Source organism: Pseudomonas sp. G7(2022) (assembly GCF_052660475.1).
This window is the reverse complement of the sequence record NZ_CP109659.1, coordinates 3,102,227-3,217,569: the sequence shown is the minus strand read 5'-3', so window position 1 is coordinate 3,217,569 and position 115,343 is coordinate 3,102,227. Positions and strand designations below refer to the sequence as shown.

At 58.9% G+C, this 115,343-nt stretch carries 87 protein-coding genes, 1 tRNA gene and 2 pseudogenes (2 of these 90 running past the window's edge); 26 read left to right on the top strand and 64 right to left on the bottom strand.

Translation table 11 applies throughout. The features are described from left to right. On the top strand, positions 1-69 hold the end of the coding sequence (locus NE357_RS14435) for a fimbrial protein (protein ID WP_169430439.1). The gene continues 915 nt to the left of window position 1, outside the view; 69 of the gene's 984 nt are visible here — the last part of the coding sequence; its start codon lies beyond the left edge, outside the window; its stop codon occupies positions 67-69. A 47-nt stretch (positions 70-116) separates the two neighbouring features. On the opposite strand, the gene NE357_RS14430 is transcribed toward NE357_RS14435, so the two are convergent. The 4 genes from NE357_RS14430 to NE357_RS14415 all read right to left on the bottom strand — a co-directional run bounded on the left by NE357_RS14430 (position 117) and on the right by NE357_RS14415 (position 6,947). Continuing rightward, on the bottom strand, positions 117-950 hold the full coding sequence (locus NE357_RS14430) for an EAL domain-containing protein (RefSeq protein ID WP_169430438.1): 834 nt from the start codon (positions 948-950) through the stop codon (positions 117-119). A 110-nt stretch (positions 951-1,060) separates the two neighbouring features. Next, positions 1,061-4,255, bottom strand: coding sequence for an ATP-binding protein (locus NE357_RS14425; RefSeq protein WP_169430437.1), 3,195 nt, complete (start codon positions 4,253-4,255; stop codon positions 1,061-1,063). Positions 4,256-4,265: 10 nt separating this feature from the next. Next, positions 4,266-4,883, bottom strand: coding sequence for a response regulator (locus NE357_RS14420; protein WP_169430436.1), 618 nt, complete (start codon positions 4,881-4,883; stop codon positions 4,266-4,268). A gap of 687 nt (positions 4,884-5,570) precedes the next feature. Continuing rightward, positions 5,571-6,947 carry an aminotransferase-like domain-containing protein gene (locus NE357_RS14415; RefSeq protein ID WP_169430435.1) on the bottom strand — a complete coding sequence of 459 codons (1,377 nt, stop codon included), beginning with the start codon at positions 6,945-6,947 and terminating at the stop codon, positions 5,571-5,573. Between the two features lie 134 nt (positions 6,948-7,081). Here NE357_RS14415 and NE357_RS14410 point away from each other — a divergent pair, with 134 nt between their 5' ends. The 5 genes from NE357_RS14410 (at position 7,082) to NE357_RS14390 (ending at position 12,578) form a co-directional block, all read left to right on the top strand. Further along, positions 7,082-8,368, top strand: a complete 1,287-nt coding sequence (locus NE357_RS14410) for a hydroxymethylglutaryl-CoA reductase, degradative (protein WP_169430434.1) — start codon at positions 7,082-7,084, stop codon at positions 8,366-8,368. A gap of 2 nt (positions 8,369-8,370) precedes the next feature. Continuing rightward, positions 8,371-9,288: a hydroxymethylglutaryl-CoA lyase gene (locus tag NE357_RS14405; protein ID WP_212633384.1), complete on the top strand. Its 918-nt coding sequence runs from the start codon at positions 8,371-8,373 to the stop codon at positions 9,286-9,288. A gap of 89 nt (positions 9,289-9,377) precedes the next feature. After that, positions 9,378-9,860, top strand: coding sequence for a hypothetical protein (locus NE357_RS14400; protein WP_169430433.1), 483 nt, complete (start codon positions 9,378-9,380; stop codon positions 9,858-9,860). Then, positions 9,860-11,242, top strand: coding sequence for a tripartite tricarboxylate transporter permease (locus NE357_RS14395; RefSeq protein ID WP_169430432.1), 1,383 nt, complete (start codon positions 9,860-9,862; stop codon positions 11,240-11,242). Before NE357_RS14400 ends, NE357_RS14395 begins: the two co-directional genes overlap by 1 nt. A 142-nt stretch (positions 11,243-11,384) precedes the next feature. After that, on the top strand, positions 11,385-12,578 hold the full coding sequence (locus tag NE357_RS14390; protein ID WP_249314440.1) for an OprD family porin: 1,194 nt from the start codon (positions 11,385-11,387) through the stop codon (positions 12,576-12,578). Between the two features lie 177 nt (positions 12,579-12,755). Here the strand turns inward: NE357_RS14390 and NE357_RS14385 are convergent, their stop codons facing one another. The 5 genes from NE357_RS14385 to NE357_RS14365 all read right to left on the bottom strand — a co-directional run bounded on the left by NE357_RS14385 (position 12,756) and on the right by NE357_RS14365 (position 18,686). Further along, on the bottom strand, positions 12,756-13,823 hold the full coding sequence (locus NE357_RS14385) for a fimbrial protein (protein WP_445576619.1): 1,068 nt from the start codon (positions 13,821-13,823) through the stop codon (positions 12,756-12,758). Positions 13,824-13,837: 14 nt separating this feature from the next. After that, the gene (locus NE357_RS14380; RefSeq protein WP_445576618.1) at positions 13,838-16,297 is read right to left on the bottom strand and encodes a fimbria/pilus outer membrane usher protein; all 2,460 of its coding nucleotides are present in this window, start codon (positions 16,295-16,297) and stop codon (positions 13,838-13,840) included. A gap of 52 nt (positions 16,298-16,349) precedes the next feature. Then, positions 16,350-17,045, bottom strand: coding sequence for a fimbrial biogenesis chaperone (locus NE357_RS14375; RefSeq protein WP_169430429.1), 696 nt, complete (start codon positions 17,043-17,045; stop codon positions 16,350-16,352). A 52-nt stretch (positions 17,046-17,097) separates the two neighbouring features. Then, on the bottom strand, positions 17,098-17,700 hold the full coding sequence (locus NE357_RS14370; RefSeq protein WP_169430428.1) for a fimbrial protein: 603 nt from the start codon (positions 17,698-17,700) through the stop codon (positions 17,098-17,100). 113 nt (positions 17,701-17,813) lie between these two features. Continuing rightward, positions 17,814-18,686, bottom strand: coding sequence for an EAL domain-containing protein (locus NE357_RS14365; RefSeq protein ID WP_169430427.1), 873 nt, complete (start codon positions 18,684-18,686; stop codon positions 17,814-17,816). Between the two features lie 336 nt (positions 18,687-19,022). On the opposite strand from NE357_RS14365, the gene NE357_RS14360 reads away from it, so the two are divergent. The 3 genes from NE357_RS14360 (at position 19,023) to NE357_RS14350 (ending at position 23,789) form a co-directional block, all read left to right on the top strand. Next, a complete protein-coding gene (locus NE357_RS14360) occupies positions 19,023-19,637 on the top strand; it encodes a response regulator transcription factor (protein WP_085703082.1) in 615 nt (204 codons plus the stop codon). Between the two features lie 111 nt (positions 19,638-19,748). Beyond that, positions 19,749-23,273 (top strand): transporter substrate-binding domain-containing protein, encoded by a 3,525-nt coding sequence (locus NE357_RS14355; RefSeq protein WP_169430426.1) that lies wholly within the window; start codon positions 19,749-19,751, stop codon positions 23,271-23,273. Positions 23,274-23,378: 105 nt separating this feature from the next. Continuing rightward, a complete protein-coding gene (locus NE357_RS14350; protein WP_134786387.1) occupies positions 23,379-23,789 on the top strand; it encodes a hypothetical protein in 411 nt (136 codons plus the stop codon). Between the two features lie 25 nt (positions 23,790-23,814). Here NE357_RS14350 and NE357_RS14345 read toward each other — a convergent pair whose 3' ends face one another. From NE357_RS14345 to NE357_RS14325, 5 genes are all read right to left on the bottom strand, one after another. Further along, a complete protein-coding gene (locus tag NE357_RS14345) occupies positions 23,815-24,279 on the bottom strand; it encodes a GNAT family N-acetyltransferase (protein ID WP_169430425.1) in 465 nt (154 codons plus the stop codon). 517 nt (positions 24,280-24,796) lie between these two features. After that, positions 24,797-25,264 (bottom strand): peptide-methionine (S)-S-oxide reductase MsrA, encoded by a 468-nt coding sequence (msrA, locus tag NE357_RS14340; RefSeq protein WP_169430424.1) that lies wholly within the window; start codon positions 25,262-25,264, stop codon positions 24,797-24,799. Beyond that, positions 25,257-26,183 carry a homocysteine S-methyltransferase family protein gene (locus NE357_RS14335; protein WP_445576617.1) on the bottom strand — a complete coding sequence of 309 codons (927 nt, stop codon included), beginning with the start codon at positions 26,181-26,183 and terminating at the stop codon, positions 25,257-25,259. The genes msrA and NE357_RS14335 overlap by 8 nt, the downstream gene beginning before the upstream one ends. Continuing rightward, positions 26,180-27,157, bottom strand: a complete 978-nt coding sequence (locus NE357_RS14330; protein ID WP_249314438.1) for an ABC transporter substrate-binding protein — start codon at positions 27,155-27,157, stop codon at positions 26,180-26,182. Before NE357_RS14330 ends, NE357_RS14335 begins: the two co-directional genes overlap by 4 nt. Before the next feature lie 87 nt (positions 27,158-27,244). Continuing rightward, positions 27,245-29,305, bottom strand: coding sequence for an ATP-binding cassette domain-containing protein (locus tag NE357_RS14325; RefSeq protein ID WP_169432642.1), 2,061 nt, complete (start codon positions 29,303-29,305; stop codon positions 27,245-27,247). Between the two features lie 607 nt (positions 29,306-29,912). Here NE357_RS14325 and NE357_RS14320 point away from each other — a divergent pair. After that, complete coding sequence (locus NE357_RS14320; protein WP_249314283.1) at positions 29,913-31,466, top strand: sensor domain-containing diguanylate cyclase; 1,554 nt, start codon at positions 29,913-29,915, stop codon at positions 31,464-31,466. Positions 31,467-31,649: 183 nt separating this feature from the next. Here NE357_RS14320 and NE357_RS14315 read toward each other — a convergent pair. After that, positions 31,650-32,126, bottom strand: a pseudogene (locus NE357_RS14315) (methyl-accepting chemotaxis protein); the annotation flags it as partial. Between the two features lie 159 nt (positions 32,127-32,285). Then, a pseudogene (locus NE357_RS14310) lies at positions 32,286-32,915 on the bottom strand (PAS domain-containing protein); the annotation flags it as partial. 714 nt (positions 32,916-33,629) lie between these two features. Between NE357_RS14310 and NE357_RS14305 the strand changes: the two are divergent. Then, entirely contained in the window at positions 33,630-35,093 is a 1,464-nt protein-coding gene (locus NE357_RS14305) for an aldehyde dehydrogenase family protein (RefSeq protein WP_169430422.1), read from the top strand. 58 nt (positions 35,094-35,151) lie between these two features. Here the strand turns inward: NE357_RS14305 and NE357_RS14300 are convergent, their stop codons facing one another. From NE357_RS14300 to gabT, 3 genes are all read right to left on the bottom strand, one after another. Then, complete coding sequence (locus NE357_RS14300) at positions 35,152-35,640, bottom strand: Lrp/AsnC family transcriptional regulator (RefSeq protein WP_027616181.1); 489 nt, start codon at positions 35,638-35,640, stop codon at positions 35,152-35,154. Between the two features lie 45 nt (positions 35,641-35,685). Further along, positions 35,686-36,342 (bottom strand): 2-haloalkanoic acid dehalogenase, encoded by a 657-nt coding sequence (locus NE357_RS14295; protein WP_169430421.1) that lies wholly within the window; start codon positions 36,340-36,342, stop codon positions 35,686-35,688. A gap of 96 nt (positions 36,343-36,438) precedes the next feature. After that, complete coding sequence (gabT, locus tag NE357_RS14290; RefSeq protein ID WP_169430420.1) at positions 36,439-37,731, bottom strand: 4-aminobutyrate--2-oxoglutarate transaminase; 1,293 nt, start codon at positions 37,729-37,731, stop codon at positions 36,439-36,441. A 286-nt stretch (positions 37,732-38,017) separates the two neighbouring features. Between gabT and NE357_RS14285 the strand changes: the two genes are divergently transcribed. After that, entirely contained in the window at positions 38,018-38,944 is a 927-nt protein-coding gene (locus tag NE357_RS14285; protein ID WP_169430419.1) for a 2-hydroxyacid dehydrogenase, read from the top strand. Positions 38,945-38,998: 54 nt separating this feature from the next. On the opposite strand, the gene NE357_RS14280 is transcribed toward NE357_RS14285, so the two are convergent. From NE357_RS14280 to NE357_RS14225, 12 genes are all read right to left on the bottom strand, one after another. After that, positions 38,999-40,078: a tartrate dehydrogenase gene (locus tag NE357_RS14280; protein WP_169430418.1), complete on the bottom strand. Its 1,080-nt coding sequence runs from the start codon at positions 40,076-40,078 to the stop codon at positions 38,999-39,001. A 27-nt stretch (positions 40,079-40,105) separates the two neighbouring features. Then, the gene (locus tag NE357_RS14275) at positions 40,106-41,563 is read right to left on the bottom strand and encodes an NAD-dependent succinate-semialdehyde dehydrogenase (RefSeq protein WP_169430417.1); all 1,458 of its coding nucleotides are present in this window, start codon (positions 41,561-41,563) and stop codon (positions 40,106-40,108) included. A 123-nt stretch (positions 41,564-41,686) separates the two neighbouring features. Next, the gene (argE, locus tag NE357_RS14270) at positions 41,687-42,844 is read right to left on the bottom strand and encodes an acetylornithine deacetylase (protein ID WP_169430416.1); all 1,158 of its coding nucleotides are present in this window, start codon (positions 42,842-42,844) and stop codon (positions 41,687-41,689) included. Further along, a complete protein-coding gene (locus NE357_RS14265) occupies positions 42,841-43,995 on the bottom strand; it encodes an NAD(P)/FAD-dependent oxidoreductase (protein WP_169430415.1) in 1,155 nt (384 codons plus the stop codon). Before NE357_RS14265 ends, argE begins: the two co-directional genes overlap by 4 nt. Beyond that, on the bottom strand, positions 43,992-45,368 hold the full coding sequence (locus tag NE357_RS14260; protein WP_169430414.1) for an FAD/NAD(P)-dependent oxidoreductase: 1,377 nt from the start codon (positions 45,366-45,368) through the stop codon (positions 43,992-43,994). The genes NE357_RS14265 and NE357_RS14260 overlap by 4 nt, the downstream gene beginning before the upstream one ends. Further along, the gene (locus NE357_RS14255; protein ID WP_085730909.1) at positions 45,350-45,658 is read right to left on the bottom strand and encodes a (2Fe-2S)-binding protein; all 309 of its coding nucleotides are present in this window, start codon (positions 45,656-45,658) and stop codon (positions 45,350-45,352) included. Before NE357_RS14255 ends, NE357_RS14260 begins: the two co-directional genes overlap by 19 nt. Continuing rightward, positions 45,655-47,496, bottom strand: coding sequence for an ABC transporter ATP-binding protein (locus NE357_RS14250; RefSeq protein WP_169430413.1), 1,842 nt, complete (start codon positions 47,494-47,496; stop codon positions 45,655-45,657). The genes NE357_RS14255 and NE357_RS14250 overlap by 4 nt, the downstream gene beginning before the upstream one ends. A 1-nt stretch (position 47,497) precedes the next feature. Beyond that, entirely contained in the window at positions 47,498-48,373 is an 876-nt protein-coding gene (locus NE357_RS14245) for an ABC transporter permease (RefSeq protein ID WP_169430412.1), read from the bottom strand. Next, a complete protein-coding gene (locus tag NE357_RS14240) occupies positions 48,370-49,326 on the bottom strand; it encodes an ABC transporter permease (protein ID WP_169430411.1) in 957 nt (318 codons plus the stop codon). Before NE357_RS14240 ends, NE357_RS14245 begins: the two co-directional genes overlap by 4 nt. A 47-nt stretch (positions 49,327-49,373) precedes the next feature. After that, on the bottom strand, positions 49,374-51,011 hold the full coding sequence (locus tag NE357_RS14235; RefSeq protein WP_169430410.1) for an ABC transporter substrate-binding protein: 1,638 nt from the start codon (positions 51,009-51,011) through the stop codon (positions 49,374-49,376). A gap of 94 nt (positions 51,012-51,105) precedes the next feature. Next, a complete protein-coding gene (locus NE357_RS14230) occupies positions 51,106-52,380 on the bottom strand; it encodes an NAD(P)/FAD-dependent oxidoreductase (protein WP_169430409.1) in 1,275 nt (424 codons plus the stop codon). A gap of 32 nt (positions 52,381-52,412) precedes the next feature. Continuing rightward, positions 52,413-53,081, bottom strand: a complete 669-nt coding sequence (locus NE357_RS14225) for a haloacid dehalogenase type II (protein ID WP_085730903.1) — start codon at positions 53,079-53,081, stop codon at positions 52,413-52,415. 592 nt (positions 53,082-53,673) lie between these two features. Here NE357_RS14225 and NE357_RS14220 point away from each other — a divergent pair. Both NE357_RS14220 and NE357_RS14215 read left to right on the top strand, forming a co-directional pair. Next, positions 53,674-54,528, top strand: a complete 855-nt coding sequence (locus NE357_RS14220) for a GNAT family N-acetyltransferase (RefSeq protein WP_169430408.1) — start codon at positions 53,674-53,676, stop codon at positions 54,526-54,528. A 60-nt stretch (positions 54,529-54,588) separates the two neighbouring features. Further along, entirely contained in the window at positions 54,589-55,296 is a 708-nt protein-coding gene (locus NE357_RS14215; RefSeq protein WP_169430407.1) for a cupin domain-containing protein, read from the top strand. Positions 55,297-55,432: 136 nt separating this feature from the next. Here the strand turns inward: NE357_RS14215 and NE357_RS14210 are convergent, their stop codons facing one another. Together NE357_RS14210 and NE357_RS14205 are read right to left on the bottom strand one after the other, a co-directional pair. Then, entirely contained in the window at positions 55,433-56,092 is a 660-nt protein-coding gene (locus tag NE357_RS14210; protein WP_169430406.1) for a carbonic anhydrase, read from the bottom strand. Between the two features lie 211 nt (positions 56,093-56,303). Continuing rightward, on the bottom strand, positions 56,304-57,518 hold the full coding sequence (locus tag NE357_RS14205) for an aldose 1-epimerase family protein (protein ID WP_169430405.1): 1,215 nt from the start codon (positions 57,516-57,518) through the stop codon (positions 56,304-56,306). Positions 57,519-57,798: 280 nt separating this feature from the next. Here NE357_RS14205 and NE357_RS14200 point away from each other — a divergent pair, with 280 nt between their 5' ends. Both NE357_RS14200 and NE357_RS14195 read left to right on the top strand, forming a co-directional pair. Next, positions 57,799-60,204 carry a glucose/quinate/shikimate family membrane-bound PQQ-dependent dehydrogenase gene (locus tag NE357_RS14200; RefSeq protein WP_169430404.1) on the top strand — a complete coding sequence of 802 codons (2,406 nt, stop codon included), beginning with the start codon at positions 57,799-57,801 and terminating at the stop codon, positions 60,202-60,204. Positions 60,205-60,287: 83 nt separating this feature from the next. After that, positions 60,288-61,586, top strand: coding sequence for a carbohydrate porin (locus NE357_RS14195; protein WP_169430403.1), 1,299 nt, complete (start codon positions 60,288-60,290; stop codon positions 61,584-61,586). A gap of 11 nt (positions 61,587-61,597) precedes the next feature. Here NE357_RS14195 and NE357_RS14190 read toward each other — a convergent pair whose 3' ends face one another. Then, positions 61,598-62,278, bottom strand: coding sequence for a DUF3313 domain-containing protein (locus NE357_RS14190; RefSeq protein ID WP_169430402.1), 681 nt, complete (start codon positions 62,276-62,278; stop codon positions 61,598-61,600). After that, on the bottom strand, positions 62,278-62,604 hold the full coding sequence (locus tag NE357_RS14185) for a hypothetical protein (RefSeq protein WP_169430401.1): 327 nt from the start codon (positions 62,602-62,604) through the stop codon (positions 62,278-62,280). Before NE357_RS14185 ends, NE357_RS14190 begins: the two co-directional genes overlap by 1 nt. Positions 62,605-62,751: 147 nt before the next feature. Here NE357_RS14185 and NE357_RS14180 point away from each other — a divergent pair, with 147 nt between their 5' ends. From NE357_RS14180 to NE357_RS14170, 3 genes are all read left to right on the top strand, one after another. Then, complete coding sequence (locus NE357_RS14180; RefSeq protein ID WP_169430400.1) at positions 62,752-63,477, top strand: response regulator; 726 nt, start codon at positions 62,752-62,754, stop codon at positions 63,475-63,477. Next, the gene (locus NE357_RS14175) at positions 63,474-64,808 is read left to right on the top strand and encodes an ATP-binding protein (RefSeq protein ID WP_169430399.1); all 1,335 of its coding nucleotides are present in this window, start codon (positions 63,474-63,476) and stop codon (positions 64,806-64,808) included. The genes NE357_RS14180 and NE357_RS14175 overlap by 4 nt, the downstream gene beginning before the upstream one ends. A 79-nt stretch (positions 64,809-64,887) precedes the next feature. Then, on the top strand, positions 64,888-66,183 hold the full coding sequence (locus tag NE357_RS14170) for an OprD family porin (protein WP_169430398.1): 1,296 nt from the start codon (positions 64,888-64,890) through the stop codon (positions 66,181-66,183). A gap of 22 nt (positions 66,184-66,205) precedes the next feature. Here NE357_RS14170 and NE357_RS14165 read toward each other — a convergent pair whose 3' ends face one another. From NE357_RS14165 to fdnG, 8 genes are all read right to left on the bottom strand, one after another. Next, positions 66,206-66,967 (bottom strand): hypothetical protein, encoded by a 762-nt coding sequence (locus NE357_RS14165; protein WP_169430397.1) that lies wholly within the window; start codon positions 66,965-66,967, stop codon positions 66,206-66,208. Positions 66,968-67,184: 217 nt separating this feature from the next. Then, a tRNA-Sec gene (locus tag NE357_RS14160) sits at positions 67,185-67,280 on the bottom strand. Positions 67,281-67,286: 6 nt separating this feature from the next. After that, the gene (gene selB, locus NE357_RS14155; RefSeq protein WP_169432640.1) at positions 67,287-69,206 is read right to left on the bottom strand and encodes a selenocysteine-specific translation elongation factor; all 1,920 of its coding nucleotides are present in this window, start codon (positions 69,204-69,206) and stop codon (positions 67,287-67,289) included. Continuing rightward, a complete protein-coding gene (selA, locus tag NE357_RS14150; protein ID WP_169430396.1) occupies positions 69,203-70,609 on the bottom strand; it encodes an L-seryl-tRNA(Sec) selenium transferase in 1,407 nt (468 codons plus the stop codon). The genes selB and selA overlap by 4 nt, the downstream gene beginning before the upstream one ends. Positions 70,610-70,657: 48 nt before the next feature. Next, positions 70,658-71,584: a formate dehydrogenase accessory protein FdhE gene (gene fdhE / locus NE357_RS14145; protein WP_169430395.1), complete on the bottom strand. Its 927-nt coding sequence runs from the start codon at positions 71,582-71,584 to the stop codon at positions 70,658-70,660. Positions 71,585-71,587: 3 nt separating this feature from the next. Beyond that, positions 71,588-72,241: a formate dehydrogenase subunit gamma gene (locus NE357_RS14140; protein ID WP_169430394.1), complete on the bottom strand. Its 654-nt coding sequence runs from the start codon at positions 72,239-72,241 to the stop codon at positions 71,588-71,590. Continuing rightward, complete coding sequence (gene fdxH, locus NE357_RS14135; RefSeq protein WP_169430393.1) at positions 72,238-73,173, bottom strand: formate dehydrogenase subunit beta; 936 nt, start codon at positions 73,171-73,173, stop codon at positions 72,238-72,240. Before fdxH ends, NE357_RS14140 begins: the two co-directional genes overlap by 4 nt. 14 nt (positions 73,174-73,187) lie before the next feature. Further along, positions 73,188-76,253, bottom strand: coding sequence for a formate dehydrogenase-N subunit alpha (gene fdnG, locus NE357_RS14130; RefSeq protein ID WP_169430392.1), 3,066 nt, complete (start codon positions 76,251-76,253; stop codon positions 73,188-73,190). A gap of 323 nt (positions 76,254-76,576) precedes the next feature. Here fdnG and NE357_RS14125 point away from each other — a divergent pair, with 323 nt between their 5' ends. The 4 genes from NE357_RS14125 to NE357_RS14110 all read left to right on the top strand — a co-directional run bounded on the left by NE357_RS14125 (position 76,577) and on the right by NE357_RS14110 (position 80,567). Further along, a complete protein-coding gene (locus NE357_RS14125; RefSeq protein ID WP_169430391.1) occupies positions 76,577-77,731 on the top strand; it encodes a MalY/PatB family protein in 1,155 nt (384 codons plus the stop codon). A 91-nt stretch (positions 77,732-77,822) separates the two neighbouring features. Then, positions 77,823-78,680 (top strand): glucose 1-dehydrogenase, encoded by an 858-nt coding sequence (locus NE357_RS14120; protein ID WP_169430390.1) that lies wholly within the window; start codon positions 77,823-77,825, stop codon positions 78,678-78,680. A gap of 60 nt (positions 78,681-78,740) precedes the next feature. Further along, on the top strand, positions 78,741-80,084 hold the full coding sequence (locus NE357_RS14115; RefSeq protein ID WP_169430389.1) for a cation:proton antiporter: 1,344 nt from the start codon (positions 78,741-78,743) through the stop codon (positions 80,082-80,084). A gap of 186 nt (positions 80,085-80,270) precedes the next feature. Then, entirely contained in the window at positions 80,271-80,567 is a 297-nt protein-coding gene (locus NE357_RS14110) for a hypothetical protein (protein WP_169430388.1), read from the top strand. Between the two features lie 54 nt (positions 80,568-80,621). On the opposite strand, the gene NE357_RS14105 is transcribed toward NE357_RS14110, so the two are convergent. The 4 genes from NE357_RS14105 to NE357_RS14090 form a co-directional block, all read right to left on the bottom strand. Further along, on the bottom strand, positions 80,622-81,158 hold the full coding sequence (locus NE357_RS14105) for a hypothetical protein (protein WP_169430387.1): 537 nt from the start codon (positions 81,156-81,158) through the stop codon (positions 80,622-80,624). Positions 81,159-81,233: 75 nt separating this feature from the next. After that, positions 81,234-83,153 (bottom strand): hybrid sensor histidine kinase/response regulator, encoded by a 1,920-nt coding sequence (locus tag NE357_RS14100; protein ID WP_169430386.1) that lies wholly within the window; start codon positions 83,151-83,153, stop codon positions 81,234-81,236. 10 nt (positions 83,154-83,163) lie between these two features. Further along, on the bottom strand, positions 83,164-85,482 hold the full coding sequence (locus NE357_RS14095; RefSeq protein WP_169430385.1) for an ATP-dependent DNA helicase: 2,319 nt from the start codon (positions 85,480-85,482) through the stop codon (positions 83,164-83,166). Beyond that, positions 85,479-87,131 carry a VRR-NUC domain-containing protein gene (locus NE357_RS14090; RefSeq protein ID WP_169430384.1) on the bottom strand — a complete coding sequence of 551 codons (1,653 nt, stop codon included), beginning with the start codon at positions 87,129-87,131 and terminating at the stop codon, positions 85,479-85,481. Before NE357_RS14090 ends, NE357_RS14095 begins: the two co-directional genes overlap by 4 nt. A 198-nt stretch (positions 87,132-87,329) precedes the next feature. Between NE357_RS14090 and NE357_RS14085 the strand changes: the two genes are divergently transcribed. After that, positions 87,330-87,554 carry a YgdI/YgdR family lipoprotein gene (locus NE357_RS14085; protein ID WP_085709821.1) on the top strand — a complete coding sequence of 75 codons (225 nt, stop codon included), beginning with the start codon at positions 87,330-87,332 and terminating at the stop codon, positions 87,552-87,554. Positions 87,555-87,600: 46 nt separating this feature from the next. On the opposite strand, the gene NE357_RS14080 is transcribed toward NE357_RS14085, so the two are convergent. From NE357_RS14080 to NE357_RS14015, 14 genes are all read right to left on the bottom strand, one after another. Beyond that, positions 87,601-87,975 carry a hypothetical protein gene (locus NE357_RS14080; protein WP_169430383.1) on the bottom strand — a complete coding sequence of 125 codons (375 nt, stop codon included), beginning with the start codon at positions 87,973-87,975 and terminating at the stop codon, positions 87,601-87,603. Between the two features lie 163 nt (positions 87,976-88,138). Beyond that, the gene (locus NE357_RS14075) at positions 88,139-89,992 is read right to left on the bottom strand and encodes a polyurethane esterase (protein WP_169430382.1); all 1,854 of its coding nucleotides are present in this window, start codon (positions 89,990-89,992) and stop codon (positions 88,139-88,141) included. Positions 89,993-90,143: 151 nt separating this feature from the next. Continuing rightward, positions 90,144-91,832 (bottom strand): polyurethane esterase, encoded by a 1,689-nt coding sequence (locus NE357_RS14070; RefSeq protein ID WP_169430381.1) that lies wholly within the window; start codon positions 91,830-91,832, stop codon positions 90,144-90,146. 57 nt (positions 91,833-91,889) lie between these two features. Then, positions 91,890-94,976 carry an autotransporter serine protease gene (locus NE357_RS14065; protein ID WP_169430380.1) on the bottom strand — a complete coding sequence of 1,029 codons (3,087 nt, stop codon included), beginning with the start codon at positions 94,974-94,976 and terminating at the stop codon, positions 91,890-91,892. An 89-nt stretch (positions 94,977-95,065) separates the two neighbouring features. Next, entirely contained in the window at positions 95,066-98,017 is a 2,952-nt protein-coding gene (gene eprS / locus NE357_RS14060) for an autotransporter serine peptidase EprS (RefSeq protein WP_169430379.1), read from the bottom strand. 42 nt (positions 98,018-98,059) lie between these two features. Next, positions 98,060-99,427: a TolC family outer membrane protein gene (locus NE357_RS14055; RefSeq protein ID WP_169430378.1), complete on the bottom strand. Its 1,368-nt coding sequence runs from the start codon at positions 99,425-99,427 to the stop codon at positions 98,060-98,062. Positions 99,428-99,429: 2 nt separating this feature from the next. Beyond that, positions 99,430-100,779 (bottom strand): HlyD family type I secretion periplasmic adaptor subunit, encoded by a 1,350-nt coding sequence (locus tag NE357_RS14050; RefSeq protein ID WP_169430377.1) that lies wholly within the window; start codon positions 100,777-100,779, stop codon positions 99,430-99,432. Continuing rightward, entirely contained in the window at positions 100,776-102,560 is a 1,785-nt protein-coding gene (locus NE357_RS14045) for a type I secretion system permease/ATPase (RefSeq protein ID WP_169430376.1), read from the bottom strand. Before NE357_RS14045 ends, NE357_RS14050 begins: the two co-directional genes overlap by 4 nt. Positions 102,561-102,765: 205 nt before the next feature. Further along, complete coding sequence (locus tag NE357_RS14040; protein ID WP_169430375.1) at positions 102,766-103,194, bottom strand: AprI/Inh family metalloprotease inhibitor; 429 nt, start codon at positions 103,192-103,194, stop codon at positions 102,766-102,768. Positions 103,195-103,286: 92 nt separating this feature from the next. Then, on the bottom strand, positions 103,287-104,744 hold the full coding sequence (locus NE357_RS14035; RefSeq protein WP_169430374.1) for a serralysin family metalloprotease: 1,458 nt from the start codon (positions 104,742-104,744) through the stop codon (positions 103,287-103,289). Positions 104,745-105,133: 389 nt separating this feature from the next. Further along, entirely contained in the window at positions 105,134-106,219 is a 1,086-nt protein-coding gene (locus tag NE357_RS14030) for a polyamine ABC transporter substrate-binding protein (RefSeq protein WP_169430373.1), read from the bottom strand. A 56-nt stretch (positions 106,220-106,275) separates the two neighbouring features. Further along, on the bottom strand, positions 106,276-106,620 hold the full coding sequence (locus NE357_RS14025; protein WP_169430372.1) for a cupin domain-containing protein: 345 nt from the start codon (positions 106,618-106,620) through the stop codon (positions 106,276-106,278). Between the two features lie 29 nt (positions 106,621-106,649). Then, positions 106,650-108,056, bottom strand: coding sequence for an NAD(P)/FAD-dependent oxidoreductase (locus NE357_RS14020; RefSeq protein WP_169430371.1), 1,407 nt, complete (start codon positions 108,054-108,056; stop codon positions 106,650-106,652). A gap of 51 nt (positions 108,057-108,107) precedes the next feature. After that, on the bottom strand, positions 108,108-108,923 hold the full coding sequence (locus NE357_RS14015) for a helix-turn-helix domain-containing protein (RefSeq protein ID WP_169430370.1): 816 nt from the start codon (positions 108,921-108,923) through the stop codon (positions 108,108-108,110). Positions 108,924-109,187: 264 nt separating this feature from the next. Between NE357_RS14015 and NE357_RS14010 the strand changes: the two genes are divergently transcribed. After that, positions 109,188-109,460, top strand: coding sequence for a DUF1652 domain-containing protein (locus NE357_RS14010; RefSeq protein WP_169432639.1), 273 nt, complete (start codon positions 109,188-109,190; stop codon positions 109,458-109,460). Positions 109,461-109,519: 59 nt separating this feature from the next. On the opposite strand, the gene NE357_RS14005 is transcribed toward NE357_RS14010, so the two are convergent. Beyond that, the gene (locus NE357_RS14005; RefSeq protein ID WP_169430369.1) at positions 109,520-111,994 is read right to left on the bottom strand and encodes a UvrD-helicase domain-containing protein; all 2,475 of its coding nucleotides are present in this window, start codon (positions 111,992-111,994) and stop codon (positions 109,520-109,522) included. A 279-nt stretch (positions 111,995-112,273) separates the two neighbouring features. Here NE357_RS14005 and NE357_RS14000 point away from each other — a divergent pair, with 279 nt between their 5' ends. Continuing rightward, positions 112,274-112,969 carry a pirin family protein gene (locus NE357_RS14000; protein WP_169430368.1) on the top strand — a complete coding sequence of 232 codons (696 nt, stop codon included), beginning with the start codon at positions 112,274-112,276 and terminating at the stop codon, positions 112,967-112,969. Between the two features lie 62 nt (positions 112,970-113,031). Here NE357_RS14000 and pgm read toward each other — a convergent pair whose 3' ends face one another. Beyond that, entirely contained in the window at positions 113,032-114,678 is a 1,647-nt protein-coding gene (gene pgm / locus NE357_RS13995; RefSeq protein ID WP_169430367.1) for a phosphoglucomutase (alpha-D-glucose-1,6-bisphosphate-dependent), read from the bottom strand. Between the two features lie 109 nt (positions 114,679-114,787). Continuing rightward, positions 114,788-115,343, bottom strand: the end of a protein-coding gene (locus NE357_RS13990) for an aminotransferase-like domain-containing protein (RefSeq protein WP_169430366.1). Its footprint extends 845 nt past the window's final position; only the last 556 of its 1,401 coding nucleotides appear in the window; the start codon falls outside the window, past its right edge — the gene reads right to left on this strand; the stop codon is at positions 114,788-114,790.

Sequence of the window (115,343 nt, the reverse complement as noted above, 5' to 3'; positions counted from 1 at the left end):
AAAGGCAGCGCCAAGATAACACCCGGCAGAGCCGATGCGGTTTTGAATTACATCCTCGACTACAACTGATTGGATGATGTTTACAAGTCGGGCACCGATCGCTCGACCGGCGTTGATCAGGCGGCAAAGTCACGGCTCGATGACGAAAGCCAGCCGGACAGGCATTCAACAGGCATCGGACGGGCGCAAAGATATCCCTGTCCGATCCTTACCCCCATCTGCGCAAGGCACAAACGCTGTTCTTGCGTTTCAATGCCTTCAACAACCAGCCGCATACCCAGCTCACGTGCCAACAGGACAGTGGCGCGGGCGACGCTTTGATGCTGCGAGGAACGAAGAACCTCCCGCGTAAACTCGCCGGCCAGCTTGATTTCGTCAAACGGCAGTTGGCACAGACGATACAACGAGGAGTGCCCCGTACCGTAATCATCGAGTGACAAACGAACCCCAAGCTGACGAAGGCGGAGGATGTTCTGCGCGCATCGCGCGCTCGCGATTGCCGGGCCGTCCTCCGTAATCTCGAAAGTCACCAGCGACAACGACATTGGATGTTGTTGCAAACGTGCGATCAAAGCACTGACCCACGTTTCGTTCGCCAACTGATTAAGGCTGAGATTGAATGCAAAACCCAATACGTGGCCCTGATTACGCAACTCGACCTGAGCGGCCAAACCTTGATCCAGCAGCGCGAACAACAAGTCGTCGAGCAGGCCTTCGCGAGCCATCGTCGAGATGAACGCCGCGGGCGTCAGCATCCCGCATTCGGGATGCTGCCAGCGCGCAAGGACTTCCACCGAAAGAATGGCGTTGCTGACAATATCGAATTTCGGCTGTACAAATGCCCCGAATTCCCCTTTTTGCAATCCTCTGCGGATCTCGTCTGCATCGGGAGCAACCGTACGGTGTGGTTCATCATGGGTAGGTCTTGGAGGGGAGAATACTGTGAACATGTGCAAGAGAACCTGGCTCAAATCATTCGCAAAGGGTATGCGAGTCATCGCCCACGTCCTCTAAGACGCGTCTTGAATTCTACCAAGACAAATCTGTTCCTCAGCTCACCTCAATGGGGTTGCAGCGACTGACTTATGCTCTCGAGAGATTCGAGAAGCGTCTGCCCTGCCTCGAGCAGTTCCTGAGTGATTGCTCTCGCCGAAAGTTCTTCCATCTCGACACAGCGCTCCAGAAGTACCTGATGATTGAGCAGATAAGCCGTACCTTTCAGCTTGTGGGCGATGTTTTGAATCGCAAGTGTGTCTCCACTATCCAGCGCCTCACGCAGCGCAATACTTTCCCTCTGATTGCTCCTGCACACCTCCTCGGCCATCCTGGTACGAATATCCTGGGTCCAGGATGTCCCGTCCGGCACGGGTGATTGATCGTTTCCAAATTTGGGAATCATTTGGTTGAGTACTGCCAGGTTCGTCGGCTTGGCTAGCGTGTAGTCCATTCCGGCGTCGGTGCAGGCCTGCTGCACTGACCGCTGCGCATCGGCGGTGAGACCAATGATCAGGCACGGTTTGATTCCTTTGCCCTGCTCCATCCGGCGCAAGGCGCGGGTCATTTCAAGACCGTCCATTTCCGGCATGTTGCAGTCAGTAATCACGATGTCGACATCATGCTCGCTCCATACCGCAAGCCCTTCCAAGCCATTGTTCGCGGTAAGCGGACGATGCCCCAAATAACTTATCTGCTGGACGAGCAAATATTGACTCGGCAGGTGATCCTCGACGATCAGGACCGTAAACAGCTCCTCAGTTTTCCGTGCAGCTCCCTTGCCCTCCTCATGCGTTGCCGCAGAATCGACCACCCTGTTCAGGTCGAGCGAAAAGCTCATGCGAGTACCAGTGCCCAGTTCGCTTTGCACTTGCAGAGTGCTCTGCATCAATTGGCAGAGCGCCTGACTGATTGCCAGCCCCAACCCAGCTCCGGAATTGGAATCGCTGGTCGCACCATCGACCAGGTAGAACGGCTTTAAAACTTGATCCAGATGAGCCGGTGGTATACCCATCCCGGTGTCACTGACTGTGATCTGAAAACTCAAGATGGAGTCTCCAACCGAGTGCACCGAGCAAGAAAGATCGACATTCCCGAGTTCGGTAAACTTAATAGCGTTACTCAGCAGATTTGAAACGATCTGTTTGACCTTAACTGCATCCATCCACACTTGCTCTGCGGCAAGCGAGTCAAGATTGAGTGTCAGGTTCAACCGCTTTTGCCTTGCAAGTCCGGAGAAAACATTGCCTACCGACTCCAGCACATCTTTCATTCGGGCCGGCTCGGGCGTCAGGGTAAGTTTGCCTGATTCGATACGCGATATATCTAGAATATCGCCGATCAGGGCAAGCAAACCGATTGCCGATTCATAGGCGATGTGCACCGACTGTTGATTTAGATCGATATTGCTCTTGCGTGTCAGTACCAGCTCCAGCATGCCGATAATGGCATTGAGCGGCGTACGGATTTCATGGCTCATGGTCGCAAGAAACACCGTTTTGGCTCGACTGGCCCGATCTGCTGACTCTTTGGCGATTTGCAATTCATCGAGCAGCAACTGACGCTGTTGGAGATCCTGCCGCTTGCGCAGGATGCGCCGACGCTGAGCAAAAATCAGCAGGCCTGCTACAAGCAGCAGCCCCGCTAGAACCTCCAGAGAACGCCAGAAGCTCGACCTCAGCCCCTCCCAATATCGGTCATCTGTCGCAGAGTTGGCGCGCCATCGACCGATGATCTGCAGGTTCTTCCTAGGCGTGATATCCAGCATCGCCTTATTAAGAATAGAGATGAAAAGCGCTTGATCCCGAGGTGCCGCAAATACGATTCGTGCCCCGGATCCATTGACGACACCTCCAACTCTCAAGCTGTTTTCATATTTATAGGAGAGGTAGTAACGCGCTACGTGCGCCGGAGCCAAAACTCTGTCGGCGTCACCGTCACGTACCAGTTTAAAGGCCTCACCTATGGTGTCAGTCTGCTTAAAAACCAGGTTCGGGTATTGGCTGCCGAGCATACTCAGGTCAGCATAACCTTTGGCGACTGCAACGATAACCTGGCTTTGCGAGTCCAGGTTTGCCGACGCATCCTCCTGCCTCTCTACGAACAGATAGGGTGCAAAAGTCAGCGGACGAGTATGAAGAAATCTGGACGAATCCGCAGATGATTCGGGTAGAACACTTAGAATCGTAGCCCCATGCCCCAGTTGAGCCGCAGCCTCGCTGATCGAACTGACACGATGGATAGTGAAACGAATCCCGGCTTTGCGCCGGATAATGTCCAGCACGTCCGACGCGATACCATTGAAGCGCCCGCGGCTGTTAAAAAATGCGTAGGGGGCAAGATCCTCGCTGACAACCAGATGCACATCTGAAGAGCGATCTAGCCATTCACGTTCAGCCATGGAGAGCTGATCGCGAAACTCGCTGAAGTTGCAATCCTCAGTATCTCCCCAGAGGTGCTGGGCCTTGATGATCTCGCAGCGGGTAAGTCCGCCCAGTGCTCGATCAAGTATGCCTTGCAGCATATCGTTGCCCGGTTTAAGTCCGAAACCGACGTCCACTTCCGAAAGCTTCGCGCTCTGGTTGACTACCAATTGGCTACTGAATATTTGGCTCGAGAGGTAATGAGTGGACAGCGTATCCCCGAGAAAAACCTGGTTCTCCCCTGTTAGAACCGACGACATCGCCAACAATGCCGATGGGTAATGTTGAAACTGTCCGCGCCCCCCTACACTCTGGAAGAGTTCCAGCATCTTGCCGTTGGCGACTGCAATCTGAGTCTGCCCATCGTCAGCACTATATTCATGCAAATCCCCGGCCTCGGAAAACAGCGCCAGCTCTGTCACGACATAGGGTGAGCTGAGACTCATGCCCTGATTCTGCGCCATCAACCGAGTGACGTTGCTGACCATGTCGATGGTGCCGTCACGCAAGGCGCCATACATGGCAGCACGCGTTTCAAAAGAGCGCAATTGAACTGCCACACCCAGCTCTCGTTGCAGCGCCACCAAATAATCGGCCATCAGGCCTTCGAATTTCTGATTCTCTTCGAAGATGCGATAAGGCGGCAGCGGATCTTCAAAAACGCCGACCACCAACAGTCCTTTCTGCGCAAGCCACTGCCTTTCCCTCTGAGAAAGCTGGACTTTAAGATCGTCAAGAGGTTGTCGGGCGATTGGGCTCAGGTCTCGGGCGTACGACGGACTGCCGTAGCTGAATATCAAAAAAAGCACAAACGACAGGGTTAGCAGGCAGATTTTCATCGTAAGGTGATCAAATGACGTGATGCCTGCGGGCAATGTCTGCCAGCTCAACTACCGATGCAACACCAAGTTTGCTCTGGATATTGACCTTATGCCCACTGACGGTTTTATTGCTCAAGCTGAGACGGCTGGCGATATCACTATTGGAAAGCCCCTCGGCCAGCAACTTGAAAATCTGTAATTCCCTATCGGTAAGATCTTCGAGATCCGCCGTCGCATCGACGCTGCCAGGCAGAGGCATGGCGTCCTTCGGAAAAAAAATGTACCCGTCGGCAATGGTCTCGATGGCCTTGACCAGCTTGCTTATCGGTTCGTTTTTACTGACAAAGCCACTGGCCCCGGCTTGCAGGCAGCGTGATGCATAGTTCTCTTTTGCCTGTGAAGTAAACACCAGTACCCTAGTATTCAGCTTATCCCGCCTGATGCGTTTGAGTACGCTCAAACCATCGAGCTTTTCCAGACCGATATCCAGTATGACAATGTCCGGCGTCAGCGACTCGATCATGCGTATGGCATCTACGCCGTCGGCAGTCTCCCCCACGGACTCGAATCCGATTGTGGCCAAAGCTGAGCGGATCGCGTGGCAAATCAACGGATGATCATCAACGATCAGGACTTTTTTGCTCATGTCGTCACCATAATTTGTAGGACGTGCCTCCTCTCCATGTGATGAAAATGCAGGACTCATAAGCAATATTTTCATCAAATATGTGTGTAGCTGGCTAGCTCGGCCGGTCCGCTTTTTTTCACTTTCCGAAAAACGGTACATGATATCTTCGGATTTGAACCACCACATACACGCCTTTGGAACGCCATGCATTTCGAGAACATACCCGGCTCCAGGCAAGATTTTTCTTGTGCACAACCCTCAACCCATTACATAGGCTTTTGCTTTTTTGGAGACACTGCGATACAGAGAACTCAAGAGAGAGTCGTCATGATAAGTAAGCGGCCACAAAGCGTTCACTCGCACCACTCCGTTTTTGCAACTACCCGTTCGGGGCGAAGATTTGCAAGAGGTTTGAAGCCCGCTCGCAACCCGTAACCCTCGCACTGCGGCACTCTAATATCTATGTCAGTCGCCCCCCCTTCACTTCAGGTCTTTACGCTTCAGAGTATTTGACGTCGTTCCTTTTCCGCTCAGTTCAAAAGCAAGACCGCAGCTCTTGTGCTCGATGAAGGCTGTAGCCATATAGAGTCAAGATTCATATTCACTCAGCTTCGGTCGACTTTCAGAAAGCCAGATTCCTAAAGGCATGCTGTTCTCCCAGAGCGTTTAGTAACGGAGTCAACAGCACATTCGAGTTGTCTCTGGTCAGCCCAATTCCCGAATGATCTTGCAGAACTCCGGGTCATCAAGGTATGCCACGTTCAGACGGGTCCAGGGCACTGCCTTTTTGGGTTGGGTCGCAAAAATCGCCCCGGGTGCCAGCATCACTCCTTGGGCCAGACAGAGCCGGGTCAGGACAATGGCGTCCTCGATATGCGGAAAACGTGCCCACAAATACAGACTTTGTTCGGGACGGCAAAAAACCTCGGCACCCAGTTCGTCAAGTAACGCCAAGCCACGAGCAGTGGCTTGGCGCAGACGATCCTGCAAGCGCGACAAGTGCCGCAGGAACTGGCCTTCGCTAAGGATCACGTCGATGGTCCGTTCACTGTACTCGGCGCCGCTGTTGTGCAGGATCATCTTGATATCGGCCAATTCTTCTACCCGTTGTTTGCTACCGGCGATAAACCCCACCCGCAGCGCGGCCGAAACTGATTTGGAAAAGCTGCCCAGGTACAACGTTCGGTTGAGTTGGTCGAGGGCCGACAGCTTAATCGCTGAACTGGGCTTGAAGTCAGCCATGGAGTCGTTTTCCACCAGCAGCAGGTCGTAAGTCTCGGCGATCCGTAGCAACTGATGCGCCTTGGCCGGTGACAGGTCTGAGCCCGTGGGGTTATGGCCGATGGACTGAAGGAAGAACAGTTTGGGTCGATTGGCCTTGAGCAACTGTTCCAGCACCTCCAGATTCGGTCCGTCGGGCTCACGAGGTACACCTAGCATCATCGCGCCCTGAAGTTGCAATTTGCCGAACAGCGGATAGTAACCGGGGTCTTCCACCAATACCGTATCGCCCGGATTGATGTAGCGGCGGATGATCAGGTCCATGGCATGGTTGGCCCCCAGGGTCGTGACCAGTTGGCGGGGAGAGACCGGGATGTTGTAGTCCGCCAGTTTTTGTACCAGCCGTGCTCGCAGCCCAGCGTTGCCCAGGCGCGTGCCGTAGCGGAACAAGGTGTTGACTCCGGCCCGTACCACCTGCCGATGAAATTTGTCCAAACGCATGTCCATAAGCCATTCAACCGGCGGGAAACCCTCCCCCAGAGGCGAATGTCCAGGGTCGCGCAGGAACTGCTGGCGCATCATCCAGATCGTGTCCAGCGCTCGGTTGTAAGGGAGGCTGTCGTCTTCTTCAAGCGTGTGTGCCAGGCGTTTGATAACGAAAAAACCCTGGCCGTGGCGGGCTTCCACCAGCCCCTCAGCGGATAAGTGCTCGTAGGCGGTGATTACGGTGTTTTTCGAATGACCATGCAGGCGCATGTATTCCCGTAGCGATGGCAGCTTCTCGCCGGCCTTCAACGCGCCGTCGGTGATTTGCTGGGCGATGGCTCCGGCTACTTGTTGCGCAAGGGTTTGGCGCGCCATGGCAAATTTCCTTATGGACTTTTTGTAATGGGTACAGTCGCTGAACTGTCTGAGAAAACTGTACCTTCTTTCAAGGCGACAGATGGGGCAATTTGGCGTCATCCAATAACAAACGACTCCCAGAGGAGCCCTTGATGCCTATCGATTCCCGCTTGCCCAATTTTCGCAGCCTTTCTCCCGACCAGCGTCTTAAATACCTCCAGCAACTGTTGGGGCTCAGCGCCAAAGACGGCGACTTGCTTCGCGGCACCGGTGCTCTGCCTCTGGAGATTGCCGATGGCATGATCGAAAACGTGATCGGCACCTTTGAGCTGCCCTACGCCGTAGCCAGTAACTTTCAGATCAACGGGCGCGACGTGGTTATTCCGCTGGTGGTGGAAGAGCCCTCAATCGTCGCTGCTGCGTCTTTCATGGCCAAGCTGACTCGGCACGCTGGGGGATTCCAGACGTCCAGCAGTGCGCCGCTGATGCGTGCGCAAGTACAGATCGTCGGTATCAGTGACCCGTTAAATGCACGCCTGTGCTTATTGCGTAACAAGGAACAGATCATCGCCCAGGCCAACAGCAAGGACCAATTACTGATCAGTTTGGGCGGCGGTTGCCGTGACATCGAGGTGCACACCTTTGCCGACAGTCCGCGCGGGCCGATGCTGGTAGTCCACCTGATTGTCGATGTCCGCGATGCCATGGGAGCCAACACCGTCAACACCATGGCCGAAGCGGTGGCGCCGCTGATGGAGACCCTGACCGGCGGTAAAGTGCGCCTGCGTATTCTGTCCAATCTGGCGGACCTGCGCCTGGCCCGGGCGCAACTGCGTATCGCCCCGGAGCACCTGGCGACTGCCGAGTACAGCGGTGAGGAAGTCATCGAGGGCATCATCGATGCCTACACCTTTGCGGTCATCGACCCATACCGTGCGGCGACGCATAACAAGGGCATCATGAACGGCATCGATCCGCTGGTAGTTGCCACCGGCAATGATTGGCGCGCCGTGGAGGCTGGCGCCCATGCTTACGCCTGCCGCAACGGTCACTATGGTTCGCTCACCACCTGGGAAAAGGACAGCGCCGGGAACCTGGTCGGCACCCTTGAAATGCCGATGCCGTTGGGGCTGGTGGGCGGAGCGACCAAGACCCATCCACTGGCGCAATTGTCGCTGCACATTCTTGGTGTGAAAACCGCCCAGGAACTGGGCGAGATCGCAGTTGCAGTGGGCCTGGCGCAAAACCTCGGCGCTCTTCGGGCGTTGGCCACAGAAGGCATTCAGCGCGGGCACATGGCGCTGCATGCACGCAATGTCGCGCTGTCGGCGGGCGCTCGTGGCGATGAGCTCGATTGGTTAGTCAAGTGCATGGTCGAGAGTCGCGACGTACGTGCCGACCGCGCCAAGGCCTTGCTGCTTGAAAAGCGCGGGTCGTAAGCGTGGACGCCGTGCGATTGGTGGAAGTGGGGCCACGTGATGGTTTGCAGAACGAAGTCCGCAGCCTGCCGGTGGACACACGGGTAGCGCTAGTGGAACGGTTGGTCGCTGCCGGTTTGCGAACCCTCGAGGTTGGTGCTTTTGTCTCGGCGCGCTGGGTGCCGCAAATGGCGGGTACCGATCAGGTGCTGCGCCGGCTCGGCCAGCGACCCGGGGTGACATACAGCGCCCTGGTGCCCAACCTGCAAGGCCTGGATGCAGCGCTGGCGGTGGGTTGCCAGGAGGTAGCAGTGTTCGCCGCAGCTTCAGAAATGTTTTCCCAGAGGAATATCAATTGCTCTATTGATCAAAGCCTGGCGCGCTTCCGCCCAGTACTGGCCAAGGCCCGCAAGGCGGGTGTCGCGGTGCGGGGCTACGTGTCTTGTATACATGGTTGCCCCTTCAGTGGCGATGTCAGCATCAGCCAAGTGGTACGGGTGGCAGCGGCACTTTATGAGATGGGCTGTTATGAAATCAGTCTCGGCGACACCATCGGCGTTGGCACGCCGCGAGCGACCGCTCGGTTGATAGCCGCCTGTGCCAAAGAGATACCGGTCGTTACGCTGGCCGGACATTTCCACGACACATACGGCATGGCCGTGGCGAATGTTCATGCTGCGCTGGAGGCTGGGGTTCGGGTGTTCGACAGTTCAGTATCCGGCCTGGGCGGCTGTCCTTATTCACCAGGGGCGACCGGAAATGTGGCAACCGAAGAACTGGTGTATTTGCTGGAACGCCAAGGCATAAAAACCGGTGTCGACCTTGAGCAACTGATCGAAGTGGGCGTGTTCATCGATCGCCAACTGCAGCGCAGCGGTGGATCACGCGTGGCCAAGGCGATGCTCACCCGTCAGGCATTAACCAGACCAAACGTGACATGAAGCCGTATACGGCCGGCATCTGCGGCACGGCCGGCCATGCTTTACCAGCCTCAACAAAAACAACAAGCCCGCAAGGGCCGGAGGGCACCATGAAGCATTCTCTTTCACCGCCTGCAAAGCAAAACCTCTACGAGGTATGGGGCGACACTGTCGATAGCCGACACTTGGCAGGTGCCATCGGCATCGGTGCGGTTGTCAGCCTGGGTGCCTACTGCATCGCGCACCACTTGCTGCATCCTATTGTCGAGTCAGCACAGATGGCCAAGACATACGCCATGCTTGTGGGCGTATTCGGTTGCCTGTTAGCCGGCGCGATCTGTGCCAGATTGTTTGTGCCCAAACGCGATGTGCAGGAGCACGCCGCCGATCCTGCTTTTCGCGAGCAAGTGGTGGTTGATCTGCTCAAGGAGTACGGCAGCCTCGGTCGGCTTGAAGACTTGTCCGCCGAAGTGATCGCAGAACTGCGTGAGCTGGGACTGTATGACCTGCTCCGTGAGGCCCAGGCGCGGGAAGAAAATACGCATCGACTGGCAACCCACAGTACCTCCAGTCTGAGTGGAGGGCGTGGCTGATGGAAATGCTCATGCATGAAGTGATGATGGCGTTTGCTCTAGGCTTGTTGGGCGCCGTGGTTTTTTCCGCTATCGGCCTGGTCTCGGGCACAGACGAAACCTCGACCCTCGCCCCCCTGACGATGCTGGTGGTGTTACTTGGCGCACCGCCTGCCGGGGTCTTGACCTTCTTCCTCGCCGGCGCGGTTGCCAAGCATATGACCCACGCAGTGCCCACAGCTTTGTTGGGAATTCCCGGTGATACAGTGGCCACCGCCTTGCTGGGCGACGCAAACTACTTGCGCAAACTCGGCGTGCCACATATCGCCCTGCGCAAAATGATCACTGGTGGCGCCGTGGCCGCGCTGATCGCGGTGCCACTGTCGGTTCTGTTCGCGGTATTACTGGCGCCGTTTGGTGAGGTGATCAAGCAATTCGCGCCTTGGGTGTTCCTCTGCGCGGCGCTGGCTATCGCTTACTTCTCGGCGGGGCGCTGGGCCTCCGTACTCGCGCTGATACCGTTTGTCATGGTAATTGTCGCCTTGCAGGTCTTGACCGGCCACTACGGGGTGAAGTTGTCAGTTAGCTATTTCCTTGGTATTGCCGTGGCGCCGCTGATTGTTTCGCTGTTTTCCCTGTTGGCACCGGCTGAGCGCGAGCGCATGCGCCGCAGTGAATACCGGTTTTTTTCCCTGGCGCCGGACGTTAAGGGTTGGAAAGGTTACTTTCCCAATCCGCTCAAGGTCATCAACCCGCGTCAGATGAAGATCACGGCCATGGCGGCAAGTGTGTCGAGCGCGACCTTCGTGTTCAGCCCGGTAGCAATGACCGTGATCATGGGCGAAGTGATTGGTGCGCGAATCAAGCAGGCATACGACCGCCTGACAACGGTCATCACCGCGCGAAATGGTGTCACTGAGTCTACCTACATCGCCGAAACGCTGATCCCGCTGATCGCCTTCGGGTTGCCCTTGAGTCCGGTGGCTGCTGGCCCTGCAGCGCCGCTGTTCAACGCACCGCCACGCTTTTGGGTGGACAACGCCACCGGCGAAGTCAACAACCTGCACAATCTGCTCAGCACCATGGATTTTCTTGGTTACGGCATGCTTGCAGTGGTCGTGGCGATTCTCGTGGCCTATCCGTTCACTATGAATTTTGCCCACGGCGCCGCGGCTTTCGTGGTGCGCAATATCAGTCATGAAGCAGTGATCTCGACCTTTATCGGCCTGGTGCTCGTGATTGGCATATGGGAGGGAGGTTTGCTGGGCCTATTGGTGATTGTCACGGTGGGTTTGCTCGGCGGTTTCCTTGCGCGCTTCCTCGGCTTCAACACCGGTGTGCAGTTCATGGGGTATTACACGGCGGTCCTTAGCGTTCCGGCGATCATTGCGCTCGTGGGCTAGTTCCGCCCACATAAAACATCCAAGACGTTTTCCCCGCAGATAGCTGTGTTATCCGCGACGGGAGAGTGTTGCCTGCTAAAAAGGAATAACAACAGTGAAAATCCTTTCCCGTTCCACCCCTGCCCTGTTGGTTTGCCTGGTTTTGTCCGCCGACGGCCACGCCGAAGGTTTTATTGACGATGCCAAGGCCTCGCTGAACCTGCGCAACTTTTATATCAATCGCAACTTTGTCGATCGCAATTATTCCCAAGCCAAGGCCGAAGAGTGGACTCAGAGTTCCATCCTCGATGCACGCTCGGGTTTCACCTCGGGCACCATTGGCTTCGGCCTGGATGTGCTGGGCCTGTATTCGGTGAAACTCGACGGGGGCAAGGGCACTGGCAACACTCAATTGCTGCCGGTACATGATAAAGGTCGCCCGGCGGATGATTTTGGCCGGTTCGGAGTGGCATTGAAAGCGAAAATCTCCAGCACCGAATTCAGGGCCGGCGAATGGGCGCCAGTCTTGCCGGTGTTGCGTTCCGACGATGGACGCTCGCTGACCCAGACCTTTCGCGGGGCGCAATTGACGTCTCGCGAACTCAACGGCCTGACCTTGTATGGCGGTCAATTCCGCGCCAACAGTCCACGTAATGACGCAAGCATGGAAGCCATGTTTATGGCTGGCCGTGCGAAGGTAACCTCGGACCGCTTCAACTTCGGCGGCGTCGAATACCAGTTCAACGAGAAAAACACCCAAGCGGGCGTCTGGTATTCGGAGTTGGTTGATATCTACCAGCAACGCTATTTCAACTTGACCCACAGCCAACAGGCAGGCAACTGGGTGCTGGGGGCTAACCTGGGTTATTTCACGGGCAAAGAAAACGGTAAGGCCCTGGCCGGAGATCTGGAAAACCGGGCATGGTCGGCCATGCTGTCGGCGAAAATTGGTGCCCACACGTTTTATCTCGGCGGACAACGGATGTTCGGGGATAACGCTTGGATGCGAGTGAATGGCACCGCGGGCACCAGCTTGGCGAACGACAGCTACAACTCCAGTTATGACGCGGCACAAGAGCGCTCCTGGCAGGTGCGTTATGACCATGACTGCGTGGATCTGGGCCTGCCGGGCCTCACATTGATGACCCGCTACATCAGCGGCAGCAACGCCCACGTCGGTACCGTGAGCGATGGCAAGGAATGGGGCCGTGAATCGGAACTGGCGTATGTGGTGCAAACTGGACTGGCCAAGAACCTCAGTGTGCGGTGGCGCAACTCCACTTTGCGCAGGGATTACAGCTCCCTGGAGTTTGATGAAAACCGCTTGATTGTCAGCTATCCACTGTCGTTACTGTAGGAGCCGGTTTCGGAGCCCCATTTTAATAAGTCGACTAATTCCGAACACATCGATAGGTGGTTCTGACGCCATTGCTTAAATGCTTCTTCATTGAAAAGCTCAGCGATTGGTGTCCGGTTATTTTGTCAAATCAGGACTTTTTCAGGATTTCTCCAGAGCATGGTCAGGCTTGCCTTCCTACTGGTAAGTAATATTGACGGTGGCAGATGCTTTGATGGGGCCGACAGTCACTTTGTCTGGAGCAAACGGGAAGTAGAACGCACCCAGTGAGACGCTAAAGAGATCGGGGCTATAAATACCGGGTTGCAATCTGTGAATCGAAGTCGCTCGTCCGCGTGCCATCGATGATCGTGAAAATATCACGGGCGCCGATGGGTTGTTTGCAGCAACCAGCATGATTCCGACTCCTTGCGCTGCAAGGGGGCGTTGATCAACCAGATAGGTATCCCGAGTGCCCAAGTCAGTACTAGAGAGGAAAATGTCAACCATGCGGTCCGAGAACCCATTCCCCCGGAGGTTGTCACAGCTAAAGTTTAAATTAAATGGAGTATAGCCAATCCGCGAACCTGCGGTAAGGCTTGAAATGCCGACCTCTGGAAGACTGACGGTTAGCCCGGGGTTGTCCAACTTGCAAGTGGTATAGGTGGGCGTGTAGATCAATGCCAAGTTTTGAGTGAACATATTTCTTTTCCAATCGGGCGCTCCGGCCACCAGATAGTACGCCGAGCTGAAAATTGAACCAATCCATTCAAGCAAACCCATGTTTGAGTCGTCGACGACATTTACGAAATTTTTGAGCAGCGCCACGCTACTGCCAAATTTTGTCTCGTCAGGTCCAGTCACGTTTTCCAAGGTAAATCGCATCGTAATGGCCGTATTCACCTCGGCGCCTCGATGTGAACCCGATTTCATGGGTATGGATTCCGGCATCGAGATTATTTCTACCCGAATCCAATAGGCGCCATTGTGAAATCCGATTAATACCCCGCCAGATTTTTTAAGAGCAGATTGATACTTTAGTTGTTCGCCTCCAGAACAACTAAACGGCCGATTCGTAAAATTAGTATAAACTGTCGTCGTCCACGTTGGGGAAATATCCTTTTTTAAGCGCTCCGAAAGATCCAGCACAATATCAGGGCCTCGGGATGTAATATCATCATAGCACGTTGCATTGGCGGCATAGTTGAAAATAAGGTTCAATAACAAAACAGCAAAAAACAACTTGGTTGTTGACCAAACAGACATCAGCACGTCTCCACTTATCGACACGAAACGGACGCTCGAGGCGCGAGTACATCCGGCAGGTTTATAGCGCAGACACTGTCATGCATACGCACTGTTAGCTGTGATGGTCGTTTGTCATAATTTATATATAACGTACTAGCTTGGCCAACATAGCCGATAGAGTTCCCGGCTTGATCCAGCACCTCGGCGCCGAAGGGCAACGGGGAACCATTTGCATGTAAAGCACGAAAGTTCAACGCCTGACGCAAGTCAGTTTTGAATGTGACCTTTGCCACTGCGTCGGCAAACGGCACGCTGTGAGCAACGTTGCCTATGACTCTCCCTCCCGAGGTATTAGCTCCCTCGGACAGCATGATTGAATTTGTGCGGTACGGGCTTGCGTAAGGTACAAGCGCGTAACCATCTTCATCGGTAACGACACTGGCATCACCATTGACAACCATTCCCTTGGCCTTGGGAGCTTCGACAACTAGCATCGTATTACCCATATCATTGGATGCCAGAATTTTTCCTGGAATCATGACCACCGTGCCGCGTGCGTCCAAGCCAAACTGTCGGTAATCGGATGCTTCACCGAGGGTCCCCCCGACGGTGACGTTGTTGGCGCGGTAAGTGCTGCCCACACTGATGGCACGGTTCTCAGGGTCGTGACTCGCCGCCACACTATAACTAAGTCGTTGAGATTGCAGGGCGCTACCGCTGACACTCGTATTGCTTTGCGAATAACGTGATTCGGCAAATGAAACACTACTGGCGAGGGTTGCACGATTGGAGAACATCTCGAATGGAATAGTAAAACCAATATACGACCGCGTCTGCTCATGCCCATGTGAATCACGAACCTTGTTGACGGACAGACTAATGGATACCTGGTTAAACGATTTTGAAAAGCCAAACTGGTACTCCCGACTTTTTTTGTTGGAGCCCCAGTAATCTCGTTGCACGCCTGCGAAATATACAGACCCCCATTCGCCGGGCAGGCGTTGACTAATATTGAGGCTGAAATTGTTACGCGGCCGTGCACCGGTTAACGAATCCCAGGTCTTCATGTCAATAACAGAAGTGTCTTCGGTCTGATGTATGTCAAATCGATTCTGGTATTTTTTTCGATTTTTGCTGAAATTATTTTCTTTCGCATAAATGGCATCATCGAACGTATAGAAATTTGCACTTGAGTACCGAAAAGCGCCTAGCGTAAAATTTGTGGCAGTGGCATCGAGTAGTTTACTGTAGGTGATTCGAATACTCTGACCGGTGAAATTTCGCTCTTTTAGATCCGTGCGTGCATGGGTAACGTCCAGAGACAGAGCACCCACTGGCAAATTAAAGGCGCCGCCGATCAGGTACGCTTGATATTCGGGGCTCATTGTACTTCCGAGGTAACCCGTCGCGCGATTATCAAGCCCTCGTTGCCAGGTAGCCTGAAAAAAATCCGGGGTATAGTTCGTATTAGGTTGTACTGCTGAGCCCAATGTTAAAGCGTATTTACTGACACCAGCTTTCAGCATGCTTGGAACAGACGAAAAAGGTATTGTGAATGAAGTGACCTCTCCGCTAGCCTCTTGAACAATCACTGTGAGATCCCCCGCCGAACCGGTCTGCGGTAATGCATCAATCACGAAGGGACCTGGCGGTACGTTTTCCTGATAGATGATGCTACCGTTCTGCTTCACTATCACCAGTGCATTGGTTCTGGCGGTTCCTCGGACCACTGGAGAAAATGCTTGCATTGAATTAGGAAGCATGTTGATGTCCGAAGACAAACCGACGCCTTTGGTTTTAACAGATTCAAATAATTCCCCGCCGGAATAAAACTCACCGACTCTTACCACGGACTTCAGTGACGCAATATTATTTTGCGCATAACGGAGATTCGACTGGTACTGGATCCGCTCGTCGGACCGCTTACTTGCCGAGCCAAGCTCTCTAAACTGCCACCCGCCGATATTTACACCTAGATTCAGGCCTGAGTAAAAGTCATTGGTGGCGACATTTGTACTTTGGGCTTCCAGCCGGTTATAAACAGCATTGTAGCCAAGGATCAATGCAGGCAGTCCAGGATCCCAGAACTGCGGATCAATGTAGCTTTCATCAGTACGTCGTACATAGGCCTGAGGGACACTCACGCGAAGGCTCTGTGTGCTGATATCCAAGACAAAAGTAGCCCCCTCTGAAATGTATTGGACCGGAATCCAATTATCGGAATCCGCAGCGGGTGACACCCAGGAGGTTTGCAGCCCCAGTTCTGAAATAGCGGTTGAGGCGATTTTAACATCCTCTCGCGTACTACCAAGCAACACCTTAAATCGGCCTTTCCATAGATCATTTACATAAACATCCAATTTATGTCGGCCAGCAGGCAGTTCAACATTACTCAAAAATCTGGAGAGATCTGATTCTTTCGACCTGCCGGCCAGAAGCGAAGTGTCAAACAACTCCGCGCGCGCTTCATGCATCACCGTTGAGACGCTCATTAGTACGCTAAAACAAGCGAAAGTCTTTATTGTTTCTACCTGAGAAATCGATTTAGCGCAATGTGACCACTTCATCTCGGTATGCACCCAGGTCGTCAACATAAGTCAAAATATATTGAGTACCAGGCTCAAGCTTAGTATTGCCTGGTATGTCCAATGAAGAATAAGGAGCAATCATGTTGGACCCCGCGATTTCAACGCTCGAGTTTTTTTCCGCAATTCGCACAATCGTCAAGTGATAGGCGTTGTCATTGAAAACAGACACACCCGTGCCGCGTGCCATAATTCTGATGTTTTCATTACTGAAGCCAGGGAGCGACTTCAGAGCGCTAGGGCGAAAAAAAAGCTTGACGCGTGTTCTAAGGGCTAGTTGCAGCGTATTTTGCCCTTGCAAGTGTTCCGGAAATGCAGGTATTTCTAGAACATTCAAATAAAATACACTTTCACGATCGCCGGCTACCGGTTGGTCAGTTTTTTCGATCCTGAGTTGCTGCCCGCCGTGGCCGAGCACTTTGACGATGGGAGGGGATAACAAAAACGGTACCTGCGCTGTTTCAGGCGTAGAGTTGACATCTCCATCATCAATCCAGGCCTGAACTAAAGAAGCATCCGCCCCCGTGCTCGTCAGTTGTACGGTTTTAAATCCCTTACTTTCATGGTAAATAATTCGCGTACCATTCAAAATTATGTTTGCTTGGGCACAGGCGGAGCCCAAGACGAAACACCCCAATATCAGTAACTTAAACATCGTATGCCTCAAACCAGGCCTGCTGTAGCGGCCTGGAGCTTCGAAGGACGTATCAGAGATACGAAATGGTATATATCAAACTAGAGCTTATTGACCCTACCCTTGCAGCAGCCGTGTTTGTCTTGTAATAGTAAGCGTCGAACACTAGGGTGTCTGAATCGGGCGACTTCTTTGCACCGATGATCCCGGTATTAAACGGCGTATTCAGTTGCACAGGTGTTTGCGTTCCAGGTAAGCCCAGAGAAAAGCCAACGTTTTTGGCAACCGCCGCGTCACTCTCGTTAACCGAGTTATTCAGCAGATATTTTCCATCGGTGGAGATATTATCCGCTGACGAAAAGTACATCATCAGTGGCGTGGTCGGCGCAGCTGGCGTAGTCGCGGAACTGCTGGCCGCATTACAGCCCGAAAAGGTCATTGAAAATGACTTCTTGTTCTTCAAGATTGGACCTATTGTCGTCCCAGCCTCTGCCACCGTGATAGGTGCAAGTGCGACAGTGAAGTCGGCACTCTTGCCACCATTGATTGTGCAAGTGGTGTCGGTGATCATGCCGTTAAAAGAGATCACGCCACCTGACACGTTTGTGGCAGCTACGGAGTGGACACTAGCAATAACAGCCGATACGGCCGCGAACGTTTTAATGTATTGTTTCATAAGATTTCCAATTGCATTAGTAGATTTTAGGAAGCCATGAATGTCGTGCGATTAATTTTGATTTGTTCGCGCTTGGTAACAAGGCGATTAAAAATAACCTCTGCATATTCCTCTCAAAACAACCGAGTACGGGCGCTGGAGACGCCCCTTCCGAATTTACCGCAATATTCAACAAATACTTCCGAAGGCATAGAGCGTGCAAAGAAGAAACCTTGTGCATATTGCACACCGAGCTGAATCAAACGCTGACATTGCGTGCCAGTTTCGACGCCCTCTACCACCATTGACATGCTCAGCTTCTCTGTAAGCGCAAGTGCGAAGGAGATGATCGCCTCAACTTGAAAATCATCCGGAACTCTCTGGACAAATGCCCGATCGAGCTTCACCTCGGTAAACGGCAATACGATAAGTCTCTCCAGCGTTGAGTACCCTGAGCCAAAATCGTCCAATGACAATCCACATCCTGCACGTCTTAAATGCAACGCATTTTCGTAAGCGGCGGAACTACCGGGGAGCGTCGCGGACTCCAAAATTTCAAAAACAATGCTGTTGTGCCTTACGTTATTTCTTTCTATTTCTTCAATTAACCTCTCTACCAAATTTTTGTTCGCTAGTTGCACTGGATGTAAATTCAATGAAAGAGGCACTAGAGCATCCATTTGCGTCAGCTGTCTCTGAAGTGCCAACCCCTGTCTGAATAATATCCAGAGCAGTGAGTCGATCAGCCCGTGCTGCACCATCGCTGGGATAAACTCCCCTGCTGGCAAAACTCCCCTGACAGGATGGTTCCAGCGCGCCAACAACTCGCCGCCCGCGACCTGGCGATCAAGCAGATGAATCTTGGGCTGTATAAAGGCTTTAAATTCCTGTGACTCCAAACCTCGTTTGATATCAGCCACAAGATGTAGCTGAGAGTGGGCAGTGCTTGCTGCTGCAGCTCTGACTCCAGATTCGCTTTCGAGGTATGTTGGGAATTGACGCTTCACGGTATTTCAAATCCCTATATAGAAGGAGTGGTTAAGTCGTGATGGCGGCACTGTAAGCAGGATCAGCTGTGGTATCTGTAGGAAATTTCCCAAGTGGCGAATCGTGGAGAATGCGGCGATCTATTTCTTTTCATGCCAGCATCGTTGCTAGCCAGCATCCTGGAACGCGGGGGCAGTCCACAGACAAGCTAGATCGCACACCACAGATGGAGGCTGGCGTGTCGTAAGAAATTTCCTACATTACCGCTGCTCGAATCTGACCTATCCTTGATCTGCTCTTGGTGACAGCCTGAGCTATTCAAGGTTTGGTGTTACAGAGGTGTCGATGTGAAAGCGATGATTGTGGACGATCACCCTATTATCCGTGTTGGTGTACGGATGCTCTTGAAGGAAGAAAATTTTGATATTGTCGCTGAAACCGGCGATGGTGCTGAGGCGGTACAGATGGTACGCACGCATGCCCCGCAGTTACTGATACTGGACATCGCAATGCCAATGCTTGATGGCTTGGAGGTTCTGACGCGTATAGGTACTTATGGGCTGACGACCAAGGTTTTGATCTTTACGTCTCAAGAGCCAAACTTTTTCGCTCGCCGTTGCATGCAAGCAGGTGCCGCCGGGTATGTGTGTAAAACCGGCGACTTTGCGGAGCTGCGCAGAGCCGTCAGAGCCATCATGAGTGGCTATCCCTTCTTCCCCGAGTTGCCAACAAGTTCGGTGTGCCGTACGGACACAGAGAAATCCGAACAGTTGATGATCCAGAATCTCTCGAACCGTGAGCTCGCTATTTTGCAGCAATTGGCTCGTGGCTTTAGCAATAAAGAAATCGGCGAGGCTATGCTATTGAGCAACAAGACAGTTAGTACGTATAAAACCCGACTTGCCGAAAAACTCCAAGTACGCTCGGTCGTCTATCTTGCCGACTTCGCCAAACGAAACAACCTTATATAAATGAAGTACCGGACAGAATTGCTTTGCGTGTTGGCGATCTGGAGCTTGACATTAGATTCATTTTCGGCAGCCGCTGTAATCGAGTCGTTACCGCTGAACGGGCGGTCGCACATGATGCCACTTATCCAATCCGATAATTTTCCCAATAAGAGCTGGTTACAGCAAAAAAAAATTATCACGTTTGGTACGTCCCTTGCGGGAGCCCCTCCCTTGGAAATCAGAACGTTAAAAGGTGAATACAGCGGAATTACCGCTGATTACCTTGAACTGATTTCCGACGCGCTGGGTGTGGAGATTCGCGTCCGGCGATATGTTGATGAAGCTTCGGCGGAAACCGCGTTACTTAACGGTGAAGTTGACATGTTGGCTCCCCCGGGAACGAGACATACTTCTGAGGAGTCATTTATTGAATCGTCCTCTTATTGGGTGGATCCCAGCGTGATCGTGACTCGACAGAAAGCTTTCCCCCTCAACCCTTCGCAGCGGGTGCTTCATTTATCTGCGGTGACGTCTTCAACTGGACTGGAGGCTCTGCACAAGTCATACCCTAACGTTACAATTACAAATTACCCGACCTCCCTGGAAGCGATTGCGGCTGTCAAATTCGATTTAGTAGATGGCTTTGTGGGTGGTGCCCTGGATGCGGCACATGTGATCAATGCCAATTTTTTTTCTGGTTTGTATTTAAGTCCGATTGAAGAGATGTCGAGTATGAAGCGCTTCAGGTTTCGGCGATCCGATCAACATCTGCAGCGCGCGGTCAACTTGGTATTGTCGGCGGTTAACCAAGAGAAACAAGCAGGCATCATACAGCGCTGGACCGGTACCTCGCTCTACCCCCCGCCCCTCTCTGAGCTGAATTTGACACCCACCCAGCGCCACTGGATCACTGAAAACTCCCCAGTCAAAATTGGTCTCGTCACCGATTATCCGCCCATCTCCTTTAACGATCAAAACTATGCTTACCGGGGTATAGCTGCTGATGTTCTTGAATACGTAAGCGAGATCACGGGTTTACATTTTAAAATTATAGAGTGCTCCTCAGCAGAAGAGGTCAGAACGAAGCTCGCGAATGGTGAGGTCGATATCGTACTTAATTTGTCCGGTATCCGACCCGATGCTGAAATCATTTACACCCGCGCGTTTCTCTCGACTCCGAGAGTTCTGATTTCGCGCGCGTCGGATATGTGGATCACACAAATTTCTGATCTGGCAGGACATCGCGTTGCTTTCGACACTACCAATCTCGATTTTGTGGATTATCTAAGGCGAGAATATCCGGACATAATACAGGTGCCCTCCGATGGCATTTATACATCGCTCCACTTACTCAGAACAGGCCAAGTGGATGCCAGCATCGGGAATTTTGCAACGGCCAAGTATGCGCTTGCGAAAAATCAGAGGGATAATTTGCGCATAGTCAATGTCGTGGATGGCAAATTTTCTCACTTTGCAATGGGGACACGTCCTGAGAATAAGCTTTTATATTCTATTATCGATGCTGCGGTCGCATCGCTTAATCCGGAACAGCTGAGAGCGTTGGCGAGTCGTTGGGGCGGCGACGTGGCTGTCGATAAAACCGAGCTGGTCGCTGCACGCAGTGTCTACTACCGAGGGATAGTGTCGGCCGTTCTTCTTCTCGCGGTCGCCATCGTCTGGATCCTGTACCTTCGGCATCTCATCAACCAGAGAGTCATCGCTGAAAAAGCGCTGCGAGATCAAATGAAGTTCATGGAGACTCTTATTAATAGTCTCCCGCATCCCATATATGTGAGGGATCAAGCTGCACGTTTGATCACCTGCAATCAGCGTTATCTGGCAGAAACAGGACTATCATCGAGCGACGTAACGGGGACGCTCCTGACCGACTACTCATTCATACCGCCAGAGTATGCAAATGTCTTTCAGAATAGATACCTGCATGTGATGGCGAGGGGCGAACAATACTCGGAGGACATGAAGCTTTATCTCCCTGGAGGTCGTTCTATTACCGCCTTCCATTGGGTTGTGCCTTACCAGGATGATGATGGCGTAATCAAAGGTGTTATTGGTGGGTGGGTGGATGTCACAGAGCGTGAAGCGTTGCTATTAAAACTCATAGAAGCGAAACATGAGGCCGATAGCGCCAGTCAAGCCAAAACAAAATTTGTAGCAACCATAAGCCATGAAATCAGGACGCCGATGAACGCTGTCGTGGGTATGTTGGAACTTGCCATGATCAAAGCCCGGCAGGGGGTACTTGATCGACTGGCAATCGAGGTCGCTTACGACTCTTCGAAGAACCTTGTGGGTATCATCGGGAATACATTAGACATCATACGCGTCGAGTCGGGGCATCTGACACTCGCACCTGAGCGTGTGGCGTTGAAGGATCTTATCATTTCGACCACGCGCGTTTTTCACAGTCTCGCTCGGCAGAAAGGGCTCAGTATTGACGTCAAGGTTGATGCGTTGGCTGAATGCGAGGTGTTTATCGATCCACTTCGTTTCAAACAGATACTTTCCAATTTGCTGAGTAATGCGATCAAGTTCACCTCGCAGGGTAATGTCACCGTCGATGTCAGCGCTCATCGATGGAGTACCAGCCACTTGGCGTTAAACGTCTGTGTCCGCGATACCGGCGTGGGAATTAAGGCCGAAGATATACCAAAGCTGTTTACGCCTTTTAGCCAAGTGGGTACTGATAGCGCTTCACTTTCGGTTGGGTCAGGATTGGGATTGAATATCAGCAAGGCACTGTCTTCGATGATGGGTGGAACCTTGAATCTTCGGAGTGTCTTTGGAAAAGGTACGGAGGTTGAGTTAACTCTTAATGTGGAATTTGCACCACCCGAGCTCCGTAACGCGGTCAGCATCCTCGAAATGCCCATGAGTCGCGAACTGAAGATCCTGGTGGTGGATGATCATCCGGCCAATCGCTTGTTGCTGACCCAACAACTCATCTATCTCGGCCATCAGGTGGCCGATGAAGTTGATGGTATCAGTGGATTCCGCGCCTGGAATGCAGGCGGGTTCGACGTCGTGTTCACTGACTGCAATATGCCCATTCTGAACGGCTACGACCTGGCCAAAAAAATCCGTCACGTGGAGAAAACGTCAGCTAGAGCCCCTTGCCTTATCTTAGGCTTTACCGCAAATGCTCAGGCGCGTGAAGTGGAAATGTGCAAGGCAGCAGGAATGGATGACTGTTTGTTCAAGCCTGTCAGCTTGGATGATTTGGCAAAACGCCTGCAACACCTGGCAACGCCGGTTGATGCACGTGACTCAGAAAGCGAATCTTCGCAACAACAGACGAGCTTTAACATTGCCAACCTGACACAACTCGCAAGTCATGATGCCGAGCTCATGACTAAATTGCTACACGACATCATCCGCGAGAGCGAGGAAGATTTACGGCATATTCTCAGGTTGTTCGCCCTGGACGATCATATCGGCTTATATGACCTGGCCCACCGCGTGAAGGGGGTAGCAAGAATCATAATGGCTAACCGCGTGATCAACGCCTGTGATCAATTGCAACTTGCCTGTTCAGGGCCTGATAGTACGGAGTTTGCGAAAGTCGTTGATGAACTGTATCAATCCGTTGAGAACCTGCTCAGCGATTTGAATAACTTTCTGGCCTCGACGGATTCGTGAGCCCCAGAGCATATTCGAGAATATACCCGACCCCAGGCAAGATTTTTCTTGTGCACAACCCTCAATCAATTGCATAGGCTTTTGCGATTTTTTGGAGACGTAGCGATGCAGAGAACTCAAGAGAGAGTCGTCGTGATAGGAAAGCGTTTTGGCGAGATGCTGGAGTTCACACGCTTGCTTAACCGCCTGGGGATTTTCAACATTACGCTTCGTAGCACTGCAAAAGAGGTTGTAGAACTGCTCGAAGCTGGAGATCGATTCGAAACGTTGATCTTCGACAATTTTGAAGTTCGCAGGGACAGCGATTGCCTGAAATCCCTTGCTTGGTATCGCGCGATAAACCTGATCATTCTCACCTCGGATGTGAACTTTCAGGAGCGCCGTCACCTTGCCGAGTGGGCCAAAAAACGCTCACTACCCTCACTTCGTATATTGCAACTACCCGTCCGAGGCGAAGATTTGCAAAGGATCATAAAACCGACCCCAGCCGGAAACCCTCGCGCTACAGCACTCTAGGTTCTAAGTCGGTCGAACTCACCTTTCACTTCAGCTCTTTACGCATCAGCGCATTCGGCAACGACACACCGCGGGTGACCGAGAGCTTTCTCTCCACTACATGAAAACCGTGACGCTCAAAGAAGATCTCAGCGGTGCGACTGACGTCTGAAGTGAGTTCTCGAATTCCCAGCATATTCGCTTCGTCGAGGATACGACCCATAAGAAGAGTGCCGATGCCTTGACGAGCATGGGCACCGGAAACAAAAAAATGGTCGATGTAACCATTGGACTGAATATCGGCATAGCCCACTATTTCGCCGTTGTGTTCAGCGACAAACGGATTGATTGTTCGCATCCGTGTCGTCCAGTACTGCGGGTCAATGTCTTCTGGTGCCCAAGCATCAATTTGATGTTGAGTGTAATCAACCGCTGCGAGTTGATGAATGCTCGAGAAGAAGACACGAAACAACGCGGCCTCATCTCCTGGCGAGAAACGGCGAATTTTCATAAGCATCCATGAGGTTTAGTCAAAGGGAAAAGCCTAGGCTACAGGCTGCACCAGAGAAGGGAAACAGCTCACTCACCGTGTCGGCCTAGCAACTATGAACATACATCGATGAACATACCCTTCTACTCATCGACCGCTTAGCTAGCTCTGATAGGCTTCTTGTAGACTTATGAACATCAGACATCACCCACTTGTTAAACGACAGGTCATGTCGTAGATGTTCATGAGTTGCCTAAGGCGCTGATTCGACAACCCCCTTCTGGCGTCCACTCTCTCAACGGGCCATGTCCTTCGTGTTCATGGCGAGTCATTCAATGAGGGGCTGCCGTTGAAGCTGATTCAGTGCCGTTTCTCTTCAGGTCAGCGTGTACCGCTGCTGGTGCAAGTTGGTAACGCCGCGCCGTTGCCCTTAATCATTCCATTCATCTACGTCCAACTTGAACTCAGGCACCGTGCGTGCAACACGGCTGCGGCGCACCTGCGAGCGATCCAGGACGTCAAAGGCGTTGCATATGCATCAAATGGAACAGGCGCTGCCACCGTGTTTTTCAAGGTAGCGCTGATGTTCTTCATCCGCCTTTTGAAATTCACCCAGTGGCAGGATCACCGTAGCCACTGGCTTGCCCAACTGGCCACTGGCATCCAGCTGCTGCCTGGCGACAAGCGCCAGTCTGGCCTGCTCGGCACTGTTGAAGAACAGCGCGGAACGGTATTTCGCCCCGACGTCCGCACCCTGTCGGTCGACTGACGTGGGATCGTGCAGTGTCCAGAAGTGTTCGACCAGACGGCTGTAGGAAATGAGTCGGGGATCGAAGTCGACTTGCACGACTTCGATCAGGGTGGCGTCGCTCAGGTCTGACCGCGCAAACCCGACGCGTGTGTCGAGCACACCCGGCAATGCCCGGAATGAGGCTTCCGCCCCCCAGAAACAGCCGGCACCCAATGTCGCCTGCTCTGGCAGAACGTCGCCTGGAACATCACTCATGCGCGGCCTCCTCCCCCTTTAGATATTGCAGGTGCAAATGCAACTGGGCGATATGCTCCGGGCCGATCCCACAGCATCCGCCGACAATGCTGGCCCCTGCGGCAACCCATGACTTCGACCAGTCCAGGTAGGACTCGGGGCCCAGATCGCGCCGAATGTCCAACAAATCGCTATTGGCCTCGGCTTTGGCACTGACAGGGGGGAAAGCATTGGCATAAACCCCCAGTTCGACAGGATGATCCAGGTTTTCAATCACAGCGCGTGCCTCAATCAAGGCCGCGGCCATCACTTCCGGCTGGCTGCAATTGAAGAGCACCGCCTTGGCCCCCAGCTCAGCCGCCACGCGAACCGCATCGGCAACGGCCTCGTTTGAGCGTAATCGCGGTTCCCGGCCCTCTTCATCCAACAGCGTGAATGACACCCAGAGTGGCGCGGGATCCGTTCCGAGGGCTTCGACCACCGCCCGCACTTCAGCAATGGAGCTTTGCGTTTCGGCCAGCCACACATCGACGTGCGTTCGCAATCCGGCAATGAGTTCGCGGTGGATCGCTACTGAACGCTGATGATCGAACAGATCCGGCCGGTACGACCCCAACGCCGGCGGCAACGACCCGGCCACGGTGACCGCATCGGTACTTTCGTCGGCGGCCTGCCGCGCCAGCCGTCCGGCACGCTCAGCCAGCGCTCTTCCCTGCTTGGCAAATCGCTCGTCGCCAATATGAAAAGGCACCACCGCATAGCTATTGGTGGTGATGATCCGAGCGCCCGCTGTCACGAACGCCTGATGCGCCTGCAGCACATACTCGGGCGCTTCGATCAGCGCGAGGGCCGACCATTCCGGTTGACGGAACGGCGCGCCGATTCGCTTCAACTCGCGTCCCATGCCACCATCGAGTACACGTACGTTCGCTCTGGTCATTGGGTTGAACTCACTTGCGGCGCCTGCGATACAAACCACTGGTCAACAGTAGAAGGGTTGGCTTGGACCCAAGCCTTGGCGGCGACGTCTGCTGGCTGTTTTTCCTTTTCGATCTTCTGGATCAGTCCGTTCAACTGTGCCGGGTCGATGGCGAAATTGTGCAGAAACTCGGCAATTTTCGGCGCGCGCTTTTGCAGTGCGGTGGAAGCCAGGACGTACACCTTGGCATCCGGGAAGGCGCAGGTGATGTGGCTCTTGTTCAGCCAGTCGGGATCGACGGTCGGGCTGACGAATTTCCAGCAGCCATCCGCCTTGTAGAGAGGATCTTCTTTTTTGTTGTCCTGGGCGTAGCCATCGAACGCGGGTTCTTCCAGGCGACGCAGATCATAGGCCGAGAAAATCCAGTCAGGGGTGTAGGCGTAGAACACCACGCCGCGTTGCGCCTTGTAAGCCGAGGCCAGTTTGGCGTAGGTCACCGAGGCTTCCGTCGACACGGATTCGAATTTATCGGCGAAGCCGTAATCCTTGGCCTTGATCTGGCCGATATACGTCGACTCCCAGCCCGCCGGCCCCACCAGCAGTTCGGCCTTGCCGCCGCCCACTGGCTCGAAGAGCTTGGCCACTTCCGGTTTTTTCAGGTCGTAGATCGATTTGACGCCGTACTTGTCTTGCAGATAACCGGGAATGTAGAAGCCTTGTTCGCCGGTATAAGGATGAGCATTGGGTACCAGTGAGCGGGTGCCTCCCGTGACGTACTTGGCCCAAGCCGCGGACTGATTGGGCAGCCAGATGTCAGTCAGCACATCCACAGAACCGTCGCCCTTGGCCGCCGCACTGAACAGCACCGGCACGTCCCCGGCCAGATACGACACATCACCGTCCAGACGGGTTTTGATCACCTCACCTAGAATGTGTTGAATGGCGATGGCTCCCGTCCAGTTCTGTTCGCCAATGACAATTTTGTCCTTGGCCATCACGCTGGCCGGCACGATCAGGGAAGCCAGCACTGCGGCCGCACTCAGGTTACGCAATAGATGTTTTGTCACGATAAGTCTCACAGTTCAGTTATGCAGATGGTCTTGCTTGCGCAAGCTCGATTGAATGATTCGATCGGGAATCAATGCACACAGCACGATCGCCACGCCGGCCAGCACGCCCTCGCCGCCCTTGATATTGCGCAACGCCGTCATGACGTCGTAACCCAACCCTCCAGCGCCGATCAGGGCAGCAACCACCACCATCGACAGGCTCATGACAATGGTCTGATTGATCCCCAGCAACAGGGATCGTCGCGCCAGCGGCAGTTGCACCTTCACCAGGGTTTGCCAGGGGTTTGCTCCGTGGGCGATTGCCGCTTCCACGGCATCCTTCGGGACTTCCTGAATGCCCAGGGACGTCAGACGAATCATCGGTGCCAGGGCGAAAATCACCGTCGCAATGACCGCCGGGGTCTTGCCCACGGAGAAGAACGCCACAGCGGGAATCAGGTAGACAAAGGTCGGCAGGGTCTGCATGACATCCAGCAAGGGCGTGAGCAGCTTGCGGGCAAACGGCCGCTTCGCCAGCAGAATGCCGGTGGGTACGCCGATCACCAGTGCGATCAATACCGAAGAACCAACCAGCGCCAGGGTGGCAATCGTCCGCTCCCAAAACCCGAACAGGCCGATATACAACAACGCTGCGCTGCTGGTGAGCGCCAGGGCCAGGCCCGCCGAGCGCCAGGCCAGCAATATCAGCGCCAACGCACAAACCGGCCAAGGCAGCCAACCGAGCAGGTTTTCGATCCCTTCAATGACCGTGCGAACCGCAACGATCACGCCGACAAAAGCGCTCTCGAATGTCACCTGTGACCAACCAATAAAATCATCCAGGCTCTGTGCAGTCAGTAACAGCGCCTGGCGGCTGGCCGGGAACTGCAAGAACGCCTGGGTGGTATCGGGCGTCAACACGCGCCAGATCACCAATGCCTGACTGACCAGCAGCACCGCCAGCGGCAACGCCCAACTCGAAACGGCGCGCCGCACCGGTTGACGGCTCAGCGAATACGCGGTGAAACGACTGGCCGCCAGCACGGCCAATCCCACCACGACCGATATCCAGGATGCGCTCGCAATGCCTTGCACCGCAGTGGCCAGGGCCGCGAGTTCTGCGGCGAACCCGAGCCAGAACAACCCGCCTCTGCCCCGCGCCGCCAGCGCTGCCGGCCCGAGCAACAGGGCTTGCCAGCCGCGCAAGCCCGGCTGAACCGCTTGCTCCTTCGGTGCCGTTTCGGGAACCTGACGTACCGCGCCACCGGCATCGTGCAATACCGGTGCGGCTGGAAGGCAATCGCGGAAAAAATCCGCGACCTCAGCATCGGCCGGCGTCTCGAGCAGCTGTTTCGGGGTGCCCGACTGCACCAGACGTCCCTGACGCAATACCGCTATCCGGTCAGCGAGACGTACCGCTTCGGCAGGATCGTGAGTGACCAGCAACGTGGTGATCCCGCGCTCGCGTACCAGCGCCAGAAAGTGGCTTTGCAGGTCTCGCCGGATGGTCGGATCCAGTGCGCTGAAAGGCTCGTCCATCAGGAGAATATCCGGATCAGTCACCAATGCCCGCGCAAGACCGACCCGTTGCTGCATACCGCCGGACAACTCGTGAGGATAATGCTCGCCCCATCCCTCCAGGCCCATCGCCTGTAACTGTCGGGTGGCCGCTGCGTGCCGGACGGCCTCGGATTCGCCGCGCAACTCCAGAGGCAGCGCAACGTTGTCCAGCACCGTGCGATGGGGCAAAAGACCAAAATGCTGGAACACCATGCCGATTCGCCGCGAGCGCAAATCCCGCAACGCTTTGTGGCTCAAGCCGCTGATAGCCTGACCTTCAATCAAGACCTCACCGCTGGTGGGTTCGATCAAACGATTGATATGGCGAAGCAAGGTCGATTTGCCGCTGCCGGAGGTGCCCATCAGGCACAGCACTTCGCCGCGCCGAACCTTCAAGCTGACATGGTTGACAGCCGGCAACGGCGATCCGCCTTTGCGCAGATAAGCTTTAGTGACGCCTCGCAGTTCGAGGACAACATCGCCCTCCTCGGCGCTATCGTCGATGGGTGGGGCCAATCGTTCAGGCAAGTCGATCTGTACCGTTGCCAAAGAGGTTTGAATAAGTGTCACGAGGGCTCCGGGCGACGAACCGCTGACGGCCAGATATATGGCCGTTCAGGGTAAAAAAATGGACAGGAGCCTCAGGCAATGACTGCGGACAGGGTCGGCCGGAGGCAAAAAAAACGCCGCTAGCGAGGCGCTGCACGTTTCCTTTGTTAAAAGCTAAACGATCTTAAAAAGATTAAATAAATATCTTTTTGGAATGAGCTTAGGCCTTCCCACCCAGTTTTCCGGAGGTGCTTTTCAAAGCGATCTGGCTTTGCTGCGTGCCGACGGCTGGACGTGCTGCACACCGACAACGATCCTGTATCGCAGGCCCAAAGCCGTGCCGGTCAACGCTTGATCGACTCATCGACGGGCTGACGTCAGGTATTGTCGACAACCAGCAGGTCGCACCGGCGCGTATGTAGCGGACGCTCACCCCATACCAGCTTCACCTTGTTGATGATTTCGCTAACGGCTACGGACCCAAACCTGAAGATTGAGTAGGCAAGTATCCGGCTCGCATAGCCTGTAAAGATGTCGTTGCAAGTGCCGATAACTCGAAAGAATACTGAATGACCGTGCGTCGATTTTGGCGATGAGCAAGGAACAGGAAATGATGTTTTCTCGTCAGAACGCATTCAAAGCAACAGATGTGAGCCTTTGCGCTCTGGTGTTCCTGGCGGGTGTCGCCGTCACGGTCTTGGTACTGATTCTTTTCGTTGGGTCGGAGCAGCGCACCGTCAACGTTGCGTTCCAACTGGAGGTCGACGAACGATTCAGTCGCCTGCAACGACGCTTCAATACGCAGGTCTTGAAGCTGGACGTTGTGAAGCATTTCTTTATCAATGCCGACGATGTCACTGAAAAGGAGTTTCTGGGATTCGTCACGCCTCTAGTTGGAGAGGACGAAGCCTATAGCTGGGTACCGAGGATTCTCGAGAAGGATCTACAGTCGTTTCGCGCCAAGGCGCTCCTCAACGGTACAAGTGATTTTTCATATCATGAAATTGATCCAGTCACCGGCGAAAAAATTCCCCTCTCCAGCAGGCCGGAACACTGGATATTGCTCTACCTGTTGAAGCGCGATGACGTGAAGATCGTTCCTGGCATGGATGTCATGGCTCGTCCGGGTCGCCAGGCCTTGATGAGCAAGGCGCGAGAAACAAATCAAATAGTCGTGTCGGAACCATTGAAAATGACTAATGGGCAGTCCGGGATTTTCTTCGTCGCCCCCGTATTCCAGAACTACCTTGAGGTTCCAGCCAAGGATGATGGTTTGCAGGGTTTCGTTGTCTCCACCGTACGCTTGGCGTCTTTGATGGAACAGGGCATCCCATTACCCAGTCTGCAACGGCTGAACGTGAGACTTTCACTGATCGACACGCAGCATCAAGGGGAAACCATTTATCAGAGCCAGGCCCCTGCTGCCCCTTCAGAGCTGTACACACAACGGCTGTTGAAAGTGGCCGATCAGAATTACCTGATCCAGTTTCGACCCAGCTCGACTTTTCTGGTCGCCAACAGCAACGCCCTGTCCGTCAGTTTGATTGCATTATTCGGAGTAGGATTGACGCTGCTGCTGACCTTGATGGTGTACTTGCTGATCACACAGCGCGCCCGCGCCCTCTCGCTGGTTGATGAGCGCACGCAAGACTTGCGTTTATTGAACATTACCGACCACCTGACCGGTGTCTATAACCGCCGGCATTTCGAAGATTTGATGGAGCGCCTGCTCATCGAGGCTGACAAGCACGACAAGCCTCTATCGCTGATCCTGTTCGACGTCGATCACTTCAAATGCATCAATGACCACTGGGGGCATCAATGTGGGGATAACGTTCTCAAGTCGTTGTGCGCACGAATACGTTCGGCAACACGCAAAACCGATTTGCTGTGCAGAACGGGTGGAGAAGAGTTCGCATTGATCTGCCCGGACAGCGAATCGAACGATACGAGCCTGCTGGCAGAAAAGCTAAGAGTGCTGATAAGCACCCTCCCATTTGACGAGGCAGGAAAGGTCACTTGTAGCTTCGGCGTTGCAACGTGGGCGCCATCGGAATCGTTTGACGACTTCATTCGGCGTGCCGATAGCGCCATGTACAAAGCTAAATCAAGTGGTCGTGATCAGGTCCAACTGGCGAATCCGTAGCAAACTGGCTATTGAGTTGTCAGGACAAAAGGTTGTCATTCCCCGCCACAAAAAGACATTGACTGAGCGGCTCCGGGCGTTAGCTATCGGCTCTGAAAGTGTCTGGCCAAGTCATCTACCCAGATGCACAAAAAGCCAAGACAGGGTGCGCACTTAAATCAAGTGCGCACCAGTTGTAGCCTTTTACCCGACCCAACTGACGGCGGTTTTGGGAATCACTTCTGACTCGTCGAGTTTGGAGGCGAACATGCTCACCGCCTCGACGGCGTCGCTGGTGCCGCTACGAATCTGCAGGATCACCGAGCCAGCCTGATCGGCCAGACCGACGCCGCGTTGTGCGCTCTCTTGAGTTGCGTTCATGCTGGCGACGGCATCACGGGTTTCAGAAAGGATCTTGCCGATCATTTCGGCAATTTCCGCAGTCGACCGGCTGGTGCGCCCCGCCAGTTGCCGAACTTCGTCGGCCACTACCGCAAAGCCTCGGCCCTGATCGCCCGCTCGGGCCGCTTCAATGGCGGCGTTAAGGGCGAGCAGATTGGTTTGATCAGCGATACCGCGAATAGTATTGACGATGGCCGTGATCTGTTCGGAACGGTCGCCCAACTGACCAACCAGCCTCGCCGACGCGCCAATGTTTTCGGCAATCTGGCGCATCTCTCGAGCTGTTTCCTGAATGACTTGGGCGCCCTGTTCGGCGACTTTCTCGGTCTCGGCGGAAATATGGTACGCCCGGGAAGCGCCGCGCGAATCCTCTTCAAAGCGCTCGATGCGCTCGGTGATATCACTGGCGAACTTGACGATCTTCGACAATTTGCCAGTAGCGTCATACACAGGGTTATAAGTCGCTTCCAGCCAGACCACTCGTCCGTGTTTGCCGATACGTTTGAACTGACCACTGAAAAACTCACCTGCATTCAATCGACGCCAGAAGTCGCTGTAGTCGCTTCCATTTATCAGGCTTGCCTCGCAAAAGAGCCGGTGGTGCTTACCCTTGAGCTCGTTTAGGGCATAGCCCATGGTGTGTAGAAAATTGTCGTTGGCCGAGAGGATATTGCCACTGAGGTCAAACTCAATCACGGCCATGGCGCGATCCAGTGCGGCAAGCTTGCCCCGATTCAGCGCTTCTTGAACGACTTTTTCAGTCACGTCCAGGGCATACTTGACGATCGTAATAACTTGGCCTCGCTCGTCGATCACAGGGTTGTAACTGGCTTCAAGCCAGACATTCTGTCCCATCGAGTTGATTCGCTGGAAAGTACCCGACACGAACTTGCCAGCACGCAGTTGCGACCAAAATTGGCTGTACTCCGCACTGTTAGTTAGCGCAGAGGAGCAGAATTCCCGATGCGATTTCATGAGCAATTGCTCAGCGCTATAGCCCATGGTGGCGAGAAAATTATCGTTGGCTCGCAACACCTTGCCGTCCAGGTCAAACTCGACTACCGCCATGGAGCGGCCCAGTGCTTCGATCAATCCCTTATAGCCCAAGACTTCGGCCTTCCTGGCCTGTAGTTCATCTTTAAGTGATTTATTGAACATGGACTTACCCTCGGAGTGACCTTCAACGGATTCGACTTAAGTAGGTATCGGCGGGCAATCTGGCAAATGAATAGTGCTACACACAACTATGATTTGACGTCAATAAATTGCTTATTTTGTATAAGCGCTCATGCCGCACACCGATGAAACCGGTTGCCACTTATGCGGCAGCAACTGATCAATTTCACTCACCCGCTGCGTCGGCAGGCGCGTGCCGCCAGCCAGACGCCCACTTTGACTCGGGTCGCGCGGCGATTGGCAAACAGATAGACGCAGTGCGGCTTCGCCGCACCGAACACGCTGCATGGAAATACCCGCTTAAAAGGCTGGAACGGGTGCCCACTTAAATTAAAGTGCACACCATGTCCTGGCTTTGCGGGGTCGGGTAGATGACTTGGCCGGACGCATGCCTCTGAAAAGCCCGATCGCACAGAGACAACGTCAGCCCCTGAGATACAGCAGATTATCCCTTGCCGATTTCAAGAACGGCATATTTCGGTTGGGCACTTTTGCTAGCTTATTCAAACCACAGGGCACCGCCTTTACCGGTACCCCGGCGTTGCTCTGACCTCCCTCCTTCCCTGCTGTTAACAGCCCCCATCAGTCCTCTAAGGAGCTAGTTGGATGACAACACAATCTTCGAATACCCACCCCGTGGATTCGCCTACGTCTCAACAGTTTTATATCAATGGTGGCTGGTGCTCGCCGGCAACGCCTGCCAGTTTGCCCGTGGTCAGTCCGGCGACTGAAAGCGTAGTTGCAGAGGTCGCCAGCGGATCGGCCGAAGACGTTGATCGGGCCGTCGCTGCGGCGCGTGCAGCGTTTCCTCGCTGGTCTGCGACCTCCGCCGAAGTACGCGCGGATTTTCTTGGCAAAATTTACGACCTGATCCTTGAGCGAAAAGAGTCGCTTGCGCAGACCCTTTCTCTGGAAATGGGCGCTGCCATCGGTTTCGCCCGAGCGATGCAAGTGCCCTTGGCGGCCGAACACGTTCGGATTGCCCGTGACCTGTTGTCCACCTATCGCTTCCAGACGGTTGAAGGCGGCACCGCGATCGAGCGCGAACCCATCGGCGTCTGCGGTCTCATCACCCCCTGGAATTGGCCGCTTTATCAAATCACCGCCAAAGTGGCCCCGGCGATTGCAGCCGGTTGCACAGTGGTGCTCAAACCCAGTGAACTGTCACCGCTGAGCGCCCTTCTTTTCGCCCAATTGGTGCATGACGCCGGCCTGCCTCCGGGTGTCTTCAATCTGGTAAATGGCACGGGCGCCGAGGTCGGCGGCGCCATGGCTGCGCACCCGGATATCGATATGATTTCGATCACCGGTTCAAACCGTGCAGGTGCCTTGGTCGCACAGGCGGCCGCCCCTACGGTGAAACGCGTCACCCAGGAACTGGGCGGCAAATCACCCAACGTGCTGCTGCCCGATGCCGACTTCGCCAGCGTCGTGCCATTGGGCGTGATGACGGCGTTTCGCAACGTCGGGCAATCCTGCAGCGCCCCGACCAGAATGATCGTACCAAGGGAACGGCTGGCGGAAGTCGAGGCACTGGCCGCCGCAACCGCCAACGCGATCATCGTGGGGGATCCACAATCGGAAGAAACGGTACTCGGTCCGATAGCCAATGAGGCCCAGTTCAAGCGTGTGCAGGCCATGATCGAATCGGGCCTGAGTGAAGGGGCCAAACTCGTGTGCGGCGGTCCAGGACGCGTGCCTGGTCATGAAACCGGCTTCTACGCCCGACCGACCGTATTTTCCGAGGTCGACTCGAGCATGCGCATTGCCCAGGAGGAAATCTTCGGGCCAGTGCTGTGCATCATCGCCTATGAAACGCTCGATGAGGCTGTCGCGATCGCCAACGATACGGTGTACGGACTGAGCGCCCACGTTCAATCCCGCAACCTTGATCATGCACGTGCCGTTGCCTCACGCATCCGCGCTGGACAAGTGCTGCTCAACCACCCTGCCTGGAATCCCATGGCACCGTTCGGTGGCTACAAACGATCCGGCAATGGTCGTGAATTTGGTGTCTACGGCTTTGAGGAGTATCTGGAAACCAAAGCCATCGTTGGCTTTGGTGGCTAGCAAATAATGGGGGACAGTCAGCTGTCCCCCTGTTTGCGCCTGATGGATGTATGGAACTTCAGTGCCGCAACAACTTGCGCAACGGCACGCCGTCCTTGAGTACCGGGGATTTGATGACGATGTAGCTGAAGTACTTGGAAATGCCGATGTTTTTATCCAGCAGGCTTTCAATCACTTCTTGGTAGTGCTGAATACTGCGCGTCATGAAGCGCACCAGATAATCGTAGCCGCCACTGATCAAATGGCATTCGAGCACTTCATCCACCAGCCGGATATTCGACTCGAATTTGGCGAAGTCTTCGCGCTTGTGGTCACTCAGGGTGATTTCGGTGAAGACCGTTACCGATTCGGTGATCTTCGCCAGGTTCAAGTGTGCCTTGTAGCTGGAAATGTAACCGGCCGATTCCAGCCGTTTGACCCGTTGCAGGCAGGGGCTGGCCGACAATCCCACGGCATCGGCCAGACTCACATTGGTCATGCGCCCGTCCTTCTGCAACTCAACCAGGATACTGATGTCGATGCGGTCCAGTTTGACTAAACCTTCCATTGCGAACCTCTTGACTGCCATTTGTAGGACAATCTACTAGCAAAATCAGCGCCGTAAACACATCTGATGCTGTGCGACCAGGTCAGCCATGCTGTTGATGCAATAATCCGCAGCGCATGGGGTCGGTTGTTTCACCCGTTCGCGACCGATCAGACACACATCGGTCAGCGCCTGACCGCGGGCGGCGGGTCGGGTGACCCGCAGAATGTGTACTGGCTTCAGCTCGTTGGCATTCAACCAGTCCTCGTCCCGCAGCGGATCGCTGGCCAGCGAAATAAAGTCATCAGCCACAATCCCCAGGTGCTCGCACAACACGGCGCGATCCTCGGCATCCCGGTCGCCCACGACCAACAGGCGATAAAACTTGCGTAGGTACAGCATCGCTCCGGGCGCGTCTTCGAACAATGACCAGTTGGCAGCAGAACGCGCGAAACTCATGCCCTCCTCCCAACTGGCTTTCAAGCTCCAGCGCTCGGCCAGTTGGCGATGGGCAAAACACAGCAATCCGCTGAAGCCCAGTTCGGCAAAGCGGGGATAGAGCGCCTGCACCACCTCGCGAAATTCGCCCAGCACCTGTTCCTTGTCCGGGCGCCCGCCCCGGCTGTCGAGCAACGGCTGCAGCGCTGCCCAGACCCCCGAATCACGGTCAACCAGGACTTCGTCGCAATCGATGAGCAGTGCTCGATAATCAGTCAGCCCCATGGTGTACACAGCCTCCGATGATGCGTTTCATCAATCCATGCGCCAAAAAGGTTCAGCGACGCTGGCCAGCGACCGCGCCGCTGAACCCGGCGGACATCAGTTCAATACCCGTGCCAACGCAGCCTGCAGAATCTGCAAGGCTTCATCGATCTGCGCTTCGGTCGTCACCAGTGGCGCGAGGAAGCGCAGGACGTTGCGATAGACGCCGCACTTGATCACCAGCAAGCCACCTTTGCGCGCTTCATCGATCACACGCTGGTTCAGATCCGCGTCCGGTGAGCGCGCTTCATCGTTCTTGATCAGCTCGATGGCCAACATGAACCCGGTGCCGCGTACGTCACCGATCTGCGGGTGACGGCGCTGCAACTGCAGCAAACCTTCACGCAGACGCTTGCCCAATGCATCGCCGCGTTCGAGCAGTTTTTCTTCTTCATAAGCGTCGATCACCGCCAGGGCCGCTGCGCAGGACAGTGCATTGCCGCCGTAGGTGCCGCCGAGGCCCCCGGGCAGTGGCGAATCCATGATGTCGGCTTTGCCGACCACGCCCGATAACGGCAGCCCCCCGGCCAGACTCTTGGCGACGGTGACCAGGTCAGGCTGGATGCCGGCGTGCTGGAAACCGAACCACTTGCCGGTGCGGCCGAATCCGGTCTGGATTTCATCGAGGATCAGCACGATGCCGTGCTTGTGGGTCAACTCGCGCAATGCCTGGAGGAATTGTGCCGGCGCGGCAAGGAAGCCACCGTCGCCCTGCACGGGTTCAATGATGATCGCCGCAACCCGCTCCGGCGCAACCTGAGTGGCAAGCAACTCGTCCAGCGCCTTGAGCGCCATCTCACTGGTGACGCCGCGATAGGCATTTGGATATGGGGTGTGAAACACCTCCGGCGCGAAGGGCCCGAAGTTCTGTTTGTAGGGCTGGCTCATGCCGGTCAGCGTGGTGCCGAGCAAGGTGCGTCCATGGAAACCGCCGCGGAAGGAGATCACAGCAGAGCGGTTGGTGTGAGCACGGGCGATTTTCACCGCGTTCTCCACGGCTTCGGCGCCGGAGGTGAAGAACGCCGCTTTGTAGTGCTCCTCGCCGCCTATCATTTCGCACAAGCGCTGGGCGAGATCCAGATACGGCTTGTAGGCCACCACCTGAAAGCAGGCGTGCGAGACTTTTTGCAATTGGGCCTGCACCGCTGCAACCACTTTGGGATGGTTATGGCCGATGTTCAGCACGCCGATGCCGCCGACGAAGTCCAGATAACGCTGGCCGTCTACGTCCCACAATTCAGCCCCTTGGGCGCGATCAATCACCAGCGGATGAGCGGTGACCAGTCCGCGTGGCACGAACTGATCACGCTGACGGAGTAAATGAGGTGTTTGGTCGACTTGGCTGTTCATGGCATTTCCCTTCGTGAGTCCGGCAGCCCGGAGTGAATGCAGGAGGTGGTTACACAGGGTCTTAAGATTAAGACTTGTGCGGAACGAACTACGCCGAACTTGGCCCCTGAGAAATCCGGATCGACTGTTTTCACCCTGCCAAACGGCAGATTCCTTCAGGCCGCCGAATCTGCCGGCCGCGTGCATATATGACATGACGCACAGTGTTCGCAGCGCTGCTTTCGACAGATCCTGCTCTGGCGTTGGGCGATGATGGGAGCACTTTCAACCCTCTCAGGAATTGACCATGGCCCTGCTCTACAAAGCTGACCCCGTGCGCGGCGAACAGTGGAAAGCACTGTTCGCCGAACATGCCCCGGACATCGAATGGCGCGCCTGGCCGGACATCGGTGATCCCGCAGACATCAAGTACCTGGCGGCGTGGCAGGCGCCGGAGGATCTGCAGACGGTGTTGCCGAATCTGCAGGTGTTGTTTGCGTTGTCGGCCGGAGTCGATCAGTTGGACCTGAGCCGTATCCCGGCGAGTCTTCCGGTGGTGCGCCTGCTCGATCCCGGGATCACCCAAGGCATGTGCGAGTACGCCAGTTTTGCCGTGCTCAGCTTGCACCGGGATATGTTGCGCTATCGCCAGCAGCAGATGGCGCGCTGTTGGCAGGCGCACCTGCTGCAGCCGGCGCATCAGCGTCGGGTGGGGGTGATGGGCCTCGGAACTCAGGCGCAGCAGATTCTCGCCACCTTGCAGCCCCTGGGCTTTGCCCTCAAGGGGTGGGCGCGCAGTGCGCATCGGATTGCCGGCGTCGAGTGCTTTGCCGGTCGCGAGCAGTTGCCGGCGTTTCTGAGCCAGTGCGACATTGTGATGTGCGTATTGCCGCTGACCGAGCAGACCCGTGGCATTCTCGACCGCGAGTTGTTTCGCCAATTGCCGCATGGCGCGGCACTGATCAACATGGGGCGCGGTGGGCATCTGGTGGAAGAGGACTTGCTCGAAGCGCTGGACAGCGGGCAACTCAGCGGCGCGGTGCTGGATGTGGTGCAGAACGAACCGGCACCGGCGGATCATCCCTTCTGGGGCCATCCGCAGATTCTGCTGACGCCGCATATCGCGGCGATGACCCAGCCGGAAAGCGCATTTGCTGTCCTGCTGGAGAACATCCGCAGCTTCGAACGCGGCCAGCCCATGAGCGGTCAGATCGACCGCAACAAAGGGTACTGATTCACACCCTCTGCACGAGCGAGCAGGCTCACTCATGCAGAGGATGACGAAGCTTCAGAGGAACTCGGCGATGGCTTTGCCGACATCCTGGGTCGAGCCCTTCCCGCCCAGATCCGGGGTGATCGGTCCCTCGGCGATCACCCGCTCGATCGCCTGCAAGATCCCGTCGTGTGCTGCGCGATAACGCTCGTCACCGTTGCCCAGGAAATCGAGCATCAGCGCCCCTGACCAGATCATCGCAATCGGGTTGGCGATGTTCTGCCCATAGATGTCCGGCGCCGAGCCATGCACTGGCTCGAACAGTGACGGAAAACGTCGCTGCGGATCCAGGTTGGCCGACGGCGCAATGCCGATGGTTCCGGCACACGCGGGCCCCAGGTCGGAGAGGATGTCGCCGAACAGGTTCGACGCCACCACCACATCGAATCGATCCGGTTGCAGAACGAAGCGCGCGCACAAGATATCGATGTGCTGCTTGTCCCACGTCACCTGCGGGTACTGCGCGGCCATCAGCGCGGTGCGCTCGTCCCAGTACGGCATGCTGATCGAAATGCCGTTGGACTTGGTCGCTGCGGTCAGGCGCTTGCGTGGCCGGGTCTGGGCCAGGTCGAAGGCAAACTTGAGAATCCGGTCGACACCCCGGCGGGTGAAGACCGATTCCTGCAGCACGAACTCATGCTCGGTGCCTTCGAACATCTTGCCGCCGACCGATGAATACTCGCCTTCGGTGTTCTCGCGAATCACCACGAAATCGATGTCCCCCGGTTCGCGTCCGGCCAACGGGCATGGCACCCCGGGGAACAAGCGCACCGGGCGGATATTCACGTACTGGTCGAAGTCGCGGCGGAACTTCAGCAGCGACCCCCACAGGGAAATATGGTCCGGCACTTTCTCCGGCCAGCCCACGGCGCCGAAGTAAATCGCGTCGAAACCCTTGAGCTGTTCGAACCAGTCCTCGGGCATCATCTGCCCGTGTTCCAGGTAATAATCGCAATGCGCCCAGTCGAGCACTTCAATGCTCAAGTCCAGTTGCCATTTCTTCGCGGCCTGCTCCAGAACCCGCAGCCCCTCGGGCAGCACTTCCTTGCCAATCCCGTCGCCGGCAATCGCGGCGATCTTGAAGACCTTGCTCATCAGTTGTGGCTCCCCGTTGTTGTGAAGTTACAAGCCGCCGATGTGGAAGGCTTTGACTTCAAGGTATTCGTCGAGACCGTATTTGCTGCCTTCACGGCCCAGGCCCGATTGTTTGATGCCGCCGAACGGCGCGACTTCCATGGAGATGATTCCGGTGTTGAGGCCGACCATGCCGAATTCCAGCGCTTCGCCGAAACGCCATGAGCGACGCAAATCTTGAGTGAAGTAATAGGCGCCGAGGCCAAACGGCGTGGCGTTGGCCAGCGCCAAGGCTTCGGCTTCGTCGGTGAACCGCATCAGCGGCGCGACCGGGCCGAAGGTTTCTTCGTTGGCCAGGAGCATGCCGGCGTGGGCATCGCCAAGCACCGTCGGTTGCACAAATTGACTGTCACCCTCGGGAACGCCGCCGCAGAGCAACTGCGCGCCCTGACTCAAGGCATCATCGATGTGGCGGGCCACCTTGCTCACGGCCGCCTTGTTGATCAGCGGGCCGATGGTCACGTTGTCCTGCAGGCCATTGCCGACCTTGAGTTTGCCGACCTCCTCGACCAGACGCTGGGCAAAACGCTGGTAAATGCCGTCCTGCACCAGAATCCGGTTGGCACAGACGCAGGTCTGCCCGGCGTTGCGAAACTTGCTCAGCATGATCCCGGTAATCGCCTGCTCAAGATCAGCGTCGTCAAACACAATGAACGGTGCGTTGCCGCCGAGCTCCAGGCTCAATCGCTTGATGTGTTCGGCACTCTGGCGCATCAGCAAACGGCCCACCGCAGTGGAACCGGTGAAGGAAATCTTGCGCACCGTCGGGTTGCCGGTCAGCTCCTCGCCAATCCCGGCGGGCATGCCGGTCAGCACATTGAACACCCCGGCCGGAATGCCGACGCGCTCAGCCAACACCGCCAATGCGAGCGCCGACAGCGGCGTCAGATCCGACGGTTTGACGATGATCGGGCACCCCGCCGCCAGGGCCGGAGCACACTTGCGGGTAATCATTGCGTTGGGGAAATTCCACGGCGTGATCGCCGCGCAGACACCCACCGGTTGCTTGAGGGTCAACAGTCGGCGGTCACCGCTGGGCGCCGGCATGGTTTCGCCGTAAATCCGCCGCGCCTCTTCGGCAAACCATTTGACGAAACCCGCGCCGTAGCGGATTTCACCTTTGGCTTCATTCAGCGGCTTGCCTTGTTCGCAAGTCATGATCAGCGCCAGATCGTCGAGGTTGTCGATCATCGCCTGATACCAACGCTCCAACAGCGCCGCACGTTCGGCGGCCGGCCGTGCCCGCCAGGCGGGCCAGGCCCGTTCGGCGGCGTCGATGGCGCGACGGGTTTCCACGCCTTGCATGGCGGGCACGCGGCCGATCAATTCGCCGCTGGCCGGGTCGATGACATCTAGGGTCGCGCCGTCATCGGCGCCGATCCACTGGCCGTTCACATAAGCGAGTTCTGCGAGAAGACCGGGGTCTTTCAAACGATTCTTGAGCATGGTCGAGTCCTGATCCGAGACAGATTCCAGTCTAGGGAGACTCGGCGGATGAGGATGCTGAAAGCGCTTGACGGACAGTGTCGGCTGCTGAAATTGGCGGTGGAACAGCAGAACTGCTGTTTTCTATCGTTTCAGCGAACCGAGCAAGCCCTCCAGAAAGCGCTCCCCCGCCTCCATCTGGCTGTTCTCGATAAACTCGTCGGGCTTGTGCGCCTGCTCGATCGAACCTGGCCCGCAGACAACCACCGGCACATCCAGACGCTGCTTGAACAATCCGCCTTCCGTGCCGAACGAAACCTTGGACGTCGTGGTATCCGGCGCCGCGAAATTTTTCAGGAACCGTACCGCTTCGACGCTCGGGTGGGTGTCCAGGCCAGGATAGACGTTGACCGTTTCAATCTCGATGGCCGCCACGCTCGAAAGCTTCTTCGCCTCGCGCACGATCAACTCGGCACGCTCCTGCATCTGGGCGAGAATCTGTTCCAGATCATCCGCCGGCAAATTGCGCACTTCAAAATCCACCGTGCACAGATTCGGCACGATATTCAGCGCCCGGCCACCGCCGATCTGGCCAACGTGCACGGTGGTGTAAGGCACGTCGTAATCGGCATCCCGGGCGCCCTGCTCCTGCAGTTGACGCTGTGATTCACGCAACGCTGCAATGAAATCGCAGGCCACGTGGATCGCGTTGACCGAGCGCGGCGCCAGCGAAGAATGCGCCTCCAGCCCCCGACAATAGGTGCGGTACGAGCCCTTGCCCTTGTGCCCCAGCACAAACTGCATGTTGGTCGGTTCGCCGATCAGGCACAGGAACGGCCGCACCGGCGCCAGATGCAGCACATCGAGCAAACGTCGCACGCCGACGCAGCCGATTTCCTCGTCGTGTGACAGCGCCAGTTGCAGCGGACGGCTGAGGGAATGGTCAGCAGCATCCAGCATCGCGTCGATGGCCAGCGCGATAAAGCCTTTCATGTCGCAACTGCCGCGCCCGTAAACCCGCCCGTTCTGCTCCGTCACCTGAAACGGTGGAACAGTCCACGCCTGCCCCGCAGCTGGCACCACGTCTGTGTGGCCGGACAGCAGAATGCCCGGTTGGTCTTTCGGGCCGGTGCTGGCAAACAGATTGGCCTTCTTGCCGCTTTCGTCCTTGACGATCAGCGACTCGATGCCCTTGCTCAGCAGCAGCTCGCGAACGTACTCGATCAACGCCATGTTCGATTCCGAGGACACGGTATCGAACGCAATCAATCGTTTGAGAATCTCCAGTACACGGGGTTTCATGAGGCTTTGCTCCGTTGTTCGGCCAAGGGGGCGAACCGGCGTATGGAAAAGGGTTCGATCAGCGTGGAGGTGCTGCCGGTGCTGATCAATTCAGCCATGACATCTCCGACGCCCGGCCCCAACTGGAAGCCATGGCCACAGAAGCCGAATGCGTAATACAGACCCTCGACCGTGCCGCTTGGCCCCATGATCGGCAGCGAGTCCGGCAGATAGCTTTCGATGCCGCTCCAGACCCGAATGATGTTCAGATTGCCGACACCCGGCAGCAGTCGGCGCATTTGCCGGATCTGGTTGAGGATGCTGCGTGGCTCGACATAGGCACGGCGATTGACCATGTCCGGTTTGCTGCGATAGCCGCCGCCAATGATGATGTTGCCGCGTGGAATCTGCCGGAAATAAATGACTTCCTCAGGGATTTTGGTGAACACGCCAATCACCGTCGGCAAGGCGTACGGCACCGGTTCCGTCACCGCCATCTGCGGGCCGTGGGTGTCCAGCGGTACCGGTTCGCCGAACTGCGCGGACAGTTTCTCTCCCCAGGCGCCGGCGGTGATCAGCAGTTGTGCGGCGCGATATTGCCGGCCATCGGTGGTGGTAACGCAGAACTCGCCTGCGGTTTTCTGCACTTCGGCCACTTCGGTCTGTTCTTCGATACGCGCACCGATCCGCCGCGCCGCCCGGGCGAATGCCGGTGCTGCCAGACGCGGGTTGGCGTGACCGTCGTGCGGTGCGTAGGAGCCCCCCTTCACGTCCGGCCCCAGAAACGGAAAGCGCCGATGCAGTTCAGCGCCGCGATAGATCTGCAGATCCAGTTGCGCCGCTTCCGGCGCCGCGGCATACGCTTCGAGCTCGGCAATTTCGTCTTCGCGGTAACACACGCGCATGTGGCCGCTGGCGATGAACTCCAGATCGTCGTCAATCAGCTCCGGCAAGCGCTTCCATAGCGCAAACGAACGGTTGGCCAATTCCAGTTGCCCCAGATAACGGCCCTGACGCCGCACGTTGCCGAAGTTGACGCCGCTGGCGTATTGGCCAATCTGGTCGCGCTCGAGCAGGGTCACGGAGTGCCCGCGCTGGCGCAGAAAAAACGCTGACGCCGCGCCCATGATGCCGCCGCCGATAATCAATACATCACTTTTGTGCGGGTTCATGACGGTTCCTCGATGATCACCATCGGCAGCGGTTTGACGGGGGCCTGACCGCGCTGGCGGCCGACCTGTTGCACACTGACGCCGGCTGCGGCGGCGATCACTTCGGCGCCGGCCTGCGAGCAGTAGCGGCCCTGGCAACGGCCCATGCCGACCCGGCTGAAGGCCTTGGCCCGATTGACTTCGCACGCGCCCTTTTCACTGACCGTACGGCGCAGTTCGCCCGCGCTGATCATCTCGCAGCGACAGACAATCGCCGAATCCGGCAAGGCCCCGGCCTGTTCGGCGGGCCAGGGAAATGCCTGCGCCAGACCGAGGCGGAACTGATCCATCACCGCCAATGCGCGCCGTTGCTCTGCGCGTAATACGGTATCCACCGGTTTTTGCTGATCCTCGAGCAGCGCCATCGCCACCAGACGCCCGGCATGTTCAGCCGCATCGGCACCGCGAATCCTGGCGCCGTCGCCGGCGGCATACACACCGCTGACCGAAGTGCGGCCTTCTTCATCAAGCGCCAGCCACCATTGGCCGGACGCTTCATCAAAACGCATGCGACATCCGGCCAGATCGGCCAGCTGGGTTTCCGGACGCAAGTGATACCCCAGGGCCACGGCATCGCAGTCGATGTCCAGGGTTTCGCCTTTGGCTGAGCGCACGCGCACACCACTGACGCCGCCGGTGGCATCTCCCGATATCAGCTCCGGCTTGATCCCCAGATGCACTGGTATCTTCGCCTGATACAACTGCGCCAACAGTTTCATCCCGGTGAGCAACACGCCGGGCCGCGCGAGCATCTTCGGCAGCGCGACGATGCGTTTGCTCAGTGGCGATGTATCAAGCACCGCAGCGACGTTGGCGCCGGCCTTCACATACTGGCTGGCCACCAGATACAGCAGCGGACCGCTGCCCATGAACACCACGCGATGGCCGATGGAAACCGCCTGCGACTTGAGCGCGATCTGCGCCCCGCCGAGGCTGTAGGTGCCCGCCAGCTGCCAGCCCTCAATGGGCATCAAACGGTCCGTGGCGCCGGTGCAGAGGATCAGCGCGTCGTAGTCCACCGTCGTATGGTGCCCCTGACTGACGCAGCACAATTGCCTGGGCACCAGATTCCACACCAACGTGTCGGGGCGGTAATCGATGTGTGGGCGCAAGCGCTCGAAACTCTCGTGCAGGTCACGCGCCTTGGCCGCTTCAGTGCCGTACAGCGCGCAGTAGTCGCGGGTGAAACCTTCGGGTTGGCGTCGATAGATCTGGCCGCCGTCGCGGCGATTTTCATCGATCAGGACCGGTTTGAAGCCGGCCTTCACCAGCGTCTCGGCGCAGCGAATCCCCGCAGGGCCGGCGCCGACGATAACTACCCGTGCAGTGGCCATGTCGCCTCCGGTTGTGTGGTGACGAGATCCAGTCCTTCACGGACTTCACTGGAGCACGCACGCAGACGCTCGCCGCTGCGCGTCCACACCCAGCAATCCTGGCAGGCGCCCATCAGGCAGAACCCGGCACGTCGACCGGAATCGAATTCCGACTGGCGCAACGCATTGCCCTGAGTGAGCAATGCGACCATCAATGTGTCGCCCTGCAACGCCCTGATGGGCACGCCATCCACGGTCAAGCTGACGGTCGCCCGACCCTGCTCGGCCAGTCTCACAAAACGAGCGCTCATGCATAGGCTCCCTGATTGAAGGTGGTCACGTCCCGCTGGGTTTTCAGCAGTTCGACGCTGTCGTGGTGGCAGAGAATTTCACTGCCACCGTCGATGATTCGGCGGTTGGGTGCCGTACGGTTACACAGGCCATCGACGCGCACCGGGCAGCGATTGAGGAAGGTGCACAGCTCGGCGACGTTGGCTTTTGGCCCGATGGGCGGCAGTTCGCCGCAGGTGGTCCCGCAGGTTTCCAGCCAGCCCTGGCGCAGCTCCGGCACCGAGTGAATCAACAGATCGGTGTAGGGATGGAACGGTGCCTGCGCAAACGACTGGCGGCTGCCGGCCTGAACCTTGTGGCCGCTGTACATCACCACCACGTCATCGCACAGGGCGCGTACGGTGGAGATGTCATGACTGATGAACAGGTAGGACACGCCGAGTTGCTCACGCAAATCGCGGAGCAATTCAAGAATCGCTGCACCGACCACGGTGTCCAGCGCCGAGGTGACTTCATCGCAGAGGATCAGATCGGGTTTGGCCGCCAATGCCCGCGCCAGGTTCACCCGCTGCTTCTGCCCGCCGGACAACTCGCTTGGACGACGCTCGGCCAGGGCTCGCGGCAGGCGCACCAGGTCCAGCAACTCGTCGATACGTTCGCGCAACGCCGCGCCTTTGAGGTTGAAATACATCTTCAGCGGCCGACTCAGAATCGTGCTGATGCTGTGCATCGGATTGAGCGCCGTGTCGGCGTTCTGGAACACCATCTGGATCCGCCGGAATTGCTCGTCACTGCGTTCGGACAGACAACCGCCCAGCGGTTGCCCGTCAAAGGTCAGCTCGCCCAATGCCGGCGTGAGCAAGCCGGCCACCACGCGGGCCAGCGTTGACTTGCCCGAACCTGACTCGCCGATCACGCCAATCGCCTGGCCCCGGCGCACGGTCAGATCAATGTCTTCCAGGACACGAATAGCCGGCATGCCCTGGGTGTTCTTGTTGCCGTAACCGGCGGTCAGGCCGCGAATGGTCAGCAGCGGGGTTTCTTCTGCAATACCACCCGGTGGGCGGATCGTCGTGTCGGGCCGCGCGGCCGCCAGCAAACTGCGGGTGTATTCATGGCTCGGGCCTTTGAGCAGCGCCGCCGTGGCGCTTTGTTCGAATATCTGACCGCCATTGAGCACGACGATCTGATCGGCCATTTGCGCCACTACAGCCAAGTCATGGGACACATACACCGCTGTTGCGCCACGGTCACGCACCACGCGTTTGAACGCCCGCAACACATCGATCTGGGTCGTCACATCGAGCGCCGTGGTCGGTTCGTCGAGGATGACCAGCAACGGATCACTGATCAGCGCCATTGCCGCCATCACTCGCTGCAGTTGCCCGCCGGACACCTGGTGCGGGTAACGCTGGCCGATATGATCCGGGTCCGGCAGGGCCAGATCGCGAAACAGTTCAATGGCCTTGGCCTCAAGGGCGGCGCGGGTGCCGAGGCCGTGAATCAAGGCGCCCTCCACCACTTGGTCGATCAGTTTCTTCGCCGGGTTGAACGCCGCCGCAGCGCTCTGCGCGATATACGACACCCGATTGCCGCGCAGGCCCTGCAATTGCTGCTCGCTCAGCGCAAGCATGTTGTGCTCGCCGACCTGTACCACGCCGCCGGACAACCGACAGCCCCGTCGGGCATAACCCAACAGCGCGAGGGCAATGGTGGTCTTGCCCGAGCCCGATTCGCCGATCAACGCCAGCACTTCACCTTGTTCCAGGGCAAAGCTCACGCCTTTGACGATTTCGGTTTCACCGTGCTCGCCGCAAGCGACCACGCGCAGGTCTTCAACTCGAATCAATTGGGTCATTTCAATGGCCTCCCGTGCGGCGACTGCGTCGCGACGACAATCTGTCGATAAACAGATTCACGCCGATGGTCAGGGTGCCGATGGCCAACGCCGGGATGACGATGGCCGGGGCGCCCTGATTGAGGCCGCCGATGTTTTCCCGCACCAGCGAACCGAGGTCGGCATCCGGCGGTTGCACGCCCAGCCCTAGAAAACTCATGCCGCTGAGCAGCAGCACGATGAAACCGAACCGCAGGCCCAGGTCAGTGAGCACCGGGTTGAGCATGTTCGGCAGGATCTCCACGCAAGCGATATACAAGCGGCGCTCGCCACGGGTCCGGGCGACCTGCACATACTCCAGCGCTTCGATGTTCACTGCCATGCTGCGGGCGATACGGAACGCGCCCGGAGCAAAGCTCAACACCGCCGTGCTGATCAGCAGGGTCACTGAAGAGCCGAACGCCGAGACCATGATCAACGCGAGCATCTTGCTCGGGATCGAGATAAAGGCGTCCATCAAGCGGCTGATCACTTCGTCCAGCCACTTTGGCGACACCACCGACAGCAGCGCGCAACCGGTGCCCAGCGCACTGGCCAGCACCGCCGCAATCAATGCCAGGCCCACGGTGAAGCGTGCGCCGACGAGCACCCGGCTGAGCATGTCGCGGCCCAGATAATCAGTGCCGAACGGGTACAACGCGCTGATGTTGTCGAACACGTTGCCCGAGACCACCTCGCCGACCGGGTGCGGCGCCAGCCACGGGCCGAACAACGCAACCAGCAGCCAGATAACGCAGATGGCGGCGCCGATGAGTCCCAGCCACGCGGGCCCGTGAGACACCTTGCCGGCTGACAGATCGGGGGCTGCGGGCGTCGATTTCACAATGAGATTGTTCATTGGTTTCTCAGCCTCGGATTGGACAGAATCGCGCACAGGTCGGCAATCAGCACCAGACCCAGATAAGCCGTACAGAACAACATGGTGCAGGCCTGCACCAGTGCCATGTCACGGTTGGTCACGGCATCGACCATCAGGCTGGCGATGCCGGGATAGTTGAAGATGGTTTCGACAATCACCACCCCGCCGAGCAGATACGACAGGCTCAGCGCAATCGCGTTGGCAATCGGCCCGATGGCATTGGGCAACGCGTGACGCAGTACGATGCGGATCGGACTGACGCCCTTGAGCCGGGCCATCTCCACGTAGGGGCTGTCGAGCTGGTCGATCACTGCGGCGCGCGTCATCCGTGCCATTTGCGCAACGATCACGCAGCACAGCGTCATCACCGGCAAGGCGTAGGTGCGCATGAATTGCCACGGTGAAGTGATGTCGCTGGCATAGGACAGCGCCGACAGCCAGCCCAGGTTTACCGCAAAGATCAACACCGCGAGGGTCGCCACCAGAAACTCCGGCACCGCGACCATGGCCAGGGTGGTGAAACTCAGGACACTGTCGATCCGTCCGCCCCGCCCCATCGCCGAGCCGATGCCGAGAACCAGCGCCACCGGCACCGACACCAGCGCCGTGGCGGCCGCCAGCATCAGGGTGTTGGGCACGCGCCCGGCCATCAGCTCACCGACCGGCATTGCGTTGGATACCGACACGCCCATATCGCCACCGAGCAGGCTCATCAACCAGTGCAGGTAACGCACCACACCAGGTTGATCGAGCCCCAGTTTCAGGCGCAGTGCCGCCACCTGTTCCGGGGTGGCGAACTGGCCAAGGGATTGTTGCGCCGCGTCTCCCGGCAGTACCGCCGTGATCGCGAACACGACCATCGATACGATCAACAAAGTCACGATCGCGGCGCCCAGCCGCCGTCCGATCAACCACAGTGTGTTGCTATTCATCGCCTACCCTCCTGCACCTGGCTTGCCGTTCATTTCGACGGCTCTGTTCAAGCGTCCAGCCAGACCTGCTCGGCGAACATGTAACCCATGAAACCGCCGAGCGGGTTGCTGCCGTAGCCCTTGATCCGTTGATCGACGCCGTCGATGTTGCTGATGAACACCGGTATGCCGATGCCACAGTGGTCGTGCACCAGGGTCTGCATGTCCGCGTACATCTTGCCGCGCTTGGCATCGTCGGTTTCGCCGCGGGCGAGCATCAGCAACTGATCGAACTGCTCGTTCTTCCAGCCGGACTCGTTCCACGGCGCCTTCGACTGGAAGAACTGCGAGAACATCACGTCGGCGTTCGGCCGTGGGTTGATGTTGCCGAAGCTGATCGGGTGCTTCATCCAGTGGTTGGACCAGTAGCCGTCACTCGGCAGGCGCTTGACGTCGAGCTTGAGCCCGGCCTGTTTGGCCGACTGCTGCAACAGCACTGCGATATCCACGGAACCCGTTGCGGCAGGCGACGCAAACAGCTCCATGCTGATGTTTTCCATGCCCGCTTTTTTCAGCAGGAACTTGGCTTTTTCCGGGTCGTAGACCGTTTGTGGCAGGTCGCTGTTGTAGTAGCGCGAGCCGGGCGCGATCGGATGGTCGTTGCCGACCACGGCAAAGCCGCGGAATACCGCCGACTTGATCTGTTCGCGATCGAGCAGGTACTTCATCGCCTGGGTGAAATCGGCGTTCTGGCCGGGCATCTGATCCTGACGGATGATCAAATCAGTGTAGTTGCCCGACGGCGCATCAACGACCCGGTGCCTGGCGCTGGCCTTGATCCGGTCGGTGGAGCGCGGGTTGACCTCGTTGATCATGTGCACGTCGCCGGACAGCAGCGCGTTGACCCGCGACGGCTCGTCGCCAATGGCGATGAATTCGATTTCGTCGAGGTACGGCAGGCCTGGCTTCCAGTAACCGGTGTTGCGTGCGGCAACCGAACGTACACCCGGTTTGAACTCCTTGACCTTGAACGGTCCGGTGCCAATGCCCTGGTTGAAGTCGGTGGTGCCTTCGGGAACGATCAGCAGATGCGAGACGGCCAGAATCGACGGCAATTCGGCGTTTGGCGCAGTCAGGCGAATCTGTACTTCGTTGGTGCCGGTGGCCTTGATTTCGGCGAACTGCTCCATCAGCGGCATGACTTTGGAGCCGGTCAGCGGATCCTTGTGTCGTGACAGCGAGAACACCACGTCGGCCGCGCTGAGGGTTTTGCCGTTGTGAAAAGTCACGTCTTTGCGCAGGGTGATCGTCCACAACGTCGCGTCGGTGTTGTCGATGCGCTCGGCCAGTTCCAGTTGCGGTACCAGGTGCGCGTCGAAACGAGTCAGGCCGTTGTAGAACATGTAGTGCCGCACATAGTCGGTGGACAGCGCGCCTTTGGCCGGATCGAGGGTGTCGGCGGTGGAGCTGGACATGCCGGCGACGCGTATCCGCCCACCCTGCTTGCCTTTGCCCGGCGTCGCCGTATCGTCAGCCAACAGCTTGCCGGCGGCACCGAACAGGCTGCCGGCGCCGGCAGCCGCTACGCCGGCCACGCCGAGCATTTGTAACGCGTGACGGCGTGACATGCCGCGATTTAGGCCTTCGAACACCCGCAGGCTTTCTTCGCCTGAGATCAACGGTGAATCGTTCTTGTGATCAGTCATTTCAGTGCTACCTGTCGAAATCAAGAAGGCTCAAGTGTTCCGGTTGACCGGAACGTCCTGGAAACGCAAACGACGGTGAAGCCACAACATCAACTCAGTGCAAATAGTCCTGAAAGCGGTAGTAGGCGCCCACCAAAGGCAGGAACCACGGCTTGCCGAAATGCCCGGGGATCGCCGGCCAGTCGAGTTCACGCCAGGGGTTGGCCTCGGCATTGCCGGCCATCACGTCGGCCATGACCTGCCCCATGTGCACCGACATCTGCACGCCGTGGCCGCTGTAGCCCATCGAGTGGAACACGCCGCCGTGCTGGCCGGCTCGCGGCAAACGGTCGGAGGTCATGTCTACCAGGCCGCCCCAGCAGTAATCGATCCTGATGCCTGCCAGTTGCGGGAACATCTGGATCATTGCCGCCTGCAGCACCTTGCCGCTCTTGGCATCGTTGACACTGTCAGACATGGCAAACCGCGCACGCCCGCCAAACAGCAAGCGGTTGTCCGGGGTCAGGCGGAAGTAGTTACCGATCATTCGGCTGGTGACATAAGCGCGGCGTCCCGGCAGCAGCTGATCGATCAGCGCCTGAGGCAGAACCTCGGTGGCAATCACGAAACTGCCCACCGGCACAATCCGCCGCCGATACCAGCCCAGACCACCGTGCTGACAGGCGCCGGTCGCCAGCAGAACCTGCCCGGCGTGCAGCGAACCCTTGCTGGTGTTGACCTGATAACCGCCGGCGCGGGCTTTCCAGTCGAGCACCGAGGTGCCCTGATGAATCAGTGCGCCGTGACGCACCGCCGCTTCTGCCAGACCGACACCGAAACGGCCGACGTGCATCTGCACGCCATTGCGCTGCAGCAGGCCGCCATGGAACTGCGCAGAGTTGACTTCGGTGCGGGTCTGTTCGGCAGACAGCAATTCAACATCGGCATCGACTTCGTTACGAATCAGCTCGCAGGTGCGGGCCAACCCTTCGTAGTGCAGCGGTTTTGCCGCCAGTTTCAGCTTGCCGTTACGCAACAGGTCACAGGCGATCTGCTCCTGCTCAACCAGCGACACAACGCTTTGCACGGCACTTTCGTAAGCCTTGTAATAGGCTCTCGCCCGATCGGCACCGAGACTGGCGCTGAGGCTGGCGTAATCCTGCGCCATCCCCGTGTTGCACTGCCCGCCATTGCGTCCCGAAGCCTCGCCGATCACCCGCCCGGCTTCCAGCACCACCACACTGGCGCCCTTGAGCGCCAGGGCCCGGGCCGCCGCCAGCCCGGTGAAACCGCCACCGACGATGGCTACATCGACTTGCCCGGGCAAACCGCCGAGCTGTGCGCCGGTGAAGGCCGGTGCGCTGTCGAGCCAGTAGGATTCACTGCCCATGTTCAATCCCGCCTTTGCCAATGAGGATGTCGTTACAGGCCGACCAGCCCGGCCAGACCGCCGATGTCCGGGATCTGGTGGTAGCTGTAGAAGGCATTGCCCGGTACTTCGTGGCCGCGGGCGACGAAGGCCTTGTTCTTGATCTTCATGTCGTGGGCCGGCATCAGGTCGTAACGGAAGCTGGAGGACACATGCAAGATGTCTTCCGGGCCGCAGTTGAGGTTGTCGAGCATGTACTCGAACGCCGCCAGACGTGGTTTGTAGGCTTGTGCCTGTTCGGCCGTGAAGACCTTGTGAAAAGGTGCGCCGAGTTTTTCGACGTTGGACATGATCTGGCTGTTGCTGGCGTTGGAGAAAATCACCAGGGGAATCTTGTCGGCGATTTTCGACAGGCCGGCCGGTACGTCCGGGTGCGGACCCCAGGTCGGAACGGCGTCGTAATACAGCTGGCCTTCTTCGCGGTATTCGATTCCCCAGCGCTTGCAGGTACGCGCCAGAGCGGTCTTGAGAATCTCGTCATACGGCATCCAGTCGCCCATGACCTGGTCCAGGCGATAGGCCGAGAAATCCTTGACGAACTGATCCATCTGCTCGGCGGGTACGCGATCAGCGAAGAGTTCGCGGGTCATCGTGCCCATGTGGAAATTGGTCAGCGTTCCGTAGCAGTCGAAGGTAATGAATTTGGGGCGAAGAAAGCTCATTGAGTGCGTTCCTGAAGTTCGTTGAGGTCAATGGCGCTACAAGCATTTGCCTGGATTGCGCAGTAGCGATGCAACGCTGCAGCACACCGTCATTACAACACCGTGAAATCAGCAGATGGCGTTAAAAGCGACCTCCGTTCGATACAAATCACCGTTTTGCTCACGCTGCTCAGCAGACTTTGCGGTGCGCTCCAGCCTTGGGCAAAGCCCCGGTTTATGCGCTCTTATGGACCTGTATCAGCCGCTGTGGATTTCGGATATCGACTTTGCCCGCAGAAACTGCGCCCCCTCGCAGGAGCGTGTCGGTTGCTGCGGCACACGTCGGTCCGGTTCTGAATTGAAGTGATTGAAGGCACATCCTGCGCCTTGAACGACAAGGCTCGGTACAAGCCTTTTATAGGGTAAAAAAGCCCAAGCATTTGCTGCCGGCACAAGGCCGCAATTAAGTAGTAAGTGTGGTCTTCGGGACTGTGCTTCGCGGAATCTGCCGAATATTCCCTCCCCCCTTGTCAGGCTTTCATCCAGATGGGATACAGGCGTCATCTCGCCGGAAAAAACGGCGTAAGCGCACACTCTTTATCGGAGAATCGCCATGTCTACCCCGCGTCCGTCCTACGTCTATCGGCCGATGACTGCCGACGACCTGCCCAAGGCCCATGCACTGTCCGTGCAATTGAAGTGGCCCCATCGACTCGACGACTGGGCCATGCTGCAAAGGGTCAGCAAGGGCTTTGTCGTACTTGATGGCGAACGTTTGATCGGCACCGCGTTCGCCTGCCCGCAAGGTGATTTCACGACTATTGGCCTGGTCATTGTCAGTGACGATTACCAAGGCCAGGGCATCGGGCGAAAGCTCATGGAACACGCGCTGCAGGCTTGCCAGTCAAGCACGGCGATATTGAATGCAACCGTGGCCGGCGCACCGCTGTATGCCAGCCAGGGTTTTGTCGAGTTTGGCCGAATTCAGCAGCATCAGGGCCAGGTGCAAGCTGCCCTGCCCGGGCCATTGGCAGACGGTGAAGAATGCCGCCCACTGCGCGAAGCGGATCATGCGCGGGTGCTGGAACTGGCCAATGCCGGGAGCGGACTGGATCGGCAAGCGGTGCTCACCGATCTGTTCGCTGTCGTCGAGCATTCGGTGGGCATCGTGCGCGACGGTCAGTTGCGCGCCTTCGCCCTGCTGCGCCCGTTCGGTCGCGGTCGTTGCATCGGCCCATTGATCGCCGAAAACCTTGAGCAGGCCCAACACCTGATCACGACATTGCTGGCCAAGGTACCGGACGCCTTTGTGCGCATCGATATTCCAGCGGATTGTGGTCTGGCCGATTGGCTGGAAGGCGCCGGCCTGAAAAAGGTCGACACCGTGGCACAAATGTCCCGCGGTCCGGCACCGCAAGCAAGCAACGGCGTTCGGCAGTTTGCCCTGGTCACTCAAGCCATTGGCTGATCATCGGGTTTGAACTCGTCCCTGCCCAAAAAATCTCTCAATAACTGGAGCGTCACCCGTATGTTCGAACCTTGCATCATGCTGTTGGCTCGCGCCGATGGCAGTCGCGTCGACACCTCTTTCAAACAGCAATCCTTGAACGCTGCCGACCCCTTCTCGACCGGACGTCAGATCGCCTGGTCAGGGAGCGACGGTGCGTCTGCCGGCATCGTCGAAGCAGGCGAAAGCCTTGATATCAAGGACTTCCCGCACACCGAGGTGATCGTGGTTCATGCGGGGCACGTGACGTTGAAAACCCGGGAGCGGACACTGGTACTGGCCGTCGGCGCCAGCGCGGTCATCGGCCGGGGCACGGACGTGCGGATCGAAGCACAGACCGGCACCCGGTGGGCGTTTTGCGCCATGGCCACCCAAGGCGCGACGCCTGGCCTGACCTTGCTCGACCCGCTGGCGCACCTGTCTCCCTCCGCCGCGCCGGAACAACAGATTCTGATCGGTCCAACCCCGCAATGCCGGTCACGTAATGCCTTCGAAGATGCCACAACCGATCTGCGTGTCGGCGTGTGGGACTCGACGCCCTACGAACGTCACGGTCGCCCGCACAAGCTCAATGAGCTGATGTATCTGATCGAAGGAACCGTAACGTTGCAGACGTCTGAGGGGTTGAGCGTGACCGTCAATACCGGCGACAGCGTGTTTGTTGCGCGCGGTGCGCCGTGCGCCTGGAAAAGCACGCGCTATGTACGCAAAGTGTATGCGGTTAAATAGCGTCCGCCAGAAATAACAGTGTTATCACGCCCGTTCCAGCCAAGTCAGAGCGCCCCCCTTCAGGGGCGCCCGCGTTGTTATTCCCCAGGAACGTTCTCTCTGGAATTGGCCGAAACGAAGATATCTGCGCCCTGACCTACAACTGATCGACGTTGCGCGCAGCGACTGCCACGGTCGCCGGTGAATCGGAAAGCTTGACGAAGCTCCGAGTCGCGCCATCCAGTGCATCGATGCAACCCGCCTCGATGTCATAGACCCAGCCATGCAAATTCAAGCGTCCTTGCTCAAGCGCAAGCGCCACCGATGGATGAGTCCGCAAGTTCGCCAGTTGTGCGATCACGTTTTCACGAACCAGGCCATCCAGCTTGGCACGCGGCGTATCGAACTCATGCGCAGCATTGATCGCTTTCGCGGCGTCCGAATGGCGAAGCCAGTTTGCAACGGCCGGAAGGTGATCCAGACATGTGCAGCGTGAAATCGCGCCCATCGCTCCGCAATCCGAGTGGCCGCAGATCACGATGTCCCGTACACCGAGCACTGCAACCGCATATTCCACTGTGGCCGAAACACCGCCCGGTTCAGGACCATACGACGGCACAATGTTGCCGGCGTTGCGGATCACGAACAGCTCACCCGGTTCGCGCTGTGTGAGAAGTTCAGGTACTACACGACTGTCCGAGCATGTTACGAACAACGCCTTCGGGTTTTGCTCGGTCGCGAGCTGCCTGAAAAGCTCGACGCGTTGTGGATACACCTCGCGTTGAAAACGCAGAAAGCCATCAATAATGTCACGCATGGGGTTCTCCAAAGCCTAATTTCAGATGCCGAGACGAGTATTCGACATGCCTTTGCACCTCACTGAGTCGTCATTATCGCAGACGCCGCATGCGTTGATAGCATGCGGATTGCGCAGGAACAGTGTAAAAGCATCCGCCTCAGCCGCCTCCCCCCTCCAGCATCGGCTCCGACACACAGACCTTGCATTGCCCCTTGGCGAGGTCTGCCCTTCACTCCTTGGTCAGATCAACCAGCGGCGTCTGCCGCACTTCAGTTTCCCGCCCACCCTGAATCTCGCTCACCTGTTTCAAGGCCTTATCCACAGCCAGCTTATCCACCAACAAGCTGTAGCTGATGCGGAACTGCTTGTGTTCCTTCGGCCCAATTGTGGGTACCAGGTTCAGTGGCCGTTGATAACGGCGGTTGTAGGAAAAGCTTGTCCCCGGCTCCAGCCCCGTGACATACCCCTGGCCTTGGGTATCGGTGTTTTTCCATAGGGAAAACACCGGCAGTGTCTGAGTATTGAAGCCGACCGAAACGCCCAGGCTGCCGGCCTTGTTATGCAACACGGTCAGCGTATCGCCCTTGGCATCGGCATACGGCACTACGTTGTAAACCGTTTCATCGTAGTCCTTGGTCGGTGCGCGGTAGGTTTGCCATTCGGGCAGATCGCCCTTGGCCTTGTCGTTGAACGGCGACACCTGTTTCACCGGCGCGGCAAAACGAGCGCCTTGCTCCAGGAACGGGGTGCTGAAGTTACTGTGATACAGCGCCTGGTATTCCTTCGGATAGTCGCCGTTGTTGGTGAGCGTGTCGTTGAGCGCGAACACTACGCTGCCGGGTTCGGTGACCAGTTCGGTGGCGACGGAGAAGTCGACCTTCTTGAACGCCTGCTCTTTCAGTTCACCGCGCAGGGTGATGGCGTACGGTGGAGTTTCATCGATGTGCAGGGTGACTTTGTTCGCTGGAATGTTGGCGGCCCGACCGTGCAGGGTCAGCAGTTCGCCGTTGTCGACGCCGGGGTGGCCGACCCATTCGTATCCGCAGCGGGTGACCAGTTCATTGAAACCTTCCAGCCAGCCCAGACCGCCGCGGCCATTGAGTTCGATGAAGGACGGATTGACCACTTCCTTGACCGGCGAATCCCAGCCCATGCGCACATTGCCGACCGAAGCCTGCAAGACGTTCATTCCCCGTGTCGGCACTACCGAGAGTTTCATCGTGCCGTTATCGATGTCGACGATGCTGACGCCCTCCTGCCGACCGCCATGCAAGGTGCGCAGGGTAACGCTGAAGGGTTTGTCGGTTTTCAGGCCGAGTTGCTGGCTGGTGATCTGCCAGTTCTGGGCGGCTTTGTCGGTGTCGAGCAGAACGTAATCCCAGGCCATGGCGTGGGAGGCAGCGGACAGTGTGCTGAGGGCAACGACGAGTTTGAGCGGGGTCATGGCAGTAGCCTTTTTTGGAGTTGTGCCATTTTTATAAACGCGATGAAACGTTTCAGCAAGCTTGAAAAGTGCCACAACACCGGTAATACCAACAAAGACTTGGGCCAAATCGCAATATCGAGTCGATCCAATGCCGCAAATCCGCCGCTTCAGTCGGCGCTGGCCCGTCGCCAATCAGGCGCGCGATTTAGCTGTTTACACACTGCATTCAAAATTAGTGATTTAACTAGGTAGTTACCTAACGATATAATGCCCGCCTCATTTCAACGGGACATTCAACGTGAAGCAGAGTCAACGCCTCTCGGGCATATCAACATTCATTCTGGTCGGGCTCGGGGTGATCATCGCCCTGCTCGGCCTGGCACTGGCCGCTGGCGGTGTGAAATTGGTCAGCCTGGGAGGCTCCTGGTACTTCCTGGTGGGTGGTCTGGCGATGGCTGTCTCCGGTCTGCTGATTGCGCGGCGCAAGCCTGCCGGTGCCTGGCTGTTCGCGGCGTTTCTGGTTGGAACCGCCATCTGGGCCGTGATCGATGCAGGGCTGGTGTTCTGGCCGGTGTTCTCGCGCCTGTTCATGTTCAGCGCCGTGGGGCTGGTGGTTGCGCTGGTCTATCCGCTGCTCAAACGCGCCAATGGTGACGTTGCAGGTCGCGGCGCTTACGGCGTTGCGGCTGTTCTGGCGGTTGGACTCGCGGTAGCTGCCGGCAACATGTTCGTCGCGCACCCGACCGTCGCCCCTACCGGCACCGGCCCGGGCCTCACACCGGTTGAGCCGGAAAAGGCGCAGAAAGACTGGGCGCATTACGGCAATACCGAAGGTGGCAGCCGCTTCGCTGCGCTGGACCAGATCAACCGCAGCAACGTCGACAAGTTGAAAGTCGCGTGGACCTACCACACCGGCGACATCGCCGAGAGCGACGGTAATGGCGCCGAAGACCAGCTCACCCCGCTGCAGATCGGCAACAAAGTATTTATCTGCACCCCGCACAACAACCTGATTGCGCTGGATGCCGACACCGGTAAAGAACTCTGGAAAAACGCGATCAACGCCAAGTCCAAAGTCTGGCAGCGTTGCCGTGGCATGGCCTACTTCGATGCCAGCGCAGCCGTCGCCAAAACGGCCAGCTCGCCGGTAACCGACACGCCGACCGCTCCCGTCGCCAATTGCACGCGCCGTCTGCTGACCAACACCATCGACGCCCGTCTGATTGCAGTCGATGCCGCCACCGGCGAGTTCTGCCAGGGTTTCGGCAACAACGGCCAGGTTGATCTGAAGGCCGGTCTGGGTGATGTCCCGGACAGCTACTATCAACTGTCCTCCGCGCCGCTGATGGCTGGCACGACCGTGGTCGTTGGCGGTCGCGTGGCGGATAACGTGCAGACCGACATGCCGGGCGGCGTGATCCGTGGCTTCGACGTGATGACCGGCGCCATGCGCTGGGCGTTCGACCCGGGCAACCCGCAGGATAAAAAGGCACCTGCCGACGGCAAGACCTATGTTCGCAGCACGCCGAACAGCTGGGCGCCGATGTCTTACGACCCGGCAACCAACACCGTATTCCTGCCGATGGGCAGTTCTTCCACCGACATCTACGGCGTGGAACGCAGCAAACTCGATCACACCTACGGCGCGTCGATCCTGGCGCTGGACGCCAACAGCGGCGAAGAAAAGTGGGTGTACCAGACCGTGCACAACGACCTCTGGGACTTCGACCTGCCGATGCAACCAAGCCTGATCGACTTCACCAAGGACGGCAAAACCGTGCCGGCGCTGGTGATCGGCACCAAGGCCGGGCAGATCTACGTGCTGGATCGCGCCACCGGCAAACCGTTGACCGAAGTGAAAGAAGTGCCGGTCAAGGCAGCCAATATCCCCAACGAGCCGTACTCGCCGACCCAGCCAAAATCGGTGGGCATGCCGCAGATCGGTGCCCAGCACCTGACCGAGTCGGACATGTGGGGCGCTACGCCGTACGACCAGTTGCTGTGCCGGATCGACTTCAAGTCGATGCGTTACGACGGTCTGTACACCGCGCCAGGCACTGACAAATCCCTGAGCTTCCCGGGTTCGCTGGGTGGCATGAACTGGGGCAGCATCTCCACTGACCCGGTGCACGGTTTCATCTTCGTCAACGACATGCGTCTGGGCCTGTGGATTCAGATGATTCCGTCGCAGAACAAGGCTCAGGCCTCTTCCGGTGGCGAAGCGCTGAACACCGGAATGGGCGCGGTGCCACTGAAAGGCACGCCTTACGCCGTGAACAAGAACCGCTTCCTGTCGGTCGCCGGCATTCCGTGCCAGGCCCCGCCGTTCGGTACGCTGACGGCTATCGACATGAAAACCCGGAAAGTCGCCTGGCAGGTTCCGGTCGGCACCGTTGAAGACACCGGCCCGCTCGGCATCCGCATGCACCTGCCGATCAAGATCGGTCTGCCAACCCTCGGCGGCACGCTGTCGACCCAGGGCGGCCTGATCTTCATCGCCGGCACCCAGGATTTCTACCTGCGCGCTTACAACAGCAACAACGGTGAAGAAATCTGGAAAGCCCGCCTGCCGGTCGGCAGCCAGGGTGGCCCGATGACGTATGTGTCGCCGAAAACCGGCAAACAGTACGTGGTCATCACCGCCGGTGGCGCCCGTCAGTCGACCGATCGTGGCGACTACGTAATGGCTTACGCCCTGCCGTAAGCCACTGCGCCCTCCTTCACGTTCTTGTGCGCGACACCTTCGGGTGTCGCGTCGTTTCATGTCCCCAACTCTGGATTTCAGCAATGTCATTCGTTGTTCGTTTTTCCCACACCGGCATCTTCACCGGCGTGCTGTTCGGTATCACCTGTAGCGCCGCCCTGCCCGCTTTCGCTGACACCGATTCGAACGTCTTCACCCGCAATACCCTGACCGGCGACTGGGGTGGCCTGCGCCACCAGTTCGACGAAGACGGCGTCAAGTTCACCGGCGATTACACCGGCGAAACCGCCTACAACGCCGACGGCGGCAAGCACCGCTCAGCCCGTTACTCACAGAACATCAAGCTCGGCGCGCAATTTGATCTGAGCAAAATCTATGGCGTGGACAACGCCGGCAAGGTCCAGCTGACCATCAACGACCGTCGCGGCAACAGCGCCTCGCAAGATCTGGTCGGCAACCGTCTGCCGATCCAGGAAAACTACGGCGGCCTCTACACGCGTCTGACTGAACTGAGTTACGAGCGCACGCTGTTCACACCGGCGCTGAACGTCAAACTCGGCTACATGGCCATGGGCAACGACCTCGGCGGCCTCGACAGCGGCATTCTCTGCAACTTCATGAACGCCGGCTTCTGCGGCCATCCGCTGAACATGTCCGGCGGCAGCGGCTGGACCAACTATCCCAACGCGCACTTGGGCGTGCGGGTGAAATACGACCTGTCGCCGGAATGGCAACTGCGCGTCGCCGCGTTCAACGTCGATCCCGAAAGCAACGGCAACTCCAGCCGCGCCTGGCACCTGGGGCCGAAACACACCACCGGCACCGTGGTGCCTGTCGAACTGGTCTACAAACACGCGGGCACGCTGCCCGGCGAGTACAAGCTCGGTTATTACTACGACAGCTCCGACGTGAAACGCATCGGCAGTGACAAGGAAGTGTCCGGTCGCGGCGGCCATTACCTGCTCATTGATCAGGCGGTGTGGAGTTCGCCAACGTCGGAGGGCCGCAGCCTGCACGCTTTCGGTCAATACTCGGCGGCCAGCGAAGCGGCTTCGCCGTTCAGCAAGTGGTATGGCGCCGGGGTGGTCCTGTACAAACCGTTCGAAGGCCGCCCGCGTGACACCGTCGCACTGGGCTACGGTCGCGCCGTGCAAAACCCGCGCAGTCGCGACGTGCAACAAGACGCCGCGCTGGCCAACGGCACACCGCTCTCCAATATCGACGGCGCTGAACAGCTGATCGAACTCGGTTACGGCTACCAGGCCACGCCATGGCTGACCCTGCGACCGAACCTGCAGTACATCATCGAGCCGGGCGCGTTTTCCGGGCAGGACATCGATAATGCACTGGTGTTTGGACTGCAGGTGAAAGCAAGTCTCTGACCTCGCCGCTGTCAGCGCAACGTTACTTTGCGGGCCACGACATACGACTGACTCAAGTCCGTGGCCCAACCGTCGAGCACGCCTTTGACGTTCTCCGCGGTCATCACCTGTTTGTCGTTTTCCAGCGGCACGCCCATGCCCTTGCGAACGACTTTCGCCACCACCTCGCCGGTGGATCCATCCTCGATCGACACTTCCGTGGCGATCTCACTGTCCTGATCACGAATGCCCGCAGCCGTACTCACTCCGGCCGCAACCAGCGTGATCGGCAGCCATTCGTAGTACCGCAGGCTCTGGGTGCTGGCGGCGACTTGCGTGATGGCTGGCCGCACAACCAGCGTGTTCGGGCCGGGCCCGGATGCCAGCGGCAGCGTTTTGCCCAGTTCCTGCCTGAGGGCTGCGTCGTAGTAGCGGGTCACACCTGACAAGGTGCTCTGCGGAATCCGCCCCGTGGGCTGGACCTGCGGATAGAACTGGCTCGGCGCCAGGTAAATCCGTGTGTAACGCCCCTTCGCCAACGCCGGGCTGACCCAACTCAGAATCGTCTGTCCCGACGGCGTCTGCTGCTCCTTCAACATGCTGTAGTCGTTGAGAAACCCGGAATACAGTTCAGGCTCGACTTTTTTACTGCTGCAGGCCGACAGGCTCAAAGTCGCTGCAAACAACAACGCCAGCGAATGACTGTTTCTCATCAATGCGCTTCCCCAGCGGTCTGAACCTGGCCGAACGGGGTATTTTCAGAACACTCGATGCGCAACTGGCCATGGGTCATGATCCAGTGAATGAATTCGGCCGTGGGAATCGTGTGGATGTATTCCACCCAATGACTGTCGGTCGGGCTGAAGCGCTCGAAGTAGCGGCGCATGACGAGTTGGCTTTGATCCGGAGCGATCCCCAGGCAGGTTTCCTGGAAAAAGATCGGCGCGTTGAGAACGCTGCTTGTGGTGCGCTGGGTCAGGATCAATGGGCGCACGGCGCCATGACTCTGAGTGGAATAAGCGCTTTTCATATCCTTCATATGAACCCCCTTGGATGGAATGCCGGCAGAGTGCCCGAGGTTTTTTGCCCGACGATGTCCGGCTGATGTCCGAGCTGAAGGAATGTTGCTCGATTGAAATAAATGACCCTGGCCACGAAATGGTTTTAGATGCCCTCTTTTGGGTACATGGGTCCTGCAAACGTGAGCAGATTGCTGATCGTCGACGACGACGTGGAAATTCTGTCCCTGCTGAAGAAGTTTTTCGTTCAGCACGCCTACGAGGTCGATGTGGCACCGGATGGCCAGGCCATGTGGGCCGCCATCGAACAGGCGCGACCGGACACGATCATTCTCGACTTGATGCTGCCGGGTGAAGGCGGTTTGAGCCTGTGCCAGAAAATCCGTGCGCAGAGGGGGATCCCGATCATCATGCTGACGGCCATGGCTGAACTGAGCGACCGGATTGTCGGTCTGGAACTGGGGGCCGATGATTACCTGACCAAACCCTTCGCCCCCCAGGAATTGCTGGCCCGGGTGCGCGCCCTGCAACGTCGCGCCGGCGAGCAAAGTCATCCCGCCAGCGAACCGACCCGTCCGGTCATGACCTTCGCCGGTTGGCACCTGGACATCACGTGCCGCGAACTGCGCTCGCCCGACGGTGTGATGATCCCGATGTCCGGCGGAGAATTCGACCTGCTGCTGGTTTTTCTCGAGCATCCCCAACGCATCTTGACCCGTGAGCAACTGATCGACCTGACCCACGGCAAGGGCCACGATGCGTTTGATCGCAGCATCGACGTGCAGGTCAGCCGGCTGCGACGCAAGATCGAACCGGACAGCAAACGCCCGGACCTGATCCGTACCGTGCGCAACGGCGGTTATATGTTCACGGTCAAGGTCAGCCGCTCATGATCGGTCGAATCCTGCCGCGCGACACCCTCAGTCGCCGGATCGCCCTGACGATCATTGCGGCCATGCTCGCCTCGCTGATTCTCAATGCCCTGTTCGTGCAGGTGGCAGGCACCTGGGCCCGTCCCCCCATCGAACGCACCGGACTACTGGAACGGATTGCGGCGAGCACTCGCGTGATCGAGGCGGCCCCCGCTCAATTACGCCCTCAGCTGGCAAACGCGGCCAGCAGTTCGACGCTTGAGGTGTTATGGAGTGCGCAACGCAGCCAGTTCAATCTGCCCGGGGACGGCGAACCGGTCGAGACCGGCAAGGTTCCTGCGCTGCGGCAATTGCTCGGCGATGACCGGGAAATCGAAGTATTCAACCCCGACGACTGGCCACCAGGCAGTGCGCAGGCTCATTACGTCGCCCTCGTGCCTCTGGCCGATGGCAGCTGGCTGACATTCACGCCACCGGAACGCAGCTGGGGACTGAGCCTGGATGCCCGGATCGCGGTCATCATCGCGTTGGGCCTGGTCGCCACGTTGCTGGTCGCCTGGATTGCCACGCGCCAACTGGCCAATCCGCTGCAGCGTTTTGCCGGCGCCGCGAGGCGGTTTGGCAAAGATTTGAACGCGCCCCCCATCGATATCGAAGGCCCCCACGAGATCCGTCAGGCGATCATCGCCTTCAACACGATGCAGGCGCAGATCCAGCACTTCATCGGTGAGCGAACTCACATGCTTGCCTCGATTTCCCATGACTTGCGCGCGCCATTGACCCGGATGCGCCTGCGCAGTGAGTTCATGGAAGACTTGGACAATCAGCAGAAAATGATTCGCGACATCGAAGAAATGCAATCGATGATCAACGCCGCGCTGGCGTTTTTCCGTGAAGGCACACGGCTTGAACAACCGACGGCGTTCGATTTGTCGGAGTTGCTGCAAACCATCCTCGACGACTACCGCGACCAGAACGTCCTCATCGACTTCAACGGCCCGGCCCATCTGGTCTATGACGGCCGGCCGCTGAGCCTGAAGCGGGTGATCGTCAACCTGCTGGAAAACGCCGTGAAATACGCCGAGCGCCCGCACATCGCGCTGAGTCGCAACACACGCTCCATCTGCATCGAAATCTGCGACGAGGGCCCGGGCATTCCCGAGGACGCGCTGCAACGGGTGTTCGACCCGTTCTTGCGCCTCGAAACCTCGCGCAACCGTGAAACCGGCGGCGTCGGCCTCGGCCTATCGGCGGCCCGGGCGATCGTGCGTGAACAGGGTGGAGAACTGACCTTGAGCAATCGCAAGGGCTCGGGGCTGGTGGCGAGGGTCGAGTTGCCGGTTGTCGATTGACACAGCACACCCGCTCAATCATTCAGAGGCAACCGGCACCACAATCCGGCGACATTCCATTTACGCCGGTCACTGACACATGAAAGGATTTCCGCCCTCGGGCATCACACTCGCGTTGCTGCTCGGTGGTGCCGTCAACACAGCCCTGGCCAGCGGTTTTCTGGATGACGCCAAAGGCGAAGTGCTCAGCCGCAATTTCTTTCTGAGCAACGACTACCGCTCGCCCTCGCCCAGTGGCAAGAACTACAAACAGGAATGGGCTCAAGGCTTTATCGGCACCTTCTCATCCGGTTTCACCGAAGGAACAGTCGGTTTTGGCCTCGATGCCCATGCCTTTTATGGCTTGAAACTGGACGGTGGCCGGGGACATTCCGGCACCGGTCTGTTGCCGGTGGACAGCGAAGGTCGCAGCGAAAGCGACTACTCCAGCGCGGGCGGGGCACTCAAGTTGAAGGCCTCGCGCACCACCCTCGCCTTCGGCGAAATGACCGTCGAGACGCCAGTGTTCGACACCTCGGACAAACGCCTGCAACCGGAGTACGCCACCGGGTTTCTGCTCAACAGCCGTGAAATCGACAACGTCAATCTGGTGGCCGGGCATTTCACCGCGTTCAAGAATCAGGACAGTTCTTCCGGCCAAGGCGATTTTCAGGGCTACGGCGCCAGTACAAAGGCCGGCGGAATCAGCTTCATCGGCGCAGACCTGTTCAGTGAAAGCCCTGTAGGTGGCGCGCTATACGCGTCCGACTTGAGCGAAACCTGGCACCAGTACTACGCCAACCTGCATTTCAAACAGTCCGGCGTGCTGCTCGATGCCAACGTCTACCACACCCGCGACACCGGGCAGGCACTGGCCGGTGAAATCGACAACACCGCGTTCAGCCTCTCGGGCAAATACGCCTTCGGCCCGCACGCGGTGATGCTTGGCTGGCAACGGATCAACGGTGACACACCGTTCGATTTCGTCGGCGGCGACTCGATCTACCTCGCCAACTCGATCAAATACGCCGACTTCAACGGCGCCCACGAGCGCTCATGGCAAGCCCGCTACGATCTGGATCTCGGTGCGTTCGGCATTCCCGGCCTGAATTTCATGACCCGCTACGTCTCCGGCAGCCACATCGACGGTACCCACGCGCCCAAGGGCGGCGCCTACAATCCGTTCGACCCGGACAGCGGTCAATACCAACCACAGCAAGGGGATGGCGGCAAACACTGGGAGCGCGACATCGATCTTCGCTACATCGTCCAGTCCGGTGCCGCCAAGGATCTTTCCGTTCAGCTGTCCCACGTCTCGCACCGGGCCAACAGTGCTCAGGCGGGGGATGACATTGACCGGATCTATGTGGTGATTCAGTACCCGCTCACGTTCTGAAAACGGTTGATCAACAGCTACCCTAGCGAGCCGAGGGATCCACCGCGCCATAGGCGTTGAATACCGCGTACTTTTCGAGTTCAGACTGAGTCAGTCTATGTATGGATGTCGAGTCCACCTCCAGACTGTCACTGAGAAGGCGTAGGTGAATCTCGGCTTCATCGGAGCCTTCCAGCATTTTTCGATAGTCCGAAGTGGAAACATAGGGCCAGAATTCGTTGACTTTGAACCGACATACGCAAAAGTCCAACGGAACCCCTGAACTGTGAACTCCAATATTGAAATCACTTCCAAGTGCGGTTCTTGTTTTGCCCATCACCAAGAGATACGGGCAGGCGGATTGGCATTCAACGTTGGAAACATCTATTCCACCCTCGAGTTTGTAATGCTCGGCCATACACGTATTCAAGTTATTGGACTTTATCCAGCGTCCTATACGTGTTGCGACCCCGGCACTGCCACCGGGGCTGCCGAAACACACTGTATCGAATGTCTCCTTTTCAGCCAGTTGTTCGATTGCTTTAACGGTACCGTCGTCAATGGCCCCCAAAATGATCAAGACATTCTTCTTGCAGGTACTGTTTTCCTTGTTGCAGGCCTCACCGAGCATGGCCTTCTTGACCACTTTTGATTTATCGACGGTTTCAAGCGTGTCGTTTGGAAAGATCGAACGCCATACCATCGGCACGTTTGTACAAACAAAGAGCATGACTGCGGACAGCGCAATCGCTACGCCAATGGCGGCTCCCAATCGGATCAATATTTTTTTTAGCAAAACAGTCATCCCTGAAGTTGTTTTTTCATGCCGAAATAGTCTTTACGCAGCACTGCGCTGGCACAAGTGAAATGGGTCGAAAATGCAGGAAACAGGAAAAAGCCTTCCAAAGAAAGGCGGTGCAATCCCTCGGATGATGTCACATTGATGGCACGCTGTAAAATCGCGCTTATGCACTCATGAGCGCACATCCGATCAAAAACATCAGGTATCAAACAGCAGGAATTGGCGGAAGGCAGCCGGAGTCGAACCTGCCCGGGAACGGATGCCGTCCCCAACCGGGTTTGAAGCCCGGCCGCGCCACCGGGCGCGATTGCCTTCCTTGAACTCAATCCGCGCCGGGGTTGGCCAGCGCGTTGTCGTAGCGGATCTGCCGGCCCTCGCCGAGACGCCGGGTCAGGCCGAGGCGGTCGAAGTATTCGAGGATCTGGATACTGCGTTTGCGTCCCAAGCCTAGCGCATCGCGGAACGCCGTGACTTGAATCGGCGGATTTTCTTCACCCAGACGCAGCAGCACGGCGGCCATTTGCCGCAAGGTGATGTCGGTGAAGAACAAGTCCCGCACCACTTGATGCATCACGCCCAGCCGCGCCAGTTTGCGCAGCAACAGCCTGACGGTCGCGTCGTCCTCCTCCACGGCTTTGGCCACGTCGCGCACCCACGGCGGATCGAAACCGGCCTGTTCGAACAGCGGCTGCAACACCAGCCACAGGGCTTCGTCGTCGGCATTCAGGCGCACCTGATGGTCGGGCAAATGCAGCCACGGGCCGCTGGCGGTGAGCGAGCCGGCGCTGCGCAGTTCTTCCAGCAGGCTGATGAACGTCGAATGCTCGATATTCAATCCGCTGAAACGCCGCAGACGATCACGGTCCGGGCCCATCTGGTCGGGCTCCAGCTCATGGAATCGCGCCAGTTGCTCCAGCAACGTGAATTTCAGGATGCCCCAGTGCTGGGCATTGAACAGCCTCGTTCCCTGGCGGGTTTCGATCAGGCGGACGTTGTCCGGCAGCAACCAGCCTTCACGCGGTCGGTTGAACTGACGCTCCAGTCGCTGCGGATCAATGCCGCTGTCGCTGTATTCCAGCAACGTCGGCAACGCTTGTTCAAGATCACTGCTGATTGCCAGTGCCCGCAATTGCGCCAGACGCCCGGGGCTGCGCCGTTGCCGGGCCGGGGCAAACGGATCGAGCAATTGACCGCCGCCGAGCGTGCGCTGGGCGCTGGCATCACGCAGGACCAATCGATCCCCCTTTACGCCGTGTACCGGGACATTGGTCAACAGTTGCGCGAACATGCGCTCGCCCGGAAGCAGTCGTGGTCCTTCGAGCAACGCCACCCGGGCGATCACGTCTTGCGTGCCGAGATGCAGGTGCACAGGCTGAAAGTGTTCGAAGGTGCGCGTCTCTTCGGGCAGCAACTGGAAGTCGATGTCCAGGCGTTGGGTCGGTGCGAACAGTGTTTCGGCGAGCAGCCATTGCCCGCGATGTATTTGCCCAAGCTCCAGGCGATCACCGCTGATGTTCAGGGCCACACGTTGACCAGCAAACGCCAGTTCTGCAGGTTGATTCTGGGCATGCAGCCCTCTCACCCGCACCGTTTTGCCCGAAGGCCCGAGGATCAGTCTGTCGCCCACCGCGATCATTCCCGACAGCGCTGTGCCCGTCACCACAATCCCGGCACCGGCGACACTGAACGCCCGGTCGATGGCCAGACGAAACCCGCCCTCGCGACTGCGTTTCAACACTTCACGTTGCGCCTGTAGCAACGCTTGCCGCAGGTCATCGACGCCCTCACCCGTCATGCTTGAGACCGCGAGCATCGGCGCACCTGCAAACGGACCGGGGGCCAGCAGATTTTCGATTTGCTGGCGCACCTTTGCCACCCTGCCCGCCTCGACCCGATCACACTTGGTGATCGCCACCAGCGCCCGGGGAATTCCCAACAGCTGGGCAATCGCCAGATGCTCGCGGGTCTGCGGCATCACGCCGTCATCCGCCGCCACAACGAGCAGCACCAGATCAATGCCTTGGGCGCCGGCGAGCATATTGTGGGTGAATTTCTCGTGGCCGGGCACGTCGATGAACCCGGTCAGCCCCGCGCCGGGCGCCAGTTCGGCGTAGAGATAACCGAGGTCGATGGTCATGCCCCGCTCACGCTCCTGCGGACGACGGTCGCCGGTTTGCCCGGTCAGAGCCTGGAGCAGCGAGGTCTTGCCGTGGTCGATGTGCCCGGCGGTGCCGACGATCATGGCTGCAACTGCGCGAGTTGCGCGAGCCACGCCGGCTCATCGTCGAGTTGCCGCAGATCCAGCCACAGTGCGTCATCGTCGAGGCGTCCGAGCACCGGAATCGGCAGCTCGCGCAATGCGCTTTGCAGAATCAGCAGCCTGCGTCCGCGTAGGCGTTTCGACACTTGAGGGCGGGCACACAATGCCGCGCTTGGCAGCCGCGCCACCGGCTGGCTGCCGCTGCCGATCATGCCCAGTGTTTTCTGCGCCGTGACCGTCCAGGTTTCACCGAGCACCTTGGCCAATGCCGGTTGCAGGCGTTCGGTCTGGGCCAGAATCTCATCTTGCGGGCGGGTCAACAGACGCAGAGTCGGCAAGCGCTCGGCCAGGCGATCCGGATCGCGATAGAGCCCGAGCACCGCTTCCAGCGCGGCCAGTGTCATCTTGTCGACCCGCAAAGCCCTTTTCAGCGGGTTTTTCTTGATCTTCGCGATCAGTTCCTTGCGCCCGACAATCACCCCCGCCTGCGGTCCGCCGAGCAGTTTGTCGCCGCTGAAGGTGACGATGTCAGCGCCATCGAGCAGTGCCTGACGCACCGTCGGCTCCGCCGGCAGGCCCCAGCGGGTCAGGTCCAGCAGGCTGCCGCTGCCGAGGTCCTCGAGCAACGGCAAACCATGGCGATGGGCCAATTCCGCCAGTTCGGCCGTTGGCACGCGAGCGGTAAACCCTTCGATGCTGTAGTTGCTCGCATGGACACGCATGATCAGGCCGCTGCGAGGGCTGATCGCTGCTTCGTAATCACGGGCATGGGTACGATTGGTGGTACCGACCTCATGCAGACGCACACCGGCCCGGGCCATGATGTCGGGAATGCGGAACGCACCGCCGATCTCGATCAATTCGCCACGGGAGATGATGCCTTCCTTGCGAGCACCAATACTGTTGAGCGTCAGCAGCACGGCGGCGGCATTGTTGTTGACCACGGTGACGGCTTCGGCGCCGGTCAGCTCCCGGATCAGACCTTCAATCAGGTCATCACGGTCACCACGCTTGCCGCTGGCCAGATCGAATTCGAGGTTCAAGGGATAACGGGCCGCCAGTTGCACGGCGGCGATGGCTTCTTCCGGCAACAGCGCACGGCCCAGATTGGTGTGCAGCACGGTGCCGGTCAGGTTGAACACCCGCCGCACCTGACTGCGCTGCTGCAGCGCCAGACGTTCGGCAATCCTGCCGGCAAGTGCTTCAGGGCTGATCTCGACAGCGCAGAGCTGCCCCGCCACAACCGACTCACGCAAGTCATCGAGCAACTGACGCAAAGCCGCCAGCAGCGCCTCGCGCCCGTGCCGCTCGGCCACGGGTTGAAAGGCGTTGTGACGCAACAGACTGTCGATGGAAGGCAAACGCTGGGCAACACTGGCAGGCATCAGGCGCTCCGGATAAAAAGCCGTTGCGCCAGAGTGTAGACGCTCGGTTCATTCGTCTCCGGGCGCCAGCAGCAGATTCGGTGCCAGTCGCTGATAGCCGTCCTGGGCCAGGCGCATGTCCAGCAGCAGACTGCTCAAGTCCGCCGACAAGGCTTCGGCCTCGGCATCATTTTCCAGGTACAGCAATTTCAGATAGCTGTTGCATCCGGGACAGACCTCGGCCCTCAGCGGCGCCTGACTGGCGGCGTGGCGATCGTCTTCCAGACTCAGATATTCCAGCCCCTTGCTCTGCTCGCAATACACGCACTTGACCCGCACCACGTGCCATTCGCAAGCGCACAGCGAGCACACCAGATAACGCAAACCGTTGTGCTTGCCACGGTGGCGGATCACACCGGCCATGGCCGGCGAACCACAGGCCGGGCACTGGCCGAGGCTGTTGCCGGGCGCCAGTTGCAGGTTCGGTGCGCTGAGCAGCCAGTGGCTCCAGGCCGTTTGCAGAGCCGCTCCGAGAAACGGCACCAGCGCCGCCGGCACCAGCGAATACTGGCCGCTGACCAGCGCCACGGCCCAGGCGCGCAACTGTCCGGGGCTGGCAATGCGCAAGTTTGTCAGCGCTTCGGCGACGGCTGTTTGTTGTGGCGCGTTGTAGCGTTGCAGCAAGGCCTCGAGATAGGTCTGCCAGACGTCCTCGCGGATCAACGTATCGGCGGCGAACGGCGGCATGCCGTGTTGCCGGCAGACCTCAAGGCGTTGCTCATCAATCGGGGTGTTTGAGGGGGGATCGTCAAGGACTTGCTGCTGCACGCGGCACAGTCCCGCGACCAGGCGCAGGTAGTCGGCGAGCGGATGTCCGATAGCCAAATGTTCCAGACGCTCGGCGCGCAGCGTGAACAGATTGTGCGGCGGCAAGTGCAGAAACGGCGGCGCACTGGCCGCCGCTTCGATTTCCCCGGGTTCAAGAATGGTTGGCAAGTGTCAGCCCTTTTTGGTGACCGGTCGCTCTGGCGGATCCCTGGATTCCACTTCGCGATACCAGAGTGCGTGGTGTTTTTTCGCCCAGGCGCGGCTGACCCAACCGTGCAGCATCGCGTCCACCGAGCCCTTGATCCAGATCCCGGCATAGATGTGCACGATGATGCTCAGGATCAGCACGAACCCGGCCAATGCATGCAACAACATCGCCCAGCGAATCGTCGTGATGCCAAAGTAATGACTGAAGTACGCGCGCCAGATCACCAGCCCCGTGAACAACAGCCCCAGCATGCACAGCAGTAAAGTCCAGAACAGCATCTTCTGCCCGGCGTTGTACTTGCCCACCGGCGGCACAGTCTCCTCATCGTTGACCAGCACCCGGTCGATGCGCCGCAGCCACTTCCAGTCGTTGTCGATGAAGAAGTTCGAACGCCAGAAACGCAACACCAGGCCAAGGAACAACACGAACATCAGCACGCCCATGAACGGGTGCAGGATCCGCGTCCACGGCCCGCCGCCGAACAGGTGGGTCAGCCAGAACATCGACGGATGAAACAGCGCCAGTCCCGACAGCCCCGCCATGAAGAACAGAATCGCCACCAGCCAGTGATTGGTACGCTGGTTGGCGGTGTAGCGCAGGATCGTCTTGTTGCTCATGGCCGGCCCTCCCCGCGTGGATCGAAGGTGTGAACCGCCGGGTCGACCACGTGGACCGAGGTGTCTGGCGGGTCCGGATGGTCATCCTCTTCGGTGCGGTTCGGGCCGATCCGCACGTAATGGAAGAACCCGGCCAGCACCGCCGCGCCCATGGCCAGCAGACCCAGAGGTTTGCTGATGCCTTTCCACAGGCCCACCAGCGGACTGATCTCGGGGTTGTCCGGCAGGCCTGCGTAGATTTTCGGGGTATCCGCGTGGTGCAGCACGTACATGACATGAGTGCCGCCGACGCCTTCCGGGTCGTACAGACCGGCGTTGTCGAAACCACGGCTTTTCAGGTCGACGATACGTTCGGCGGCGTGGGTCTTCATGTCGTCCTTGGTGCCGAAGACAATCGCCCCAGTCGGGCAGGTTTTCACGCAGGCCGGCTCCAGCCCCACTGCCACCCGGTCCGAACACAGCGTGCATTTGTAGGCCTTGTGGTCCTTCTGCGAAATGCGCGGAATGTTGAACGGGCAGCCGGTGATGCAATAACCGCAACCGATACAGTGATCCTGATCGAAGTCGACGATGCCGTTGGCGTGCTTGATGATCGCGCCGGGGCTGGGGCACGCCGCCAGACAACCGGGCTCGGCGCAGTGCATGCAGCCGTCCTTGCGGATCAGCCATTCGAGGTTGCCGGCGTCGGTTTCGTGCTCGGTGAAGCGCATCAGCGTCCATGACTCTGCGCTCAAATCCTGCGGATTGTCGTAGGTGCCGTGGTTGTGGCCCACCTCGTCGCGCAGCTCGTTCCACTCCGAGCACGCGACCTGACAAGCCTTGCAGCCGATGCATTTGGTGGTGTCGATCAGCTTGGCGACTTCCTCCTGATTGCGCACCGAGGGGGCCGGTGTGGTGGTGGCCGAGCGGGCAATGATGTCTTGGCTGGCCATTTAAAGATTCTCCATCAGAGCTTCTCCACGTTGACCAGGAATGACTTGGATTCCGGGGTCTGTGTATTGCCATCGCCGAGGAACGGCACCAGGGTGTTGGTCAGGTAACCGTGGCGCGTCAGGCCGGTGAAGCCCCAATGCAGGGGAATGCCGATCTGGTGCACCACCTGGTTGTTGACCTGCAACGGCCGGATTCTTTTGGTCACCACCGCCACCGCTTCAATGAACCCGCGCTTGCAGCTGACCCGCACCCGGTCGCCGGCAACGATGCCCTTCTCCTTGGCCAGCACTTCACCGATTTCCACGAACTGCTCCGGTTGGGCAATCGCGTTCAACCGGCAGTGTTTGCTCCAGAAGTGGAAATGCTCGGTCAACCGATAGCTGGTGGCGGCGTACGGGTAATCCTTGGCCACGCCGAGGCTGTCCCACACCGAATCGAAGATCCTGGCCGCCGGGTTGCTGGTGGCTTTCTTGTTTTCGGGGTGCAGCGGGTTGATGCCGATCGGCGTTTCGAACGGCTCGTAGTGCTCCGGGAATGGCCCTTCGTTCATCTTGTCGACGGCGAAGAACCGCGCCACGCCTTCGGGGTTCATGATGAACGGGTTCATCCCGGCTTCCGGCGGCACGTCGGCCTTGTAGTCCGGCACGTCGGTACCGCCCCAGGCCTTGCCGTTCCACCAGACCAGGCGTTTTTTCGGATCCCACGGTTTGCCCTGCATGTCCGCCGAAGCGCGGTTGTAGAGAATCCGCCGGTTGGCCGGCCAGGCCCACGCCCAGCCCTGGTGCTGATGCATGCCGTAAGGATCATTGTTGTCGCGCCGGGCCATCTGGTTGCCGGCCTCGGTCCAGCTGCCGCAGAAGATCCAGCAGCCGGAGGCGGTGCTGCCGTCATCCTTGAGCTGGGCAAATGCGGCCAGTTGCGAGTTGCCCTTGATCGCCGCGCCCGTGGCGTCGGTGAAATCGGTGGTGGCGTAGCCGTTGATCTCCTTGGCGATTTCTTCCGGCGACGGTTCTTGCGCAATCTTGTACGGCCAGGAGAGTTTGAGGATCGGATCGGGATAAGCCCCGCCCTCGGTCTGATACCGCTGACGCAGGCGCATGAACAGTTCGGTCATGATCCGCACATCGGTGCGTGACTCGCCCGGGCCGTCGGCGCCTTTCCAGTGCCATTGCAGCCAGCGGCTGCTGTTGACCAGCGAGCCGTCCTCTTCGGCAAAACAGGTGGTCGGCAGGCGGATGACTTCGGTCTGGATGTCGGCACTTTTCACATCGTTGTACGGCCCGACGTTTTCCCAGAACTGTGAGGTTTCGGTGGCCAGCGGGTCCATCACCACCAGCCATTTCAGTTTGGCGAGAGCAGCCATCACCCGATTCTTGTCCGGCAACGCAGCAATCGGGTTGAAGCCCTGGCACATGTAGCCGTTGACCTTGCCCTGCCCCATCAGGTCGAACACCTTGAGGATGTCGTAGTTGGGGATGTCGAGTTTCGGCAGGTAGTCGTAGGCCCACTGGTTTTCGGCGGTCGCGTTGGCGCCGTACCAGGCTTTCATCAGGCTGACGTGGAACTTGCTGTAGTTCTGCCAGTAGGACAACTGCCCCGGCCGCAACGGCAATTGCGTGCGTTTCTTGATGTAGGCGTTGTAGTCCTGCTCGGCGTCCGTCGGCAGGGTCAGGTAACCCGGCAACGAGTTCGACAGCAACCCGAGGTCAGTCAGGCCCTGAATGTTCGAGTGCCCGCGCAAGGCGTTGACCCCGCCACCGGGCATGCCGACGTTGCCCAGCAACAATTGCACCATCGCCGCGCTGCGGATGATCTGCGAGCCGATCGAATGTTGGGTCCACCCCAGCGCGTAAAGGATCGTCATGGTCTTGCCCGGCGTCGAGCAAGTGGCGATTTCCTCCCAGATTTTCTTCATCGCATCGACCGGCATGCCGCAGATCTGGCTCGCCAGGTCGATGTTGTAGCGGCTGTAATGCTGCTTCATCAGCTGATAGACGCAGCGCGGGTCCTGCAGGGTCGGGTCAACTTTGGCAAAGCCGTCATCGCCCAGTTCATAACCCCAGGAGGACTTGTCGGTGTAGCTGCGTTTGGCCGCGTCGTAACCGGTGAACAGCCCGTCCTCGAAGCCGAATCCGGCTTTGACGATGAACGACACGTCGGTGTAGTTGCGCACGTATTCGTGCTGAATCTTGTCCTCGGTCAGCAGGTAATTGATCAGCCCGCCCATGAACGCGATGTCGCTGCCGGTGCGGATCGGCGCGTAGTAATCGGCCACAGACGCGGTCCGGGTAAACCTCGGATCGACCACGATCAGCCGCGCCGCGTTGTGCGCTTTGGCTTCGGTCACCCATTTGAAGCCGCACGGATGCGCTTCAGCGGAGTTGCCGCCCATCACCAGGATCAGATTCGCGTTGGCGATATCGGTCCAGGTGTTGGTCATGGCTCCACGGCCGTACGTCGGGGCAAGACTTGCCACCGTCGGGCCGTGTCAGACACGCGCCTGGTTATCAAACCCCAGCATGCCGAGACTGCGAACCACCTTGTGGGTGATGTAGCCCGCTTCGTTGGACGCCGCGGACGCTGCAAGGAACCCGGTGGTCAGCCAGCGGTTCACCGTCTGCCCCTGGGCGTTCTTCTCGACGAAATTGGCGTCGCGGTCGGCCTTCATCAGGTCGGCGACACGGTCGAGCGCTTCATCCCAGGTGATCCGGGTCCATTCGCTGCTGCCGGGCTTGCGCACCTGCGGGTACTGCAAGCGGCCCGGGCTGTGAATGAAGTCCAGCAGGCCGGCGCCTTTCGGGCACAGGGTGCCGCGGTTGACCGGGTGGTCGGCGTCGCCCTCGATATGGATGATGTTTTGCGCAACGTTCTTCGCGGCATCGCCCTGGCTGTACATGATCAAGCCGCAACCCACCGAGCAATACGGGCAGGTGTTGCGGGTTTCATGGGTGTGGGCAAGCTTGAAGTGGCGCACCTGCTCGGCGAAGGCCTGCGTCGGGGCCATGCCCAACGCGCCCAGGCTAGAGCCTGCAAGGCCGATACCGGCGACCTTGAAGAACTGACGACGGCTGAGATCCATCGTGCACTCCTGATCAGGTGGAACCCGGTACTTGAGCCGGGTTTTTTCTGGACAATCACGGTGGCGGCACACAAGTGCCGACTTTTTCACTGTAGACAACGTCCCCGCTGCCTGTGTGAAAACCGACCGTCGGCCACCCCTCGGTCATAAGTCAGCCCAAACCTTGTGGGAGCGAGCCTGCTCGCGATGACGGTGGTACATCCACATTCGTAGCGCTTGGTCTGACGCTATCGTCGGATCGCCGCCCGGAGCAGGCTCGCTCCCACAGGGGATGGGGGTTTATCATCGCCGGCACGACCCATCTCCGCCTTCAGAGACTGCGCATGACTTTCAATTTTGATCAGGTATTCGACCGCCACGACACCGGCAGCACCAAGTGGAGCCGCTATGCGGCCGATGTGTTGCCGATGTGGGTCGCTGACATGGATTTCGCGGCACCACCGGTGGTCATCGAGGCGCTGCAGCAGCGTCTGCTGCACCCCTTGGTCGGCTACAGCGTCGCCCAGGACAACCTGCGCGAGGCCATTGTTGCCGACCTCTGGAACAAATTCGCCTGGCGGGTCAAACCGCAAGAGCTGATCTTCCTGCCGGGCGTGGAATCGGGTTTCAACATGGCGCTCAAGGCGCTGGTGCAGCCACAGCAGAATGTCGTGGTGCAAACCCCGAATTACCCGCCGCTGCGACACGCGCCGGGCCATTGGGGCCTGAACAAGGTCGAGCTGGAATTCGACGCCAAGGCCGACGGCACCTACGCCACGCCGCTGGATGCCTTGCGTGAATCCCTCACCGGTGGCGGCGCCCTGCTGCTGAGCAACCCGCACAACCCGATCGGCAAGGTCTTCGGCCGTGAAGAACTGCAAGCGGTGGCCGACATCTGCGTGGCGCAGGACGCCTGGATCATCTCCGACGAAATCCACGCCGAACTGTGCTACGACGGTCGCGTGCACATTCCGACCGCGTCCCTGAGCCCGGACATCGCCCGGCGCACCATCACCCTGATGTCGGCGAGCAAGGCCTACAACATTGCCGGCCTCAAAACCTCGTTCATGATCATTCAGGACAGTGCCCTGCGCGAGCGCGTCAATCACGCCCGCTGCGGCATGGTCGACAGCGTCAACCCGCTGGGCATGGAAGCCACTCGCGTGGCCTACAGCGAGGCCGGGCCGTGGCTGAAGGAACTCAAGCAATATCTGCAAGCCAACCGTGACTGGTTGGTGGAAGCGGTTCGCAGCCGCCTGCCCGGGGTGAAGATCAATGTGCCGCAGGGGACTTATCTGGCGTGGCTCGATTGCTCGGCCCTGGGCCTGGACAATCCGCAGCAGTTCTTCCTCGAACAGGCTCGCGTCGGACTCAGCCCGGGCATCGATTTCGGTGACCATAGCCAGCAATTCGTGCGCCTGAACTTCGGTTGCCCGCGTTCGCTGCTGGAGGAAGGCATTGCGCGGATGGAGCGTGGCCTGACTCAACGCCAGGCCTGAGCCTGACTGACGGCATCGTCAATCCAATCGAACTCATGGCAAATGCGCCGGGTCAACCGCCCATACCCGCCCTGAGCTTCGGAGATTGACGATGACCGACTATCCAAAACCCCCATTCCCGAAACAGCCACAAACGGTGCCCGGCTCTCAACGCCAGATGGAGCCGTACCCCGATTGCGGCGAAAAAAGTTACCGCGGCTCCGGTCGCCTTGCCGGCAAGATCGCCCTGATCACCGGCGCCGACAGCGGCATCGGCCGTGCCGTGGCCATCGCCTTTGCCCGTGAAGGCGCGGACGTGGCCATCGCCTATCTCAACGAACACGAAGATGCACGGGAAACCGCACGCTGGGTCGAACAGGCCGGACGTCAATGCCTGTTGCTGCCCGGCGACATCGCGCAGAAAACCCACTGCCATGCACTGGTGGACCAGACGGTGGAGCGCTTCGGACGCATCGACGTACTGGTCAACAACGCAGCATTTCAGATGACTCACGAAACGTTCGAAGAGATTCCCGATGATGAATGGGTGATGACCTTCGACGTCAACATCACGGCGATTTTCCGACTGTGTCAGGCCGCGATAAAACATATGCGCCCCGGCGCATCTATCATCAACACCAGTTCGGTCAACTCGGACATGCCCAAGCCCACCCTGCTCGCCTATGCCACCACCAAAGGGGCGATCGCCAATTTCACCGGCGGTCTGGCGCAAATGCTCGGACCGCGGGAAATCCGTGTGAACTGCGTGGCGCCGGGGCCGATCTGGACGCCGCTGATCGTCTCGACCATGCCGGACGACCAAGTGCAGCATTTCGGTGAACAGACCCCGCTCGGCCGCCCGGGTCAACCGGTAGAAGTCGCGCCGATCTACGTGTTACTGGCATCGGATGAAGCCAGCTACATCACGGGTCAGCGCTACGGGGTCACGGGTGGCAAGCCGATGCTGTGATTCCTTCACGTCACGCCGGCGCCGAGGCGGAGCAACGACTGTCAGGACGGGCCGCGGACCATGACATTCATTATCTGGGTAGCAGTGCTCGGCGCCGTCCTGCTGACGCTGGCGTTGACCTCGTCGTACCTGCGCTGGATGCCGGTAACGACGTCAGCGGTGTGCCTGCTGCTCGGCGTCGGCATCGGCCCGAGCGGGCTCGATCTGCTGAAGCTGCCGCTGGAGCACGCCGCGTCCTGGATGGAGCACCTGACTGAAGTCGCGGTGCTGTTTTCACTGTTCGTCTGCGGCTTGAAGTTGCGCCTGCCGTTACGCGACAAGCGTTGGCGAATCGCTTTCGGCCTCGCCGGCCCGGTCATGGTGCTGACGATCATTGGCGTCTGTCTGCTCCTGCACTACGGTCTGAAAATGTCGTGGGGACCGTCGTTGCTGATCGGCGCGATTCTGGCGCCCACCGACCCGGTGCTGGCGGCGCTGGTGCAGGTCAACGATGCGCGGGATGTCGACAGTGTGCGCTTTGGACTGTCCGGCGAGGCTGGCCTGAACGACGGAGTGGCCTTTCCCTTTGTGATCCTCGGGCTGTTGCTGCTGCAAGGCGAGGGCCTGGCCGCCGAGTGGAGCAACTGGGTCTTGCGCGATCTGCTCTGGGCAGTCCCCGTCGGCTTGCTGACGGGTTACTGGATGGGGCGCGGCATTGGCCGGGCCACCCTCGCCTTGCAGACGCGCAATGAAGACAGCACTGTCAGCCCGAACGACTATCTGGCACTGGCCTTGATTGCACTTGCCTTTGTGGTGGCCGAGTCCGTGGGGGGCTACGGCTTTCTGTCGGTGTTTACCGCCGGGCTGGGCCTGCGTCAGGAGGAAGTGAAGTCCACCGGCGTCCATCAGCCGCCGGCCGAACATCTGGTGCAACCGGTGGTCGGCCATCAGAACGTCGAACCGCAGCACGCGGTGCACGGTGACACCGAGCGGCTGCAAAGCAGTCAGGTGGCCGCCGGGATCATGATGGGCGATATGCTCGCTTTCGGTGGTCTGGTGGAACGGGCCATGGAAGTGTTTCTGGTGACCCTGCTCGGCGTCGTGCTGGTCACTCACTGGGACTGGCGGGCATTGTGGGTCGGTGGCGTGTTGTTCTGTCTCATTCGGCCAGCCTGTGTGGCACTGATGCCATGGGGATCACTGCTGATGTGGCGTCAGCGGATGCTGATCGGCTGGTTCGGCATTCGTGGCATCGGCAGTCTGTTCTATCTGTTCTACGCCCTGAACCATGGCCTGGGTAACACCGTGGGCGCACAGTGTACCGATCTCACCCTTTCGGTCGTGGCCCTGAGCATTTTGCTGCACGGCATCAGCACCCAGCCGCTCCTGGCTCGCTACGAGCAACAAAAAAAGCAAAAAAACTGATTTTTTCTCCCGGCGCTATCGCCGAAAAACATCGAACTTTTTTCTTTAAATAAATGGATCCGCGTCTGACCGCCGCCGGTCACAGCTTTAACCTCTCGTCGATTCCGTCCGGCGAGATTCGGCAGACTCGGTTCCCCGCGGCTGGACGCCCGGCACAAGGAATCAGGAAGAATAAGGTCAACGGTCATGAAAGAATGTTCGACATCGGCACAAATCAAGGCTTGCAGAACCCTGGCGCTGGAGCGCAACCGGCAGTTGTTCGAAGAGGCCCAGGCGCTCAATCGGGCGGCCCACGAATTGCTCGAAGGCGAGCACCTGGATATCGAACAATTCGAGCGGTATCGACTCCTGCGCCGCAAGGCCGATCTGAAATTCCAGGATGCCATCGAGCACCTGTGCGTCTTGAACGAGGATTTCCCGCCCATTCCCATGTCGCAGCAGAACTCCCGGGGATTGCGCCGCGAGCTCGAAGCCAGCGCCTGACCTCAAAAACGCAAAAGCCCGGCCTGGATGGCCGGGCTTTACTTTTGGGGTCGCTCAATTTCCAGGATTGGTGATCTGTATGAAAACGGCATAGCTGCCGAGCAGTACCCAGAACGTGGCGAAAATCCACGGTGTGCGAAGGGAAAAAAGCAGGGATTTACAGTAACCCTTGTGACTGGACTCCATTTCACTGAACAACGGCGATTCGTCATAAGCCAGACCCATCAACGGTTCGCTGCGCAGCAACTCACTCTGTTTGAAATGCCAGTGGTCGATGATGTCGTAGGCCGCCCGGATTCCCGGCCAGGCATTGAGTGAACTGAGTAGCCCGAGTAATGCCAGAAAGGGCGGAACCACCAACGTAAACAGCTTGCCCCACTCCGGATTGAGGTTGGCCATGCAGGAGGCGAAGGCGATCACCAGAAACGATTGCGCCGCCAGATACGCGTCGGTGCGGTTGGCCAGAATGCTGGTTTCGTACTGGATTTCCCGTCGATAGAAATCCAGGCGCTCCTTGGGCGAGCCGAACATCTTTGCATTGTGTTCGGTCAGGGTCTCTTCGGCGGTCGGATGGGTCAGTATGCGTGGCACGGGATGGACGCTCCGAAAGACAAAGCGTTTGGAGCCGGCCAGCCCCGAACAAGTTCAGCCGGATCCTGACCCGGCTCACTTCATCGACTGAGCGATGATCTCCACCAGATGCATCTGATTGAAAGGTTTCGACAGTCGCGGCAACTCGGCCGCGAAGCCTTCGAGACGCTCGGCATAGCCCGTGGCAAGAATGATCGGCAGATCCGGCTTGAGCAAACGCACCGCATGCGCCAGTTGCGCACCGTTCATTTTCGGCATGGCCATGTCTGTAATCACCAGATCGATCACTTCCCCCTGATTGAACAATTCCAGCGCTTGCACGCCCGAAGCCGCACCGATGACCCGATGTCCCAGATCTTCCAGCAACAGGCTGGTGCTGGTTCGCACCAGACTGTCGTCGTCCACCACCAGAACGCTGAGTCGCGGCACTGCCGCCGTGGGCGGCTTCGGGCTCAGAGGCTTGGCCGCCATCCCGTCGACGGCGACCGGCAGCCAGAGTTCGGCGCAAGTCCCGTGCCCCTTCATGCTTTTGAGCACAAAACGGCCGCCCAACTGCTCGATGAAACCGTGCACCATCGACAGTCCCAGCCCTGTGCCCTTGCCCAGACCTTTGGTGGTAAAGAACGGATCGGTCGCCGAGGCCAGTGTCGCGTCATCCATGCCTTCACCGGTATCGGTCACGCTCAGGCAGACATAACGCCCTGCCGCCAGCGTTGACTGGTTCTGCTGCAGAACCACTCGCGGCTCGGCGCCGATGACCACGCTGCCGCCCTCGGGCATCGCATCCCGTGCGTTGGTGGCCAGGTTGAGGACCGCCAGTTCGAGCTGGTTGGTGTCGGCCAGCACCGCTTCAAGTTCGTCGGGAAACTGTGTTTCGATGCGAATTCCCGGGCCCAGCGAACTGCGAAGCAGGCCAGTGATGCCTTGCACCAGTTTCGCAATCTCCACGGGTTCGGTCTTGAGTTCCTGACGCCGGGCGAAGGCCAGCATGCGCTGGGTCAGGGACACACCGCGCAGCGCGCCTTGCGTGGCATTTTCCAGCAAACGGCTGACCTTGGGGTCGTCACCCACACGTTTGCGCACGATCTCCAGATTGCCGAGGATCACCGTCAGCAGATTGTTGAAATCATGGGCGATGCCACCGCTGAGTTGGCCGATGGCCTGCATCTTCTGCGCCTGGAACAGCGCTTCGCGGGTCTGCTCCAGTGCCAGTTGTGCCTGGTGGGCTTCGGTGACGTCGCGGGTGATCTTGGCAAAACCAAGCAACGTGCCGGTCTCACCGCGAATCGCATCGACCACCACATGCGCCAGAAACCGCGTGCCGTCCTTGCGCAGACGCCAGCTCCTGTTCTCGAAGCGCCCTTCGCGCACGGCGGTTTCCAGCGCTCGCTGCGGCTCACCGATCTCACGGTCTTCCGGGGTGTAGAACATCGAGAAATGCTTGCCGATCACTTCGTCCGGCGCATAGCCCTTGATCCGTTGCGCACCGGGGTTCCAGTTGGTCACGCGGCCTTCCGGGCTGAGCATGTAGATCGCGTAGTCGGTCACGCCCTGCACCAGCAGGCGGAACTGCTGTTCGCTTTGCTTGAGGGTTTCCTCGGCCATCTTGCGGTCGGTGAGGTCACGGGTGATTTTCGCAAAACCGAGTAGTTGCCCGTCCGGACTGTAAATCGGGTCGATCACCACGTGGCACCAGAAGTGCGTACCGTCCTTGCGCACCCGCCAGCCTTCGCCTTCGAACCGTCCTTCGCGGATCGCCGTTTCCAGTGCCCGTTGCGGCATGCCGACAGCGCGGTCTTCATCGGTGTAGAAGCGCGAAAAATGCTCACCGAGAATCTCGGCTTCTTCATACCCCTTGAAACGTTTGGCCCCGGAGTTCCAGCTGGTGATGATGCCAGCCGGATCGATCATGTAGATCGCATAATCGACCACGGCATCGATCAGCAGGCGAAAGCGCATTTCTTCGATCGCAGCGGACGTCTTGTTCTCGCTCATCAGGCTTGGCTCAAAGCAGATTCTCAATAACAGGAGTATGCGTCAAACCGGCGGATAGGAAAGCGGCATCTGCATGATCGAGTTGCCACCAGCGCGGCAACAGTTGCTGGATGCGGCTCTCGGCGAAGCGATCGTCGATCAGCATGACCACGCCACGATCCTGCTGGGTGCGGATCACCCTACCGGCGGCCTGCACCACTTTCTGCACGCCGGGGAACAGGTAGGTGTAGTCGTAACCGGCGCCGAAAATCGCCGCCATGCGCCGTTTCAGCTGTTCGTTGACCGGGTTGAGCTGCGCCAGCCCCAGCGTGGCGACGAAGGCGCCGATCAACCGGGCACCGGGCAGATCGATGCCTTCGCCGAACGCACCGCCGAGTACCGCGAACCCGATGCCCTGGCTGTGCGCCGTGAACTGATCGAGAAACGCCTGCCGCTGCCCTTCGGCCATACCCCGCGATTGCTGCCAGAGCGTGATCTGTGGATGCCGTTCGGCGAGCAATTGCGCGACTTGTTGCAGGTAGTCGAAGCTGCTGAAGAACGCCAGATAATTGCCCGGACGCTCGCCGAACTGGCGAGCGATCAGTTCGACAATCGGCTCCAGCGAAGCCTGGCGATGGGTGAAACGGGTGGAGATCTGGCTGACGATCCGCACCTGCAACTGTTCGGCGTTGAACGGTGATTCGACGTCGATACACACCGTGTCGGCCGGTGTCCCGAGCAGGTCGGCATAATAATGGCGAGGGCTGAGGGTGGCGGAAAACAGCACGCAACTGCGGGCCGCTCTCAGCCGTGGACCAAGCAGCGCTGCCGGCACCACGTTGCGCAGGCACAGCTGCGACAGCGGGCGTTTGCGGTCGAGGTCGCGCTTGCTGATGTCGAACAGGTAATGCGCATCGAACAATTCCGCGACCCGGCCGAATTGCAGCATCTCGAAGTAGGCATTCCGCAAACCGCTGTCCAGCCCTTGCGGATGGTCGTTGAGGTAATCGCCAATGCTTGCGCTGCACGACGTGATCGCCTGCAGCAGTTTTTCCGGCGCCTTGTCGTAGGCCTGATACGGCGCCAGTTGCGCGTTGTGCAGGGCGTTCCATTCACGGTTGACCCGCTGCAAAGGTTTTTTCAAAGCCTCGGGTGCGGTTTTGCGCACGTTGTTGAATATCCCCTGATCGAGGGTGGCGCTGTACATCTGCCGTCCGCGCTCGATCAGGTTGTGCGCCTCGTCCACCAGCACCGCGACTTTCCATTGATTGAGCTGGGCAAGGCCGAACAGCATCGCGGTGAAATCGAAGTAGTAGTTGTAGTCCGCGACCACCACATCGGCCCAGCGCGCCATTTCCTGGCTCAGGTAGTAGGGGCACACCGAGTGTTGCGCGGCGACGTCACGGATTGCAGCCTGATCCTGCAACTTCAATTGACTGGCGGCTTCGCGCGCCGCTGGCAGTCGATCGTAGAAACCTTGCGCCAACGGACAGGATTCACCGTGACAGGCCTTGTCGGGATGCTCGCAAGCCTTGTCCCGCGCGACCATTTCCAGCACCCGCAGCGGCAGGGTTGCGTCGTGATCGAACAGCACTTGCGCCGAATCCAGCGCCAGTTTGCGCCCCGGTGTCTTGGCGGTGAGGAAATACACCTTGTCCAGCTGCTGCGGCGCCAGGGCCTTGAGCATCGGGAACAGCGTGCCGAGGGTCTTGCCGATGCCTGTGGGCGCCTGGGCCATCAGACAGCGGCCGGTGCTGACAGCCTTGAACACCGACTCGGCAAGATGTCGCTGGCCGGGACGGAAACTGTCATGGGGAAAGCGCAGTTGCTGCGCCGCCTGATTACGCGCTTCACGGTGAGCCATTTCCTGCTCGGCCCATGCCAGGAACAAGCCGCACTGCTGTTCGAAAAAAATGCGCAACGCTTCGGCGCTGAAGTCTTCGACCAGACAGGTTTCCTTTTCGCTGACGATATCGAAATACACCAGCGCCAGGTTGATCCGTTCCAGTTCCAGCTTGCGGCACATCAGCCAGCCATAGATCTTCGCCTGCGCCCAGTGCAGTGCGCGGTGGTTGGCCGGTTGTTTACTCAGGTCGCCACGGTAGGTTTTGACTTCCTCCAGGCAGTTCTGCGCCGGATCGTAGCCATCTGCCCGGCCCTTGACCTTCAAGGTACGAAATTCGCCCTCCAGCGCCACTTCGCTTTGATAGGCGTCATTGCGCCGGGAGGCGACGGTGCGGTGGCCGGCAATGCCTTCCAGTGCGGTGGGTGACGGTGTGAATCGCAGGTCCAGGTCACCGCTCTTGGCGGTGAATTCACACAGGGCCCGTACCGCGATGCTGTAGCTCAAGCGCCCTGCTCCGCCCATTGCACGTAACACACGGCTACCGGCATCTGGTGCGCGTGGCAGAACTCCAGCCAGCGCAGCTGGTTATCCTGCAAACGGTCGCCGGGGCCTTTGACTTCGATCATCCGGTAGGTCTTGTGCTGCGGCCAGAACTGGATCAGGTCCGGCATGCCGGCGCGGTTTGCCTTGATGTCGAGCAGCAGGCGATTGAACCAGTGCTTGAGGTGTTCGGCCGGCAGGCAGGTCAGTGCCTGCTCCAGCAGTTCCTCATTGAGGGCCCCCCAGAACACGAACGGTGACTGAATGCCCCACTTGGCGACAAATCGGCTGCGGATGGTGTCGGTGTAGCGGCCGTCGTCAAGTTCGGCCAGGCAGGACTCGAACAACCCGGCGCGGCGAGCGTGGAAATCCTCATGGAGCAAGTCCGCCGGCCCGCGCTGGAACGGGTTGAAAAACGCGCCTGGCAGCGGTGCAAAAATCGCTGGCCAGCACAACAGGCCGAACAGTGAATTGATCAGGCTGTTTTCCACGTAGTGCACGGGGCCTGCGTCTTCATGCAGGTGTGCCTGCACGTGATACTCCACCGACAACGTCGGTTCGAGCCGTGGCAGATGCAGGTCCAGTCGTTCTACAGGTTTTGGCGCGACACGCTTGAGTATCGGGCCGCCAAGTTTGCGCCGCAGGCGTGGCAGCATGCGTTGCAGCCCCTGCTGTTCGGCGGCGCTTTGCGGTGCCTGTTCGGCCACCGTGCCCAGCTCCAGCGCCAGCGCATGTTCGCCGCAACGCTCCAGAACACGGATCATCCGCAATCGCGCGCCGGGATAGGCGCAGTCACGATAAAGACTCAGGGCCAGCGCAAACGCTGCGATGCGTTCGCAATGCTGGCCGATCTGGAACAGCAGCTTGCCGAGCCGACGCTGCAACCACGGGTTATCGAACTGCAGCGTGTTCAACTGCCCGGCAATCGGCTCGATCGCCTCACCCGCCTCGAAGCGCTGCTGGCAATCGTGCAGGAACAGGCAGGCATCAACATCCGCGCGGCTGCGCAGGCCACGGGAGTCGGCGCTGAATTCGACCTTTTCATAGGTGAAGATCCCGAGGTCGGCGAGGACGAACTCCGACCAGTCCTGATACAGGTTGCCGAAGAACATCAGGCGAAACCGGTCGCACAGGTCCATCAGTGTCAGGCTGAACAGTCGGTCTGTCAGTTGCGGGCACCAGTCACGCCACGGGCGTACCTCGGGAAACTGTTCATGCAGGATCGGCAGCCAGTCGACTTTCCTGCCCTTCGGGTCGTCGATGGCCGGGCCGAAGGCTTGCACAACTTCAGCCTTGAGCAGCAGATCGAACAGCTCCGGCATCGACAACAGCGCCTGCTCGTTCAGCCAGCCATGATCGAGCAACGGTTGCGCGGCTGACGCAATGTCACCGATTTCCGGATAATCGAGCTTGCCCGCCCGAAAATGTACGCCCTTGCGCATCACCATTCGCACCAGCAACCCCTGTGACCCGCGTGGCAGCGATGTGAAGTCACGGATGAACGCGTGTTCCGTGTCGCTCATCACGTCGGCATAGCGAAGCTCAAGCCATTCAAGCACTTGTCGAAAGTTGTTGAGGTAATAGAACGGATCGTCGAGGGGGCTGGAAGTCACGATGATAACGGGCCATGGCAAGCGAATACTGGTTATGCGTACAGATACCAGTTCCGCCCCGCCGGGTGCAAACGGAAAAGGATCAATGGCATCCGCGCTTGAGGTTTTTTCGCCAGTCCATCGAACTTTTACAGGCGATCTGGCACCAACCGCGTAAGAGGACCGACACCGGTCGAATTGAATGAGGAAATACCGGTTATGAATTTCAAGACGTTGTTTATGCCGATGACCGTCGTAGCGCTGATGGCACTGGCCGGGTGCTCCACCCCGACGGTGGTGACCTTGCAGAATGGCACGCAGTATCTGACCAAGGACATGCCGAAAACCAAGTCCGAGGACGGCTTTTATGAATTCCGGGATATTTCCGGTGCGAAGATCCGGGTCAAGGCCGACGAAGTGGCCACGGTGCGCAAGGAAGACTGATTGCAACAGCGGAGCTGCCCTTGCGGCAGCTCCCTGAAAGCCGCGATTACTGCGGCAGGGTCATGCCTGGAATGCTGTTGTCACAACTGAAGTAGCGTTCACCTCGACGGGCCAGTTCTGCCTGTAGTCGCTGGCAACGCTCGCGTTCCTGCTGTGCCATCCGGTCGATACTGAGGTTGCCGGTGGTTTCCGGTTGCTTGCCGTCGCCCAGACGGATCGTCACGAAGGGTTGTTCCGGCTGGAGCTGAAAACGGCTTTTTTCTTCGACCGGCTCGGTGTTCTCGGTGGGGGCCGGTTTCGGCAAATCATCGGAACTGACGCCGTAGCGGCTCAGAATCGAGCTGTGAGGCAGATCGGCCCAGGCGTTGGCCGACAGCAGCGCCAACCCGACGATACCGATATACCTCTTGAAACCTTTCACGTTTGAATCTCCTGTACTCATTGGCGGCTTGCCCATACATGACGAGTGCGCATGCGATGGCTTTAGTCCGCATTTCCTGTTGTTGCAGGGCTTTGAGTCAGGTAGTGGCCAATGAGTCACTTTTAATAGGGAGAGGGAAGGAATTCCCTCTCCACCATTACCCTCAAGCGATCACGATGCCATCGGCGCTGAGACTGCTCAGCGAAACCCCGACCAGCGTCACCGAGTCACCGCCGAACTTGAGCAGCGTATCCTGCCCCACCGCCGTGGCGTGGGCGCGGAAGTCATCGCCCGGCAACACGCCCTGCACGCCGAGGAACACCAGTTTGTCGTTGCCGGTGAATCCCACCACCCGGTCCTGACCGAACGCACCGCTGAACAGGAACGTATCCGCCCCGCCGCCCGACTCCATCAGGTCATTGCCGGCACCGCCGACGAATACGTCATTGCCCGCGCCGCCGATCAAGTGATCGTTGCCGTCCAGACCGAACAGCCAGTCACCGCCGGTGTGGGCCTTGAGGCTATCGGAGCCACTGGTGCCCTTGACGCTCGACTCGTACTGGGTGACGTTGTTGCCGACCTTCAGGCCATCGGCGGTCACGCTGTGGGTCACGTCGTCCTTGAACAGCCCCCAAAGGAAACCCGGCTCCTTGGTGACGATGCTGCCGATGTCGCGAGTAATGCTGATGCCGCCGTTGGCATCGCGGATGTACAGGTTGCCGGCGCCGTCGTTGGCGAAGTCGAAGGTATTGACTGACTTCTGCAACTCCAGGGTGTTGTTGCCCGAGCCGCCGAGCAGGATGTTGTAGCCCCCGCCATCGCGGAACGTATCGTTGCCGGCACGGCCCTCCAGATAATCGTTGCCGCTGCCGCCCTGGATCAGGTCATTGCCGTCGCTGCCGATGATGAAGGTACTGCCCTTGTGGGGCTCGGCGTTGCGGTTGAGGTCCTGCACCCAGGTGTTGGCCCGTGCCGGATCCGACAGGTTGGCGACGATGATCGTCGAGTCTCGACTGGTGAGGTCGTAGAACTTCGATTCGATCACACGGTTCATGCCGTCGCCGTAAGCGGTCGGCAGGTGCGAGATCCAGGTCGGAACGTTGACGATCGAGAACGGCAGCACGTTCCAAACGTTCGAGGCGTAGTGGTCGTTGAAGCTGACGATGTTGTCGGTCGCCGACACTTTCGACGCGTCGTGGACGCCCAGCGATGCCCCGGTGAACGTCGAGCCGTCGAGTGCACGGAACACAGGGTCGTTTTCATAGCCGACGTTGAGCACCTTGTCAGTGCTGCTCTGGGTCGGCGAGGCGTAGGCAATGTAGTTGGAGTCCTGGAAGAACCCGCCCCACTTGCTGCCGCTCAAGTCCGCCATGCTGTTGACGGCCAGTCCGCCGAGGCTGTGGCCGCTGACCAGCACGTCCTTGCCGGTGAGCCCGTTGGCCTTGGCGAAGGCCACCACGTTGTTCATCAGGTTGCCGAAGGCTTCGCCGACGTAGTTTTTGGCGTAATCCTTGGGGCCGAAAGCGGCGAGCAGGTCATTGATGGCGTCGGCGATGGAGTCGCCGATCAGGATTTCCCGCGGGCCGCTGGTGCCGCGAAACGCGATGCCGATTTCCGTGAGATGGCCCTGGGCGTCGTACTTGCCGAGGACTTCCACCTGGGCGCTGGTATAACCGGGTTTTTCGCCGAAGAAGGTTCCGCGAACGTCGGTCTTGCCGTCATAGCTCAGTTGCGAAGCGGTGATGGGTGTCCAACCGGCCTTTTTCACGGCGTCGAGGGCGAGTTTTTCCGAGTCGGGGTTCCACGGGACGCCGGGAATCACCCCTTGCGAATCGGTCCCGCCAATCAGCGCGCTGACCAGTGTGGCCGGCAGGCCGAGGCCGAAACCGTTGTGTTGGTAGCCAACCGCGAAACCGTTGTCGAGGTTGTGATAGGAGTACAGCGTGATGGCCATGGCGTCACTGAACAACGCCTTGGAATCCGCTGTGCTGAAGTTCTTGTAGTCATACACACCCATTGCTGTTGCCTCTCTCTTTGTTGGAATTATTCAGAGATAGCTCACAACCAGAACGCCCCTCCCGAGGCGTTCCGGAGCATTTCATTTACAACACTTGTGTCATGCAACCCCAATGGGAACCGTCGCAAGCCGCGGTGGCTCCCACACGGAATCAGGCGAACACGAAACTCGAATCCGACAGATTAGCCACACCCACCCCGATCAGGGTCACGGCATAGTCGCCAATCTTCAGCACGGTATCGGCGCCGGACTGCGCAGCATGTTGCTTGTAGTCGTAGCCCTGCCCTGCGCCCTGAACGCCCATGAACACCAGTTTGTCGCTGCCCTGGTAGCCATGGATCGAGTCAAAGCCGAACGCGCCGCTGAACAGGAAAGTGTTGCTGCCACCCACCGCATTCATCACGTCATTGCCGGCGCCGCCGACGAAGGTCACATGGGCCTTGTCGCTGAACAGGTGATCGTCGCCGCCCAGGCCGAACAGCCAGTCGCCGTCAGCGGTAGCCTTCAGCGTGTCGCCGAGTGCGCCGCCATTGAGCGAATGGTTGTACTGGGTCAGCTCGGCACCGTTGGCCAGGCCTTTGCCGGTGACGGTCCAGGTGATTTCCTTGCTGCTCCACATCGAACCGGACTCTTTGCTCACCAGCGCGCCGATGTCGCGGGTCATGCTGATGCCGCCGTAGGCGTCGCGCACGTACAGCGTGCCGTCGCCGTCGTTGGCAAAACTGAAGTTCTGCAACGGTTTCTGCAGGTCGAAGGTGTTGTGGCCCTGACCGCCCAACAGAATGTTGAAGCCCCCGTCATCGCGGAACAGGTCGTCGCCGGCGCGGCCTTCCAGGAAGTCGTTGCCCGCCCCGCCCTTGAGCCAGTCATTGCTGTCAGTGCCGATGATGAAGGTGCTGCCGGTGTGCGGCTCACCGCTGCGACCCAGATCCTCGACCCAGGTCTTGCCCCGGGACGAGACCTCCAGATTGGACACGATGATGGTCGAGTCCTGACTGGTGAGGTTGTAGAACCTGGAGTCGATCACCCGGTTCAGGCCGTCGGCGTAGCCCAGGGAACTGTGAGCCGACCAGTTCAACGGGTTGACGATACTGAACGGCACCAGGTTCTGCGCGGTGGACGCGTAGTTGTCGTTGAAGTTGACGATGTTGTCAGTGGTCGAGTCGTGCGGCTTGTCGTGTTTGCCCATCGACGCCGTGCTGAACGTGGTGCCGTCGAGCACACGGAACACCGGGTCATTCTCGAAGCCGATGTTCAGCACGTTGGTGCCGGTGCTGCTCTGGGTCGGCGAGGCGAAGGAAATGTAGTTGGCGTCCTTGAAGAAACCACCCCAGTCGCTCGCGCTCAGTTGCGCCACGCTGTTGACTCCGAGCCCGCCGAGGCTGTGGCCGCTGATCAGCACGTCCTTGGCGGCGATGCCATGGGCCGTGGCAAACGCCGCTACTGACTTGAGCAGGTTGTCGAAAGCATTCTTCGCGTAATTTTTGGCGTAATCCACCGGCCCGATGGCGGCCAGCAGATTGTTCTTCATGTCGCCGAAGGTGTCGCTGTAGCCCAGGCCGCCGGTGCCGCGAAAGGCCACGCCGATGCCGATCAGCTTGCCCGCGGCGTCGTACTTGCCGAGCACTTCGGCTTCGGCGCTGGTAAAGCCGTCCTTCTCGCCGAAGAACGTGCCCTTCGCATCGCTCTTGCCTTGATAACCCAGTGCCGTGGCGCCAAGTGGCGCCCACCCGGTGCCGGGCAAAGGCTGCCCGGTCGGTGTGTAGGAATACAGCGTCAGCGCGATGGCGTCGCTGTACAACGCTTTGCCATCGGCTTTCTTGTAATCAAACAATCCCATGTCGTGCTCTCTCTTCCTTTAAAAAGCGGCAGTTCTTTTCCGAACTGCCGCTACACCTTAGAACTGCCAGTCCAGCGTCAGGCCCACACCGTGGTCCTTCTCGTTCGAACCGATGAGTCCGTTGTAGTCCAGGTTGACCCGGACATCGCGATTGAGCGCCAGCCCGGCGCGTACGCCGACCACCGCTGCATCTCGATCCATCGACACACTTTGCACGGTGAACGCACTGTTGCCATTGACGAAGGCCAAGTGGCTGTCGGAATCCACGCTGCTCAGGTTGTGCTGCCAGCCCAGTGTCGCGCCCAGCTCCAGCTGATGTTTGTCCGACAGGGCAAACGTACGCTTGGCGCGAACGCCGAGGGTCGACAATACGGCGTCGCGGTTGTCTTCACCGCCCTTCAGTGCGGCGGCATCACCCTTTTCGGTAAAGCTGTCACTGTTCAGGTGCACGTAAGCCAGATTGGCGAACGGCTCCAGGTTCATCGGCTGCAGACCAAGATCGTAGGCGGCTTCTGTGAACAGTTGTGCGGTGGTCGCATCACGCTTGGTCTTCTGCTTGCCGCTGACGCCCGCGAATTGCAGGTCACGTTTGACGTCGATGCGATGCCAGCTGTAAGCCGCTCCGGCGGTCAGGCGCAGGGCGTCGATCTGATGCCCCAGGTACGTACCCAGGTGATAGCTGTCAATGGACGCCGACGAGTGCGTGCCGCCACCCATGTTCAAAGAACTGTCGCTATAACCGGTAACGAAACCCAGACGGGTATCTTCAGTAATCAGGCCATCGACACCGAGCAACAGTCCGCCAATGGAGCTGTTGGCGTTGGCATTTTCATGGCCGCCGTCGCTCTTGCCCCAGGCACCGAGCACCTTCATCCAGGCGTTGCTGCGATCATCAGTCGGCGCGCCGGCGTCGAACAGATCACGCTCGCGCAGGCGTTCGCCCACGGCATCGCGCAGGTAACGGCTGTCGTTGATCAGCAGAGTGCCAATGGCCGGGTGAATCTCGCCGGACAGTTGCTGGAAAGCGTCCTGCGCCACGGCGGCAGTCGGCGACAGCAGCAGGGTTTCGAACAGCGCATTGCCCGCGCCCAGACGTTCGGCGGCGGCACCGACGGCACGCTGATTCGGGGTCAGGCCGACGCTGGCGAACGAAGCACCGTTACGCCCGACATCCAGTTGCACACCGTTTGCCGAGTAATCGAGAGTGCCGCCAAGGAACGCATAGCTGGGCAGGACCTGACCGAAACGGCCCTGGATGCCACCCGCTGCCTGCAGGATGTTGAACTGGCTGCCGAGCAGGGATTTCACCTCGCCGGTGGTCAGCAAGGTCGGACTGTTTTCCAGTGACAGCGCAACGGTTGCGCCCTCGATGGTGGCAGTACCGCCGGCCACGACGCGGTCGCTGCTGGTCGGGGACACTTCCACCGCATAGGTCGAACCCGGTGCGAAGGTCACGTCACCGGCCACGTTCAAGGTCCCGATGGAATTGCCCGGCGCCACAGTGCCGCCGCTGTTGGCAGTCAGCGCGGCGATCCGGCCGTTACCGCCGAGGATGCCGCCGTCATTGACCGTCACCGCCGATTGCAGCGAGCCGTTGATCGCCAGTCGCCCCTGATTCACCAGCGTCGGACCGGTGTAGGTGTTGGCGCCGGTCATCACCAGGGTGCCAATTCCTTGCTTGGTCAGACCGCCATGGCCGGAAATGTCGTTGCGCCAGGTGTCGAGCCCGCAGGTGATGTCGTTACACACGCGTTCGGTGGGTTTGCCCGCATCGATGATCGCGCCGATTCCCGGCAGATCCGCCACGAACTGACCGGAGCCGTAGGCGCCCTGGATGCGGAACTCTTCGGGAATGTCCTGTTCAGTGACGAACATCGCCGGGCCGTCAATGGCCTTGCGCAGGTTGATCATGCCCCAGCCGTACAGGGCGTCGATGCCCGGTGCGCCGAGGTCGGTGGCGGTGGTACGCAATACGCTGGCAACCTGGTCCCCGGACATGTACGGGAAGCGCTCCATCAACACCGCCATGGAGCCGGCCACGTGTGGCGCGGCCATCGAGGTGCCGTTGTAGTTTTTGTAGCCGGTCGTCAGGTTGTCGGCGTTGGTGCCTTCGATGATCGAGCTGTAGATTTTCGTACCCGGTGCCGAGACGCAGAAACTGGCGGTGTAGCCGCAGCGCGAAGAGAACGTACTCATGATGTACGGGTTGGCGCTGGCCAGATCCGGGTTGTTCTGCAATGCGGCGACGGTGATCCAGTTCGGTGCGATGTCCGGCACGAAGTAACCGAGGCCGGCGATGGCGTCCGGGTTGTTCAGGTTGTAGTCGTTGCCGGCTGCGAAAATTGTCACGATTCCGCTGCGAGCGGCGGCGATCGCGCCGTCATACGCGCCACCGGGTTTGGTGCCGAGCAGCGTGCGGATCTCGTTGAACTGCAATTGCGCGTCGTTGACGGTGAAATGCGGATAAGCAGGGTCGCGGCCGCCGCGGTCGAATCGGTCAGTGATGCCGATACCCCAACTGTTGTTGATGATCCGTGCACCGCTGGCGACCAGGGCATCCCAACCGGCCTTGTACACCGCGCCGTCGTTGCCGCGCACAATGCCGTCTTCCGGCCCCGGGTCGCCGTTATCGGCACTGATGATCTGCGCCCCGAACGCTACGCCGTGCATTGGCCCGCCGTCACGGCTACCTGCGGCGATGCCACCAACGTGGGTGCCGTGGGCACCGAGCTTGCCGTCGGAACCGATCGAGGGCGAACCGTCATAACGGAACGCGTCCCCGGCTTTGACCGGGATGTACGGATCGGTGTATTCGCGGATACCGCTGGTGACCAGGGTGACGACTTTGTTGGTCCCGGAAAATTCCGGGTGCGCGGCATATACCGGCTGGTCGAAAATCCCCAGTTTCACGTTTTTGCCGGTGTAGCCGGCGGCGTAGGCGTAGTCCGCGCCGATCGCGCCCAGGCCCCAGTCCGCCTTGAACTCGGCGCTGCGCCAACTGGCCGGGTCCCCTGCCCGCCCGCTCTCCACGTAGGGCGCAGCCTGTGCGCTGCCCCAGGTGGCCATGGCGCAGAGCAAGGCGCAGTTGAGGGTTTTCAGGCGAAAGCAGCCACCCGATTGCGCGGGGGTGTTGTTATTTTTCATCCAGCGACCTTCCTTAGTGATGTTGCACAAAATCCGTCTATTGAAGTGATCGTCTGATCGTTCTCACGCGGGAGCATGGGAACGATCAGTCAGAACTGCCAGTTCAGGCTCAGGCCCACGCCGTGCTGTTTCTCGCGGCTGGCCAGTTGTCCGTTGTAATCCAGGTTCACCCGCACGTCGCGGCTCAGGGCCAGGCTGGCCTGTACGCCGACCAGCGCGGCGTCGCGCACCAGCGCTGAGCTTTCAACGCTGTAAGGCGCGCTGCCGCTGGCGAAACGCAAATGTTGTTCGGATTCGATGTCGCCAAGGCTGTGCTGCCAGCCGAGGCGACCGCTGAGATCGAGCTTTTGCGAGCCTGACAGGTTGATCGTCTTGATCGCCCTGACACCGAGGGTGCCGAGCACCGCATCGCGCTGGTCGCCATTGCTTTTCAGCGCGGCAGCGTCGCCTTTCTCGGTGAAACCGTCGCTGTCCAGGTGTACGTAGGCGAGATTGGCGAACGGCTCGAGAGCCAGCGGTTGCAGATTCAATCGATACGCCGCTTCGCCGAACACCTGAGTGGTGGCGGCGTCGACCTTGGCCTTCTGTTTGGCGCTCACGTCGCCGTATTGCAGGTCGCGCTTCACGTCCGCGCGATGCCAGCTGTAGACCATGCCGGTGCTCAGACGCCAGTCACCGATAGCGTGGCCGGCGTAGGCACCGAGGTGATAGCTGTCGACCTTGGCCGAAGAATGCGTGCCGGAGCCCATGCTCAACGAACTGTCGCTGTAACCGGTGACCAGACCGATGCGAGTCTGCTCGTCCAGCGCGCCGTCGACCCCTGCCAGCAGGCCGCCAATCGAGGTGCTGTAGCCGGCGGTGTCGTGTCGCGAATCGGTTGTCCCCCAGGCACCGAGGGCCTTGATCCAGCCATTGCTCTGCGAAGTGTTCGCGTCATGCAGGCGTTCACCCAGCGCATCGCGCAACTGGCGGCTGTCGTTGATCAGTACCGAACCGAGGGCCGGGTAGATTTCCCCGCTCAGTTGCTGGAACGCTTGCCGTGCATCGTGGGTGGTAGCCGACAGCAACAGGCTTTCGTAGACGGCATTGCCTGCGCCCATCCCCTCGACCGCGCTGGCCACAGCCCGCTGGTTCGGGGTCTGGCCGACACTGGCAAAAGATGTCGCGTTGCGTTCGACACTCAGCGTGATCCCGGTACCGGTGGACGCGAGGCTGCCACCGATAAACAGGTAGTCCGGCACCACAGCGCCGAACTGGCCCTGAATGCCACCGGCGGCTTGCAGAACGTCGTACTGATGACCGAGCAGGCTTTTCGCTTCGGCGGTACTGAGCAAGGTCGGGCTGTTTTCCAGAGACAGGCTGACCGTGGCACCGCTGATGGTCGCCGTGCCGCCGGCGACGATGCGGTCACTGGCCGTCGGTGACAATTCCACCGCATAAGTCGAACCTGGTGCGAAGGTCACGTCGCCGGCGACGTTCAAGGTGCCGATGGAATTGCCCGGTGCCACACGACTGCCGTTATTGGCGATCAACGCGCCAACCCGTCCGGAACCACCGAGGGTGCCGCTGTCATTGACTGTGACCGCAGAGGTCAGCGAGCCGTTAACGGTCAGCAGGCCGCCATTGACCGTGGTCGGACCGCGATAGGTGCTGTCACCGGTCAACAGCAGGCGGCCGGCGCCGGACTTGATCAGACTGCCCTGATACACCCGATTGGCGGCGGCCGCATCCCGGGCCGTGCCGATGGCGTAATCGGTTTGATCCTGCTGACTCGCACCCGCCGGAACACCGTTCTGCCAACCTTTGGCTTGCAGGGTTTGCTGCCACGCACTGTGTTCGGCGAGGTCTTCGCGCTGACGCTGGATCAGGGCCTTGTCGGAAATGTCATTGCTCCACACATCGCTCTGCCCGGCCGCCAGACGCGCCTCGAACGCGCCAAGCAATTGCCCCGGCCCGCCCATCGCCCGTTTCAGGTTGGCCACGCCCCAGCCGACTCGTTCGGTCGGTGCATCAGTCACCGATCCATCCAGTTGGGTGGCGGTGGTCAGCAGCACTTCCAGCGCCTGCTGATTGCTCATGTACGGGTAGCGCTCCATCACCAGCGCCAGGGCCCCGGTGGCGTGGGGCGCGGCCATCGATGTACCGGACTTGATCGCGTAGCCACCGTCGGGAATGGTGCTGTCGATCTTCGCGCCCGGTGTGGTGATGCACCAGTATTTGGCGAGGCCGCACTGGTTGTATTTTTGCTGATTGCTCTGGTCCAGCCCCGATACCGCCAGCCAGTGGCCTTCCAGGTCCGGCTGAAAATACGGCAGCGCCGAACGCACGCTGGCGTTGGGATAACCGCTGTTACCGGCGCTGAACACATTGATCACGCCGCGGCGCGAAACATCGGCGGCGGCATCGAGCCAGGTACCCTTGTTCCAGTGCTGGGCGTAAGCGGCATGCAGATCTGCAAGGGTTCGATAACTGACATCCGGTGGCTGACTGCCCCAGCTGTTGTTGATGGCCCGCACGCCGGCATCGGCCAGGGCGTCGTACGCTGCTTTGAAGTAGCGCGGATCGGGGTTGGGGCCGAACAGGAAACTGTCGTTCTTGTTGGTGTTGCCAACATAGATCTGCGCATTGAACGCCACGCCGTGCATGCCAATGCCATCACGCGAGGCACCCATGGTGCCGACCACATGGGTGCCGTGGGAGTCATTGTTCGGATTGAGTGTGCCGTTGACGCTGAACAGCGAGCCATCGACATAGCTGCCGCGGCTCAACACCGGGTGATATCGGTCGCCGGCGAACTCGGGATGGGCGGCGTCGAAACCCGAATCCAGCGCACCGACCTTCACGCCTTTGCCGGTAATACCGGCGGCGTAGGCCTGATCGGCCTGCATCCGGCCCAGGCCCCAGTCGCGCAGGAACTCGGCGGATCGCCAACTGGCGGCGTCGCCGGGCTTGCCAGACTCAAGGTACTGCGCCTGTGCCTGGCTGACAGAAATTGCGAGCAACAGCGTGCCGACCGATGCCGGCTTGAAGCGTACGTCCATGTTCACCACTCGTTTTTGTTGTTTTGTGTAAAAGTTACGGCGTTATTGCGTCCGTGGGCCCTGCCCGAATGCTTCGTCCACCCGCGCCAGATCCTGCTCGCTCAAGGTGCCCGCGTAGTAATGCAGCTTGGTCCAGGCCATCAGGTAGTCGTAGCGTGCCTGGGCCAGATCGCGGCGGGTGGTAAATAGTTGTTGTTCGGCGTTCAGGGCGTCCAGATTGGTCCGCTCGCCGCCCAGAATGCTTTGTTTGGTCGAGACCACCAGTGCTTCGGCCGACGCAAGCGCCTTCTGATAGGCACGCAGCTTGTTGACGCCGGACAGGCAGGCACTGAACTGACGGCGCAGTTCGATGAGCGTCTCGCGGGTCTTGCCATCCAGTTCGTATTCGGCCTGTTCCATATTGCGACTGGCCTGACGGGTCGAGGCCGACACACCGCCACCGGCGTACAACGGCACGCTGACTTCGAAACCGATTGTGTTGGTCTCGTAGCGCTGGTTGTAGGTGTTGCCGCTTTCCGACTCGTTCTGGCGCATCGCGGCGTAGGCATTCACTTTCGGCAGATGCCCTGCACGATTGCGTTCGACCTCGTAACGGGCCACTTCCACGGCCTGGCGTTGCGACGCCAGATTCGGGTTGTTGCTGATCGCCAGTTCATGCCAGGTGTCGTAGTTGGCCGGCATCAGGGCGAACGTCTGGAAGTTCTGATCCAGGGGCGCCAGGTCAGTGATGTCCACCGCCGGTACGCCCACCAGTGCGCCGAGCTCGCGCAAGGCCGCATCCTGTTCGTTACGCGCCTCGATCTCTTCGGCGGTCGCCAGCTCATAGCGGGATTCGGCTTCGAGAATGTCGGTTCGCGTGCCCTCACCCTGCTTGAACATGTGCTCGTTCTGCTGGAACTGCTGCTCGTAGGCCTTTTTCTTGGCTTGGGCGATGTCGATCTGATCCTGGGCGAACAGGGCCTTGGTGTAGTTGTCCAGGACGCGAACCAGCAGCTCCTGACTCTTGCCGCGAAAGTTCTCGTCGGCAAACAGCGACTGCGCCACGCCTTTGCGATAGGCCGCGTAGGCTTCGTAGTCGAGCAATGGCTGCTGCAGCGTCAGGGTCGAGCCGTAACTGTTGTAGTTGCGCTCCTCGGTACGGTTTCGGGCACGCTCGTCGAGGGACGTGGCCTTCGATGTGTTGTGGCCCTTGTTGTAGTTGTAACCCAGTTTTGGCAACAACCCGGCGCGGCCAATGGCCCGATTTTCAAGGCCTGCATCACGTTCCTTGATCGCGCCGAGAAACACCGGGTCGTTGCGTAAGGCCTGCTCGTAGATTTCGAACGGCCCCATGGCTGCCACTGCACTGTTGCCCGCGAGCAGCGCGAACGCTGCCGCCAGCATGGAAAGCTTATTCATACAGCCGAACATCCTTATTCTTCAGTCAATGCGGAGCCGGCCCGGTCGAGCAACGGTTTGAACAGATAGTTGAGGAGTGAACGTTCGCCCGTGCGCACGAACATTTCCGCCGGCATGCCCGGCTTGATGACCAGGCCATTGAGCTTCTCCATGGCCTGATCGCTGACGCTGCTGCGCAACACGTAATACGGCGCGCCGGTTTTCTCATCGACCATCTGGTCGGCGGAAATCAGGCTGACTTCGCCGGGAACCCGCGGCGTCTTGCTCTGGTTGAACGCGGTGAAGAGGATGTCCACCGGCAGGTGCGTCCCGACCTTGTCGATCAGGTTGATCGGCAAGTGCCCTTCCACTTCCAGACGGGTGCCTTGCGGGACGATTTCCAGCAGGGTTTCGCCCTGACGCACCACGGCGCCTTCGGTGTGCACGCCAAGATTGACGGCGATGCCGTCCGAGGTGGCGAGGATTTCGCTGTGTTGCAGGTCGAATCCGGCGGAGGTCAGTTGCTCGGACAGGGTGACGCTTTTCAGTTGCGCATCCGCCAGCTGGCTGCGGACTTCTTTCTGGTATTCCTCGCCGTGCTGTTGCAGTTTCAGGCGCGACTCGAGAATGCCCTGCTCCACGCGGCCGCTTTCGCCGGTGTTCTCCGCCAGTTGCTGCTGCACCTGCGACAGCTGACGCTGGTATTCCATCAAACGGTTGCGCGGGATGTAGCCGTTGTCCGCCAGCGGTTGCAGGTTGCTCAACTGCTGTTGCAGGGAAGAGGCCTGGGCATTGAGATCGGTACGGGCGCGGCGCATGCCGGCCAGTTGAGACGTGGCGCCTTCGATGCTGGCGCGCAATGCAGCCTGCTCGCGGGAGAACGCTTCACGGCGGCTGCTGAACAGTTGTCGCTGGCCCTCCAGCACCAGGGCCAGACGCGGGTCGGCGTTGTCGCTCAGCTCTGGCGGAAACGTCACCTGCTTGAGGTTGTCGCGCTCGGCCTGCCAGCGTGCCAGGCTGGCCCAGGCCATGCGGTACTGGGCCTGCAGCGATTGCACGTCGGCGGCAACCTGCGTCTGGTCGAGGCGGAACAAGGGCTGGCCCTGCTTCACAATCTCGCCTTCGCGGACCAGGATCCGGCTGACCACACCGCTGCTCATCGACTGCACGGCCTTGCGTTTACCGGATACCACCACCGTGCCTTGCACCGGAATCCCCTGATCCAGCGGCGCCAGTGCCGCCCAGGCAAAGAAACTGCCGGCCCCGGCCAGCGCCAGAATCCAGCCCATCCGGGCGAAGAACTTTGCGTCGCGCTCCGGGCGTTCGGTGATGTAGGCGTGTTCCATGTTCGCTTCGTTTTCTGTGTTCATGCTCGCGCTGCTCATACACCCGAGTTCCTTGTCGAGGGCTGGTACTGCCGGCTCATGCTGAGTCCGCCCGGTGCCTGCGCGTTTTTTTCTGTTTGTTGTGGCTGTTGTGGCGGGTTGCCGGACAGCGCCTTGAGTACGTCATGGCTCGGACCGAAGGCTTGCAGACGGCCCTCGTTGAGCACCAGCAGCTTGTCGGCCTGGGCCAGCACCGAAGACCGGTGCGTCACCAGCACCACCGTGGTGCCCTGGGCCTTGAGTTGCACGATGGCACTGGACAATGCCGCTTCGCCGACGGTGTCGAGGTTGGAGTTCGGCTCATCCAGCACCACCAGACTTGGCGTGCCGTAAATCGCACGCGCCAGTGCCACACGCTGTTTCTGGCCACCGGACAGACCGCTGCCGTCCTCGCCCAGTTGCGTGTCGTAGCCTTGCGGCATGCGCAGGATCATTTCGTGGACCCCGGCCTGTTGTGCGGCGGCCACGACTTTCTGCGGATCGGTTTCGCTGAAGCGCGCAATGTTCTCGGCGATGGTGCCGCTGAACAGTTCGATATCCTGCGGCAGGTAGCCGATATACGGACCGAGTTGGTCGCGGTTCCAGCGATGGATGTCGGCACCGTCCAGGCGCACTGTCCCGCCAAGGGTCGGCCATACACCGACCAGCACCCGCGCCAGCGTCGACTTGCCGGAGCCGGAGGCACCCAGCACGCCCAGCACTTCACCGGCCGCCAGATTGAAATTGATCATGTGCAAGGTCGCGGCACGTTGCCCGGGCGGGCCGGCACTGACCTGTTCAAAGGTGATCTGGCCTTTCGGCGCCGGCAGTGCCATGGCGTCGTCGCTCGGCGGAAATGCCTGCAACAGGGAATCGAGACGGCGGTAGGCCAGCTTCGCCCCGCTCCACTGTTTCCACACGGCGATCAATTGGTCGATCGGGCTGAGCACCCGGCCCATGAGAATGGAGCCGGCGATCATCATCCCGGCGGTCATGTCGCCCTTGATCACCAGCAAGGCACCCAGGCCCAGCACCAGCGATTGCAGGCACAGACGCAAGGTCTTGCTCAGGGAGCTGATGACCGCGCCGGTGTCACTGGCCTGGTTTTGCAGGCCGAGAAAGCGCGAATGCACCTGGAACCAGCGCTTGCGCAAGGAACCGAGCATGCCCATCGCCTGAATGGTTTCGGCGTTGTGCAGATGGCTGGTGGCCAACTGGCTGGACTTCTGCGAGAAACCGGCGGCTTCGCCCAGCGGCTTTTTGGTCATGTATTCGTTGAGGCACGCCAGGGCGATCAGCAGCAGCGCGCCGGCGGTGGCCAGCACACCGAGCCAGACGTTGAACAGATAAATCACGAACAGATAGACCGGGAACCACGGCGCATCGAAGAAAGCGAACAGCGCCGGCCCGGTGACGAACTGGCGAATGTGGGTCAGGTCGCCGAGGGACTGACCAGCGTTGCCTTCCCCCTTGAACAGGTTGCGCTCGAACGCGGCCTGATAGACCCGCAGGTTGAAGCGGCGCTCCAGCTGGCTGCCGATGCGGATCACGATGAAGCTGCGCACCACCTCCAGCAGGCCGATGAACGCGAAGAACCCCACGACCATCAGAGACAACATCGCCAGGGTGGTTTCGTTTTGCGAAGACAGCACTCGGTCATAGACCTGGAGCATATATATCGAGGGCACCAGCATCAGCACGTTGATCAGTGCGGTAAAGCATCCGACGCTGATCAGAATGCTTTTATAGTCACCCAGTGCCTTGAATAAGGGTGCGGTGGCTGGGGCCTTCGCCATCTTCATTGATTATTCCTGAAATGATATTCCCCGCCGTACTTGGCGAGTCTTCTATTAATTAGCCCGCGCTCGGAGCGGGACATACACCGACAGCATCCGCTTACACTTCAACAACAACTTTCGCGACCAAGTACCACGGCAGAGTTATTGAAGGCAGGCTTATAACTGTAACGAGGTGCCTTATATTTAAACTGCGTGCCGGTTCCGATAATCAAGGCTGCTTTGCAACTCGCTCCAGGGTAATCACCAGACCCGACTTCAAAGCACTCAGATAAAGCCCGTCACGTTGTCGGCTGAAAAACTGGATTCTTGAGCCCTCTTTACCGGTGATGGAGAGCCCGTCGGGATCGGGAAACCAGCCGATGGCACTGTCTTGCAGCCACGCGCTCAGACAATCGGCGCCCTTGCCCAGGGTCTGATTGGCCTCAAGGTCGACCTGGCAGGTGTTCGACGGTTTGTCCTGCATCGCTAGCGCTTCGGGGGTGTCACTGCGGGCGCTCAGTGTCGCCTGCCACGGCCCGGCAAATACCGATGGGTCTTCGAGTCTCAGGCTGCTTGCCATGGTTGTTTCTCCAGAAATCATCATCAGCATCGGCAACAGGTGCGCCGCCGCATTGCGGGTAAAAGCGAATTGGATCATAGGAAATTTCACTCCGGCACGTAGCCTTGCTTACCGGCCAAGACGATGCAAGCAAAGAAAGCGGCGCATGCGCGCCGCTTTCCCGGCTCACATCAAGCCACGATGTCGCTGATCGCTGCCTGGCCAACGGTGCTGACCTGGAAGTCCGCCACGCCGTGCCCGGAGAAATCCACCGACAACAGGCTGTTGCCGCCCGAGGAAGTCAGGATGGCATCGCCCGCCGCGCCGGTGAAGGCGCTGACGAAGTGCAGGCCCGAACCATTGGTGATCGCGCTCAGGTCGATTTTGTCCAGACCGCTGACAAAATCGAGGATCTGATCGATCGCACCCGGCTTGGAATCGGAACTGGCCGCGAACAGGAAAGTGTCCGAACCCGAACCGCCCCACAGCTTGTCGGCACCGCCGCCGCCCCAGATGATGTCGTTGCCGGCACCGCCCTTGAGCTCGTTCGCGGCACTGTTGCCGATGATCAGGTCGTTGCCCGAACCGCCGATGGCGTTCTCGATGGTGACGCCCTTGGCGATGGAGACGTTGCCCACCAGGCCGCCAACGTCGGAGAACGAGGCTTCATTGAGGTTGATCTTCTGGTTCTGGGTGAAACCCGAGAAGTCGAAGGTGTCCTTGCCGCCCGCATCCCACACCGAGAACACCAGCTTGTCCGTCGACGAAGTCGCGCTGAGGAAGTCGCGGCCGGCGTTGGAGTTGAAGCCGTAGGTGGTGTCACCGGTACGGGTGGTCAGGTTGGCGCCGTAAAGCTTCTGGATCGCTGCGATGTCATCCATCAGCGGGCCGGAGGCATAGGCTTCGACGCCGCCCTTGCTGAAGTTCTGGCTGGTGTTGCTTTCACTCCAGTAACTCATGAGGCTGTAGCCGCGGGTGTCTTGCCCGTAGGAAGCGTCATTGTAGGTCGGGTTGCCCGTGCCGGCGTTGTAGTCGCCCGGGTGGGACAGGCCCAGGGTGTGGCCGATTTCGTGGGTCAGCGTCTGACGCCCGTAGTTGTTCACACCTGGAGTTTTGTTGACGTCGTATCCACTGCCGGTCAGGTACCAGGACTGACCGTCATAGCCTGGCTCGGTGCCTGGCAGGAACGCGAATGCCGCTGCGCCTTCCTGACCGCCGCTGTAGTTGCCGAAGGTCATGTGGCCGTCGCCACCTCTGGCCGCTTCGGTAAACGTCACGTTGGCGACATCGGCCCAGGATTGCATGGCGAGCACCGCCTGGGCTTTTTGCAGGGAACTGAACTGACTGAAACCGGTAACGCCCAGGCCACCGAAGTTGGCGGTCTTGGAGGTCAGAAAGGTGTAAGTCAGTTCGATCTTGCCGCTACCGTCGAGGTCGTGCCAGGAGGCACCATCTCGCAGCAGTTGGGTGGCGGCTTGATCCACCGAGAAGGAGGGTTTGCCATTGACCGTGAGGTTGCCGCCACGATCGTACTGATGGCTGAAGCTATTGATCTGGTTATACGCCGAGCTTGGCGCAGCCAGGGGGGCCGCGTTCAGCTGGAAAGCCTGTTCGGCGGTATCAATAGCATTCGCTTTTACTTTCGACATAAACACACTTCCTTGTTTAGCAATGGAACAGTTTTTGTCCGATAGCGACAACCTCTGGCGAGATTGTCCTATCACTCGCCCAATGAAGGCATCAGAAACCTGACACAATTTGAAATCTGTCGTCTAGCGTTTTTTCGAGATCAAATTGAAGTCTTCCGGAAAAGTCCCGTAAACAAAGCGCGTGCCGCTGGAAGAATGTTGCAAGTGTGGTGAGTTTGCCTAATTGTCTGACGATTTCTTATTTAAATATTAAATATCGGTAAGTTGCTTTTTTGTTGGATACGTCTCACTTTCCCGCACTTTATTAGTGCGGTGCCAGCGAAGTGATATCAACCAATTAAATAGACGTTGCCAGCTATCGGAGCGGGATAACCCGCTCCGACAGATTGTCAGCTGCCGGTGCGGATCTTGTTCCACACCCGCGTGCGGATCCGGTCAATGTTCAGCGGCATGGCTTCCAGCGCAAACAGCTTGCCCATCATTTCCGGGCTGGGATAAACCTTGGTGTCGTTCTTTATGGCCGGGTCGATCAGGCTGTCGGCCTGTTCATTGCCGTTGGCGTAATGTACGTAGTTGCTGATGCCGGCCATGACGTCGGGCTGCAGCAGGTAATTCATGAAGGCGTACCCCGCCTTGGCATCCGGGGCATCGGCGGGCATGGCGACCATGTCGAACCAGATCGCGGCGCCCTCCCTGGGGATCGCATAGCCAATGTCGACGCCATTCTTCGCTTCTTTGGCGCGGTTCTCCGCTTGCAGGATGTCGCCGGAGAAGCCGACCGCCACACAGATATCGCCATTGGCCAGATCGCTGGTGTACTTCGAGGAATGGAAGTAACTGACATACGGCCGCACTTTCATCAGCAGTGCTTCGGCTTTCTTGTAGTCTTCGGGATTCTTGCTGTGGTGCGGCAATCCCAGGTAATTCAGCGCAGCCGGCAGCAATTCCGGGCCATTGTCGAGGATCGCCACGCCGCACTTCTGCAGTTTCTGCATGTTCTCGGGCTTGAAGATCAGGTCCCAGGAATCCACGGGCGCGTTATCGCCCAGTACGGCCTTGACCTTGGCGATGTTGTAACCGATGCCAGTACTGCCCCACAGATAGGGGAAGCCGTGTTCATTGCCCGGATCGTTGGTCTGCAAGGCCTTGAGCAATACCGGATTGAGGTTTTTCCAGTTCGGCAACTGGCTCTTGTCCAGTTTCATCAGCGCCCCGCCCTGAATCTGCCGCGCCATGAAGTGGTTGGACGGAAACACCACGTCATAACCGGATTTACCGGTCATCAGCTTGCCGTCGAGGGTTTCGTTGCTGTCGTAGACGTCATAGGTGACGCCAATGCCGCTGGCCTTTTCGAAGTTCTTGGCGGTGTCCGGTGCGATGTAATCGGACCAGTTATAAACCTTGACCGTATCCGCGGCCTGAGCGAGGGACACGGCGAGCATCAAGGGGGCGAGAGCGAGGGTCTTTCGGATCATGGATCGATTCCTGTATTGGCTGTTGTTGTTGGCAGGCAATCAAAAGGATCAAAGCGTCAGAAAATCAGGACATAGGTCTTGCGCACGGTCTCCTGGATGTCCCAGATCCCGAGCGTGTTGGCTGGCAACATCAGTGCGTCGCCACCTTGTATGTGCAGGGTTTCGCTGCCGTCGTCCGGGGTGAACTTGCAGCGACCGGAAATGAAATGGCAGAACTCCTGGGCGGTGATCTGCCGCCGCCAGCGTCCGGGCGTACATTCCCAGACGCCGGTTTCGACGCCGTCGTCGCGCTCGACGCTGGTGGTCGATGCCACCGCGACCGGAGTGCCGAGCGGCACGGCCACCGGATTGGACTCGTCCAGTTGCAACATGGGGGTGTTCTTGAATTGGGTGATGCTCATGGCGTTACCTGTCTGGTAGTAAACATCGTTCAGTGCATGAAACCTTCCATGAACCCGGCCACCCGGCTGGCAAGCTTGCGCCGCCAAGGCGCCGTCGCCGGGTTGGCCAAGGTCTGGTCTTCGTGGACGAAGCTTTTGATGATCGCGTTGTAGCCGAGCCAGCGGCACGGCTCCGGCTCCCACGCTCGCAACGCGTGGATTCCACCGTCGGGGAGAACCCATGGCTGACGGGTCAGTTCGGTGTCGCGCTCGAGGATCAGATCGGCCAGGGTGCGTCCGCCGAGGTTGCTGGCCCCCACGCCTTCCCCGCCATAACCGCCGGACAGCGCGATGCCGTTGGCCCGGTCACACAGCATGTGCGGTTTGAAATGCCGGGACATGCCGAGGTTGCCGCCCCAGGCGTGGGTGATCTGTACGTTTTTCAGTTGCGGGAACAGTTCGCCGAACAGATAGCGTCGCAGTTCCACTTCATCCCGGGTCAGATCAAAGTTGTGGCGCAACTGGCCGGCGAATTGATAGCCGCCACGGGCGCCGAAAATCAGTCGGTTATCGGCGCTGCGCTGGCCGTAGGTGACCTGGCGACTGAACTCGCTGAAAGCCTGGCCCCGATTGAGGCCGATTTCATCCCAGGTCGCAGCGGGCAACGGCTCGGTGGCGACGATCAGGCTTTGCACCGGTATTTGATAACGGCCCAGCGGTGGCAGTGTGACGGAATAACCTTCGATAGCCGGGACGATCCAGCGACTGCGCACGCTGGCCTTGTCGGTGCGCAGGCTGCCGGCCTGCCAATGGGTCACCAGGCTGTTTTCGTAGATTTTCACTCCCAGGCGTTCGACGGTTCGCGCCAGGCCGCGCACCAGTTTTGCCGGGTGAATGGTCGCCACATGCTGGGCGAAGATGGCGCCGTAGGGTTTGGCGATGCGCAACTGCCGCGCCAGTTGCTCCGGGCTTAGCCAGCGGTAATCGTCGTCGGTCAGGCCCTGAGCGTGGAGCTTTTTCAGGTAGTCGCGCAGATTGGCTTCCTGCTCGGGATAGCGCGCGGCGCAGTACAGCACCCCTCCTTTGCGGTAATCGCAGTCGATACCTTCGCGTTCGAGGACAATTTCCACTTCATCGGGAATGCTGTGCAACAGGTCGAATGAAGCGCGGCGTTGTTGTGGCGACAACCCTGCCAGCAGGCGATCCTCGCCCAGCAGATTGCCCATCAACCAGCCACCGTTGCGACCCGAGGCCCCAAATCCGGCGGTTTGCGCCTCGACGATGGCTATATCCAGTCCCGGCGCCAGTTTCTTCAGGTAGTACGCCGTCCATAACCCGGTGTAGCCGGCGCCGATGATCGCCACGTCGACGTCCAGGTCCTGCTCCAGTGCCGGCCGCGCGCTGAGCGGCTCGTCGAGTTGATCCATCCACAAACTGATAGTGCGCCACGCCGGCATGCAAGACTCCGCCAATCCAGATTTCGATGGCGTCGATCCTAGTGGCTGACCTCAAGGACTGTCTTGCGCGCGTGTCCGCAAAGAAATTTGTTTGGCGTAGGCCTTGGGCGACTGCCCGGTGTGCTGGCGAAAACAGCTGTAGAACGCCGACAACGAGTTGAATCCGGCAGCGAACGCCAGTTCATCAATGCGCAGCGGCGGCGCGGCGTTATCCAGCGCTTGCAGCAAATGCTGGAGTCGTGCCTGGTTGACGTAGCGATAGAAGCTTTGCCCCAGCACCTGATTCAGCAGATAAGAAATCTGATTGCGGCTGTAACCGCACTCCTTCGCCACGCGTTGCAGGTCGAGTTCGGGGTCGAGATAAGGCTGCTGACGCTGAAAATACTGCTGCAGGTCTTCGGCCATGAAACTCAACTGTCGTGGCGACAGGCCCAGTCGGCTCGCCGCCGGACGCTGACTCGGCGTCGAGGTACTGGAGCCCTGCTCGCGCACCAGTGATGCGTATTCGTTGACCCGCCAGATTTTGGCGTCCTTGACGGTAATCGCTTCGCTGGAACGGAACGACACCAGACCATTGCCGCCACGCAGGGTCACTTCGTATTGGATGAACGCCGTGTTGCCGTCGATGCGGATCCGGTCGCAATGCTCCAGCGCTTCGTCGGATTCACGGGGCATGCTGACGCGAACGTACTCACGCAACTCGTCGAGACCGAGCACGCGGTTCTGGAAAAAATCGTTGTACTGAATGTCCGGATGGTACAGCGCCATGACGCCGTCCAGATCCCGGTGTTTCCAGCACAGGTGATAGCGCATGACCGTTTCGGCCGTGGCCGGGGTCTGCTGCGGGCCGTCATCATCGGCGTGCATAAGGGACTCTTGGCAAAAGAACCGAGCTTGCCCAACTTCGCGTGCGTCATCAACCAAGCGGCGCATAGTGGCATTTTGGCGACATTTTCATCAGCCGTGACTTACATCAAAAAAATCCCTGCAATCGCCAAACGGCCTGAAAAATCTCACAGGTTTTTCACATCCAGGTGCTACTTTTAAGGACAGTCACCGGTTGAGCCAATGAAGGCTCTTCCCACCTACCATGAGCAAACGGAAGCGCTCGATGAAGAAGGCGGGCAATACATGAACAAAGGGTCAAGCAAAGTCACGTTCCCCAATGCCTGCCAGCTGATGCGCTGGCATTTTCATCCTATGGGTTTCGAGGCCACGATGGACGCGCCGGGCAGCATGATTGCCCGCCTGTTCGACCGGGCCAGCGGCGAAACCATGATCGCCATTGCCGGCATTCCCTGTGCCACGGTGATGAATGCGGCGGATGTCGAGCGAATAATCGAGGCCGTTGAGGATGAGCTGGAGGCCTTCATACCTCCGGATTCCCTCAAGAGTTACGCATAACCTGATGATTTAAAACAAAAAAAGCCCGCCGAGTGCGGGCTTTTTCATGGGCAATCGATTCAAGCGGTTTTCTTTTCCGATCGGTGATCGACGAAGAACGGCTTGCCCTTGGCGACCCGGTCCGACGCACGCGGCATGTTCACCGCTTGGGCATCCTGCGGCTCGACGTACCAGTAGCAATGGCTCACGGCACGGGTGATGCCGACGTAGGCCAGACGCAGGATTTCGTCCTTCTGCGCCGTGTCGTAAGGCTCGTTGTCACCGGACTTGCCCAGTCCGGCCATGCGGTAGACCTGATTCTTGTAGGGCGAACTGGTGAGGTGCTGGCAGTCACCGAGCAAGAACACCGCATCGGCCTGCAAGCCTTTGGCGCTGTGATAGGTCAGCTGTTTCAAGCGTCGAGACTCGTACGGCAAGCTCGAATCAACATTAACTACTGACTGAATATGATGTTCTATCAATGACTTATCGCTACTTTTTCGATAAAGCATCAGGATCGAATCACCGTTCCTGTAATGCTCCGCCAGGCGCTGGCCGAGTGCCTGATCATCGCGCTCCAGCACGTTGACCGGTTGCAAAGGCTTCTCTTCGCCACTGGCTTTTGCTTTCTTGCCCGGGATCGCCGGTGCGGCACGGACAATGTGTTCGGCGGCATCGATGATGTGCTGATGGCTGCGGTAGTTGTCGCTGAGCATCACCCGCGTCGTGCTTGGCGAGGAGAACTCTTTGTTGAACTCCATAAAGTAACTCGGCGAACTGCCGCGCCAGCCATAGATCGACTGCCAGTCATCCCCCACGCACAACAAGGACGAACGCTGCGCCCCGCGTCCGACGTGCATGGCCGGGCCACGGCTGCGGATCTCCGCAAGGCTGGAGCGGATCCACGAGACGATCTGCGGTGAAACGTCCTGAAACTCGTCGATCATAAGGTGCGACATGGGGCGCAGCAGTTCATCGCTCAGTAGCTTGAGGTTCTCCGGCGAATGCTCGCTGAACAGCGCAAACATGCGGTTGTAGGTCATGATCGGCGGTTTCTGATCGAGCAAGTGATCTTCCAGCGCACGCCAGAACAGGCTTAGCGCCTCGAAGAAAAACCGGTCAGGATCATCCTTGGCGAAACTCATGCGACCAACGGCGTCCGGTACGTCCAGCCCCAGGTTCTCGATAAACCCGGCGGCGGCGACAAAACAGTCGAGCAACGGGGCAGACACGAGTTCGCCCTTGACCTTGTAATCGAACCCCGGACCGGCACTCGCATCGCCGGCCAAGGAAGCCAGAACTCGTCGCGAAGATTCATAACTGTCGAGCCATATCAATGGCTTACGACAGAAAGCTTGAAACAGGGTGCGCTTGACTGCCCACTCTGCACGGACCGTCAGCCTGGCATCGGGACGACAGACTTGCGGGTTTTCCTTCGGGTCGAACCCCAGGATGACCCAGGCATCGAGACTTGGAATGTAGCCATGACAATGGAAGGTCGAGCCGTTGATCTCGAACGCCTGGCGGTTCGGCTCGACACCTTTTATCGGCCAGGCACCGGCACGAAACCACAGGTCTTCAATCACGTCGCACAGTTCTTCGTCGCGCCTAGCGGCAAGCTCGGTCACTGCCATGCGTTTTTGCACGTCGGGGTGATCGCGCTCCAGCTCCTTGAGCTGCAAGGCATGCCGGGACAACGGCTGGACCAACTGGCGAAAGCGCTCGTTATCCGTGTAGAGGCGGTAATAGCAGGCATTGAGCTGCTGGCGCTGGGCGTCGTTGATCCGCAGATCGAACGGGTTGCTGTCGACGTCGTCTTCAGCACCCTGCGGCCGGTGGCTGAGATTCTCGAACGCCTGCAAGCGCTCGAACCCTGGCAGGCTGCGCACCATCGGCAGAATCCGCGAGTGAAAGGTGCGCACCAGATCCCGGGCGGTTTTCTGGCTGATGGCCTGTCCCCACAAGGCGAACAGTTCGATCAGTTTATTGATGAAGTCCTTGCGCGACTCCCGGGTGAAGGTCACCACGGTCATCGAGTCCAGCTCAAAGCCCAGATAGTGCGTCAGCAGCAGAATACGCAGCACCAGCGTGGTCGACTTGCCAGCCCCGGCGCCAGCGACTACCGACGTTGACGGCGTATCGCTGAAAATCATTTTCCACTGCGCAACGCTCGGCTGGGCACGGGCCGGCAGCAAACGGGCGACGTCAGCCTTCATACGTTTCTTCAGCTCGGCCGTCAGTGGCAGGCGCCAGTCATCGAACAGGTGGTTGTCGATGCCCGGCGCACGGTGCTCAGTGCTGCGGCTGTCGCGGATCAACAGGACCTGCCGGCCCTCTTCCAGCCCTTCAGCCTTGCCTTCCTTGTAGCCGTAATCGAACCCCGCGGTGTGCCCGCTGCGAAAGCCGTCGGCCTGACCGTGCAGCCACGATGCCCGATGCTGGGCGCGTAATTGCGTCAGACCATGCCCGAGGAAACGCGCCGCCAGGCGTTTGAACCACGGCATCTCGGCCAGGGGACGAAGTTCGGGAGGAAGATCGGGGGTATTTTGCGCCACGCTGACGGACTCCAGAGGCTGAGGCTGTTGAGGGCTATGGTGTCTGCATTTGCCGTTGAGTTCTAGCGAAATGCTTACAGGTCATTGAGTTAGGCGATGAACTGAAGGCTGCATGAGAGCGTTTCGAGATTTATAACATCAGTCAATTCGATGGGAATACGGCACTTTTTACGCTTTTTCTCGATTATCGGTTGATAGATGATGCTCGCCATCAATCACCGGTCTCGCTTCGTGGCTGCGGCCGAAACGCCCCATGACGAACCTTTTGAGGAGAAGATCATGCTTGAACTCAGACCCTTCAGCTCGCTGGGCGGCGCCCATCACGGCTGGCTGGATGCCCATCACCATTTTTCGTTCGCCGAGTACTACGATCCGCAGCGCATGAGCTGGGGCAATCTGCGGGTATGGAACGATGACATCATCGCCCCGGGAACCGGCTTCCCCACTCACCCGCACCGGGACATGGAAATCATCACTTACGTGCGCGAAGGTGCGATCACCCACCAGGACAACCTGGGCAACAAGGGCCGCACTGAAGCCGGCGACGTTCAGGTAATGAGCGCCGGCACCGGCATCGCCCATAGCGAATACAACCTGGAAGCGACCGCCACCAAAATCTTCCAGATCTGGATTCTGCCGACCGAAACCGGTGCACCGCCTTCCTGGGGCGCCAAACCGTTCCCCAAAGGTGAGCGCGAAGGTTTCGTGACGCTCGCCAGCGGCAAGGACGGTGACGATGAAAGTCTGCGGATTCGCGCCAACGCACGTTTGGTGGCGGCCACTATCAAGGCCGGGGAAACCGCTGAATATCGACTCGACGAGGGGCGTCGCGCCTACCTTGTACCGGCCACCGGTGTGATTGAAGTCAACGGCTTGCGTGCACAAGCTCGAGACGGTGTGGCGGTAAGCCATGAGTCGGTATTGAGCGTCACAGCGATTGAAGACTGTGAAATCGTGCTGGTGGATCTGGCCTGATCGGCTGAATGACGGGCAAAAAAGGGCGACCTCTGAGGTCGCCCTTTTCTATTCAGCACTGATCACTGGGTGGAAATTGCACCATCGACCAGCGTTTGCGCTTCGACCACCAGTTGCTTGAGGTGGTCATTGCCAATGAAGCTTTCGGCGTAGATCTTGTAGATGTCTTCGGTACCCGACGGACGTGCAGCGAACCAGCCGTTCTCGGTCATGACTTTCAGACCGCCGATGGCCTGATCGTTGCCCGGGGCCTTGCTGAGAATGCTCTGAATCTTTTCGCCGGCCAGTTCGGTGGAAGTCACCTGCTCCGGCGACAACTTGCTCAGCAGGGCTTTCTGCTCCGGGTCGGCCTTGGCGTCTACACGCACCGAGAACGGTTCGCCCAACTCATCGGTCAGCGCACGATAGGCCTGGCTTGGATCGCGGCCGGTACGGGCGGTCATTTCAGCCGCCAGAAGCGCCGGGATCAGGCCATCCTTGTCGGTGCTCCAAACGCCACCGTCCTTACGCAGGAACGAGGCGCCGGCGCTTTCTTCACCGCCGAAACCCAGTGAGCCGTCGAACAGACCATCGGCAAACCACTTGAAGCCGACCGGCACTTCGTACAGGCGTCGGCCCAGGCGCTTGGCCACGCGATCGATCAGGCCACTGCTGACCACGGTTTTACCCACGGCAGCATCGGCGCGCCATTGCGGGCGGTTCTGGAACAGGTAGTCGATCGACACCGCCAGGTAATTGTTCGGCGCCAACAGACCGCCGGACGGCGTAACGATGCCGTGACGGTCGTGATCAGGATCGCAGGCGAACGCGACATCGAAGCGCTCCTTGAGACCGATCAGGCCCTGCATGGCGTGGCTGGACGATGGGTCCATGCGGATCTGGCCATCCCAGTCGACAGTCATGAAGCGGAACGTCGAATCGACTTCCTTGTTCACCACGTCGAGGTCAAGACGATAGTGCTCGGCGATGGCTGACCAGTAGCGCACCCCTGCTCCACCCAGAGGATCGACGCCCATACGCAGTTTGGCACCGCGGATGGCATCGAAATCGATGACGTTGATCAGGTCGGCCACGTAGGTGTTGACGTAATCGTGACGATGCGTGGTCGGGGCTTTAAGCGCCTGCTCGTAGCCGATGCGTTTAACGCCTGCCAGCTTGTTGGCCAGCAGTTCGTTGGCCTTGGCTTCGATCCACTTGGTGATGTGGGTGTCGGCCGGACCGCCATTGGTTGGGTTGTATTTGTAGCCACCGCTTTGAGGCGGGTTGTGCGACGGCGTGATCACGATACCGTCAGCAAGGCCGGTGGTGCGGCCGCGGTTGTAGCAAAGAATGGCGTGGGACACGGCCGGCGTCGGGGTGTATTCGTCGCCTTCGGCGATCATCACGGTCACGCCGTTGGCTGCCAGCACTTCCAGGGCACTGGCTCCGGCCGGCGTAGACAGCGCGTGAGTATCGATGCCGACGAACAGCGGGCCGGTGATGCCCTGGGCTTCGCGATACAGACAGATCGCCTGGCTGATCGCCAGAACGTGCCACTCGTTGAAACTCAGGTCGAAGGAGCTGCCCCGATGCCCGGAAGTGCCAAATGCCACGCGCTGGGTGGAAATCGAAGCGTCAGGCTGCCCGGTGTAATACGCCGTTACCAGTCGCGGGATATCGACCAACAGTTCTGCCGGTGCCGGTTTGCCCGCAAAAGGACTGAGTGTCATGCAAAACCTCTGAAATAGAGTGGTTCAGGAAATTACAGCGGAGTTTACTGGCAGTTTGACCGTAGTGCGATGGTATCTATCCCGTGCATCCCCGATGTTTTTTAACAGCTCAGTCACCGGGGGCCAGCCGCAATGCATCGCCAAGCAGACCGACGACCCCGGCCAGCTCAGGCCCGCTGCTGCCGATTGCACTCAGGCGCATGTGCTGCCCATGCATGCCCTGGGTACTGAACAGCTCCCCCGGCGCGATCAACACGTGTTGTTTGAGCAGGCGCTGAAACACCGCCCCCATCACCACCCGACGGGACGAGCGCACCCAGATCGTCGCCCCACCCTGCGGCTCGTCGATGTGCAATGCATCGCCCAGCCCGTCTCGCAGCAGCTCGATCAACTGCGTTCGGCGCTCCTTGAGCAGACGCTTGAGCACCGGCAAGTGTTGATCGACACGACCGCTTGCATACAGGCGGGCAATGGCTTTCTGGCGAATCGGCGAGAGACGGAACGAACGCAGCAGGAAGTGCCGTTGCAGATCGGCCCGCCACTGGCGAGCAAGTACAAAGCCGTAAGGGGCTTCGACACCGATCACCTTTTCAAAAGTCGAGAAAACCAGCAGGCGATCGGGGTCCAGCAGATCACGCAGAGGTCGCCGATCACTGTCATCTCTC

Coding starts and splice junctions, on each gene's coding strand:
- NE357_RS14175 (WP_169430399.1), top strand. CDS start 63,474: ATGATCGGTCGAATCCTGCCGCGCGACACCCTCAGTCGCCGGATCGCC.
- NE357_RS14415 (WP_169430435.1), bottom strand. CDS start 6,947: ATGGCGCGCCAAACCCTTGCGCAACAAGTAGCCGGAGCCATCGCCCAG.
- fdxH (WP_169430393.1), bottom strand. CDS start 73,173: ATGGCCAGCCAAGACATCATTGCCCGCTCGGCCACCACCACACCGGCC.
- NE357_RS14260 (WP_169430414.1), bottom strand. CDS start 45,368: ATGGCCACTGCACGGGTAGTTATCGTCGGCGCCGGCCCTGCGGGGATT.
- NE357_RS14305 (WP_169430422.1), top strand. CDS start 33,630: ATGACAACACAATCTTCGAATACCCACCCCGTGGATTCGCCTACGTCT.
- NE357_RS14195 (WP_169430403.1), top strand. CDS start 60,288: ATGTCATTCGTTGTTCGTTTTTCCCACACCGGCATCTTCACCGGCGTG.
- NE357_RS14120 (WP_169430390.1), top strand. CDS start 77,823: ATGACCGACTATCCAAAACCCCCATTCCCGAAACAGCCACAAACGGTG.
- NE357_RS14255 (WP_085730909.1), bottom strand. CDS start 45,658: ATGAGCGCTCGTTTTGTGAGACTGGCCGAGCAGGGTCGGGCGACCGTC.
- NE357_RS14000 (WP_169430368.1), top strand. CDS start 112,274: ATGCTTGAACTCAGACCCTTCAGCTCGCTGGGCGGCGCCCATCACGGC.
- NE357_RS14045 (WP_169430376.1), bottom strand. CDS start 102,560: ATGAAGATGGCGAAGGCCCCAGCCACCGCACCCTTATTCAAGGCACTG.
- NE357_RS14370 (WP_169430428.1), bottom strand. CDS start 17,700: ATGAAACAATACATTAAAACGTTCGCGGCCGTATCGGCTGTTATTGCT.
- NE357_RS14170 (WP_169430398.1), top strand. CDS start 64,888: ATGAAAGGATTTCCGCCCTCGGGCATCACACTCGCGTTGCTGCTCGGT.
- NE357_RS14040 (WP_169430375.1), bottom strand. CDS start 103,194: ATGATCCAATTCGCTTTTACCCGCAATGCGGCGGCGCACCTGTTGCCG.
- NE357_RS14035 (WP_169430374.1), bottom strand. CDS start 104,744: ATGTCGAAAGTAAAAGCGAATGCTATTGATACCGCCGAACAGGCTTTC.
- NE357_RS14070 (WP_169430381.1), bottom strand. CDS start 91,832: ATGGGATTGTTTGATTACAAGAAAGCCGATGGCAAAGCGTTGTACAGC.
- NE357_RS14065 (WP_169430380.1), bottom strand. CDS start 94,976: ATGAAAAATAACAACACCCCCGCGCAATCGGGTGGCTGCTTTCGCCTG.
- NE357_RS14345 (WP_169430425.1), bottom strand. CDS start 24,279: ATGAAAATTCGCCGTTTCTCGCCAGGAGATGAGGCCGCGTTGTTTCGT.
- NE357_RS14230 (WP_169430409.1), bottom strand. CDS start 52,380: ATGGGCAGTGAATCCTACTGGCTCGACAGCGCACCGGCCTTCACCGGC.
- NE357_RS14030 (WP_169430373.1), bottom strand. CDS start 106,219: ATGATCCGAAAGACCCTCGCTCTCGCCCCCTTGATGCTCGCCGTGTCC.
- NE357_RS14015 (WP_169430370.1), bottom strand. CDS start 108,923: ATGCACGCCGATGATGACGGCCCGCAGCAGACCCCGGCCACGGCCGAA.
- eprS (WP_169430379.1), bottom strand. CDS start 98,017: ATGGACGTACGCTTCAAGCCGGCATCGGTCGGCACGCTGTTGCTCGCA.
- selA (WP_169430396.1), bottom strand. CDS start 70,609: ATGCCTGCCAGTGTTGCCCAGCGTTTGCCTTCCATCGACAGTCTGTTG.
- NE357_RS14295 (WP_169430421.1), bottom strand. CDS start 36,342: ATGGGGCTGACTGATTATCGAGCACTGCTCATCGATTGCGACGAAGTC.
- NE357_RS14110 (WP_169430388.1), top strand. CDS start 80,271: ATGAAAGAATGTTCGACATCGGCACAAATCAAGGCTTGCAGAACCCTG.
- NE357_RS14380 (WP_445576618.1), bottom strand. CDS start 16,297: ATGAGCGTCTCAACGGTGATGCATGAAGCGCGCGCGGAGTTGTTTGAC.
- argE (WP_169430416.1), bottom strand. CDS start 42,844: ATGAAACCCCGTGTACTGGAGATTCTCAAACGATTGATTGCGTTCGAT.
- NE357_RS14320 (WP_249314283.1), top strand. CDS start 29,913: ATGAGCAAGGAACAGGAAATGATGTTTTCTCGTCAGAACGCATTCAAA.
- NE357_RS14350 (WP_134786387.1), top strand. CDS start 23,379: ATGCAGAGAACTCAAGAGAGAGTCGTCGTGATAGGAAAGCGTTTTGGC.
- NE357_RS14360 (WP_085703082.1), top strand. CDS start 19,023: ATGATTGTGGACGATCACCCTATTATCCGTGTTGGTGTACGGATGCTC.
- pgm (WP_169430367.1), bottom strand. CDS start 114,678: ATGACACTCAGTCCTTTTGCGGGCAAACCGGCACCGGCAGAACTGTTG.
- NE357_RS14125 (WP_169430391.1), top strand. CDS start 76,577: ATGACTTTCAATTTTGATCAGGTATTCGACCGCCACGACACCGGCAGC.
- NE357_RS14330 (WP_249314438.1), bottom strand. CDS start 27,157: ATGGCCAAGGACAAAATTGTCATTGGCGAACAGAACTGGACGGGAGCC.
- NE357_RS14300 (WP_027616181.1), bottom strand. CDS start 35,640: ATGGAAGGTTTAGTCAAACTGGACCGCATCGACATCAGTATCCTGGTT.
- NE357_RS14395 (WP_169430432.1), top strand. CDS start 9,860: ATGGAAATGCTCATGCATGAAGTGATGATGGCGTTTGCTCTAGGCTTG.
- NE357_RS14180 (WP_169430400.1), top strand. CDS start 62,752: ATGGGTCCTGCAAACGTGAGCAGATTGCTGATCGTCGACGACGACGTG.
- NE357_RS14050 (WP_169430377.1), bottom strand. CDS start 100,779: ATGAGCAGCGCGAGCATGAACACAGAAAACGAAGCGAACATGGAACAC.
- NE357_RS14250 (WP_169430413.1), bottom strand. CDS start 47,496: ATGACCCAATTGATTCGAGTTGAAGACCTGCGCGTGGTCGCTTGCGGC.
- NE357_RS14355 (WP_169430426.1), top strand. CDS start 19,749: ATGATGCCACTTATCCAATCCGATAATTTTCCCAATAAGAGCTGGTTA.
- NE357_RS14335 (WP_445576617.1), bottom strand. CDS start 26,183: ATGACCAGAGCGAACGTACGTGTACTCGATGGTGGCATGGGACGCGAG.
- NE357_RS14140 (WP_169430394.1), bottom strand. CDS start 72,241: ATGAGCAACAAGACGATCCTGCGCTACACCGCCAACCAGCGTACCAAT.
- NE357_RS14085 (WP_085709821.1), top strand. CDS start 87,330: ATGAATTTCAAGACGTTGTTTATGCCGATGACCGTCGTAGCGCTGATG.
- gabT (WP_169430420.1), bottom strand. CDS start 37,731: ATGAACAGCCAAGTCGACCAAACACCTCATTTACTCCGTCAGCGTGAT.
- NE357_RS14025 (WP_169430372.1), bottom strand. CDS start 106,620: ATGAGCATCACCCAATTCAAGAACACCCCCATGTTGCAACTGGACGAG.
- NE357_RS14235 (WP_169430410.1), bottom strand. CDS start 51,011: ATGACTGATCACAAGAACGATTCACCGTTGATCTCAGGCGAAGAAAGC.
- NE357_RS14220 (WP_169430408.1), top strand. CDS start 53,674: ATGTCTACCCCGCGTCCGTCCTACGTCTATCGGCCGATGACTGCCGAC.
- NE357_RS14010 (WP_169432639.1), top strand. CDS start 109,188: ATGAACAAAGGGTCAAGCAAAGTCACGTTCCCCAATGCCTGCCAGCTG.
- NE357_RS14055 (WP_169430378.1), bottom strand. CDS start 99,427: ATGTTCGGCTGTATGAATAAGCTTTCCATGCTGGCGGCAGCGTTCGCG.
- NE357_RS14210 (WP_169430406.1), bottom strand. CDS start 56,092: ATGCGTGACATTATTGATGGCTTTCTGCGTTTTCAACGCGAGGTGTAT.
- NE357_RS14205 (WP_169430405.1), bottom strand. CDS start 57,518: ATGACCCCGCTCAAACTCGTCGTTGCCCTCAGCACACTGTCCGCTGCC.
- NE357_RS14425 (WP_169430437.1), bottom strand. CDS start 4,255: ATGAAAATCTGCCTGCTAACCCTGTCGTTTGTGCTTTTTTTGATATTC.
- NE357_RS14400 (WP_169430433.1), top strand. CDS start 9,378: ATGAAGCATTCTCTTTCACCGCCTGCAAAGCAAAACCTCTACGAGGTA.
- NE357_RS14190 (WP_169430402.1), bottom strand. CDS start 62,278: ATGAGAAACAGTCATTCGCTGGCGTTGTTGTTTGCAGCGACTTTGAGC.
- NE357_RS14240 (WP_169430411.1), bottom strand. CDS start 49,326: ATGAATAGCAACACACTGTGGTTGATCGGACGGCGGCTGGGCGCCGCG.
- NE357_RS14100 (WP_169430386.1), bottom strand. CDS start 83,153: ATGAGCGAGAACAAGACGTCCGCTGCGATCGAAGAAATGCGCTTTCGC.
- msrA (WP_169430424.1), bottom strand. CDS start 25,264: ATGAGTGATGTTCCAGGCGACGTTCTGCCAGAGCAGGCGACATTGGGT.
- NE357_RS14245 (WP_169430412.1), bottom strand. CDS start 48,373: ATGAACAATCTCATTGTGAAATCGACGCCCGCAGCCCCCGATCTGTCA.
- NE357_RS14075 (WP_169430382.1), bottom strand. CDS start 89,992: ATGGGTGTGTATGACTACAAGAACTTCAGCACAGCGGATTCCAAGGCG.
- NE357_RS14275 (WP_169430417.1), bottom strand. CDS start 41,563: ATGCTCAAGAATCGTTTGAAAGACCCCGGTCTTCTCGCAGAACTCGCT.
- NE357_RS14375 (WP_169430429.1), bottom strand. CDS start 17,045: ATGTTTAAGTTACTGATATTGGGGTGTTTCGTCTTGGGCTCCGCCTGT.
- NE357_RS14265 (WP_169430415.1), bottom strand. CDS start 43,995: ATGAACCCGCACAAAAGTGATGTATTGATTATCGGCGGCGGCATCATG.
- NE357_RS14430 (WP_169430438.1), bottom strand. CDS start 950: ATGTTCACAGTATTCTCCCCTCCAAGACCTACCCATGATGAACCACAC.
- NE357_RS14385 (WP_445576619.1), bottom strand. CDS start 13,823: ATGTCTGTTTGGTCAACAACCAAGTTGTTTTTTGCTGTTTTGTTATTG.
- NE357_RS14215 (WP_169430407.1), top strand. CDS start 54,589: ATGTTCGAACCTTGCATCATGCTGTTGGCTCGCGCCGATGGCAGTCGC.
- selB (WP_169432640.1), bottom strand. CDS start 69,206: ATGATCGTCGGCACCGCCGGGCACATCGACCACGGCAAGACCTCGCTG.
- NE357_RS14185 (WP_169430401.1), bottom strand. CDS start 62,604: ATGAAGGATATGAAAAGCGCTTATTCCACTCAGAGTCATGGCGCCGTG.
- NE357_RS14285 (WP_169430419.1), top strand. CDS start 38,018: ATGGCCCTGCTCTACAAAGCTGACCCCGTGCGCGGCGAACAGTGGAAA.
- NE357_RS14165 (WP_169430397.1), bottom strand. CDS start 66,967: ATGACTGTTTTGCTAAAAAAAATATTGATCCGATTGGGAGCCGCCATT.
- NE357_RS14420 (WP_169430436.1), bottom strand. CDS start 4,883: ATGAGCAAAAAAGTCCTGATCGTTGATGATCATCCGTTGATTTGCCAC.
- NE357_RS14020 (WP_169430371.1), bottom strand. CDS start 108,056: ATGCCGGCGTGGCGCACTATCAGTTTGTGGATGGATCAACTCGACGAG.
- NE357_RS14280 (WP_169430418.1), bottom strand. CDS start 40,078: ATGAGCAAGGTCTTCAAGATCGCCGCGATTGCCGGCGACGGGATTGGC.
- NE357_RS14115 (WP_169430389.1), top strand. CDS start 78,741: ATGACATTCATTATCTGGGTAGCAGTGCTCGGCGCCGTCCTGCTGACG.
- NE357_RS14225 (WP_085730903.1), bottom strand. CDS start 53,081: ATGAGCTTTCTTCGCCCCAAATTCATTACCTTCGACTGCTACGGAACG.
- NE357_RS14410 (WP_169430434.1), top strand. CDS start 7,082: ATGCCTATCGATTCCCGCTTGCCCAATTTTCGCAGCCTTTCTCCCGAC.